This window comes from Gemmatimonadota bacterium (genome assembly GCA_016704275.1).
Classification (GTDB): Bacteria; Gemmatimonadota; Gemmatimonadetes; order Gemmatimonadales; family GWC2-71-9; genus Palsa-1233.
Genome location: JADJAK010000005.1, coordinates 1 through 115,343, shown reverse-complemented (window position 1 = coordinate 115,343; position 115,343 = coordinate 1). Strand labels below are relative to the sequence as shown.

Sequence of the window (115,343 nt, the reverse complement as noted above, 5' to 3'; positions counted from 1 at the left end):
CGGCCCGGGCCGACGGCGCGATCACATTGGGTGCCTCGCCCCCCACGACCCGGCCGATGTTGAGCGTCGACGGGCCGAGCTGCGGATCGACCGGCCACTCGATGGCGCGAATCCGTTGCAGCGCATCGAGCAGCTGGTCGATCGCCGAGCGCCCGAGTTCGGGGTACCCGGAATGCGCGGCCACCCCGCGCGCCTCGACGGTCACGCGCAGTGCGCCCTTCTGCGCGGTGGCGAGACGATTCCCCGTCGGCTCGCCATTGATCAGGATGCGCCCCTTCGGCGTCAACGTGGCTGCGGCGAGTGCCCCGTCCGAACCGTTCTCCTCTCCAACCACGAAGAGCAGCCCCACCCGGTCCTCTCCCTCGGCGGCGAGCCGCTCCGCGGCCACGATCATCGCGGCGGCAAGGCCCTTGGCGTCACAGCTTCCGCGACCAAAGAGGATCCCATCTGCCTCGTGGGGCGGGAGGTATGGCGGCACCGTGTCCAGGTGGGTGGAAAGCACCACGACCGGCTGCCCGCGCGTGGCGTAGAGGTTGGCGCGATCACCGTCGAGCGGCTGCCGCTGCACCGACCAGCCGCGGTCGGCCAACAGGACGGCAACGGCCGTCACGACAGCCCCTTCCGATCCGGTCACCGACGGAATGCTGATCAACCGTGTGGTCAGCTCCACGACATCGAGTTGGGTCACAAAAAAATCCCCGCCGGACAGTGAGTCGGGCGGGGCTCCACGAGTGGGGAACGGGACTGGCGTGCTACGCCGGAACCGACCACGTCGTGTGACCCCGACCCGCGCACTTCTTGGCGCGGGTCGGGACACACTTCTTGGTCACCTGCAGCAGCGTTGGCTTCATGATGCGGTCAATCGTAGGGAGTGGATCGCGCGGGCACAAGGGGTCACGCCTCCGCGCGCTTCCGCCGTCGGGCACCGATCGGCAGCCACCAGAGATAGACCCCGGTGAGCCAGAGCCCGAGGACGATGACACCGGCAGGCAGGAAGAGGAAGAGCTTGGCATTGGGATGAAACCACGAACCATCGTGCAGTGACTCGATGAGGTCCGAGCGTCGATAGGCCACTTGCAGTACTTCACCCGTGGCCTGATCCAACTGCAACTCCCAGCGATTCTTGCCGATGACCTTGATGATCCCCTTGCCGGGCCTGACATCGAGCCGGTCGATGTCGCTCCAGGCAGTGATCCCGGTCTGCGGATGCTTGGCGGCGGCCTCGAGGATCGCGGCGAAGGGAATGCCCGGCACCTCGTTCGCCGTGCGCTGTTCGGGCGGCTGGATCCAGGCGAACTGCTTCTTGGTCTGCAGCAGGATGCCGGTGACGACCACCACGAGAAACGGCAGCGCCACCAGGAGGGCGCCGCGTCGGTGCAGTTGCCGATTGGCCACGCGCGGATTGATGGTCATGCCGGGCGAACCTTCGCCACCACGCCAAGCAGGGCCGCAACCGCCAACGACGCGTACAGTGCGGCGTGGTAGTCGAAGAAGATCATCCCCGACAACCACGCGGAGGAGATCACCAGGGTGATGAGCGTGGTGGGAATGGCAAAGTGACAGAACTCGCGGAAGGAGATCCGCACCTGACGGCGTGCCGCGAGGTCGAGTGTCGTCACGTTCGCCGAAGCGCCGATCGGGGTCGCATTGCCGCCGAGACAGGCACCGAGCGCGAGTGCCCACCAGACGACGTCAGCACCAGGGGGCAACGTCGGGATGAGCTCGTGCAGGATCGGAATGGAGACGGCCACGAAGGGGATGTTGTCGATCAGCGCCGACAGGCCCGCCGCAGCCCACAGAATCAGCAAGGCGGCGAAGAGCAGCGTGCCCTCGGGGCCGAGGGCGAAGCTGCTCCGTCCGGCATCGATCGCCGCCGCAAGGGAACCGGCAAGGGTGGCGATGAGCCCGGTCTCAACCCCGGCGCCCACCACGATGAACAGGAAGGCGAAGAAGACCAGCGTCGGCCATTCGATCTCGTGCTCGATGATCCCCAGGATGCCGTGGACCCGCTCCTCGCCCGAGGCGTGATGCTTCCGCACGTAGAGGCGATCCTGGAGGATGAGCGCGGCGGCGGCACCGATCGTGGCCGGGACCGCCGCTGGCATTCCGGTCACGCCGTGCGTGAGAAAGCCGACGAGGATGAAGGCGCAGATCCACCCCATCCCGCGTAGCAGTGTGGGGTCGACGATCGTGGCGTCCGAGTCCGCCGCCGCCGGATCGCCGATCGATCGTGGGGTGGTCCCGGTGAGTTCCGCGCGGAACCACCGCGTCGCGAGGAGTTGCAGGGCCACCATCATGACCAGCACCGGCGCGCTCAGGTGCATGAGGAAGTCACCGAAGGAGAGACCGGCGCCGGACCCGATCATGATGTTCGGCGGGTCGCCGATGAGCGTCGCGGTCCCGCCGATATTGGCCGCCATGATCATCGGCATGATGAACGCCATCGGGGCCACGCCCAGCTGCGCCGCCAGCCCGAGCGCGATAGGGGTCACGAAGATCACCGTGGTGACGTTGTCCAGAAATGCCGAGGCGATCGCGGTGAACCAGGCGATCAGGATCATGATCCGGGCGGGCGAATTCCCGGCACGGTGGACCAGTCGCGCGACCGCCCACCCGAAGACCCCCGTCGATTTGAGCACGCCAACGACGGCCATCATCGAGGCGAGCAGTAGAAGGACATTCAGGTCGAGCGCGCGCGCCGCACCCTCGAACGAGATCAGGTGGTAAGGCGTGAGGTAGGTGATGCCCCAGAGCAGCGACACCGCCCCGAGCGCCACCAGCACGCGATGCGCCTTCTCCAGCGTCAGCAGGAGGAAGAGCAGTACCAGGGTCACCGCCACGATCCCCTGCGAGAGCGGGTCGGTGGTGCTGGTCAGCAGATGGCTGGATTCAGGCATGGCACCCGAGAGCGAAGGTCCTGGGGGATCGATCAGGCCCGGGCGACGCGCACCACTTCCTCGAGCGTGGTGACCCCGTCGCGCACCAGGCGGAAGCCGTCCTCCTGCAAGGTCCGCATCCCACCCGCGATGGCCATGGCCCGCAGCTCCTCGGAGCCGCGACGCTGCTGCACCTCGACCCGGAGGGCATTGTCCATGACCAGCAACTCGTAGATGCCGACCCGACCAAGGTAGCCGGTCCCTCGGCAGGCGTCACATCCCGCGCCCCGCCAACGGGTATGCAGGGCGTGGCGGTCGAGATCGACCAGTTTGGCCAGGCGAGCATCCTCCGGGGCCGGGGCTCGGCAGGTCGGACAGATGCGTCGGAGCAGACGTTGGGCGAGCACGGCATCGACCGTGGAGGCCACGAGGTAGGCCGCCACCTGCAGATCGAGGAGGCGGGTCAGGGCGGTCGGCGCGTCGTTGGTGTGCAGCGTGGAGAGCACCAGGTGGCCGGTGAGCGCCGCCTGAGTGGCAATCTGCGCGGTTTCTCCATCGCGGATTTCGCCGACGAGGATCACGTCCGGGTCCTGCCGCAGCAGGGCGCGGAGCGCCCCCGCGAAGGTGACACCGACCTTCTCGTTGACCGGCACCTGCGGCACACCGGACAGCTCGTACTCGACCGGATCCTCGACGGTCAGGATCTTCTCCCGTCCGGTGCGGATCAACTCCACGGCGGCGTAGAGCGTCGTCGTCTTGCCCGACCCGGTCGGGCCGGTGGCGAGCACGATGCCGTGCGGCCGGGAGATGACCTCGGTGAACTGCGCCAGCGTGTCGGCCGCCATGCCGAGGTCGGTCAGCGAGATGCGGCCCCGCTCGCGGTCGAGGAGCCGGAGCACCACGCTCTCGCCACGCAGCGTCGGCACGGTCGAGACGCGGACGTCGACCTGGCGATTCTGCAATCGCAACCGAATCCGTCCGTCCTGCGGCAGTCGCCGCTCGGCGATGTCCAGCTCCGCCATGATCTTGATGCGGGAGATGATCGCGGCCGTGAGGTGTGGCGGCGGCGACGGCGCATCCTGCAGGACCCCATCCACCCGGTAGCGCACCCGCAGGCCGTCCTGATAGCCCTCGAGGTGCACGTCCGACGCGCGCGCCTCCAGCCCTTCGATCAGCAACAGGTTCACCAGCCTGATGACCGGCGCCTCGTTGGCGAGGTGCACCAGGTCGTCGAGCGGGATCTCGTCGGCGTTGATGGCACCGCGCTCGCCGACGAGCCCCGCGATCAGCCCCTCGGCGGTCGTGGCGTCCTGCGCGTAGACGCGACGAATCGCCGAGCGGAGATCGTGCTCACCATAGGGGAGCAAGACCACATCGGCGTCAAAGAGGAGCCGCAAGTCATCGAGGGCGGTCGGGTCCGGGGCAGGCAGCCAACTGCCGACCTCGAGACGGCCACCCTCCAGCCGGAGCGGCATCATGCCGTGCTGCTCCAGCCAATCGGCGGTCAGCGCGGGCGCGAGCCGATCGACCTCGAGCAGCTCGGAACCGGGGCGCGCAGCGACCATCGGCGCGGCGGTGGTCACGGGGTGCCGCCACCCACGGGGCGACGCACGGCGGTCGAGTCGGGGCGGCGAATCACCGGCAGGCCGATCGTGTCGGCCTTGGGCACAATGCGCGCGCCGGTCGGCACCTGCTTGAGCAGTTCGCTTCCATCTTCAACCGACCGCCGCAACTGGTCGATGTCCACGTCGGTGAAGATCACGTGCGGGGTGAGGAAGAGGAACAGCTCCGAGGTATTCGACGTCTCGCGCACGTTGCCGAAGAGCCACTTGCCGATGAGCGGAATCTTGCTGAGGATCGGAATGCCCGACTCGGTCTTGCTGCTGCTCTTCCCTGCCAGCCCGCCGATCACCGTCGTCTGCCCGTCCTTGAGGAAGACCTGGGTGGTCAGCTCGCGCTTGCTGATCACCGGGGCGTTGAACGCCACCTCGTTGGTCGCATTGTTGTCGGTCTGCGAGACGGTCAGGTTGACGTAGCCGTCGGGGTTGATCGTCGGCGTGATCGTCAGCACGGTGCCGACGTCGAGATAGGTGATCGTCTGCACGGTGGTCGGGGTGGCACCGGTCTGGATGCTCTGCGACACCTGCACGAACGGCCGCTGTTCGCCCACGTTGAGCACCGCCTCACGGTTGTTCTGGGCGATGATCACCGGCAGCGACAACACCCGCACGTCACCGCGCGTCTGCAGCGCGTTGAGCGCCACGTTGTAGTCGATCGTCCCGTTGCCGCCAGTCAGCTTCAGGATGAAGTCGCGGGCTGTGGCGGCCGATGGCATCGACGCTGAGTCGGCGGAATTCCCCTTCGTCCGAGTCCCCGTACCGGAGACGCCGACGTTGAGGTCAGTGTTGCGGGCCACCTCGGCAATGGTCACCTCGATCAGGACCTGGAGCGGCCGCAAGTCCACGGCGGCCAGCACCTGCTGGATCAAGACCCAGTCGGCGGCGGTGGCGCGGATCAGCAGCGCGTTGCTGCTCTCCTCGCCGACGATGCGCACCTCGTTGGTCACGGCCTGATTGCCCCCGAAGAGCGCTTGGAGCCCTTGCAGCGGGTTGGCCTGCTGCTGCTGCGCCTGGCCCGCCGCGCCACGACCGCCGCCCTGCACCACCGTCACGCCCTGGGTGGCCGCGGCGCCTCGGCCGCCCTGCCCGGCCGCACCGCGCGCCGCCGCGTTCTGGGTGCTGATCGAGCCGCCCGAGAAGAGCGCCGTCAGCACCGGCGCGAGTTGCGTCGCCGACGTGTGCTTGAGTCGGAAGGTGTAGAGCTTCATCTCGGCGGCCGCCGCATCGAGCCGCGCCTGCTGCTGCACCGTCGGACCGATGACCTGCGGCGTCCCGCTGATCTGCATCAGCGAGCCCGCGGTGGCGACCTTGAGGTCATTGGCCTCCGCCACCGCGCGGAGCATCGCGGCGAACTCGGCCCGATCGACCGCCTTCCCCATGCGCAGCGTGACCTTGGTCGCCGGGATGTTGCTCAGCGACACATTCACGCCACCAGCCTCGGCCAGCGCGGCGAGGACGGTGCGCAGGTCCTGGTCCTGGAAGTCGAGCGCCACACTTGGGACAGGCGCCGGGGCCGGCGTGGTCGCGGGTGGCCGTCGCGGCGGATTCTGCCCCGGCAGCGAGGGCACCACGGCGAGAAGCAGGAGGCTGGCAAGGCGAGCGGGTACGGGCACGATCAACTCCCGGGTCGAAGCGCTTGAATCTCGAGACGTTCGCCGGCCGGCGTCTGGAAGACGACGCGCCCGCGCTCGATGGCCTTCACGAGGTATACACCCACCTTGTCACCGACCCGCACCATCAGCAGCCGTGACGATTCGAGCTGACAGGTCGCGAAACTCGACCCGTCGGAGGCGATCGCGGTGCCGAGCACGACCGGTCGGGCCGGTGGCGGCGTGTCGGACGCGACTGCCGCCGGGTCACTGGGCAACCGATAACGCGCGACCGGTGCCATGCGGTCCGGATTGAAGAGATCGAGCGAGACGGCCGCGTCGACGTCGACCGATTCCGGGCGGGCCGGTGCGTTGAGCGCCTCCGTCGAGAGCATCGCTCCCGGCGGTGCGGCCGGCACGTCGGTCACCTGCCACATCCGCCGTGCCGTCCACGCCATGACAAGCAACGCCGCCACCACGCCGAGGGCCGCCCACCGCACCGCGGGGGCACTGCGCACTTCCATCAGGCCGCTCACGGGCGCCTCGCCACGTCAGGTCGGGCCGGCGAGGTCGTCGCCGTCGAGTCTGGCAAGGCATATCCGCTGATCGACGCGACAATGGTGAGTGTCTCGGCGTCCTCATTCCCGGGGCCGCTCAACGCCTGGGACACCTCGAGGCGCTCGACTCGCACCAGCTTGCTCCCCTGCTCGAGCGCCTGAAGGAATTCCAACAACCCTTCAAAGTCCGACTCGGCGCGAATCTCGACCCGCAAGGTGCGCACGCCGGCCGGGGACGTGGTCCCGGGGCGCGTCGTGGCGTCCTGCATCCACACCTTGTGCTGATCGGCAAGGTCGCCGAGATACGCGGCGAGCTCGGCGCTGGCCATCACGTCGTCGCGCCCCGCGAAGAGGCGCGGCGCGGTGGCGCGGGCGGCCGAGTCGGTCAGGCGCTGGACCTCGGGATTGCGCTTCGCCATCTCCACCGCGGCCCGCTCGCGGGCGAGCGCGTCAGACTCCACCTGGATGCGATCGCGGACATCGGCGAGTGCGGCCATGTACGGCCGGACTCCGAGCGAATAGAGCGCCACGGGGGCGAGGACGGCGAGGCTGCGCATGATCGTGCGGCGCTCGGACGGAGAGAGATTCATGGGCTCACCCCACCCAGGCCGCGGCGCACTGCCGAAATGGTGAACCGCTCCATCGGGTCGCTCCCTTCCGGTGCCTGACGCCGCACCGGGGCCGAGGCGCGGAGGTTGGCGAGCGCCGGCGACTCCTCGAGCGACTGGAAGACCAGCGAGGCACTCCCCGCCAGGCCATCCACCACCAACGAATCACCGCGGGCACGGAAGCCGGTGAGGTGGGCATCCTCGGGGACCCGGGCCGCGAAGTCCGCCAGAATACTCGACCATGCCGGCGCCGTCCGTTCCGCAGTCACCACGTCGGCGATCCGGCGATACGCCACCTCCATCGACGAGCGCCCGACCAGCGTCGCCTGCACCGCGGGTGCCACCTCCGCACGAGCCGATTGAATCGCGCTGAGTTGCCGGCGCGCACCGATCAACTCGAACGCGGCGGCGGCGACCAACAGGACCAAGGCCGCGGCACCGAGTTGCCAGGCGAGTCGCCGAATCTGTGCCGCCTGCGACACGCGCTGCGAGGCACTGGCCAGCCGGGGCGTCTCGACCGCCGACGCCATCGCCGCGGCGAGCGCCGCGGGGTCACTCGCGAGCCCGCTCCACTCTTCGGAGATTGGCTGCACCGAGAGACCCATCGACGCGAGCGCCCGAACCACCGTGCCGCGCAGTGACTCGTGACCGACCACCGCGACCGCATCGAGCGGGCGCAGGGCGTCGGCCAACAACACGGCATCCCGATCGCCGGCACGGAAGCGACGCACCGCCTGCAATCGTCCCGCGAGGCTCTCGATCAGCAGGGTGCGATCCGCCTCGGCGACGACTAACCCCACGACCCCGCGGGATCGCGCGGGCCACATCGCTCCTGCAGCCGCGGCCCATGCCGCCTCGGCCGGGACGATCGTCACGCCCGACCACCCTGCGGCGCGGGCGGCACCTTCGATGGCGGTGATGAGCCGTGCCGAGGCCGCCGCGGCGACCCGGGGCAGCTCACCCTCGCCCCGTCCGCGCGGCATCACGCCGATCACCTGGGTGCCGCGCGCGGCGAGGAAATAGCGGCCACCGGATCGGGCCAGCAATTGCTGCACGTCATCGTCGCCAAGGGGCGGGAGCGGAATCGAGCGCACTTCGGCGAGCGGCGGCAACAGGGCGATGGCGAGCGACTCGCGCCCCGGTGCTTCACCCCACTCCCGCAACGCCGACTCGAGCGCCGGCCACGCGGCAGCTTCCGGCGCGGCCTCGGCGAGCGAGAGACGCCCCGCCCGACCATCGACCCCGAGGAGGAGGGCCTCCGTCGCCGACAGCGCCACTCCGCGCGCGCCGGCCATCAGCGCACCCACGTGAGGGTCGCGCTCTGGCCGTTGCGCTGCAGCAGCGCCGTCACCTTGATCGGCAGGGCGCTTGGCCCCGCAGTCGCCACAATCGTCACTTCCACCTCGCGTGTATCGACCACTGCCAGCGCCCCGATCTGTCCGGCGATCACTGATCCTGCGCTCCCGCGCCCGCCGGTGGCCCCCGGGGACGACCGAGGCCACCGAGGCGATTCGCATCCCGCGCGACCGCTGCGCCAGCACGTTCGACAGGATCTGCGGTGTCATCCCCGGGATCGAGCGGAGGACCGCTTCCGGCGCACTATTCAAGTTGATGGTGCCCTGCCCATACACACGGAGATAGGGCGACATCAGGTCGAGAATCTGCGGTGTCATCCCGTCGACCATCGCCAGTTCCGCCACGTCGCGGAAGGGCCGATTGGCCGGCAACACCAGCGCACCTGCCTTCAGATACGCATCACGCTCGGCGCTGTTGAGCCGCGGCAAGTCATCGACGTCGCGCCAATCGAGGATCCGCTGGACCAGCCGTTCGGTCAGTCCGGCGTCGCGCAGCACGGCCTGGAAGAGGAGGCGGAGTTGATCCTCGTTGGCGGTGTTGATGTTCAGCTGCGCGCCAAGGTCGCGTGCCCGAACGGCCACCTCGTGCTCATCGAGCATCACGACGCCCGAGTAGATCGAATCGACGCCCATCCACGGATCGCCCGAGCGCGTCACGGCGAGCGCGGCGTTGCCCGAGGCCTGACTGCGTGCCGCCTGATCGAGCTGTGCCTGCACATTCGCCAGTGCGGCGAGGGCAATCCCGCGACCCTGCCCGCGATCAGCCGCGGCGAGCGCGAGCACGCGACGCTCCTTGCCGCTCAAGGCAAACTGCAGCGCGACAATCGAGATGCCGAGGATCAGCCACATGGCAGCGAGCATCGCCACGCCGCGACGATTGCGGATCATTGGCCACCCCCGCCGCGACCAACGACCGGACCACCGGGAGGCGCACCACCTCCGCCTGGCCCCCCGCCGCCGCCAGGGCCGCGCCCGCCACCGCCACCGCCACCACCACGCCCGCCGTTGCCTCTGCCTCCGCCGCCGCCGTTGCCGCGACCACCACCACCGAAGCCGCCACCACCGATGGCGCCGGCGCCTCCCGCCGCGCCAGCGACGGCCGCCTGCCCCTGCTGCGCCGTCGGTACCACGAGTGGCACCAGGAGCAGCCCCGGGAGGGAGTCGCCCTCCGCCGCGGCCAGCGTGAGCCGCATCGCGCGCGGCGTGATGGCAGCGGCGCCGACTGCGGGATACCAGCGATTGGTGCGACTGTCGAGGTACTCCACCGTGATGCCCGCGATTCCGGCGTCGAGTTGCTGCCGTTGGAGCGGCGACTGCGCGTTGGCCTGATACTCCACCGTGAGGCCGACCTCCGGGGTCTTCTCGTCGTCGTCGATGAAGAGGCGCATCGTGGCCGAGGGCGCACCGGCCGGATTCTCCGCGGTCGTGGTGAAGCGCAGCTCATCGCCGCTGATGACCGCAGGGGTCACGGCCTGGACGCTCGACACCTGCATCGGCTGGATCGTGGCACCGCCGCGTCCGCCCGCTTGGCGCGGCGTTCCGCCACTCTGGGCCTGGATCTGTGCCGGGAGGAGCCAACCGTGCAGCAGCGTGCGCAGTGACGCGGCGCGCTCCGTCGCCATCGTCGCCTCGACCACGGTCCGTCGGCGGTCGATGACGCCGCTGAACGCGGAGAAGCCGATCAGTGCCATCATGCCCGTGAGGGCCAGCGAGATGGTCAGCTCGAGCAGCGTGAGCCCGCGACGATTGCCGGTGCTCATCGCGCGCTCGGGACGGCGGGGCGTCGATAGAGCGCCGAGGTGATCGCGTACTCGCCGGTCGGCCAGCGGACGGTGACGACGACGTCGTACACGCCCGCCTGGGCGTTGGACGCCGCCGAGGTGGTCTCCCACGAGTAGTCGGCGAGCGGCTCCTCGAACTCGCCCTTCGCGACTGTGTCCGGCAGCGAGAGGAGCTCGCGATCGGTGAGCAGGGCGAGCTGGTCGAGTCGCGTCGTGGCCAGCGCCTCCGCCTCCAGCGTGTGGCGCGCCTTCTCGGCGGTGCGCAGTTCGGCGCCCACCGCCGCCATCGCGCTCACGGCGGTGATCGCGACCAGTGTCATCGCCGCGACGGTCTCGAACAGCGTCACGCCGCGGTTATTGCGCATCGGTCCTCGCCACGCCGTTCCAGCGATCGACCGAGAGCACGAGGCTCCCTTCCTGGCCGCGAACGACCACCGTGTCGCCGAGCGCGCCGCCGTCGGGACGAAAGCGCCAGGTGAGGCGTGCGGACTCGGTGACGAGTTCCTCGAGCCCGTCGAACGCCACCTCGCCCTCGCTGACTGGGCCACTCCCCAACAGTCCCGTCGAATCGGCGCGATAGCGGCCGGTCTCCGGATCGAGCACCACCGTCACCGTCACGTTGCTGTCGATGGCGATGTGACGCGCCGTGGTCAGCAACTCGATCAAGGCACCGGCGGTGCGCCGTGCAGGCGTCTGCCCGAAGTCCACCAGCGCGGGGACGACCAACCCCGACGCGATCAACAGCACCGCGAGGGTGATCGACATCTCGAGCAGGGTGAAGCCGCGGCGGCTGGTCACTTGAACGAGTTCGCGTTGATGCCGTAGATCGCCTGCAGGAGCGAGAGCGCCACGAAGGCGACGATCACGCCGAAGATCATGATCATCGCCGGTTCGGCAAGCGTCGCCAGACGCTGGGTGGCGCGCTCGGTGCGCTCCTCGAAGATCTCCGCGGCCTTGAGCAGGAAGGCGCGCAACTCGCCGGCGTCCTCGCCGACGCCGATCAACTGCGCCAGCAGCGGCGGATAGAGCGGCGAGTCGGCCACGGCCGCGCGCAGCGCCACGCCCTCGCGCACGCGCGCCCGGATGCGGGTGGCATCGTCGCGAGCGAGCGGGTCGTCGAGTGACTCGATGGTGTCGTCGAGCGCCGTCAGCAGCGGCGCGCCGCCGCCGAGCAGCACGCCAACCAGGCGGGCAAAGCGCGCCGCGAGCGCATACTGGCGCAGCGTGCTGATCAGCGGGACGGCGAGCAGGAACTGCGACCAGGCACGCTTGCCGGCCGGCGTCGTGCGCACCCACGTCACCAGCATGGCGCCGATCGCCGGAATGGCCAGCAGGACAGGCCAGAAGCGGCGCATGGTGCTCGAGATCCAGAGCAGCGCCGCGGTGGAGCGCGGCAGCTCGGCGCCGCTCCCCTGCAGCAGGCCGACGAACTGCGGCAACACATAGAAGACCAGTACGAGAATCGCCGAGGTGCCCGCCGCGGCGAGCAACATCGGATAGATCGCGGCCGACAGGACGCGACCGCGGAGTTGCTCGTCGCGTTCGAGCTGGATGGCCAGTCGGCCGAAGGCGCTGTCGAGATCGCCGGAGCGTTCGCCGGCCCGCACCAGCCCGACGTAGAGTGGCGAGAAGAGGCGCGGATGGGCCGCCAATGCCGCCGAGAGCGGGTCACCGCGTTCGACGCGCTCGCGCACATCGAGAATGGCCGACTGCACCACGCCGGAGGCGACACCGGAGGCCGCTTGAAGCGCCTGCGCCAGCGGCATGCCGACGGGAAGGAGCGAGCCGAGCGCGCGCGTCACCTCGAGCACGTCGCGCCGGGAGCCGCTGCCGCCGCCCTTCCCGCCCGCAGGAGCCGCCTCGGCCACCTCGAGCACCAGCAGGCCCCGCTCCTCGAGGGAGCGGGTCAGCAGCGCAGCGTTGGCGGCAGGGAGTTCCCCACGGCTCCGTTTCCCGGCGGCGTCCACCGCACGGTAGGCGAAGTTCGGCATGATCGGCTCGGCCTACTTCCAGCTCTGAACGTCGGCGTCCTCGCCCGAGCCACCGGGGCGGCCGTCGGCGCCGAGGCTCTGCAGATCGTAGCCACCGGGATTCACCTCACCCGGGGCGAGGTAGAGATACGCTGCGCCCCAGGGATCGAGCGGGATCGCCTTCCGGAGATAGGGGCCGCGCCAGTTCGGCGGCGGATCGGCCTGCGGCATCTCCCAGAGCGCCTGCAACCCCTGCTGCGTGGTCGGATAGCGGCCGTTGTCGAGGCGGTAGGCATCGAGGGCGGTCCCCATCATCTCGATCTGCGAGGTGGCTGTGGCCGACTTGGCGGCACCGACATGCTGGAAGATGTTCGGCGCGACCATCGTGGCGAGAATCGCGATCACCACGATCACCACGAGGATCTCGATCAGCGTGAAGCCGCGGCGGGCGGAGCGGAGCGTGCGGACGAGGGGAAGTGGCATCACTCGGTCGGGGTCGAGGTGGGAGTGCGCTTCTGGGCAGGCCGGGACGCCTTCTGGGCGGCGCATCGGCCGATCCAAGCAGTACGCACGGTGCGGGGACGACGTTACAGCCCCGGCGTTAAGGCTTCGATGCCTGACGGGGGGCGGGAGACGCAGCCCCGTACCGGAAGCTGCCCCACCCTCGTACTTTCCGGGGCGCTGGCGTGGTGGCAGAGCGGTTGAATGCACCGGTCTTGAAAACCGGCGGGCCCGGAAGGGTCTCGTGAGTTCGAATCTCACCCACGCCGTCCCACAATCTACCCCTCACCAGGAAGGTCCCGTGCGACTCCCGCTCCTCCTCCTGCCGCTCGCCCTCGCGCTGCCGATGGGCGCGCAGGGCTTCGAAGGCACCATGTCGATGCGCGTCGGTGCCCCCGATGGCACCATGATGGACGTCAAGTACATGATCAAGGGCGACAAGATGGGGATGACGGCAACGGCCCCCGCCTCGGCCGGCCCACTGGCGGGCTCCGAAGTTCGCATGATCATCGACCAGTCCGCCAAGACCATGACAATGATGATGCCGCTCCCGGCCGGCATGGGGAACGGCATGCTCCCACCGGACACCAAGGGCCTGAAGATGGTGAACCCCATTGGCAGCGGAACGGCGACGGAGGGCAGCAACACCCCGGTGGAGTACAAGAAGCTCGGCACCTCGCAGACGATCGCCGGCCTCAAGTGTGACGACTATGAGGCCTCGGCCGACGGACAGACCACAAAGATCTGCTTCGCCCCGAACGTCGGCATGTTTGCCTACCCGAACCTGGGCGGCGGGATGAATGGCCGTGGACGCGGCGCCGCGGCACCGGGATGGGCCAAAGGCCTCTCCACCGCCCCGGGGTTTCCGCTGAAGGCCTGGAGCGCCGATGGCAAGGTGTCGATGGAAGTCACCGCGATCGACCGCACGGCCGTCCCGCTCTCCACCTTCGAGGTCCCCGCCGGCTATGTCGACCTCAGCGCCATGATGGGTGGTCGTCGCCCCTGAGGCTCGACGCCACGCTTCCTCTCCTCGCGCTCCTCGCCTGCACCCGCGGCGAGGAGCGCGTTGGCGCAGCGGCCCGTCCCGACTTCGAAGATCCGTCGGGAAAGGCCGTGGTGCTGACCAACCTGCCGGTCCACCGCATTGTCTCCACGATGCAGTCGGCCAATGAGTGGTTGCTCGCCCTCGGCGCGGCGGATCGACTCGTGGCCCGGACCGACTTCGATCGTCAACCCGAGTTCGCCCACCTGCCCAGCATTGGTGGCGGGCTCGACCCGTCGCCCGAAGCGGTGGCAGCGTTGCATCCCGATGTGGTCATCGGGTGGCAGATCCGCGCCTCGGTCGACCTGCAGACGGCGCTCCAGCCCTTCCACATCCCGGTGCTCTCCTTCGAGACCACCGACACCGCCGATGCCTTCCGCCAGCTCGCCCGGATGGGCGCGCTGGTCGGGCGGGAGCCACAAGCCGATTCGATCGCCCGGAGCCTGCGCGGAGAGCTGGCAGCGATTCACGCCGAGGCATGTCGGGAGTTTGCCGCGCCGGAAACCGTCTTTCTGGTACTCTGGACCGAACCGCCGCAGACCGCCGGCGGGGGGACCTGGATGACGACGCTGCTCGAGACGGCCTGCCTGAAGAACGTCTTCGAGGACGAGCGGATCCCCTGGCCGACCATCGGCATGGAGTCGATCACCGCCCGGCAGCCACGCTTCATCCTGACCTCCCGGGGCGATTCGGTCGGCAAGCGGTTGGCGGAGTTCCGGGCCAAGCCGGGGTGGCGCGACCTCGACGCCATCAAGGCCGGCCGGGTCATCGAGATCCCCGGTGACCTGTTCGCCCGCGCCGGTCCGACCCTGCCAGCGGCCGCCCGGGCGATCGTCGCCGAGCGCCGGCGACTGGCCGGGAGGTAGCGGCCCCGGGCCGCCCCGAATATCTTGACCGCGCCGGATGGAGCGGTGGCCGAGTGGCTGAAGGCGACGGTTTGCTAAACCGTTTTAGGGGGTAAACCCCTAACGAGGGTTCGAATCCCTCTCGCTCCGTGTTGGGATCGTCGGGTAGGCAAGCTCAGACTGGTCGTACGTCAGAAGTCGTAAGTCATAGGCCATGCCCTCGCGCCTTACGACCTACGACCTACGACCTACGACCTTTCGCATTCAAGGATCTCCATGTCCGCACCTCGTGTCCGCTTCGCCCCCTCCCCCACCGGCTACCTCCACGTCGGCGGGGCCCGGACGGCGCTCTTCAACTGGCTCTTCGCCAAGCGGACCGGCGGCACCTTCGTGCTGCGGATCGAGGACACCGACAAGCAGCGCAGCACCGACGCGCACACGCAGGTGATTCTCGACGGGATGCGCTGGCTCGGCATCACCTGGGACGAGGGCCCGCTCTTTCAGGGCGAGTACGGTGCCCGGCACCGGGCCGACGCCGAATCGCTGCTGGCGAAGGGGCTCGCCTACAAGGACTACCTCACCGCCGCCGAACTCGACGCCGAGCGCGCTGCGGTCGAGGCGCGCGGTGGGGCGTTCCGCTTCGACCGCAAGTCGATCCATCTCCCCCCCGAAGAGACGGCGCGGCGCGAGGCGGCGGGGATGCCATACGCCATTCGCTTCGCGACGCCCGACGAGGAAATCGCCTGGATGGATGCGGTCCACGGCCGGATCTCCTGGCAGGGTCGCGACCTCGATGACTTCATCATCCTCCGCTCCGACGGTTCGGCGATCTACAACCTCGCCGTCGTCTCGGACGACATCGCGATGGAGATCACCCACGTCATCCGCGGCGACGATCACATCTCCAATACGCCCAAGCAGATCGCGCTGTATCGCGCGCTCGGCAAGGAGCCGCCGATCTTCGCGCACGTACCGATGATCCTGGGCACCGACGGGAAGAAGCTCTCCAAGCGCCATGGGGCCACCGCCGTGGGCGACTATCAGGACATGGGCATCCTGCCGGCCGCGATGCGCAACTTCCTGGCGCTCCTGGGGTGGTCGCCGGGACAGGACCAGGAGATCGTCACCGAAGCGGAGATGATCGAGCGCTTTGCGCTCGAGGACATCCAGAAGAAGGCCGCCGTGTTCGACCCGGCCAAGCTCGAGTGGATGAACGGCCAGTACCTCTCCAACTTCCCTGCCGAGGAGTTGCTGGCACCGGTCGAGCGGCAGCTCGGCATCCTCGGCGTGGCGCACGACGGCCGCGACTTGCTGCCGGTGATCACGGCCGTGAAGACGCGCGCGCGCACGATCACGCATCTGGCCGAGCAGGTGGCCTCGCGGATCGACGACAGCCGCGTGGTGCGCGACGAGAAGGGCAACGCCCTCGAGGCGAAGATGGGCGAGCGCTTCGCGACCTCGCTGCGACTCTGTCAGGAAGCGCTGGTCGCGATCGCCGCCGAGGCGTGGCACGCCGAGTCGCTCGAGGCCGCGCTCAAGGCGGTCGCCGAGACGCATGCGCTGAAACTCGGGGACGTGATGCAGCCGGTGCGCGTGGCGCTGACCGGCGGCACCGTCTCGGAGCCGGTCCCGGAGCTCCTCGCCGTGGTCGGTCGCGATGCCTCGCTGGCGCGGATCGCTCGCACCATCGGCTAGCCCGACGCTGCACCCTGACGCAACAAGACGGGGCCCGCGAGGGCCCCGTCTGCGTTACCGCTCCAGTGGATCAGCGGCGACTAGAAGCGCCGGCCGATGCCCACGCTCAGGAGCCAGGGATCGACCTTGACGGCCGAGACCTTGGCGCCACCAGCCGTCACGTCCGAACCGATCATGACCTTCTTGGCATCGACGTTCAGGAAGAAGCCGGGCGCGAGCTGCACGTCCGCGCCCACCTGGGCGGCGCCGCCGATCGAGCTGCTCTCGAGATCCAGCGCGCCGACGCCTGGCACGTTGAGGTCGACCTTCGAGATCAACGTCAGGTTGCCACCCGCCCCGACGTACGGGCGAATCTTGCCGGTGGGGAGGAAGTGGTACTGGAGCAGCAGCGTCGGCGGGAGATGCTTGAAGGTGCCGATCTTGGTGCCGCTGAGTTCGACGTCATGCTGCTGCGGATAGGTCAGCACCAGTTCCGCCGCGATGTTCGCCGTCAGGAAATAGGCGATGTCGAGTTCGGGAAAGACCTTCGAGCTGACGGTGATGGCGTCAGCCGGAACGTTCAGGGATGGGATCGCGTCGGACTTGTCGGCCGGCGTGAGGGAGAGGGCGCGCACGCGCAGCAGCCACGGGCCTTCCTTGGACTGCGCCGAGGCCGGCACGGCGACGGCAACCAACGCGAGCGTGAACAGCAACGAACGGAGCGAACGCATGCCAAAACTCCTGGTCTGGTTCCACTCGGGGGACTGAAGCATACGCAAAACGAGCGCACCATCCAAGCGCGCTCGCATGCGGAATCCGGACTCTTTTTGTCCCCTACTTGAGCGTGGCCAGCACCTCATCGGCGACCGCGCGCACGCGTGCCTGTCCCGCGGCAACCTGCGCGGCGAGCCCGGTGCCGCCGACGGTGAGTTCCTGCACCGTCGGCAATGCGGCGACGTAATAGTCGCGCCACGCTTCGACGATCTTCCGCTCCGCAGCGGCATCGCCACCCTTCGCGACCACGGCGCGCGACAGCGCCGCCTGCGTCCGCAACTCCTGCGCAGCCACGTCGACGAGCTCCTTGAGCGCCGCACCACCGACCGCGTCCGTGCCTGCGGTGAGGAGGAAGCCGGTGGTCAGCGCGCAGTTGCCGACGTGGCCCAGCGTGGTGGCGCTCACCATCTCGATCCGATCCCGATCGGTGTGGTAGTACTGGTCGGTGAAGTGCCAGAACAGCACCGCCGGAATCTTGTTGCTGAGGAACGGCGTGTGATCGCTGCCGCCCTCGAACGGATTGGCCTTCACGACCCATCCCGTGGTCGCGGCCCGATCGAGGCAGCGTTGCCGGGAGAAGTCGTTCAGGAAGTGCGGCCAGATATCCGCCTGGCGGACCGGCGAGCTGCCCCACTCGGTGTGCTGGTCCTCGCCGCGCACCCAGACCGCCGACGGATCCTTCATCTTCTCGATCAGGAAGCTGCCGCCGGTCAGGGCGGTGTTCTCGCCCACCATGTCGAGCGACATCCCCCATTTGACGCCGGCGCGACGCGTGCTGTCTTCGGAGAGATAGCGCGCCGTGGCACGGATTTCGTCACCCCAGAGGAAGGTCATCGTCCGGGCGGGATTCACCCGACCGCCCTTGACCAGCACGGCAGCGGTCCGCGCCATCTCCGCCAGCAGCCCGACGCCCGAGGCGTTGTCGTTCGCCCCCGGTTCCTGCACATGGGCAGAGTAGACGAAGCGCTCAGTCGGGCGCACCGCGCCACGAATCTCGGCGACGATGGTCCGCTCCGGCGCCACATCGAAGACCGCCCGCACCACGGCCTGCACCTCGACCGCACCCGCAGCGAGCGCCGCCTTGATGGAGTCACGCGCCGCCGCCGAGAGGTAGATCAGGAACCCCTTGTTCACCGTGTCGCGCGCCACACCCGAGAACTGGATCGAGTTGACGTTCTTGGACTGCTGGTTGAAGGCCGGGAGCTTCTGCGGTGCGATCACGCCGAGCGCACCGCGCTGCATCGCCCGGGTGAAGAGGCTGCGCGCGTTGCCCTCGCCGAAAACGATCTTCCCCTTCACGTCGACCTTGGCGAAGTCGGCATCTGCCCCCGCGCCGACATCGACGACCGCGGCTCGCACGCCACCGGCCGGGGTCGCCCAGGAGTTGGCGGCGAGCATGTTGTGGTTGCCCGCCCAGGTCAGCAGTGGCCTGGCTCGGCCGACGATCGTCAGCGATGCATCCAGGGGTGACCAGGCGGGGGCCGTCATTGGCCGGGACTCGATCCGGTACGTCAGCCGATCGGTCGGCTTGGCGGCCCCCTGCTCGACATAGCCTGCCTGTCGCAGCAAGGCGGCGACGGTGTCGATCGAGGCGTTGAAGCCGCGATTCCCCGGCAACCGGTAGAACTGCTCGACGAACGCGACCGTCGCGAGGGCGCGGGGGCCCGACAGTTCTCGCGACACGGCGGTGGTGGTCGGCGCAAATACCGACGGCACCGCCGGCCGCGTCGTGGCCTGGGCCGCGAGGGCGACGGGGAGCGCGAGCAGCGCCACGAACGGAAGAAGCGGATGACGCATCAGCGGCCTCAGGCGAAGGTACCGGCGCGAAAGCGCCAGCAACGGTCCAGGAATTCATCGAGCCATCCGCGCGCGATGAACGCGTCGACGGCAGCAGCGGTCGCGGCGGCATCCATGCCCCACAGCGTGACGCGGGGCACCGACTCACGAAATTCCGCCTGGATCAGGGAACGGTCGTCGGCGGTCCAGACGGTCGGCAACTCCTGCCCGAACCGCGCCGATACCCCGTTCACGCCGGGACCACCGACGGCGATCGTCGGCGCGGTGTGAAAGAGGGGGGTCTCAAACCATGCGTGGTCGCTCATCAGCACGGCACGTCGGTACGGATGCCCCGCGCCGCGGGTCGCGATCTCCCGCTGGAGCCCGAGTGCCACCAACCGGTCCGGCGATTCGGCGTCGAGCGAGGCGGCCACCACGACCGCCACGGTCTCGGCCGCATCCACGAGCTTCATTGTGGCCTCCCGCTGTCGGGGAGGGTCCGTTGCGCCTTGCGCAGGTCGTATTCGTACTGCTTCTGCTTCCGAAGTTCGGCCACGTTCTTCTTGAACTCCTCGAGGGTGGCGGCCCGGCGCGCTGCGAAGAAGAGATCCTCGCGCATGGCGCTGAGCCGCTTGTTCATCTCCGCCTGCGTCGGGTTCCCCTGCATGTTGATCGGCAGGAGCCCCAGCAACGCCGTCGGCAACTTGATCGGACCGATGTAGATCCACTGGCCGTCGATGCCGACCTTCTTGCCGCCGATGTTGGTCGTCCACGACGGCGGCCGATTCGCCGGGTTGGCCCGTTCGGCTGCCAACCCATCCAAATACTGCTGGACCATCACCGCCACCAGCGAGTCGGCCACCTGGTCCATCGACTTGCCCGCGAGCGTCGCGGCAATTTCGCGCGGCGACATCGGCAGCGGCTGGACCCAGAGGCGGCCGCTGCCGTACGCCGGCGTCAGCGGCGACCGTGGTGATGGCGCCGCCGCGACGACCGGCGTTGGCGCCGTCGCGGGTGCGACGCGCCCGGTGTCACCCGGCGCACTTCGCGGGGCAACGGCCACGGCCGCAGGCGGTCGGCCGGCAGGTGCCGCGACGGCGGCGGGAGCGGCCGTCGGCGCGCGACGCACGGCCGCACGCGGAACCACCGGCGCAAGCGCGATCGGACGGTACTCCATCATCACCGGCTCCGGCCGCTCCACCGCCGTCACCATCGGGGCCAACAACGGAGAGGTTGCACGCTCGTCCGCATCCCGCACGCTCCACTGCCATCCGACCAGCACGGCAAGGTGCGCCATCCCCGCCATCAGCCAGAGCCACCACGCCGCCGGCGCGGTGGGGGCGAGTTGGAACGCTCGCTCAGCTCTGCGCGAGGGCAACCGCGTCCCGGCACGCCGCGAGTGTGCGCCCAAGACGTGACACCGCTTCCCGGATCCGCGGCGCAGGCTGCGTCAGGGCGATCCGGAAGAAGCCTTCGCCGCCCGGACCAAAGCCGCTGCCCGCCATCGTCACGACGCCCTCCTCCTCCAACGCCCGAGTCGAGAAGTCCGCCGATGCGATCCCCGGGGGCAACGGGATCCAGAGGTACATCGCCGCGATCGGCACCTCGACGGTGAATCCCTGCGCACGGAGCGCCTCGACGGCGGCATCGCGCCGCACCTGGAGCTCCGCCACGATCGGCTTCACCAGCTCCTCGGCGTGATCGAGCGTCCACGCCCCGGCCGCCTGCAACGCCAGGAAGGGACCGGTATCGACGTAGCTCTTCACCTTCGTGAGCGCCGTGATCAACTCTGCGCGCCCAACCACGAAGCCGAGCCGCCATCCCGTCATCTGGAACGACTTCGACAGCGAGAAGTATTCGACGGCGACCTCGCGCGCACCCTCGATCTCGAAGATGCTCGGCGCCACGTAGCCGTCGAATGTCAGGTCGCAGTAGGGATTGTCGTACGCCAGGACGATGTCATGCCGACGACAGGCCGCGACCAGGCGCTCGAGATACTCGCGCGATGCCACCGCCGCCGTCGGATTGTTCGGGTAGTTCACGAACACCACCTTTGCCCGGCGCAGCGTCTCCTCGGGGAGGGTGTCAAGCTCCACCAGGAAGTTGTGCTCGGGGCGGAGGGGGACGATCACCGGTTCCGCACCGGCGAGCATCGAGCCGCCGATGTACGCCTGATAGCCGGGCTCCGGGATGATGGCGACATCTCCCGGATTGCATACTGCCATCGGCAGATGCGAGAGCCCTTCCTTCGATCCGATCAGCGGCAGCATCTCCGTGTAGGCGTCGAAGCGCTGGCCGAAGCGGCGCTCGACCCACCGCACCGCCGCTTCACGGTAGGCGGGCAGCCCCTGCTGGAAGCCGTACTTGTGATTGGCCGTCACGTCGAGTGCGCTCTTGAGCGCATCGACGACAGCCTTCGGCGGCGGGCCGTCCGCATCGCCCGCGCCGAGGTCGATCACGTCGACGCCGGCCTCCATCAGGCGACGCTTGATGGTCGGGATCTTCGCGAGGGGATACCCCGGCAGTTGTCCGACCCGATCGCTGATCTGAATCATGCGTCCCCTCCCGCCACGGTATTCCTCAGGATCCCCACACCGGGGATCTCGACCTCAACGACGTCACCGGGGTGGAGCCGCCCCACACCCTCGGGCGTTCCCGTCAGGATGAGATCGCCCGGTTCGAGGGTCATGATGCCGCTGATGTACTCGATCAGCACCGGGATCGAGAAGATCATGTCGCTGACCGGGGCACGCTGCCGTTCCTCGCCGTTCACCCGACCGATCACCTCGAGCCTGGTCCAGTCGAGGCCCTCCGCCACCACCGGCCCCACCGGACAGAAGGTGTCGAACCCCTTGGCGCGGCCCCACTGGCCGTCCGGCTTCTGCAGGTCGCGGCAGGTGACGTCGTTGCCGCAGGTGAAGCCGCGCACATGCGCCATGGCGTCTGCCGCCGAGACCTTCGAGGCGCGCGTGCCGATCACCACGCCGATCTCCGCCTCGTACTCGACCTGCTGGGACACCGACGGGATGACGATCGTGCCGCCCGGCTCGAGCAGCGCCGAGGGCGGCTTGAAGAAGAGCATCGGGTTCTTCGGGATCTCGTTGCCGAGTTCCTTGGCATGCGCCGCATAGTTGCGACCGACGCAGACGATCTTGCTCGGTTGGACCACCATCATGGTGCCGCTCCGATCCCGTGACGGGCGAAGAAGTCTTCACACTTGCTGCGCACCTGGCTCCACGGACCGATCACGCGGTCGGCCGGCGGCAGTCCCTCGAGCAACATCATGCCGTAGCGCTTGGTCACCACGCGCCGGTCGAGCAGGATCACGACGCCGACGTCCTGGGCGCTCCGGATCAACCGGCCAAAGCCCTGCTTCAACTTGAGCGCGGCGTGCGGGAGCAGGTAGCCCGAGAAGCCGTCCTCACCCTGCTCCGCGATCCGCTCGAGGCGGGCCGCGGTGATCGGCTCCGCCGGAACCTTGAAAGGTAGCTTGGCCAGCACGAGGCTGCGGAGCGCCCGACCGGGAACGTCCACGCCTTCCCAGAAGGAGTCGGTGCCCAGCAGAATGGCGTTGCCGGTCTCGCGAAAACGGCGCAGAAGGTGGTCGCGTTGCCCCTCCCCCTGGACCAGAATGGGAAACCGTTCGCCGAGGACCGAGCGCAGCGTCACCGCGGCGCGGCGCAGGGCGGCGTGGGAGGTGAAGAGGACGAAGATGCCGCCATCGCCGGCGAAGGCGAGGTCGTGCACCACGTCGACAATCGCCGCGTCGTGGCCGGCCTCGTCCTCACGCGGATCGGGGACATCCTCCGGCACGCCCAGCAGGCATTGCGCCCCGTAGTCGAACGGCGACGGAAACACCTCGGCCAGCGTGATCGGCGAATCACTGCCACCGAGGCCGATCCGCGACGAGAGGAACGAAAAGTCCCCTCCCGTGGCAAGCGTGGCACTCGTCAGCGCCACCGTCTTCACGCGATCGAAGAGCAGTGACCGCAGGGTAGGCGCCAGGTCGAGCGGCACCGCGGCCATCTGCAGCGCCTGCCCCTTCGGCCCGGTCCGTTCGATCCAGCGCACTTCCGGCGGACGGCCCACCGCCGGGCGCAGCGTGATGTTCAACCCGTCCGCCGCCGAGTCGAGTCGGCGGATGACGCCACGACACTCCATCAGCAGCTGCTCGCGACGCTCGGTCCCCTCGGCCTGGGCCAATCGATCGGCGATGGTTTCGGTGACCTCGGCAATCAGCTGAAATGAGCGGACGGTCGCTTCGAGCTCGCTGGTCAGCCCCTCTGCCCAGATGGCCTGCGACCCGAAGGTGTCGTCGAGCCGCACTTGCCCGCTCCCCTGCTGTTCCAGGAAGCCGAAGAGGCGCAGGACCAAGCCCTCGGCGGCACGACGCGCCTCCGCCACGGCCGGGGCGAGTCGATCGCGGATCAGGTCGAGCGACGCTCGCGAGAGGAGGTCGTCTGCAGTGGCGAGGTCGCGCTGCAGCGAGGGGACCAGCCCCTTGCCGCTTCGCTCCAGCCGATTGAGCAGCCGACGAATGCCGCGACTCGACACCTGCACGCCGAGGTGCGACGCCGCGACGTCCTCAAGGTGGTGGGCTTCGTCGAGGATGATCCGCTGGTAGGCCGGCAGCACCGCGGCCTCCATCCAATTGTCCGACGCCTGCCGCACGGCGAGGTCGGCGGCGAGCAGGTGGTGATTGACCACCACCACGTCGGCTTGCGCGGCGCGGCGCCGTGCCCGGAAGACGAAGCACTTGTCGAAGTGCCGGCACTGCAGCCGCGTGCACAGGTCGGCCTCGGCGGCCACTTCGTCCCACACCTCACTGGTCGGGGGCGCGGGCAGGTCAGCGAGCGTGCCGTCCTCCGTGTGCGATGCCCAGGCGGTGAGGTCGAGCAGCTCCTGCAACCGATCCCCCTCGAGCAACGACTGCTGGCTCGCACTGGCGGTCTCGAGGCGGGCGCGGCAGAGGTAGTTGCGCCAGCCCTTGAGAAGCGCGAAGGTCGGCGTGTGCTCCGCCGTGCCGAGCGCCCGCGCGAGGAACGGCAGGTCCTTGCCGACCAGCTGGTCCTGCAGGTTGATCGTATTGGTGGAGATGACCGTGCGCTCGCCATTGGCCTTGGCCCACGCCAGCGCAGGGACCAGGTAGGCGAACGACTTGCCGACGCCGGTCCCGGCTTCCAGCAACAACACGCCGCCATCGTTGTAGGCATCGACGAGGTGCGCGGCCAGGTCGCGCTGGCTGCGCCGATCCTCGTAGCCGCCCAGCTCCTTCGAGATCGGGCCATGCTCGCCCAGCTGCTCGATCACCTCGAACGGGTCGAGCTTGATCTCGAGGCGGGCGGTCGGCACCTCGACCACGACGTAGAGCCGCTGCCCGGTGTTGTCGACAATCCCGAAGCCGATGCCGTCATCGTGGGCGCGCGCCGCGACGGAGAGGTCGGCCATCGACGGCTCGAGATGGCCGCTCGGATGGTTGTGCAGCAACATCTCCCCGGCGCGTGCGACACCGGGGAGAGCAAGGACGCGATCGACGGTGCCGCGCGCGACGACGCGGACGGCCGTGATGATCCGGTCGGCATCGAGCGTGGCCACGAAGGAGACTTCGTTGCCGTCGGCGGCGCTGATTTCCCGGCGCAGTGCATCCCGCACTGCCGGCGACAGGCGATCGTTCAGGTCTTCAGTTCCTTCTTCTTCGCCGCAGGGAAGAGGACGTTGTTGAGAATCAGTCGGTAGCCGGGCGACCCCGGATGCAGGGCCAGGTCAGTCGGTGCGTCGCCGATCGCATGCTGCGGATCTTCCGGGTCATGGCCTCCGAAGAAGGTCCAAGTGCCCTTCCCCCGCGACCCATGGATGTACTTGACCCACGGTGCCCCGAGTTCATCGCCCAGAACGACGACATCCGGCTTGAGGCGGTCCCGACGGAATGAGGTCGTCAGGCCGAAGAAGTCCGGGATCACCTGCCGGTGGTTCTGGACCAGCATGGTGGCCACCGGGTCGATCTTCGCCGAGAAGTTGAAGAGCGTGAACGCCCCGAGCGGCTGGCGGGCCACCCCGTTGACCTGGTGGCCGTCAATATCGCTGAAGACGGCCAGCGAGGGCGACTGCTCGAGCGTGGCCCCCTGGAAGGCCAGCGCGGACTCCCAGTGCATCTGCGACGAGGCGCGCGGATCCATCGGGGTGCCGTCCGCGTAGGCGGCCGCGATGTCGACGCCATCGCTGGCCAGGGCCAGGTCGAGCGTTTCGGTTGCCGTGCACATCGCAAAGAGAAAGCCGCCGCGGTCGACGAAGCCGCCGATCTTCTGCGCCACGGCACGCTTCATTGCGGGGACGTTGGCGAAGCCGAGCTGTTGTGCCGTGCCGCGATTCAAGTCCATCATCGATTGCAGCCACGGCGCGCCGGCATAGTTGAGGACGAACTTCGAGTACTGCCCGGTGAAATCCTCGTGGTGCAGGTGGAGCCAATCGTAGTTGGTCAGCCGTCCCCCGATCACTTCCGGATCCCAGACGCGGTCGTACTTGATCCCGGCATACTCGAGCACCATCGTCACCGCGTCGTCCCACGGTGCGGCGTTCGGTGGGGCGTAGACCGCCATGCGCGGGGCCTTCTCCAGCGGCACAGCGTCCATGTTGCCACCCTGCAACTGCGCCCGCATTTCGGCGACCGTCCCCTCCGTCGCCGACTCGAGCGTCACACCGGAGAGCGCGGCGTCACGCTGCACGGCGTCGCTCGCGGGCATCAGGAACGAGCCGCCGCGATAGTTGAGCAGCCACTCCGACTTCTCGCCTCGCTCCAAGGCGCGGAACGCGACGCCGTACGCCTTGAGGTGATCCCCCTGGGCATCGTCCATCGGCACCAGGAACGACGCACGTCCGGGCCATGCGCTTCCCCAGGCACCGCGGGGCAGCAACACGCTCCCGCCTCCGGCAAGCGCGACGCGCAAGAAATCGCGGCGATCGATCACCCCGCACCGCCGGGGACGGCGGTGCGCCGCAGCGCGTCGCGCAGTCGACGCGCCTCCGGCGCCACCGCACTGGTGGGGAACTCGATCAGCAACCGTTCCAGCCGCTCCGTCGCCTCGGTCACCTTGCCCGATGCCGCGTCGAGTTCGGCCAGGGCAAAGCGTGCCGACGCCGCAGTCGAGGGCGCGGCGACCGTATCGGCAGCGAGCAGCAGCGCGCGGGCCGCGGCTGTGTCACCCCGGGCACCGGCGATCCGCCCCGCGAGCAGTCGGGCCTCGGCGCCACCGGCCACCGGCAGGCTGTCGGCGAGCGCGGTCAGGGCGCGCAGCGCCGCGGCCGAATCGCCGCGTTCGAGGTTGAGCAGCGCGGTGCCCAGGGCCGGTACCGAGTCCTTCCCCACCGCCTGCAGCAGCGCAAGGATGGTGACGCGTGCCACCGCGAGTTCACGATCATCGTCGAACGGACCGGCCTCCTTGAGGAGCGCACTCGCACCGGCGAGGTCGCCACGATAGAGGCGGAGACGCCCGCGCAGATCGAAGCCCGGCACCGACGAATCGGTGACCACCAACGCATCGGCCCGGTCAAACTGCCCACCCTTGGCCCACGCCATCGCAATCCGTCGGCGCGCCTGGTCGCGCTGGTCGAAGTCGAGCGACCCCGCCAGCGTGGCCAGGACCGACTCCGCTTCCGCGGCTTTCCCTTCGGCGATCAGCACGCCGAGCAGCGTTCCCGAGGCGCCCGTCGACGCGCCAGCGGGTGCGTTGGCATCGGCGGCGACGAGGCCGAGCAATCGACGGGCGTCACGTTCGTTGCCGCCGTCGGCAAATGCCTTCGCCGCGTCGAGTCGCGTGCGGGCGGCCGCGGCGCCATCCTGCCGAGAGGCGATGATCTCGAGCGCGGCGCCGCGAACCTGTTGGGCCGGCGGATCGGTTCGGCCACGCAACTCTTCGAGGAGCGCGGTCAGCAAGGCGACGCCTTGCGCCCGGTCCGCCGGGAGCAGGGAGCGCATCTGCCCGAAGCCGGCCTCGAGGTCACCCCAGCGGACTTGCAGCAAGGCGAGCAGTCGGCGCGCCGAGATGTCACCCTCGCGCAGGATCGTCTCGCGCACCACGCCGCGTTGCGCTGGCGGTGCCTGACCGAGCAGCACCAACGCGCCATTGCGATAGCTGGGCGCGACGGCGAGCACCTCCAGCCATTGCTTGGTCGCCGCCGCATAGTCCCCAGCCATCTGCAACACCTGGGCGTAGTCGGGGCCGAGCGAAAGCGCGCCGAGGCGCTTGCGCCCCTCCTCGAGCGCGGCCCGCGCCGAGCGGACATCGCGGCCCTCGATCGCCGCATCCGACCACTCGCGGAACGGCGTGTCTTCGCCGGGCGTCGCGGTGGACCACCGCAGCGCGTAGCGCTTGGCGGAATCGACCAACCCGGCACGAGCAAAGGTCCGGACGGCCATGGAGAGGATCGCGACCGTGGTGGAGTCGTGGGCGACCGCTTGCACGGCGAGCGGCAACAGTTCCCGGCCGCGCCCGATGTTCTGTAGCATCCGTTCGGCGCCAAGCAACGCCTCTCCCGATGCCGGTTGGGCGCTCAGGACCTGGAGGTAGGCCGCAGCCGCCTCGGTGTCGGAACCACGACGTTCGGCCGCCACTGCCCGGGCCAGGACATCGCCGACGGCCGGCACGCGCGACTGTTGCGCGGACGCGCTGCCAGCCCAGCAGGCCGTGGCGATCAGCACCGCACGCAACACCCCGCTCATGGCGTGCCCGAGCTCAGCCGGCGGAAATATTCGAGGACGCGTCGCCGCTCATCCGGACTGAGTCGCTGCAGCGATTCCCATCCGGGAAGCCGAATGTCGTCGGCGCCGCTCTTGAGCCGCGGGTCGAGCGCATCGGGGCGCTTGAGCGCACCATCGGTGGCGGTGGTACTCTGCCGTTCCTTGGCGTCGTCCTTCTCCTCACCCCTGCAGCGTGCGTCCGGCGTCGAGCATCTTGCGGAAGAGTCGATCCTGGCGCTGCACCGTCTCGCGATCGAGCTTGCCCGTCTCCAGCGTCCGGGCAAGCTCCTTGGCTTCCTGGGCGAGGGACCCCGCGCCGGGGAGCATCCCCTGCGACTTCATCCGCTCAAGCTGCTGCGCCACCGCCCGCTGCTGCATCGCCATCTGCAGCATCTGCTGCATGCCGCTCTCGCCCTGCTCCATCATGCCGGCCGCGTCCTGCGCCATCTTGCCCTGCTTCCCCGCCATCTGCTGCATCTGCTCCATCATCTCCTGGACACCGCTCCCGGATTGCGAGCCGCTGACGTTGTCACGTGCCCGCAGCAACGAGAAGGCCGCCACCGCCAGCGCATCGACCCCGTCGCCAGCCAGCTCGGTGGCGGTGCGATAGTTGGGCGTCACGGTCGAGACGGCATCGATGGCGCCGCGCATCGCCTGCCGCGCGGCGGCGAGTGCCCCGGCGATCTGCGGCGAGACCAAGGCGTTGGTCGCACCGGCGGCGATGGCCTGATCGACCAGCTTGCCGGCCCCCTCGGCGAGCACCGCCTCCTCCGCGCGCACCGGCGCGAGCAGCGCGCCGCGGCGCAGCGCGTCCGCCACCGCCACCTGCCGCTCGGCTAGCCGTGCCGTCTCCGCCAGGATGCGGTCGAGGGCGCGCACCGTCTCGGCGCGCATCTGCTGCTGCATCTCGCCGCGTTCCTCGCGAATCTTCTGGTCGAGCTGATCGAGCTTCGCCTGCGCCTGTTCCCCGCCCTGCTGCGCCTCCTGCCGATCGCCCTGCGACGCGGCCTGCGCCGCCTGCTGCATCTGCTGTTGCGCCTGCCGGGCCTGCTGCGCTGCCTGTTGGAGCCCTTCCTTGGTCGCGGCGGTCGGCACCTTCTCCGCCGCCCGATCGAGGGCATTCGCGAGCGAGTCGGCCTGCTTCGCGAGGGCGCGTTCCGCGGCCGCCGAGGCGGTGCTGTCACGACCACCGAGTTGCTTCGCCACTTCCTTCTGCGCCTCGGCGAGCCGCTTCGCCTCCTGCGCCATCGTGGCGAGCGATGTCTCGAGCGCGGCGCGCTTGAAGAGTTCCCGCGCCTGCTCGATCGCGTTCTTGGTCTTCTCCTGCTGCTGGGCCATCGCCTGCAGGGCGTCGCGCGTCCGTGGCGCATCGAGATCGGCCAGCGCCTTCTGCAGCTCCGCGAGCTGTGCTTTCAGTTCCGGCGAGATGGCCTCGTCCAGCAGCTTGCGAATGTCGCCCAGTTGCTTGGCCAGCGTCGAGTCGGCGAGCCCTTCGCGTTCCGCCGCCTGACGCAGCGCATCGACCTGCTGCTGCAACTTCGCGGCGTCGTCCATCACCTTGCTCTGCGCCTGCGCGGCCGCCTCCGCCTTCCGTGCCGTTTCGAGCGCCAGCGGATCGGAGTCACTGCTGCTGGTGCCACCGGCCGGGCGTTGACGCTCCCGCGCAAGGTCCTCGGTCTGCCGCTGCGCCTGCTTGGCAGCGGCTGCCAGCGAGTCGAGGCCCCGCGCCGTCGTGGCCGTCTGTTGTGCCCTGGCCGCGCGCTGCTCGCTCTCGGTGGGGAGCCGCACGAGAAATTCCCGCGAGCGACCACGATGGCGTGCCGGCGCGTTGTCGGTCGCCACGGCGCTGTAGTAGAGCGTGTCACCTGCGCGCAGCCCGAGCGCGACCAGGTCGAGCGCGCTTGAAAGCAGCGCCCGATCGGTGGTGCCCGTGGGCAACGGCACCGGCAGGCGCGTGGTGACACCCTTGGCCCCTCGGCGCCACTCCAGGCCGGCGTCCGTCAGGCCGTGATCGTCGGCCAGTGCAATCACCAATGGCAGTCGCAACGACGGTGGGGCGACCGTGTCCGCACCCGGAACGGGAAGGTCAATCGTCGGCGCGCTGTCGGCCACGAGCCGCAGCGCGAACGTCGGCGGCTCCCCCTCCAGCGCGCCGCCACCGGGGAGGGCGACGCGCAGCGTGTATTGGCCATCACGCGCGGGCTGCACCGAGCCCTCGAACGCCATCCCCTGCACACCGAGCGGGAACGCGATCGTGCCGCTTGCGAGCACCACCCCGGCGATCGGCGTGGTGGCGCGACCGCGCAGTCGCAGCGTCGTGCCCTCGGGCAGCACCAGGGTGTCGCCTGCGATGGCGAGTTCCTCGTCGGGGAGCGCGAGGTAGCGCGGGTAGATCGCGGTCAGCGTCAGCGCCCCGAGGAACGCCGGCAGGCGCACCGTGACGGTCCGTTCTTCGGAGGTTCGTCCCCCCGCTTCGGCGCGAGCGACAAGGTCCGCACCCAGCGGCGGCGTCTCGAGTTGGCCATGCCCATCCGCATCGAGCGCGATGGTATCCTGGCGCCACGCCTCGCCCGCACTGCGGGTCACCACGACGGCGGACCGTTGTCCGACCGCCTCTACCAGTAGCGTTGCTTTGCTGCCACGCGCCACGATGCTGTCGGCGACCGTGAGCCGCACCGGGGCCGTAAGGCTGCGCCACGCCTCGACCGGCCGCCAGAGTCGGGCTGGGGCGCCGCGCAGCGGCTGTGCCACCGCGAGGGCGACGACGCCGACGACGAGGATCGCCGACGCGATGCGCGCGCGGTGACGCTCGGTCGCGAGGGCGGGACCCAGTGCATGAAGCGCACGGGTGCGCACTTCCTCCGCCCGCGCCACACCCGCCGCCCGGTGGAGGACGTCGGACGTTCCTGCGACACTGCCGTCGAGCACCGTCGTCAGCGCGCCCTGCCGCCACGCGCCATCGGCTTCCAATTGTGCGGCGACGTGCCAGGGGCCGAGCGCCGCAATCGCGCGACGCGCCGTGATCACGCCGGCGGCGAGCAGACTCAGGGCCACGAGCCAGCCGACCAGAATCGTGATCGGGGCCACCACCACACCGGCGCGGGTCAACCACGCGACCAACGCCGCGCCGCTGGCGACCGCCGCGATCGCGGGCAGCACGCGGGCCAGCCCGCTCAAGCCGCGCAGTGGGCGCGCCGCCTCGTCGAGCGCCTGCTCGAGCGGGGCGTCGCTCATCCACCCCATCCCACGGCGTACGCGAAGAGATTCACCCCCATCCGCAGTGCCGACTCGCGCGCCGGGACGGGATCGTTGTGCACGGCGGGATCTTCCCAGCCATCGCCCAGATCGGATTGATAGCTGTAGTACAGCACCAGCCGACCCTCGACGAAGATGCCGAAGCCCTGCGCCGGCTTGCCGTCGTGCTCGTGGATCTTGGGAATGCCGGCCGGAAAGTCATAGACCAGATGGTAGATCGGATGGTCGAGCGGCACTTCGACGAAGGGGCGATCGGGAAAGAGCTTCGCCACCTCCCGGCGCCACGAGAGGTCGAGACCGTAGTTGTCGTCGACATGGAGAAAGCCGCCCTGCAGCAACCAGCGCCGCAGCGTCGCGCGTTCCTGATCGCTGAAGCTGATGTTGCCGTGCCCGGTGGCGTAGAGATACGGCACATCCCACAGATCGGGGTCGGCAAGCCGCACCACGCGCTCCGCCCCGGCCGTGGGCAGCGCCGTCCGTTCCTCGATCGCGGCGAGCAGATTGGGAAGCGACGTGGGATTGGCATACCAGTCCCCGCCTCCCTCGTAGTGCAGTCGACCGATCGTGAGCGCACTGGCGGCGGGGCGCGCCACCTGCCCCGACGCCGGCGGCGCGAGCGCCACGGCGAGGAGGAGCATGGTGGTGACGCGAGGCATCATGATTCGTCCATGACCAGGCGGTAGGCATCGTTGCGGGAGAGGCCGAAGCGGGTGCTCACCATACGGACCAGATCCTTGCGAGATTCGCCGGCAGCGAGGCCGTCGCGCACGGCGGCCATGATCTCGGCCGGGTCGGCGGCGGGCTCATCATCGCCGTGGTGATCGCCCCGACCGGCAAGGACCAGCGTCACCTCACCGCGCGCGGCCGTCTCCCCATAGTGTTCCGAGAGGGCGCTCAAGGTTCCTGCGCGAAACTCCTCGTGCAGCTTGGTGAGCTCGCGGCAGACCACCGCCTGGCGTTCCGCGCCACATGCCGCCGCCAAATCGTCGAGCAACTCGGGGAGCCGATTCGCCGCTTCGAAGAAGACGACGCTCCACGCCTCCCCGGCCGCACGCTCAATCAGTCGCTTCCGCTCCACTCCCTTGCGCGGCAGGAAGCCGAGAAAGAGGTAGCGATCCCCGGGGAGACCGGCGGCCGAGAGTGCCGTCGCAACCGCCGACGGCCCCGGAATCGGGACCACCGTGAGCCCGGCCGCGCGAGCCGCCGCCACCAGTTCGTGGCCGGGGTCACTGATGGCCGGGGTCCCCGCGTCGGTGACCAGCGCCACATCCCGCCCGGCGGTCAGCACCGCCAGGAGGGCGTCGGCGCGGTTCGCCCCGCTGTGGGCGTGGTAGGAGAGGAGTCGCGGATGGGCGTCGATGGACGCCAGCAAACCCAACGTGCGCCGGGTATCCTCGGCTGCGACGGTGTCCACGGTGCCGAGCGTCTCGACCGCGCGCGTCGAGAGGTCCCCGAGGTGGCCGAGGGGGGTCGCGACGACGTAGAGGGTGCCGGGGGAGGTCATGCGGGGAAAGAAAGCCGACAGCGGCCCCGGCGTCATCTCGCCGGGGCCGCCGTCGGGGGGCCTGGATCAGGCCAGGTGCTGCTTGATCTTCGCTTCGAACGCCGGGCGGGGCATCGCGCCCACCACGGTATCGACGTGCTGACCGTCCTTGAAGAAGGCGATCATCGGAATCGAGCGGACGTTGAACTTCATCGCGGTCTGCTGATTGTGGTCGACGTCGAGCTTGGCCACCTTCACCTTGCCCTCGTATTCCTCGGCCAGCGCTTCGAGGGTGGGGGCGATCGCCCGGCACGGCCCGCACCACTCCGCCCAGAAATCGACCATCACGAGACCCTTGGTCCCGGTCACTTCATCTGCAAAGGTCGCATCGGTCACGACCACGGTCTTGCCGCTCATTTCATCACTCCTGACGCACCCGTCATGTTAGGTTCCCACCATGAAGCCTACTATCGCGCACATTGGCATCGCCGTGCCGGACGTGGATGCCGCCCTTCGCTTCTATCGTGATGTCCTGCAGGTGCCGACCCGGGGCCCCGAGGAAGCCGATGGGGCCAAGATCGTGCACCTGGAGTTCGGCGATTCCGAGGTCGAACTCCTCGAGCCGATCCACCAGGACTCGCCCATTGGCCGCTTCCTGACCAAGCGTGGCCCGGGCATCCATCACATCTGTTACCGCGTTCCGGACCTCGACGCCGCCCTCGCCGCGTCGCTGGCGCAGGGCTACACCCTGATCGATGCGACACCACGGACGGGCGCTGGCGGTTGCCGGATCGCGTTCCTGCATCCCAAGAGCACCGACGGCGTCCTGATCGAACTCACCGAGTAGGGTGCTCGCGGAGGAAACGCCCCGGGGAGCGAATCAGTTCCCGGGCCGGCCACCACTCGAGCAGGCCTGGTTGACCTTGCTGGCCGCGTCGAGGTCGAGGTTCCGGACCAGCCACCCCTCCTTGCCGCTTTCGACCGCCGTCACCGGCAGGACGACCTTGCAGCTGCCCCGGGCAATCTCGGTCGTGACCACCCGCTCATTGTCCTTGGCGCCACGCACCTCGGAGAGCGCCCGAACCTTGACGCCGTGGAGGTAGGCCTGGATGATCATCATCCGCTTGTCGGTGCCTTCCACACGACGACCGATGAGGCTTCCCTTGTCGGTGCCGAAGAGCTGGCCCATGCGGACCAGATTGCTGTCGGACGCGGCGCGGATATACTCCTCTACCGCCTGCGACGCAGTGCCCGCCTTCTGGGACTGGGCGGCGGCGGAGGACCCGACGGTCAACGCAAGCAGGACGACGGCTGGAGCGATGATGGCGCGCATCGATACCTCGTGGGGGAAAGACTGGTGAAACGTATACCCCGGCAGCCGTGAATGCGACCGCTTCGGCTCTATATCAACGTGGATCATGTGGCGACCCTCCGGGAGGCGCGGCGGACCGACGAACCGGACCCACGGCGGGCGGCGGCGGAGGCCGAAGCGCACGGCGCGGACGGGATCACGGTCCACCTCCGGGAAGATCGGCGCCACATCCAGGATCATGACGTCGAGGGGATCGCGGCGTCGGTGACCACGGTCTGCAACCTCGAGCTGGCGACCCGAGAAGACATCGTCGACTTCGCCTGCCGACTGCGTCCCTATCAGGTGACCATCGTCCCCGAACGTCGCGAGGAAGTGACCACCGAGGGTGGCCTCGACCTGACGCGGCGTGACCCGTACCTTCGCACCGCGCTCCGTCGCCTCGACGCGGCCGGGATCCACGTGGCACTCTTCATCGATCCGGATATCGCCGTCATCGATGAGGCCAAGGATCTTGGTGTCCCTGCGATCGAGCTGCACACCGGCCGATACGCTCATGGGTGGCACCACGACGGTGGCAGTTCGCTCGCCGAGGTGCAGCGGGCCGCGGAGTACGCGGCGGGGATCGGCTTGGCCGTCCACGCCGGACACGGACTCACCTACGCGAACGTCCTGCCGATCGCCCGCATTCCCGAGATCGAGGAACTCAACATCGGACACAGTGTCGTGAGCCGGGCCATCTTCGAAGGTATCGGTCCCGCGGTCCGCACCATGAAGCGGCTCTGCGAGGACGCCCGCGCGTGAGCACCGCCGCCCGCCGCGCCGAATTCTTCGCCCTCGAGGCGCGCGAGTACCTCGCCGACCTCGATCCGGCCGTCGCGGGCGATGCCCCCGAGCTGGAGCGACTGGTGCGGGGGGCCCGCGCCCTCCGCGGCGCGGCGCTCATGGCGGGCCTCGGCACCTATGCCCGCGCCGCCGCCGGCCTCGAGGCGCTGGCCCGCCAGGTCCGCGACCACGCCACGCCGTGGGCGCCAGGACCGCGGGCCGCCTGGCTCGACGGCCTCCAGACCCTCCGCGACCTGACCGAGCGCGCCACCGCCTGGGAGGCGGTTGACGACCGCGCCGCCCTCGCCCTGGCCGATCGGATCGAACGCGCCACCTCGGGTGGCAGCGTGAAAATGACGGTGCCGGCAACGCCGGCGCTGACCCCGGGTGTGCGCGCCTTCATCGCCCGCGAATCGGCGATGATCGCCGGCTCGCTGGAGGAAGCGGCCCGCGCGCTGGCCCCGGTGCCACCACAGGCCGCGCTGGCCGCGGTGCTCGAACGGATGCGGGCGTTGCGGGGGCTGGGCGGCTCCGCCGAACTATCGCCGCTGCCGGAACTGCTCGACGCGATGGAGATGGCGACGCGCACCTTGCTCAGCGACGTCCCGCCGCCGCCCGACGTCGCCACCCTCTTTGCGGATGGTGCCCACGTGCTTGCGGCGATGGCGAAGTCGATGAACGACGAGGGCCGCGTGGAGCAGCCGCGCGAACTCGCCGCACTCGCCGATGCGCTGCTCACCTCATACGCCGGCGAACGCGACGTCGTCCCGATCGGTATGCTCGCGCCCGAGGGCGGTGAGTCGCTCCTCCGTCGTGGGACGCCCCCGCTGCTCGCGGGTGACGCCACGCCGGTCGCGCTCGAACTGGTTGGCGTCGGCGATCACCTGCTCGAGATCGCCGAGCAGTTGCAGCGCAGCCCGTCGAGTGCGGCGGCCGACCTCCGCCTCTTCGTGCTGCACCGCACGTTGGCGACGATGCCGCCGAAGTCGCCGACCGGCCGCTTCCTCGCACCACTGGCGCAGGCGTTGACCGGCGCCATCGGTGCGGGGCTTGCCCGCGGTGATCGTGATCGATTCCTCGGCCTCCTTCGCGACGCAGGACGGTTCCTCGCGGAGGCCGGCAACGCGCCGGCGGATGCGCAACGGCTCGGTGCGAGGGACCGCCTCGCGGCGACGATCCTCGGCGCGGCGTTCCATGCCACGCCCGATGGCTCGCCAGCGGTGACGCCGGCGTTGCTCGCCAACCCGTGGCAGCCACCCGCGCTCGACGTGCCGGCGCCGGCGACGATTCCCGTGGTCACCTTCCGACCTGACGAGCCGCCGGTCGTGGCGATCGAACTGCCCGTGCCGGAGGAGGCGCCGATCGTGTCGATCGCCTCGCTTGCGCCGGATGAGCCGCCCATCGTTGCCATCGAATCGCTCGCGCCGGATGAGGCGCCGATCGTTGCCATCGAGTCGCTCGCACCGGATGAGGCGCCGATTGTTGCCATCGAGTCGCTCGCGCCGGATGAAGCGCCGATCGTTGCCATCGAGTCATTGGCACCCGATGCGCCGGCCGTGATGATTCCCGCCGCGGCGGCCGGGATGCCGGGCCGCCTCGAGCGGGCATACCGCTCACTCGCCCTCGTGACCGCGCAACGTGGCGATGAGGCACCGTCGCTTGACGCCCTGCTCGGCAACGACGTGCTCCCGATCGAGCAGCTGCTCTATCGCGGGCAGTCCGCCCTGCACCGCGCGGCGCAGGTGCGCGAGGAAATCAACGGCCTGCTCTCCGAGCCCACTGTGTCGCTCGACCGCCTCCGACCCTACATCCAGGAGCTGCTCGACCTCGTGCCGCTGGCCCGTGACGCCGCCTGAGGCCGCGCCGCGCGGCAAGCGCGCGCTGCAGTTGGCCCTCGGGATCGCGATCTCCGCGGCCGTCGTCTGGTACACCTTCCGGAAGACCGACTGGGCCGCGTCGTGGCAGTACATGGTCGCGGCCGATCGGCTCTGGATGTTCCTCGCCGTCGTGCTCGCCACGCTCCCCTTCCCGCTGCGGGTGCCGCGGTGGCGGTGGTTGCTGCATCACGAGGATGGACGGCCCGTCGGCTGGCTCCCCCGCGTGGCACGCCATCGCGATGGGGTTCGCGGCGAACAATGTGCTGCCGCTCCGCGCCGGCGAGGTGGTGCGCATGGGCGCGGTGTCGCGGTTGGGCCGCGTGCCGTTCGCGGCGGCCCTCTCGAGCATTGCCGTCGAGCGGGTGATGGATGCGCTGGTCGCGATGGGGCTGCTTTCGCTCGCACTCACGCGCGGCGGGATCGACCCGTCGCTGACCTTGCCAGGAAAGTCGAAGCCGCTCGCTGAAATCGCCACGACGATCGGCGCGCTCGGCCTCGCGGCGCTGATTGTGGCCGCGCTGGCGGCTTGGCGGCGCGAGACCACCCTCGGCGTCGCACGCAAGCTCCTCCCCCGCAACCGAATCGGCGACGCGCTTTACCACTTCGGCGAACGCATCCTCCTCGGCATCTCCGCGCTGAGTGATCCCCGCACGGCGCTACCGGTCGTGGGGTGGTCCCTGGTAGTCTGGCTCTGCAACGGCGCCGCGTTCTATGCCGCCTTTGCCGGCCTTCGGCTTCGACATTCCGTTCAGCGGGGCGCTGATCCTGCAGGGCGCCGTGATGATCGGAATCGCGGCGCCACAGGTCCCGGGATACTTCGGCGTGTTCGAGGCTCACGATCGGCGGCACCCTCGCCGCGCTCTACCAGATCCCGCTCGATGCCGGCATCGCCTACGGCCTGATGTATCACGTCACCACCTTCGTCCCCATCACCCTGATGGGCGCCTGGTCGGCCGTGACCACGGGCTTTCGCCGCGAGGCGATCCCGGAGGCGGCGGCATGAGCGACACGCTCACGCTCACCTGCCCCGCCAAGGTCAACCTCTTCCTCCGGGTCCTGGCCCGCGAAGCCTCAGGCTACCACGGCATCGAGACACTGTTCTGCCGGGTCGCGCTGCATGACACCCTCGAGGTCACCCGTACCGCCGCCGGGATCACGCTCGACGTCGAAGGTGCGGATGTCGGCCCCATGGAACAGAACCTCGCCTGGCGGGCGGCCGAAGCGGTCCTGGCCGCGACCGGGCGGCGCTTCGGCGTGGCGATGCGGCTCGTCAAGCGGATTCCGGCCGGCGGCGGGCTCGGCGGCGGCTCGAGCGACGCGGCGACCGCCCTCCGGGCGGTGAATCAGCTCGCCAACGGCGCCGTCCCCGGCGCGGAACTGCTCCAGATGGCCAATCGGCTCGGGGCAGACGTCCCCTTCTTCCTCGCCGATGCCCCGCTCGCGCTGGCCTGGGGCCACGGCCAGCGGCTGCTGCGGCTGCCGGCGCTCCCGCCCAAGCCGATGCTGCTCCTCTTCCCCGGTGCGGCCGTCCCGACCGGTGACGCCTACCGCTGGGTCGACGAGGTCCGCGACGCCGACGGCCCCCGAGGGACCGTGGTCCTCGATCAGCCGGTGCTGCAGTCCTGGAGCGACATCGCCCGCCTCGGCGGCAACGACTTCGAGGGCGCCGTCTTCGGCCGCTTTCCGGCGATCCGCGCCGGTTTCGAGGCCCTCGCCGGCACCCACCCCTTCCTCTGTCGGATGAGCGGCTCGGGGAGCACCCTCTTCGCCGTCTACCGGACCGAGCCGGACCGGGACGACGCCGCGAGCCGGCTGGGAGGGAAGTTCGGGGTGGTGGTGAGGACTCAGGCTGGGTGAGGGGTGAGGGGTGACCAGTAACCAGTCACCCGTGACCAGGGGGCCCCGGCTTCAAATCACAGGTCACTGGTCACTGGTCACCTTCCATCGAGAAACCCGACTCCGCTAGATTCTGGCTGCTCTGCCCCGTCGTCTAATGGCAAGACGCCGGTCTTTGGATCCGGCTATCGTGGTTCGAATCCACGCGGGGCAATACCGTGGTTTTCCTCCCCTTCCCCAGCATCCCCCCCACCGCTATCTTTCCGGGCTGTCGTTATGGCGGATACACCTTTGACTTCGAAGCCGATGCTCCTCCTGAGCGGGTCGGCGAATCGTCCTCTCGCAGAGGAGATTGCCCAGCAGTTGGGCGGTCAACTTTGCAAGGTGACGCTCAAGCGCTTCGCCGATGGGGAGATCTTCGTCCGGATCGATGAGAACGTCCGCGGGCGGGACGTCTACGTCATCAATTCGACGAATCCGCCGGCCGAGAACATGCTCGAGCTGCTGCTTCTGATGGACGCGGCGCGGCGGGCGAGTGCGGCGCGGATCACGGCGGTGATGCCCTACTTCGGGTATGCCCGCCAGGACCGCAAGGATCAGCCGCGGGTGGCGATCTCCGCGAAGCTGATGGCGAACATGGTGTCGGTGGCGGGCGCGGATCGCGTCCTGGCGATCGACTTCCACCAGCACCAGTTGCAGGGGTTCTTCGACCTTCCGGTCGACCACCTCTACGCGGCGCCGGTCTTCGTCCAGCACTACCGGCAGATGAACTTGCAGGACGTGGTCGTGGTGGCGCCCGATGTCGGCTCGGCCAAGATGGCCCGAGGCTTTGCCAAGCGGCTCAACGGGACGCTGGCGATCATCGACAAGCGCCGCACCGGCCCGAATGTGGCCGAAGTGGTGAACGTGGTGGGCGATGTCGCCGGCAAGAATTGCATTCTCGCCGACGACATGATCGATACCGGGGGCACGATGGCGGAAGCCGTCCATGCCCTCAAGCGCCTCGGCGCGAATGATGTCTACATCTGCGCGACCCATGCCCTGCTCTCGGGGCCCGCGGTCGAACGGCTGTCGGCGGCACCGGTGACCGAAGTGGCGGTCACCAACACGATCGCGATACCACCCGACCGCCATTTCCCGGCGCTCAAGGTGCTCTCGATTGCGGGATTGTTGGCCAAGGCGATCGGATATACGCACAGCGACCAGTCGGTCAGCGCGTTGTTCGACTGAACGACTGAACTGAAGGACGGAGACGGCAATGCATCATGTAGAGCTTAACGCACAGTCGCGTTCGAAGTCGGGCAAGGGCGCGGCGCGGTCCCTGCGCCGCGAAGGGAAGGTTCCGGCGGTCCTGTACGGGCATGGCATCGAGTCCCGCGCACTCGCGGTCGAGTCGCGCGCCCTCGGGCGCCTCCTCGAGGTGATCGGTGGCGAGGCCACCCTGGTCGATGTCGCCATCGATGGTGGCACCCCGATCAAGGCCCTGGTCCGCGAGGTCCAGCGGAACCCGGTGAAGCGCGCCGAGGTCATCCACATCGACCTCTACGCCGTCGTCGCCGGTGAGCCGATCGTCGTCGAAGTCCCGGTCCATGTCATCGGCACCGCCGACGGCGTCCGGAATCAGGGCGGGGTCCTCGACCACCACCTGCACCGGATCAGCATCAAGGTGCTGCCGGCCGACATCCCCGAGCACATCGACGTCGATGTCACCCACCTCGCGCTGGGTCATGCCGTGCACGTCCGCGACCTGACGCTCGCCAAGGGTGAGTTCATGCACGATGGCGGCCTCTCGGTGGTCTCGGTGATCCCGAGCCGCGCCGAAGTCTCGGCCACGACCGAAGCGGTCGGCGCCGAGCCGGAAGTCATCAAGAAGGGCAAGGCCGACGAGGCCGAGACCGTCGGCGCCTAAGTGGCGAAGGCGATCGTCGGGCTCGGCAACCCCGGTCCCGAATACGAGCGCACTCGGCACAACGCCGGCTGGATGCTGTTGGATCACCTCGTCGCGCGGTGGGGCATGGCCCCGTACCGTCGTGCCGAGCAAGCGGTGGCAACGTCGGGGACGCTGGAAGGCGTCCCCGTTCGTTTACTGAAGCCGAACACCTACATGAATCGCAGTGGCGACGCGTTGCGGATGTTGCGGAGCCCCTCGTGGGACCCGGCGTCGGACCTGTTGGTGCTGGTCGACGACGTCGCGCTGCCGCCCGGCCGCTTCCGCCTGCGCGGGGCGGGCTCGGCGGGTGGTCACAACGGCCTCAAGAGCATCGAGGGCGCGCTTCGGCGCCAGGACTACGCCCGCCTCCGGATTGGCGTGGGCGCCAAGCCGCTGGAGTACGACGACCTCGCCGACTGGGTGCTCGGCCGCTTTGCGGACGACGAACGCGCGGCACTCGATGCAACACTCGACCAGATGGCGGAGGCCGTGGCCTGCTGGGCGCACGACGGCATCGAGATCGCCATGACCCGATTCAACCGTACCTGACCACCACTCCCTCGAACCCACTGAGACCATGACCGAGAACTTGCCCCTCTACGCCCTGGCGATCGGACTCGTCGGCCTCGTCGCCACGATGGTGAGCTTCTTCGCCGTCAAGAAGCGCCCGGCCGGCTCCGGCATCATGCAGGATCTTGCCGAACAGATCTCGCTCGGCGCGATGGCCTTCCTGAAGCGCGAGTACGTCGTGCTGCTCCCCTTCCTCCTCGCGGTGGCCGTGCTGCTGTCGTTCGCGGTCGGCGCCAAGACGGGTATCGCCTACGTCCTCGGCGGCATCGCCTCCGTCGCCGCGGGGTGGGTCGGGATGAAGGGCGCGACGATGGCCAACGTGCGCACCGCGGAAGCGGCGCGCGGTGAGGGTCAGGCGGCCGCGCTCCGGGTGGCGTTCGGCGGCGGCTCGATCATGGGGCTGGCCGTGGCGTCGCTCGGTCTCGCTGGGATCGCGATCGTCTTCATGGCGCTGGGCAAGGTCGAGCTCGCCACCAACACCAAGCTCTTCGGCGAGATCATCTCCGGCTTCGCGATGGGTGCGTCGAGCATCGCGCTCTTCGCCCGTGTCGGCGGCGGCATCTACACCAAGGCGGCCGACGTCGGCGCCGACCTGGTGGGCAAGGTCGAAGCTGGCATCCCCGAAGACGACCCGCGCAACCCGGCCACCATCGCCGACAACGTCGGTGACAACGTCGGCGACGTCGCCGGCCTCGGCGCCGACATCTTCGAGTCGTACGTCGGTTCGGTGATCGCGACGATCGCCCTCGCGGCCACGTCCGTGCTGATCCCGGATGCCAATCGCATCACGGCGATGCTCCTGCCCGTCGGGTACATCACCGCCGGCCTGGTGGCCTCGCTGATCGGCGTGTTGACCATGCGTGTGCTGGCCAAGGGCAATCCGGCCAACGCGCTCCGGCTGGTGACCTTCATCGCGGCCGGCCTGTTCCTCGTCTTCGCGTGGATGCTGACCTCCGCGCTGCCGCTCAACATGGTGGATGAGGCTGGCACGGCGCTCTCGCCGATGGGGCCGTTCTGGGCCGTCCTCGCCGGGACCGTGTCCGGCATCCTGATCGGCCTCGTGACCGAGTACTACACCGCGATGGGCCCGGTGAAGCGGATCGCCCAGGCCTCCGAGACGGGCCCGGCCACGAACATCATCGCCGGCCTGGCGATCGGGATGGAAAGCTGCATCATCCCGGTGTTCCTGATCTGCGGCGCGACCTGGATCGCCTTCTCCGTGGCCGGGCTCTACGGCATCTCGATCGCCGCCGTCGGCATGCTCGCCACGGTGGGCGTGACGATGTCGGTCGACGCGTACGGCCCGATCGCCGACAACGCCGGCGGCATCGCCGAGATGAGTCACCTCGGCAAGGAAGTCCGCGCCATCACCGACGGACTCGATGCCCTCGGCAACACCACCGCCGCGATCGGCAAGGGCTTCGCGATCGGCTCGGCGGCGTTGACGGCGCTGGCGCTCTTCTCCGCCTACGCCTCGGCGGTCGGCCTCGACAAGGTCGGCCTCAACCTGATCGACCCGATGGTCGTCATCGGCCTCTTCCTCGGCGGCGTGATGCCGTTCTTCGTCGGCGCCCAGACGATGACGGCCGTCGGTCGCGCGGCGCAGGGGATGGTCGAGGAAGTCCGTCGTCAGTTCCGCGAGATCCCGGGTCTGCTCGAAGGAAAGGAAGGCGTCAAGCCGGATTCGGCGCGTTGCGTCGACATCTCGACCAAGGCCGCCCTGCGTGAGATGATCGTCCCGGGCGTCGCCTCGATCCTCGTTCCCGTCCTCACCGGTTCGCTCCTCGGCGTGAAGACCCTCGGCGGCCTGCTGGCCGGCGCGACGGTCACCGGCGTGATGATGGCGCTCTTCATGGCCAACGCCGGCGGCGCCTGGGACAACGCCAAGAAGTACATCGAAGGCGGCGCGCATGGCGGCAAGGGCTCCGATCCGCACAAGGCGGCCGTCGTCGGCGACACCGTCGGCGATCCGTTCAAGGACACCTCGGGCCCCGCGATGAACATCCTGATCAAGCTGATGAGCGTCGTGTCGCTGGTGCTCGCGCCGTGGTTCGTCTCGCTCGGCAGGTAGTCGTAGGTCGTAAGTCGTAAGTCGTAAGTCGTAGGTCGTAGGTCGTAGGTCGTAGGTCATTTCGGGGCGGAGTTCCTGCTGAACGGCGGGCGCTCCGCCCCGAGTGCGTCTGGCAGCGGGTCCCGCACCCCCCCGCTCCCCGCCCCCCCCCCCGCCAGCCCGGTTTCGGAGTCTCCGCGGGGGCGGGCACCCCAGCGGGACGTTGGCTAGATTTCCGCGGCTGGCGTGGCGCGTGGCTCCGTGACAGACCTACGACCTACGACCTATGACTTACGACCCACCACCCCACGGACCCTCATGCTCGCCCTCGGTATCGTCGGCCTTCCCAACGTCGGGAAATCCACGCTCTTCAATGCGCTGACCTCGGCGGGGGCGCTCGTCGCCAACTATCCCTTCGCCACCATCGAGCCGAACACCGGCGTGGTCGAGGTCCCGGATGATCGCATCGGCGAGATCGCCAAGCTGATCAACCCCGAGCGCACCGTTCCCGCGACGGTGCAGTTCGTCGACATCGCCGGCCTGGTCAAGGGCGCGTCCCAGGGCGAAGGCCTCGGCAACCAGTTCCTCGCCAACATCCGCGAGGTCGACGCGATCGTGCACGTGATTCGCTGCTTCGAGGACGACGACGTGCAGCACGTGATGGGCGGTCCCGACCCGGTGCGCGACCGCATCGTGATCAACACCGAGCTCGCGCTCTCCGACATGGTCTCGCTCGAGAAGCGCCTCGACCGCGCGACCCGTGCCGCAAAGACCGGGGACGCCGCGGCGAAGGCGGAGAAGGCGCTGATGGAACGGGTGATGGCGGTGCTGGAGAACGGCGGCCTCGCGCGGGCCGTCGAGCACACGGCGGAGGAAGAGCCGCTCTTCAAGTCGCTCAACCTCCTCACGTCGAAGCCGGTCCTCTATGCCGCCAATGTGCGGGAAGACGAACTTGCCGCGGGCAACGCGCATGTCGAGGCGCTCCGCGCCGCGATCGTCGCCGACGGCGAGCAGGCCGACGTGGTGATCTTCTCGGCGAAGGTTGAGGCCGAACTGGCGGAGTTGCCGGCCGAGGATCGGACCGACTTCATGGCGTCGCTCGGCGTGCAGGAATCGGGGCTCGATCGCCTCGCGCGGGCCGCGTACCATCTGCTGAACCTGCAGAGCTACTTCACCGCCGGCGAGAAGGAGGTCCGCGCCTGGACCATTCGCGTCGGGGCGAAGGCGCCGGAAGCTGCCGGGGTGATTCACTCCGATTTCGAGAAGGGATTCATCCGCGCGGAAACCGTCGCGTATGCCGACTTCGTCCGGGTCGGCGGCTGGAAGCCCTCGCGCGAACAGGGACTCGCACGCGCCGAGGGGAAGGAATATGTGGTGCAGGATGGTGACTTGATGCTCTTCCGATTCAACAACTGAGGTGATGTCGTGATCGCTGTCCGCTGGCGCCACGCGGCGCAACTCGCCCTCGCGCTCTCGCTTGCTGGATGTGCCACGTCCGACGCCCCCGAGGCACCGGCGCCCGGTGGCAACTGGACCCTCGATGCCGCCGCGGTGGATTCCCTCCCGCTGCTGACGCCGCAGGATGGCCGACTCGTCTGCGTCGCGGACGGCCGGGCGGCGTGTCCTCTCGTGCAGCCGATCGCCAACCGCCTCGGTGGCGATCGCATCGCCCTCTGGGAACCGGGACGCTCGGTCCAGATCTGGAGCGCCGACACGACGCCGGTCACCATCGGCCGCGTCGGGCAGGGACTCGGCGAGTACCTGGCGGTCCTCGGCGTCGGGCCTGGGTCGGACAACGCCGTCGAGCTCATCGACATGATGGCGGATGGCGCGCGGGTGATGACCTACGATGCCAAGGGGAGCTTCGTCGAGTCGAAGCCGATTCCGGCGATCGAGGACGGTGAGGCGCGCGGCTTCGTCGGCGCGTTGCCGGTCCTCCAGGGGATGGTGGCCCACAGCGAATCCGGCGAGGGCGCCTTCCGCATCTACCTGCTGAAGAAGGCAACCGACACCACGGGGCAGCTGCTGTTACAGGCGCCAATGCCGTGGGTCCGCCTGCAAGGGAAGCAGTTGGTGTCGACGCCGCCGCTCTTCGCGACCTCGCCGGTCTATGCCGTCTTCCCGGATGGCGAGATTGTTTGGGGCCAAGGCGACCGGATCGATCTGATCCGCAAGATGGCCGACGGGAATCCGCGCTGGCAGTTGCACATCAATCGTCCGCGGTTGCCCATCACCCCCGAGGAGTTCGCCGCGAAGCGGGCCTCCGTCCAGGCGCGACTCGATGGGCAACTCTCCGAGGTCGACCTCGACAGCATGAGGCAGAAGAGCGACACCTTGCATCCCGCGCTCGGCGGCATCGTGGCCACCCACGAGGGGCAACTCTATCTGGCGGGTCCGATCACCGCAGCCGACCAGATCGAGTTCATCCAGCTCCGCGCCGACGGCAAGCCGATCGGCCGCTTCCTGCTGCCCGCGACGACCAAGGTGCTCCTCGCCGCCGGCGATTCGCTGCTGGTCCACCGCCCGCAGGAAGGCGAACTGCGCGAAGTGCGCTGGCTGCGGCTCGGCACCGCCAAGTAGTCTCGCGCTGATGCAGCGGCCCCTGCTGCTCGCCCTGCTCCTGCTGGTGCCTCTTCGGGCGCCGGTGGGGGGGCAGCAGCCGGGGCCGACTGCCTTGCGCTGGCCCACCGTCGGGGCCGTCAGCGGCATCGTGGTGGCCTCTATCCTGGTCGATGCCTCCCTCGCCCGACGATTCGCCGACACCCCCTCGGCCGGGCGGCTGCAGACGGCACGCCGCCTCAAGACCTTTGGGGAGGCACCAGCGATCGCCGGGATCAGCGGCGGCCTCGCCGTGGTCGGCTGGGTGGGCCGTCGCCCCGCCCTCGTTCGGCTGGCTGGCCAGACCGCCGCCGCGATCCTCCTCGAGACCGTCGTCACCCAGGCCACCAAGGAGTTCGTCGGTCGCGCCCGGCCCTTTCAGGACCCGGATCGGGACGGCCTCGACTTCGCGCCCCTCTCCGGTCAGACCGCGTTCCCGTCGGGTCACAGCGCGGCGGCCTTCGCCTTGGCGACTACCCTGGGCGACGCCTCCCATTCCACGTGGGCCCGGGCCGGCCTCTACACGCTGGCCACGGGGACGGCGTGGGCCCGGTTGGCCGAGGAGAAGCACTGGCTCAGCGACGTGGTGGCGGGGGCGGCGATCGGGGTCCTCTCGGCCCGGGTGGCCAACGGGCGGACCAAGGTCCTGGGCCTCCAGGCGCCGCGCCTGCTTCGTGGGGGGGTGGGCTGGCAGGTGCCCTTCTAGTATCTTGGAGGGCTGTCCACAATCAATCCTCCTCGGGTGCCGCACCAGCCCCGGGGCAACCATGTCCGAAGGAAGGTGCTGATGACCCGTTCGTATGAGGCGGTGTACATCTTCGACTCCGTGCTCGAAGAGGCTGCCGTCACCGAGAAGCTCGATCGCTTCCACGCGTTGATCCCGCAGGTCGAAGGGGCGGAATTCGCCCTCGATCATTGGGGCAAGCGTACCCTCGCGTATCCCATCGCGGGCAAGGAAACCGGCTACTACGTCATCGCGAAGTTCGATGCTGCCCCGGCCCAGCTGCCGGAGTTCGAGCGCGCGCTGAAGTTGGACGAGGGGCTCATTCGCCACCTCATCGTGATGAACGAGGGCGCCCAGATGGCGCCGACGCCGTCTGCCAAGGACGGGGAGGACGACGAGTAATGGCCCGCCCATCGAAGACCTGTGCCATCTGTGAGTCCGGCGTGCGCATCGTCGACTTCAAGGATGAGCGGCTGTTGACCCGTTTCCTAACCGAGCGCGGCAAGATCCTGCCGAGCCGCCTGTCGGGCACCTGTGCCCGTCACCAGCGCCAGCTCAGCACCGCCATCAAGCGGGCCCGTCAGGTCGCCCTCCTCCCGTACATCAAGGGATTCGGCGGCTGACCACGACCCCGCCGGGGCCCGGGCTTCCCGGGTCCCGTTCGCGGTGGCCAACCCTGCTGCTTGCGGCAGGGTTTCTCGTGCTGGCCCCTACCGTTTCTCCGTTCTTCTTTCTCGCCCCGACCGTCGTCCTCCTCCTCCTCTCCCGGCCGGCGACGGCGCGGGAGTGGATCTGGATCGTTCTCGGGGTGACCTCGATCGCGGTGTTGCTGCGCATTCCGACGACGCTCCCCGAGCAGACGCTCCGCGCGGCGGGCGCCTTCTTCACCGGCGCCTACGTCGTGGCCGCACTCGGTGGGACGCTGCGGTCGTTGCTGACCCGCACCCTCGTCGCCATCGGCGTGGCCGCCGCCGCGACCATCGGCTGGTTCCTCAAGCTCGGCCTCCGTTTCGGCGACCTCGAAGGCGAGATCGTGAGCACCACCTGGAAGGGGTGGCGGGCGCTCTTCCCGAGCTTCGGCTTGCCGGAGAATCCCGTCGTCCACTCCGAGGTGATCATCTCGGGGAGCAGTTCGCCGACGGCGACCGAACTGGTCCAGGAGCTCAGCCGAGCGACCACGGCGATGGGCGAGCTCTACCCCGGGATGGTCGCGATCTACGCCCTGCTCGGCGGGTGGTTGGCCTGGGAGTGGTACCATCGGTTGTCGCGGCACCCGCTGGGCACGCCCCCCGCCCCGTTCCGCACCTTTCGCTTCAGCGACCACCTGATCTGGGCGCTGGTGGTGCTCACCGCGCTGGTCTTGATCGACCTGCCGCGCGGCGCGGAAGTGCTTGTCCGCAACCTGCTCCTGGTGGTCGCCACGCTCTACGCGGCGCGTGGGTTGGCGGTCGTCCGCAGTGCCATGATCCCCGCACCACGCCCCTTCGTGGTGCTCCTGTGCCTCGCCGCGGTGCCTGTGTTAGCATTGGTACCGCTGGGCTGCGCCGTTCTGGGCGTGGCCGACACCTGGCTCGACCTTCGACGGCGCGTGCCGCCGCCCCAAGGAGTTGCCCCATGATGGATCTGATTCTTCGCGAGGCCGTCCCCTCGCTCGGCAAGGCCGGTGACCTGGTCCGCGTCAAGCCGGGCTACGCCCGCAACTTCCTCCTCCCCAACGGCCTCGCCTTCGAAGCGACCGAGGGGAACAAGAAGCGGATCGCCGCCGAGGCGAAGGCCCGCGACGCGAAGCATGCCGCCGAGCGCGCCGAGGCGCAGGCCTTCGCGGCGAAGCTGAATGCCGTGACGGTCGAACTCACCCGCAAGGCGGGCGACGAAGGGAAGCTCTTCGGCTCGATCACCTCGGCCGACATCGCCGACGCGCTCGGCGCGATGGGCCTCGTGGTCGACAAGCGCAAGATCGACCTGGAGCATCACATCAAGCTCCTCGGCTTTCACTCGGTGGCCGTCAAGCTGCACCACGACGTCCATGCCGAGGTGAAGGTCAACATCTCCCCCGAAGGCTGAGGGGCGGTGACGATCGGGATCGGCTACCTCGATGGCCCCCGACTCGCGCGCGGCTTCTATGCCGCGGCTGATTGGGTCGCGGCCAGCAGAGAGGAGCTGAACCGGATCAATGTCTTTCCGGTGCCGGATGGTGACACGGGCACCAACTTCACGCTGACGCTGCGCGCCGTCGCCGACGCCCTCCGGGCGCTCGGCGACGCCTCGCTTCCGGACACCGCCACCACGGCGGCGCGGGCGGCCCTCCTCGGCGCGCGCGGCAATTCCGGGATGATGCTCGCGCACTTCCTGATCGGTTTTTCCGAAGGGCTGAACGACCGCGTCACCGCCGATACGGAAGTCGTCGCCGCGGCGGTGCGCCGTGGGGCCGACGCCCTCGAGCGCGCCCTCGACGAGCCGCGTGAGGGGACCATCCTTACCGTCGCCCGCGACGCCGCCCGGGCCGCCGAGTTGGCGGCAGCGGGGACACCGGACATCGGCGACTTCATGCGCCGGTTGCACCACGAGGCCGAAGTGGTGCTCGCCAAGACGCCGGAGATGATGGCCGTCCTCAAGGAGGCCGGCGTCGTCGATGCGGGCGGTAAGGGATTTGTCAGGATGATCGAAGGGTTCGTGCGCGCGATCAACGGCGACCCCATCTTGCCGGCAATGATGCCGCTCGAAGGCGAGGCGGTGATTCCGGCGGCGATGGCCGGCTTCGACGCCGAGCGGGACTTCCAGTTCTGCACCGAAGTGCTGGTCCGGGGGGTGCCCCTCCCGCCTGCCAATGACGTCCGGGAGGCGATGCACGGCTTCGGTGGCTCGGTGGTGGTGGGGATCGCGGGCGACATCCTGAAGATCCATGTGCACACCGATACCCCCGACGCCGTCTTTACCTACGCGGAACAGTGGGGCACCGTCACCGCACGCAAGGCGGAAGACATGCGGGCCCAGCACCGACGCCTGTCGCATGTCGAGACGCGGCGCGTCGCGATCGTGGTCGACTCGTCGAACGACCTCCCCGACGCCGTACTCGATCAGCACCGGATCATCATGGTGCCGCTGCAGGTGATGTTCGGCCACGAGACCTTTCGCGACCGGATCGAGCTGAAGCCCGAGGACTTCTATCGGCGCCTGCGAACGGCCAAGGAGTTGCCGACGACCTCCCAGCCCACCCCCGCCCAGTTCGTCCGGGCGTTCCGGGCGGCGCGGGAGGAGGCGGAAGAGGTGGTCGGGGTCTTTCTCGGCGGGGTGCTCTCCGGCACGCTCGGCTCGGCACAGGCGGCGGTTAACGCGGCAGGGATCAACGGCGTCCATCTGGTGGATTCGCGTAGCGCCTCGGTCGGACTGGGGCTGCTGGCCTTGCGAGGGGCCGAATTGGCCGAAGCCGGGTGGCCAGCCGCCGCCATCGCCAAGGAGCTGGTGCGGGTCCGTGATCAATCGGGGTTGATGCTCACCGTGGACGTCTACGACAACTTGATTCGCTCCGGTCGCGTATCGAAGGGCAAGGCCTGGCTGGGTGGCCTGCTCGATATCAAACCGATTCTGGAAGTCGACGCGGCCGGACGGCTGCAGCCGGTGGACCGAGTGCGTGGCCGAGACCAGGTGGTTCCGCGGATGCTGGCCCGAATCACGGCGGCGCTGACGCCGCGCCCCAAGTCGATCCGCTTCGGCATCGTCCACGCCGAGGCGCCGGAGGTGGCAGAACGGGTGCGGATGGCGTTGCAGGCGGCGTTCACGCCGCGGGAGATCATTGTCGGCCCGGCCACGGGTGTCCTGGGGACGCATGTTGGATCCGGCGCGTGGGCCGTGGCGTACCAAGTTGAGGATGGCACCCCCGAGCTCCCCGTTGGTTGATCGTCGCCTCCCACCCGCGGTCCGGGCCGTGGTCGGCGCGATCGAGGATCGCAAGGGGCACCGGGTGCAGGTGCTCGACCTCCGCGGGCTGACCGATGCGACCGATTACTTCGTGATCGCCTCCGGCACCTCCGATGCCCACGTGCGCGGGCTCGCCGATGGTGTGCTGGACGCGATGCAGGACGCCGGCCTCGACACCCACCACGTCGAGGGCCTGACCCACGGCCGCTGGGTGTTGCTCGATTTTGTGGACGTGGTGGTCCACCTGTTCCACCCCGAGACCCGGGCGTTCTACCAGTTGGAGCGACTCTGGCAGGATGCCCCCGTGCTCCTCGCCGATCCCTGAGTGACCCTGCAGGCCGGAAGGTTCCGATGACTCGCCGTATCGCCTGGCTCCTCCTCGTCGCCGCCGCCGCCATCGCCCCGATGCCGGCCGCCGCACAGTACTTCGGCCAGAACAAGGTCCAGTACAGCCGCTTCGACTTCAAGGTGCTCGAGACCGAGCATTTCGACCTCTACTACTACCCGGTCGAACATGCCGCGGCGCTCGACGTGGCCCGGATGGCGGAGCGCTCGTACGCTCGGCTGTCGCGCGTCCTGAAGCACCAGTTCAAGGAGCGCAAGCCGATCATCCTCTACGCCTCGCACTCCGACTTCGTCCAGACGAACACGGCGGGCGGCGAAGTGGGCGAGGGGACCGGCGGCTTCACCGACTTCCTCAAGCACCGCAACGTGCTGCCGCTGACCGGCTCGTACGACGACATCATGCACGTGCTCCAGCACGAGATGGTGCACCAGTTCCAGTACGACGTCTGGTCCGGTGGTCGTGCCGGCGGTGGCCTGCAGACCATCATGGCGGTGAATCCGCCGCTCTGGTTCGTCGAAGGGATGGCGGAGTACTTCTCGATCGGCGAGCTCGACCCGAACACGGCGATGTGGATCCGCGACGCGACCGCCGAAGGAAAGCTGCCGACGATTCAGCAGTTGGAGACCGATCCGCGGATCTTCCCCTATCGTTTCGGCCAGTCGATCGTCACCTACATCGGCGAGCGCTGGGGTGACGAGGCAGTTGGCGCCATCCTCCTCGGCTCGCGCGCCGGATCACTCGAAGGCTCCTTCCGCCGGGTGATCGGCCTCGACTTCAAGCAGCTCGGCGACCAGTGGCGCGAGGCGATGCAGCGCCGCTATCTCCCCGAGCTGGCAACGCGGAACAAGGCGAAGGATGTCTCGCAGGCGCTGCTCACCGAGAAGATCAGCGAGGGCACGCTCCACCTCGCCCCTGCCCTCTCGCCGGACGGCAGCCGCGTCGCGTACTTCTCCGAGAAGAATTTCTATTTCGTCGACCTCTGGCTCGCCGACGGCACGAACGGCAAGCCGATTCGCCGCCTGCTCAAGTCGACGTGGAGCTCGAACTACGAGACGTTCCGCTTCATCAACTCCGCGGCGAGCTGGTCACCGGACGGGACCCTGCTCGCCTTTGCGGCGAAGCGCGGCCCGAAGGACGACATCGTGCTGGTCGACGTGGCGCGCAACAAGGAGGTGCGCCGGATCACGGTGGACCTGAGCGGCGTCACCACGCCGTCGTGGAGCCCCGATGGCAAGCGTCTCGTCTTCACCGGCTATGACGGCGGCCTCTCCGACCTCTTCACGGTCAACGTCGACGGCACCAACCTGACCCGGCTGACCAACGACAAGTATGCCGATCTCCACCCGACGTGGTCACCGGATGGCCGGACGATCGCCTTCACGACCGATCGCGGGCCCGGCACGAACTTCACCACGCTGACGGTGGGCAACTACCGGCTGGCGACGCTCGACCTCGGCACCTCCCGCGTCGACGTGCTGCCGGGGATGGATGTGGGCAAGAACGTGAACCCGCAGTGGGCCCCCGATGGCGCGTCGCTCGCGTTCGTCTCCGACCGGAACGGTGTGAGCAACATCTTCCTGTACGACATCGCGGACCGCGCCTCGTATCAGTTGACGGACTTCTACACCGGCGCGCAGGGCATCACGCCGCTCTCGCCGATTCTCTCGTGGGCGCCGAAGGCCGACCAGCTGGCCTACGTCTACTACGAGGACGGCAAGTACGATGTCTACAAGCTGCCGAACCCGCGCTCGCTGAAGCGCGAGGCGTGGCACCCCGGCATGCCGACGATCACCGCCGCGGCCGTGGCCCGGGATACGGCCCGCTTCACCGACACCACGCGGGCCCCGGTGGCCGCCGGTGGCAGCGCGCTCTACCGCGGCGCACGCGGGCTGCGTCCGGCCGACTCGCTGGTCCGCTCGCTCGACTCGCTGGCGCCTCGTCAGGAGCTCTCGATCATCGCGCTGATGGATTCCGCGTCGCTGGGGCTCCCCGACACCGCCTCGTTCACCGAGCGGAAGTACAAGGTCGGCTTCTCGCCCGACTACGTCGCGCGGCCGAGCATCGGCTATGCCCGCGACAACTTCGGCCGGGGCTTCTTCGGGGGCACGACGGTCTCCCTCTCCGACATGCTCGGCGATCGGCAACTCGTCTTCAGCGGCTACGTCAACGGCCGCATCGACGAGGCGCAGGTCCTCGCGGCCTACGCCAACCTCTCGCGGCGCGCGAGCTGGGCGGTCGGCCTGCAACAGGATCCGTACTTCTTCTATCAGGGGTCGTTCATCACCGACGGCCCGACCAATTTCGAGCAGACGTACGTCACCCGCTATCGCCGCCTGGTGCTCCGCTCGGCGTTCGCGCAGGGATCGTATCCGTTCTCCCGCTTCTCCCGGGTCGAGACCGGCATGCGCGCCACCAATGTCGACGACGCGATCCTCGACATCAACGAAGTCTACGACCCATTCACCGGGGCACTGACGCGCGACATCTACCAGGAACGGACCGGGCTCGGCTCGACCTCGTTCCTGCAGCCCTCGCTCGCCCTCGTGCATGACAACTCGCTCGGCGGGTACGTCGGCCCGATGCTCGGCCGCTCCTCGCGCTTCGAGATTGCGCCGACCCTCGGCGGATGGAAGTACATCCAGACGACGGCCGACTACCGCCGGTACGACAAGTTCGTCGGGCCGTTCACGCTGGCGACCCGCCTGATGTATTACGGGCGCAGCGGTCGCGACGCCGATCGGTTCTCGCTCTACCTCGGCTATCCGGATCTGCTCCGCGGCTACACCTCGGGCTCATTTCTCCGGAATGAGTGCAACAACACCATTCAGGATCCGAACAGCAGCACCGGCTGCGTCGCGCTCGACCAGCTCGTCGGCACCCAGTTCGCGATCGGCAATGCCGAGCTGCGCTTCCCGGTGATGTCGCCGAACTGGAGCTGGGTGCCGCGGGCCATTCCGCCGATCGAGGGCGCCATCTTCTACGACATCGGTGTGGCGTGGAGCGGCAGCAGCCGCGTGGCGTGGACGCGGGAGGCCGGTGAGTCGCCCGCAGCGGTCCGCGTGCCGCTCCGTTCGGTCGGCGTCTCGTTGCGCACCAACCTCTTCGGCCTGGTCATTCTGCGCTTCGATTACTCGAAGCCGCTGCAGCGCCCGGGCACCAATCCCTTCTGGACCATTTCGTTCGGACCGGTATTCTGAACCACTCTCGACGCGGGTCACTGGTCGTCCTCTGCTCCCTCCTCGTCCTCGCCGCCTGCGGCGGGGATGAGGCCACGCCCTCGGAACGCACGTTGCCCGCCGGCCTTCCGTCGGGCGGCGTGTTGTTGCGCTTGCCGGCCGAAGGCGGGACGGCCACGCTCCTCTGGCCCGACTCCCTCACGCCTGTCGGCTGGCGCAGCAACGGCCTGCCGCCGATCGAGCGGGCGCTGGCGACCGACCTCGAAGAGCGCATGGTGTATGCGGTCGACGACAAGGGGCGTCTGATCGGCATCGACCTGATCACCGAACGCTTCCGCCCGTTCCTCGTCAACGCGCGCGAATTGGTCGCCACCCCGGACGGGGTGATTCTGGGGCTCGACTCGACGCGACGTCCGCTGCGCTTTGCCAATCGGGCCCTGACCACCTTCCGCGCCGCGGTCGAGGGCGGTCCGGTGCAACTGCTGCGCGCCCCCGGCTCATCGCTGGTCGCCTATTCGCGGCGCAGCCAGCTCGCCCAGGTGATCGGCGAAGAGGGCGAGCTTCGCCGCTTTGAAGTCCCCGGCGGCGAAATGGCGAGCACCTGGTACGGCGACTACTTCGTGGTCGCCACCGACTCGGGCCTGATCTACGTCGAGCCCTCGGGCAAGCCTGGTCCGAAGTTCGTCGAGATGAAGGGGAGCCCGACCGTCGCCGCCTTCTCCCCGTCGGGCCATCGGCTCTATGTCGCCCGAAGCCGTGACGACCTCGTCATGCTCGACCGCTTCAGCGGCGACGAGATGAAGACCCTCAAGCTTCCGGGGACGAGCCGTGCGCTTCGCGTCGACCGGACCGGGCGCTGGCTCCTGGCCCGCCCGCTCGAGGGCGATTCGATCTGGGTCATCGATCTGGTCCACTGGGAAGTGGCCGCGACCGTGCAGTCGACCTGGGCGGCCGACCTCCCGCTCGTGGCCGGCAGCAAATCGCTGATCGTTCGCGACGGCGACGACCTGGTCGCCTGGGACCTGCTCCGGGCGGTGCCGGGCCCGGTAGCCCGGCTCCGGGGCGCGGCGGCCGACGTCTACCTGACGGTGCCGTGGCTCCCGAAGGGGGCCGCCCAGGAGGTCACCGTGGCCGCCGTGGAACCGGCGACCGCCGACAGCACCCCCCGCGACAGCGGGGTGGTGGAGCCGACCACGGCCCCCCCGGTCACCGCCGAACCCACGCCGCCCGTCACCCCACCCGTGTCCACCTCGGGGGAGACCGGCCAGCGGCTCTACCTCCAGGTCTCTGCTTCCCAGAACCAGGACTTCGCCAAGGCCCTGGTGGACCAGCTCAAGGGCGCCGGGTGGGCGGCCCAGCTCCTCCCGCCGAAGGGCCCCGAGGACCCCTATCGGGTCGTCATCGGGCCGTACCGCACCAGGGAGGAGGCCGACGCCGACGGCAAGCGCCTCGGGCGGACGTACTTCATCTTCGCGGCCGATCCCGGGACCTGACCCCGGGGGCTTCCCGCACCCGCTATCTTTGGGGATTCCGGTGACCCCCCTGCCTGCCGGGCGGGGGGCGCCGTCGACGCCGACCCCAATACCGACTCCGCAATGAAGCTCACCAAGCTGGAACTGTCCGGCTTCAAGTCCTTTGCCGACACCGTGACCATGACCTTCGATCAGGGGGTCACGTCGATCGTCGGGCCGAACGGCTGCGGCAAGTCCAACGTCTCCGACGCCGTCCGCTGGGTGCTCGGCGAGCAATCCGCGCGTCTCCTGCGCGGCGGGAAGATGGAGGACGTCATCTTCCAGGGTGCGGCCACCCGTCGCCCCGTCAACGTGGCCGAAGTCTCGCTCTACCTCGACAACAGCGAGGGCGAATTGCCCACGCCGTACACCGAGGTGGTCATCACGCGTCGGCTCTCGCGCTCGGGGCAGAGCGATTACCTCCTCAACAACGCGCCGGCCCGGCTGCGCGACGTGCAGGATCTGCTGCGCGGCACCGGCCTCGGCAGCGACGCCGGCGTCGTGATCGAAGCCAAGATGATCGACCTCCTCCTCTCCGACCGGGCCGACGAACGTCGTTCGCTCTTCGAAGAGGCGGCCGGCGTCGGCCTCTATCGCGATCGCCGCCACAGCACCTCGCGTCGCCTCGAGGAAACCGCCAACGACTTGCAGCGCCTCGAAGACTTGATCGCGGAAGTGCAGTCGCAGGTGCGCTCGCTCGCTCGGCAGAAGGGGAAGGCCGAACGGCACGTCTCGCTGACGGAGGAGCGCTTCGCCGTCACCCTGACCCTGGCCCGTCGCCGGCTGGATCAGCTGGCCGAGGACGCCGAGTCGTTCGAACGGCGCCACGCCGAGCTCACCCACCTGCTGCCCCAGGCCCGTGAACGGCTCGCGGTCGTCGAGGCGGCCCGCGAAGAGGCCGTCACCTCGCGCGCCACCGCCGAACGGCACCGCACCGCGGTCGTCGATGACCTGGGCCACGCCCGCGTCGCGCTCGGCAAGCTCGATGGTGATCTCGCCGTCGCCTCCGAACGGCTCGCCAACGCGGCCCAGCGCCGTGAGCGCGCCACGCTGGAGCGCGGCGATTCCGAGGTCCGCCTGCAGCAGGCCCGCCTCGAGCTCGGCACCGCCACCGAGGAGCGCCAGAGCGCCGAGGTGGAGCATCAGCGGGTGCAGGGCGAACTGTCGGGGCGTGCCGAGGCCGAGCAGGCCGTGCGGCAGCGCCTGGCCGGGCAGCGTGACGTTGTGCGGCGCATGGAGCAGGAACTGCAGCAGGCCGCGCAGCAGTTGCGGTCGCTGGAAGGCGAGCGCACCGCGCTCGATGGCGAGCTCGCCTCGCTGCGCGAGCGCGTGGCGCAGGAAGAGGCCCACGTCGCGCAACTGACGCAGGAGCGCCAGTCCACCGGCGAGAAGTTGACCGACGCGAGCAACGTGGCCGATCGGCACAGCGCCGACTTCCGGCAGGGCGCCGCGGCCGCCGAGCAGTCGCGCCTCCTGCTGCGCGAGACGCGCGATCGCGAAGCCCGTGAGCTGGCCGAGCGCCGCACGATCGAAGAGGACGTGGCGCGCATCACGGCGCGTCGTTCCGCCCTCGAAGCGCTGGAACGCGATCGCGTCGGACTCGCCCCGGCCGCGGCCGCGCTCCTGGCCGGCCGGGTCGCTTTGGTGACCAGGTGCTCGGGCCGCTCGCCGATTACATCTCGACCGAGGGCGACCAGGCCGAGCTCGCCGAGCAGTTGCTGGGCGACTACGTCCACGCCGTCCTCATCCGCGATGCGTCGGCAATTCCCGCGATCCAGGCATGGCATGCCCAGGAACAGCCGGGCACCCTGATTCTCCTCCCGGTTGCGCCGGGTCCGGTGCGCAGCGGGGCGCTCGCCGAGACGGCACTGCGCGTCGATCCGCTCGCCGCCGACTGGGTGAAGGCGCTCGTCGGCGGCTCCGAAGTGCTGCATGGCGGCGGACGCGGTCTGCGTCGCGCCAACGGCGTCGTCTTCCTGACCGGCCCCGCGGCCGCGTCGGGCCCGATCCGTCGGCGTGCCGAGTTGCAGACCCTCGGCCGCGACCTCGACACGCGCAGCGCGGCGCTCGCCGATGCCGATGCGCGTCGCGATCGCACCGCCGCCGAGTTGCTGGCACTCGATGCCGCAGCGACCGAGGCGCAACAGGCCGCCGAACGACTCCGCGAGGCGGAGCGTCAGGCGATCGCCGCGCGCGAAGACCTGGCGCGCCGCGTGACCAACTTCGATCGCGAGATCACCGAGGCCGAGACACAGCTCGGTCGCCTCCGCGAGCGCCTCACCCGGGCCGAGCAGCGTGCCACCCAGGTCGAGGCCGCGCTCGCCGAGGGGAGTGCGGCACGTGCCCGCCTCGACGAGGCCCTCGTCACCACCCGGGCGCAGCTCACGGAACTCGAAGGCGAGCAGGAAGTGGCCCGCGAAGCGCGCTCGCAGTGGCAGGTGCAGGAGGCGCACATCGCCGCCCGCCTCCGTGCCGCGAATGACGCGATTCAGCGCACCGAACGCGTCATCGCCGAGGCCGAGACCTCCGGCCGGATCCGCACCGAGGAGATTGCCCGACTCGACGCCGACACGCTCGAACTCGAGGCCCAGCGCAGCGAGTGGCAGGGTGGCCGGGACGAACGGGCCCAGCAGCTGATGGCGCTGGAGACCGCGGCCGGCGAAGCGGAAGGCGCCTTGCAGGCGGCGGAGACGAAGCTCGCCGAGATCGAGGCCGACCTCGCCGATGTGCGTCGCTCGGTCGAATCGAAGAGCGAGGAGCACCATCGCCTCGAGCTCGGCGTCGCCGATGCCACGGCCCAACGCGCCCGGATCGTCGAGCGCGTCGAGACCGAGTGGAAGCGGCCGTTCGACGAACTCGCCGAGGCGGCGCCGGTGCTCGATCTCGATCTCGAGACGCTGGAGACCGAGGCGGAACGGATCGCCGCGGCACTCGAGCAGATTGGTCCGGTCAATGCCCTCGCGGTCGAGGAGCACGCCGAGGAGAGCAAGCGCGCCACCTTCCTGCAGGCGCAGCGCGACGACCTGGTCGCCGCACGGCAGGCGCTGTTGCAGGCGATCAAGGAGATCGATGGCACCGCCAAGGCGCTCTTCGCCGAGACGTTCGTCGCCATCCGGGAGAACTTCCTCTCGGTCTTCCAGACGCTCTTCGGCGGCGGCGAGTGCGACCTGCGGCTCTCCGATCCGGATGATCCGCTCGAGGCGGAGATCGAGATCCACGCCTCGCCGCGCGGCAAGAAGACTCAGCGCATCCACCTCCTCTCGTCCGGCGAACGGACGCTGGTGGCGACGTCGCTGCTCTTCGCGATCTACCTGACGAAGCCGAACCCCTTCTGCCTCATGGACGAAGTGGACGCGCCGCTTGACGACGCCAACGTCGGGCGCTTCATCCGGTTGCTCGACCAGTTCAAGGGCCAGACGCAGTTCCTGGTCATCACCCACAACCCGCGCACCATGCAGTCCGCCGATGCCGTCTACGGCGTGACGATGCAGGAGCCGGGGGTTTCCACCATCGTCGGGGTGCGTCTCGGCGAGCAGACCACCACTGCGGCCTGACCACTACCATACTCGGACCTGACCGATGCTGATCGTGATGAAGCAGGACGCCACCCCGGACGAGATCGCCGGCGTGGTCGAGGTGATCCAGACGATGGGGTACGAAGCGCGCCCGATGCCGGGCCGCCAGCGCACCACCGTCGGACTGGTGGGCAACGATGGCCGCGTCGACGCCTCGCGCGTCGAGGCGCTCGCCGGCGTGGCCGAGGTGATCCACGTCTCCAAGCCGTACAAGCAGGTCTCGCGCGAGTGGAAGCCGGAGCCGACGCGGGTCCCGCTGCCGGATGGTTCGACGATCGGCGGCCGGGAAGTCATCATCATGGCGGGCCCTTGCTCCGTCGAAGGCGAGGAGCAGATCCTCCTCTCCGCCCGGCAGGTGAAGGCGGCCGGTGCCACGGTGCTCCGGGCCGGTGCCTTCAAGCCCCGTTCGTCGCCCTACGCCTTCCAGGGCCTGGGCCAGCTCGGCCTCGAGCTCCTGGCGGTCGCGCGTGCGGAAACGGGGCTGATGATCGTCACCGAGGCCATGGATGCCAAGGGGCTGGAGATGGTGGTCGAGACCGCCGACATCGTGCAGATCGGCGCGCGCAACATGCAGAACTACTCGCTCCTCAAGGAAGCGGGGCGTCAGCGCAAGCCGGTGCTGCTGAAGCGCGGCCTGTCGGCCACGATCTCCGAGCTGCTGCTCTCGGCCGAGTACATCCTCTCCGAGGGCAATCCGAACGTCATCCTCTGCGAGCGCGGCATCCGCTCCTTCGACACCGCCACCCGCAACCTCTTCGACCTCTCGGCGATCGCGGTGGTGCACGGCCTCTCGCACCTGCCGATCATCGCCGACCCGAGCCATGGCACCGGCCACCGCGACATGGTGCCGGCGATGGCACGGGCGGCGATTGCGGCCGGCGCCGACGGGCTGATCGTCGAGGTGCATCCGAACCCGGAGCGCGCGCTGTCGGATGGGGCGCAGTCGCTCTTCCCCGAACAGTTCGAGCGGATGATGCGCGAGGTCGGCGCGATCGCCGAGGTGATCGGCCGCTCGGTGGTATCGCCGGTGGGGAGCGCGGCGTGAAGCACGCGCTCGCGCTGCTCGGGGCCCTGCTCCTCCCCGCCCTGGGGAGCGCGCAGGCGCCGACGAGCAGTGACCCCGCCCCGGAGATCGTCACCAAGGCGGCACGGGTGTATCGGGGTTGAGCGGCCTGCAGGCGGATTTCCGGCAGAAGTTGGAAGACCGCCGGCTCGGCGACGAGAGCAGCAAGGGGACGCTCTACCAAGCGGGCAACAAGTTCGCGATGCGCTTCTCCGACCCGGCCACCGAAGCCGTGGTGCTCGATGGCAGCAAGCTCTGGGTCTACACGCCGAGCGACAACCCCGGTGTCGTGCTGCGCTATCCGCCGCCGACCTCACCGGTCTTCGGCTACAACATTCTGGATTGGTTCCTGAAGAGTCCGCTCGATCGCTACCGCGTCACCTTCGTGAAGACGGAGACGCTGGATGGTCGGGTGACGGACGCGGTGCTGCTGCAGCCGCTGGTGCCGGGGGAATTCCAGTTCCGTCGGGCGACGCTCTGGTTTGATCGTGGCGACGGGCTGCCGCGGCGCATCCAGACGGACGAGGGCCCGCAGACGCGCACCGTCGACCTCTCGAATGTCCGCACCAATGGCACCTTCCCCGCCGGCATCTTTGCGTTCAAGGTGCCGAATGGCGTGAAGGTCGTCGATCAGTAGTCGTCAGGCCCCGCCCAGCTCTTCCTGCGCCATCCGTCGGACCGTCTCCGCGCCGCATCTCCCGGCGCGGTGCCGGCGTGCAACCGCGCAAAGCGCGAGAGCTCGTTCTTCATCCCGGTCCGATTCCCTGTCCCGCGATAGAGATCGATCAGCGAGTTGGTGATCCGCGACTCCTGCTTCGGCGTCGGGCTCGCGCGGCGCGCGGCCAGATAGGCCTCCTCCGCACCGACCGGATCCTTGAGCTGGTGCAGCATCAGGTCGCCGAGGCGGAGCCGTACGTCGGCATCCGGCGTCTCCTCGGCGATGGCGCGGTACATCACCAGTGCCTCATGGAAGCGCCCCTGGATGACCAGGGCTTCGACCTCGGAGTATTCGATCGTCCGCGCTTCGCCACCGGCCGAAAGGAGCCCGTTGATGAGCTTGGTGCTGCCGTGGTGGATGAGGGGCCAGACGAGGCGCGCGAGTAGCGTCAGCAGGGAGACGTTGAGGACGAGCTTGAGCAGGAAGTAACCCGGACCCCAGAGCATGCCTTCCAGAAAGAAGAGCATGAAGGTGCCGGGGAGCACCACCATCACCGTGAATCGGAGCAACTCGGCCTGATCGCCGGTGTCGACGTCCTTCAACGGCTTCTTGCTCATCGCAGCGTGCTCCGCATCGCGCTGACCTGCTCCGCCTCCAGCCCCGCCTCCGCGGCGAGCTCCAGTGCCTCGCGTGCCAGGACGAGATACGCCTCGCGATCCAGCCCGACGAGTGCCCCGAGATGTGCCATGACGGTGCCGACGTCGCCGCGCCGCACAGGGCCCGTCAACGCGTCAGCGGCGGTGCGACCGTCGAGGTTCGCGAGCACTTGGCGCATGATCGGGAGGAAGAGGCCGCGCGCGTCCTCCCCGGCACCGGCATCCCGGGCCAGGCGCTCCGCGATGCCGTTCAGCACCACCAGGTAGTTCGCCGCGAAGACGGCCGCAGCGTGGTAGCGCGGCTTGGCCGAGGCCGGCAACTCCAGGATCGGCGCCATCTCCAGCCGGACCGCGAGGGCGCGGGCCACCAGCACGGCGGCCTCGTCGCCCTCGAGGACGGCCGGCACCCCGAGGAAGCGGTCCGCACGATCACCATCGGGGATGCTCTGCAGGGGGTGCCAAGAGCCCGTCGCGGCGCCCTGTGCCTCGAGCGGCGCAAGGACCGAGGCGTCGTGCATCCCCGAGGTGTGGAGGACCACCGTTGCCTCGCGAATCGCCGACACCGCCACCAGTCTCTCCACCACGGCCGCGATGGCATCGTCCGGGGCCGCGATGATCACGAGCCCCGCGACGGCAAGCGCCTCGCCCCATTCGGCCTCGACAGCCGGCACCCCGGGCCCCGCGGGACGCGCCGCGCGGCCGAGCAGCCGCACCGGCTCTTCCAAACGAGTCAGGGCGCGTGCGAGCGAAAGCCCGACGCGCCCTGCCCCGACAATCACGACCGGCGGTTGGATCATTCCCCCGCGGGCTTCGCCATCAGTGCGGCACGCGTCGGCGCACGCTTGAGCAACTCAATGGCGGCCCGCACCTGCGGGTCGTCGCTCGACCGGCGGCGGATCTCCGCCTGACGCCCGAAGACGTAACGCGAGATCTCGTAGGCCAGCTGGTCATCCAGCAGTGCCCGGCCGCCGGCAATCTGTTCCGGCGACATCACGACACCCTTGGCGGCGAGCTTGCTCAGCACCAGCTGGCGCATCTGGTCGGTGACCGGGAAGCCCTCGCTGGTGACCAGCTTCTTCTCCTTCGCCTCGAGGGCGGTGGAGACGAGCGCATCGCGATACGCGGCAACGTTGCTGCCGAGGGCCTTCGCGAAGGTCTTCTCCGCATCGGTCAAGGTGTCGCCGCGGACGATCCGGTCCGGCACGATCCCGCCGCCGCCCTTCACCGTGCGCCCACCGACCGTCTTGAAGGTCGGCAGCACGCGCTTCACGCTGTCGCGGCCGAGCGCCTCGGCGGTGGCCTGTTCGACCTGCGCTTCCTGGTTCTTCGCGTCCCGCTGGATGGTGCGGCCGCTCGGCGTGAACCAGCGCGCCGTCGTCAGCTTCAGGGCGCGGTCATTGCCGATCGGGAAGAGTGTCTGCACCAGCCCCTTGCCGAAGGTCGCCGTGCCGATCACGATGGCGCGGTCGTTGTCCTGCAACGCACCTGCGATGATCTCGGCCGCCGACGCCGACCACTCGTTCACCAGCACCACCACCGGCATCTCCGGCCAAGGCTGGGTGCTCTGCGCCGCATAGCTCTTGTTCATCTCGGGGACGCGGCCGCGCGTCGACACGACGCCTTGGCCACGATCGAGGAAGAGCTCGGAGACGGTGATCCCTTCGGTGAGCAAGCCGCCCGGATTGCCGCGGAGATCGAAGATCAGCGACTTCATCCCCTTGGCGCGCAACGCATTCACTTCCGCACGCAGTTCGTCGGACGAGGTCTCGATCACCGGCGTCAGCGCGATCAGACCAATGCCGCCGTCGAAGAGGATCCCCGGCTGGACGGAGCGGTAGTGGATCGTCTCGCGAGTCAGGGCGAACGGCATCGGCTGCGGAATGCCGGGGCGGCGGATCTTGATGTCGACGCGCGTGCCCGGCGCGCCGCGCAAGGTCTTGACGGCGTCGTCCTGGTTGAGGTCGCGGGTGACCTTGCCGTTCACTTCGACGATCTGGTCGCCCGCCTCGATCCCGGCGCGCTCTGCCGGCGTCTCGGGCAGTGGCGCCACCACGGTGATCCACCCTTCGCGGACGTCGATCTGCATGCCGAGGCCGCCGTAGTTGCCGGTGGTCATCTCGGTGATCTGCTTGAAGTCTTCCCGCTCCATCAGCGTGGAGTACGGGTCGCCGAGCTGCTCCACCAGACCGTGGCTCGCCTTGGCATAGATCGAATCGGCGGAGAGGGAATCGACATAGTACTTGGTGACGTGATCGAGGACCTCGCCAAGCAGCCGCGGACCGTCCGGTGTGGCGCGGGCGGTGGCACCCTGCATCAGCCAGCCACCGCTGAAGAAGGACACCGCTGCCACGACCGCCGTCAGACCCAAGCGCTTCCGCATCATCCTGCCTCCGTTGAACAGCCTCTGCAGCCTACGCCGTGTCGCCCGAGAAGGTGTCGGGGCGCGCTGCCGAGAGCAGTCGCCATGCCGATGCCAACACTGCCTCGGGGGACGCCCCGGCATTCAAATGATGCACCCCTTCGCCGGTGGCCGCCACATACGCCGCCGCCACACGGTCGTGGAACTCCGCCGATTCGCGCTCGAGCCGATCGGCACCCTTCCCGGCCGCCGCCTGCCGCGCGCGTCCCACCGCAGGATCGAGGTCGAGCACCAGCGTCAGGTCGGGCTGGAGTCCGCCCGTGGCGGCGCCATTGACCCAGCGCACCTGCGCCATCGGCAAGCCACGGCCGGCGCCCTGATAGGCCATGGTCGACAGGTCGTACCGGTCGGAGAGGACGACCTTCCCTGCCGCGAGCGCGGGCCGGATCACGTGCGTGACGAGGTCGGCCCGCGCTGTCACCATGTACAGCAATTCGGCCTCTGGGGTCCACTCGCGATCCCGATCGAGCAGTTCCCCACGGAGCGCCTCGGCGACCGGCGTCCCTCCAGGCTCCCGGATGCTCACGACCTCGAGACCGTCGCGACGCATCCGCGCGACGAGCGCGGCGGCGAGGGTGGTCTTCCCGGCCCCCTCCGGCCCTTCGAGGACGATGAAGCAGCCGGTGGGCATCAGAGCGTGATGATGCTGCTCGTGGCGCCGCGCTCGATCCCCTGGCCAATGGCCTGGTTCACGCGCTGCATCAGCTTGTCGACGTTCGCCCGCGCCACGAGGTAGGCCTGCCCCACCGGCGACAGCTCGAACTCGCGCAGCGTCCCTTCGTATTCCTGCGCCTGCGCCTCGCTCGGCGACTGCCCCTCGGCCATCAACTGGTCGAAGTCACGCGTCAGCCGCGAGATGGTCTCCAGCCGCGCCTGCGCCTCGGTGTCCTCGCGCAGCGAGCCTTCGGCCCGCCGCAGCGCCTGGTACTCCGGGGTCTGGCCGATCAGGCGGCCGAGTTCGTTGGCCTTTTCGTCGATCATCACGCACTCCCTCGCCGCGCCAGCAGATAGCGCGCGCGGCCAAACAGGTCGTCCTGCACCAGGACCTCACGCCAGCCGAACCCCTCGGCAAGCGCCGCCGTCGCCGCGGCGCGGCGACAGTCCACCTCGAGGGCGATCCAGCCCCCTGCACGCACCACGGCCCGGCCCTCATCGAGCAGACGCCGCGTTGCCGTCAGGCCGTCCGCCCCCGAAGGGAGCGCCAGCTGCGGCTCGTAATCTCGCACCGAATGGTCCAGCGCGGCATACTCCGCCTCGGTCAGATACGGCGGGTTCGAGACCAGCAGGTCGACCTCGCCCTCGATCGGCGCGAGGAGGTCGCCCAGGGCCCAGCGGACATCGATGCCAAGCAGGTCACCGTTCGTCCTGGCAAGCGCGAGCGCCGGGGCGGAGAGATCAACACCCCAGACCGTCTCGAACGCCCCCTCACTCTTCAATGACAGGGCGATGGCGCCTGTCCCCGTGCCGATGTCGATGGCGGTGCCAGAGCTGGTCCGGGCCAACGCCAATTCGACCAGCGTCTCGGTTTCCGGGCGCGGGATGAGGGCGCGCGGGTCGCACTGGAGCCGCAGGTGTCGGAAGCCGGTCCAGCCGGTCACGTAGGCGAGCGGTTCACCCGCGGCCAGCCGCTCCACCCACCCCGCGAACCGGGCAGCGACGGCGGGGGCCACGTCGACGTCATCGGTGAGCAATGTCATCAAGGTGGCGTCGTCCTGCAGATCGGCCCAGAGTCGGCGAGCGGCGAGTCGCGGCGAGTCCAGCCCCGCGTCGGCCAACCGCGTTGCGGCCTGCTCGAGCAGCGCCCGACCGGAGAGCGCCACCTCAACCATCCTGCTGCTCGGACCGCGCCGCCATGCGAAGGGCCGCGACGATTTCGTCGAGCTTGCCATCCATGACGTCGGTCAGGTTGTGCACCGACAGGTTGATCCGGTGATCGGTGATCCGGCTCTGCGGGAAGTTGTAGGTGCGGATCTTCCCCGAGCGATCGCCGGTGCCGACCATCGCGCGACGCTCCGCCGAGCGCGCTGCTTCCGCTTCCGCGATCATCCGGTCGAGGAGCCGCGCGCGCAGCACTTCCATGCCCTTCATCTTGTTCTGCAGCTGCGACTTCTGGTCCTGCTGGCTGACGACGAGGCCGGTCGGCAAGTGGGTGATGCGCACGGCCGAGTCGGTGGTGTTGACGCTCTGCCCGCCGGGCCCCGAGGAGCGGAAGACGTCGATCCGCAGATCCTGGGGATCGATGCGCACATCGACCTCTTCTGCCTCAGGCAAGATCGCCACCGTCGCCGCCGAGGTGTGGATGCGGCCCTGCGTTTCGGTGGCGGGCACGCGCTGCACCCGGTGCACGCCGGATTCGTGGCGCAGCAGGCCGTAGGCGCCGAGCCCGCGCACGGCGACGACCGCACTCCGCAACCCGCCGACGTTGCCGTGGTCCAGTTCCATCGGCTCGATGCGCATCTTGTTGCGCTCGGCAAAGCGCGTGTACATCCGCAGCAGTTCGGCGGCGAAGAGGGCCGCCTCGTCGCCACCGGTGCCGGCGCGAATTTCGAGGATGACATCGCGATCGTCGTGCGGATCGCGCGGGAGCAGGAGTTCGGTGAGTTCCGCCTGCATCGTCGCGATCTCCACGGGGAGATTGGCGAGGTCGTCGCCCGCCAGCGCGACCAGTTCGGGGTCACCGCTGTCGCGCAACTCGATCGCCTCGGCATACGACTGTTCGGCGCGCGCCAAACGCTCGGCCACGCGCACGATCGGCGTGAGCCGAGCGTGTTCGCGACCGAGCGATTTCAGGCGAGCTGGATCAGCGGCGATAGCGGGATCGGACAACTCCCGCGAGACCTGCTCCGCCCGCGCGAGCGCCTGGCGGAGTCGGGCCTCCATCGCTCAGGACTGCGGCGCGGGTTCCGCGGCGTACTTGCGCCGGAACCGGTCGATCCGACCGGCCGTGTCCACCAGGCGCTGCTTGCCGGTGAAGTACGGGTGGCACTGGCCACAGACTTCGACGCTGATCGCCGCGACCGTGCTGCGGGTCTCGAAGGTGTTGCCGCACTGGCACTTCACCGTGATCGTCTGGTAGAGCGGATGCAGATTCGGCTTCATGGGTCTCGTCCTTCCTGTCAAGAGCCGTAGTCCCCTTGCGGAACCACGATAGCCGGGAAATATACCCACATCGCCGGACCGCGTACAACCCGGGGGGTCCCGCTCGTCTCCTCGGGTGAGGCAGTCTCTTCTCGTTCTGGAGCCATCGCATGAAGGTTCGTCAACTCGTTGCCATGCTTGCAGTTGCGGTCAGTCCCCTGAGCGCACAACAGCCCCGGGTCGCGGTCGCCCCCTTCGAGACCGAGGGTTCGGTCGGAATGCCGCGGGAGGACTTCGACGCCCTCGGCCGGGCGCTCGGAGCGATTTTGACCACCGAAATGGCCGAGCGGCGAGGCGGAGCGGCGAGCGCGATTGCTGCCGCGGCGGCGGGCCGGGGCGGTCGGATTGACCTGGCGGTGGCCCGAGACCGCGCGACCAAGGCGGGCGGGACGCTGCTGGTGATCGGCACGCTGCTCGACCAGTACGGCGACATCAATGTCGAAGCGCGAGTGATCGACGCCGCGACGGGCGCCACCGTGGTCGTCGTGCGCGGGGACCCTGCCCTCGCGACCCGCGAGCAGCTCGGTGAGGCGGTCGCGGAATTGGCGTTGCGGTTGTCGAAGGAGAAGGCGGTCGGTGGCGTCCCCGAGGCACGGTGGCGCCGGACCTTCACCTCGGCTGCCCTGGTGCAATTCGGTCGGGGACTGCGCTTCGAGGAGGCGGGCGACAAGAGCCAGGCGGCGACGGCCTACAAGGCGGCTGTGGCGGCCGCGCCGACCCTGACCGAGGCGAAGGCCGCCCTTACGCGCGTCGGAGGCTGAGGAGCGCGGAGGCGACGGCGGGCGGCGCGACGAGCGCCGCCACCTGCAGGTTCCACTGCCCGCCATAGTTCGGGAAGAACGCCAGCACCGTCCCGATCCCCACCAGCACAATCGTCAACACGGCCGCCCGCGTACCCCACCCCCCGGCCTCGCGCTTCCGCTCCGACCAGACGGTGCCGTACATCAGGAAGGCGAGCGGCGTCAGGAAGAAGAGATTGTGGTTCCAGGCCGCCGCGACGTGGTTGGTGGCGAACCAGAGGAAGAGCAGCACCATCCCGCCGATCCCCGCCAGCGACAACCACACGCTGGCCGCGACGCGTCCCGCGACCCCGGCTGGCCCTTCGGCACGGCCAGTCAGGATCAGGAGCGCCGCTGCCGAGCCGATCAAGAGCAGCCAGCCGCCCCAGGTGGGAGGCGCCGCCTCGACGCGATAGACCCCCATCTCCAGCAACCGCACTTCGCGGGCAACCACCGGCAGCTCACGACCGTCTTCGCCCGGGACGCGGAGCTCGCGCATCCGCTCCTGCAGCTTCGCCGGCAGGAACATCTCGCCCCACTGGTCGAGCGGCGCGTCGGCGGCCGGCCCGAGCGCGAGCAGGATGCCGAGATACATCGGCGGGTCGTTCGTCAATGATCGATGGGTGTGGAAGCGGAAGCTGCCTTCGGCCGGGACGCCGGTGGTCGCCTCTTGCAGTGCGCCATCCAGCACCCGATTGAGCATGTCGCGGACGCGCGTGGAGCAGTTGTCGAGGAAGTAGTCGTAGGTGTAGACGCGGTTCTCGGGCAGCGCATTCGTCGCGAGCAGTTGGGCCAGCTCGATCCGCTTGGCCGCGGGGAGCGCCAACTGCTGCAGCTCCACGTCACGCTTGAAGTAGGTGTAGATCTCGACGGCCCGTGCCATCGTCATCGTCCCAAGCCAGTACTGCGGGCGGCCCATCGCGAAACGGCCGACGAAGCGGGCGACTTCGGCGGTGGAATGGCCGAAGTCGAAGGTGCCGTAGTTGTAGACGATGTCGGTGCCGTCGACCGTGTCTCGGACCCAGATGGCGTTGTGGCCATAGCGCTCGTAGACCGTCTCGCCCGGGCCCATCGTGACGAGGTACACCTCGGGGGCGTGGCTCGGCGACACGGTCTGTGCCGAGACGTGTGGCGCCACCAGCGGCGCCAGGAGCAGCACCGCCGCGCGCCAGCTCACGGCTTCACGTCCCGTCCCGACTCGGCCGAGTCGTAGATCGCGTCCATGACCTTCGCCAGCGTCACCTGCTCGGTGAGCGCGGGCGCCGGCACCTCGCCGCGGACGGCCGAGAGGAAGTGCGCCCACTGCGCGCGAATCGAGAGCGCGAACGGCGTCTCCCGCGAATGGGCCCCCGAGGGCGCCACGTCCTTCGCGACGCCGTGGAAGTCCTTCCAGATCGCCAGCGGATTGATGCGGGCCGAGCCATTGGCCGCGCGCACCGCCATGCCGAAGCGCTCGCCCGGGCCAACGAAGCGCCACGAGGTGTCGATGTGGATCGCGGCGCCGTGCTCGAGTGCCAGCATCGCCGTGCCGCTCGGCTCGACGCCCTTCTCGCGCCGTTCGGGGAGGACCGCCGAGACGCGCGTGACCGTCGGGAAGCCGGCGAGCCAGAGGGAGAGGTCGAGCATCGAGAGGCCGAGGTCGAGCATCGCGCCGCCGCCGGCGAGGTCGCGCTTCTGCCGCCAGCCGAGCGACCCGCGGCCCGCCCGCGCCATGAACCACCAGGCGCGGATCGATTCGAGTTCACCGAGCTCGCCGTTCTGCACGAACGAGCGGATCTGCTGCACGTCGGGGCGGTAGCGATGGTTGGCACCAACCATGACCAGGCGGGAGTGCTTCTGCTGCGCCTTCACCAACTTCTGCGCGCCGGCCGCGGTCAGCGCCAGCGGCCGTTCCACGAAGACGTGCAGCCCGGCGGCCAGCGCCGCACCGATGTGCGATTCGTGGAGGTGATTCGGCGTGCAGATGAGCAGCGCATCGAGGGCGTCGTAGTCGACCAGCTCCTCGATGTCGCCGTATGCGTCGGGCACCTCGAAGCGATCGGCGAGCGCACGCGCCTTGGTGCGGTCGTTGTCGCAGATGCCGACGACCTCGACGCCCTTCATCCGCTTCAGCACCGGGAGGTGGCCGACCTGCGTGATCGCTCCCGCCCCCACGATACCCAGCCGCAGCTTGTCGCTCATCCGTCCGTCCCCGTCTCGGTCAGTAGATCCGGCTCAACAGTGTCCCCGGAAAGTAGCTCGTCAGGATGGTCTGGTAGTCCTGCCCCGCCCTGGCCCGGCCAATGGCCCCGTACTGGCACATCCCCACCCCGTGCCCATACCCCCGTCCCTCGATGGTCACCCGTTCGATCTTGCCGCCGCGCCGACCCAGCTTCACCGTGAAGTCGGTGCTCCGGAGCATCCCGCCCGCCGTTGGCGCGAGGACACGCCGGATGGCCTGCCCGCTGACCGCCGTGCGGCCATTGCGGCCCGTGAGCTCCAGCGTGGCAATCCGCCCCGTGCCGGTCCGATCCAGCACTCGCATCTCGGTCAGGTCATTGGCACGGGCCATCGACAGGCCGTTGGCCCCGAGCGTCCGCCGAAGCACCTCTTTGAGCTGGGCGGCGCTCCAGGACTCGGTCCAACGAAAGCGCGGGGAGATCGCGCACCAGGCGACGCCATTCTGGTCGACGTCGGGCACCGCGCGCAGGTAGGGGCGCGTCGCCCCGGCAAAGGCCGCCGGACCATCCTCGGTCTCCCCGCCGCAGGTCGAGGAGAAGAAGGCGTCGATCGGGGCGCCGTCGTAGGTGAGGATCTCGCCCCGTGTCGCCTCGACGGCCTGTGCTGCGAGCGGTTGCTCGAGCGCGAGTCCCGCGTAGACCTGGTTGTTGACGTCGGCGACGACGTCGAAACCGCGGGCGGCGTTGTTGCGCTGTTGCCGGAGCGCGTAGGTCCGCGACGCGACGGCCTGCGCCTTGAGCGCCTCCATCTCCTCCAGCGTCCTGCTCCCCATCTCGGCGCCGACCACCCCGATCAGGTACTGCTCGAGCCCGACCCGATTGAGAACCCGAACACCCGTGACGCCGGCCTCCAACTCGAGCACGCCGCGATACTCCTTGCCGCCGACGCGCACGGTGGTGGCGCCCTCCGCCGGCTCGATCACCAGCCGGCGGCGCGCCACCTCAGGCGTGGTGCCGCGCAGCACGATGCCCGCGCCACGCCGCGTCAGGGTGGCCTGCTGGTTGGCAGGGACGTCACTGACCAGCCCTTCGTCCGGGTCCACCACGCGCAACGCCGCGCCGCCGCCGATCGTGGCGGTGGCGACATCGACGACGAGGCCGATCCGGATGTCAGGGTCGAGTTGCAACGGCTCCGGTGCCGCCGCCGGTTGATCCGGCGGCATGCAGGAGCCGAGGAAGATCGCGACGGCGACAAGGCGGGCGAGGCGTGTCCGCCGCACCCGCGTCACCCGCGGAAGTTGCCGAACTGGAGTTCCACCGCGAAGTCGGCGCCACGCAGGAAGGCGATCACCGCCTGGAGCTCGTCCTTCGAGGGCGAGGTGACCCGAAGCTCGTCGCCCTGGATGCTCGCCTGCACCTTCTTGAAGCCGGCGTCCTTGATGGCGCGCTGGATCTTCTTCGCTTCCTCGGTCGGGATCCCCTGCGCCAGCGTGAGCACCCGCCGCACCGAACTCCCCGTCGCCGGAATCAGCTCACCGAGATCGAGGTTCTTGACCGGGACGCCACGCTTGATGAGGCGCGAGCGGACGGTGTCCACCAGCGCCTCCATCTTGAATTCGTCGTCGGCCGCCAGGGCGATCGTCGCCTTCTCGCGGTCGAGCTCGATGGTGCAGTGGGTGCCCTTGAAGTCGTATCGCTGGGCGATCTCCTTCACGGCCTGATTCACGGCGTTGTCGACTTCCTGGATCTCGACGCCGGTCGAGATGTCGAATGAGGGGTTGGCAGCCATGGGGGGAGGCTAGAGGATCGGCGGGGAGTTCGCAAGGCGATCGATCATCGATGATCGATCATCGATGATCGATGGTGCTCAACTGAGGAAAGAATCGAGCGCCTGCTGCTCCCCCGCGTGCCGCAACCGGAGCAGCGCCTTCTCCTTGATCTGGCGGACCCGCTCCCGGGTGATCCCCATCATCGCCCCGATTTCCTCGAGCGTCATCGGATCGGGGCCATCGAGGCCGAAGTAGAGCCGGAGGATCTTGGCCTCGCGGTCGCGAAGGCTCTTGAAGACCGTCTCGATCCCCTCGGTGAGCGCGTGCTCCATGGTGGCGGCGTCGGCACTCCGCTCGGCGGCGTCGGGGAGGTAGTCGATCAGCTTGTTGTCCTCGCCCGGGGTCATCGGCGCGTCGAGCGAGATGTGCGCCTGCGAGATCTGCAGCGTCCGCTCCACCTCGGCGATGTCGAGGTCCATCCCCTCCGCGATCTCGCCCGCCGTGGGGTCGCGGCCCAACTCCTGTTGCAGCGCCGACGTCCGGCGGCCGATCCGATGCAGCTCGCCGGCCCGGTTGAGTGGTACCCGCACGATCCGGGACTGCTCGGCCAGCGCCTGGAGGATCGCCTGCCGGATCCACCAGACGGCGTAGGAGATGAACTTGATCCCCTTGCTCTCGTCGAACTTGTGGGCCGCGCGGATGAGGCCGAGGTTCCCCTCGTTGATCAAGTCCGCGAGGGAGACCCCCTGGTTCTGATACTTCTTGGCGACGGAGACGACGAAGCGGAGATTGCTGCGGACGAGGGTGTCGAGCGCTTCCTGATCGCCGCGGCGGATGCGCTGGGCAAGCGCGACCTCGTCCGCCTGAGTGATCAGGGGATACCGACTGATGTCGCGCAGGTACAGGTCCAACGAGCCCTCATCGGACCCGCCGCCCCTGGGCCCGTTGCCAATTCGCAATGGCCGCATGACACGCACCTCGGGCACCGCAGACGTGCAGGGAACTTCGGAGTGGAAATGGGAGTTGGGGGAAGCCTACCCGGACCCCGAACCGGGCGCAAGCGGCAAGGGAATCGATGATCGATCATCGATGATCGATCATCGATTCCCCCGCCCTGCTCATTCGTAGGTATCCATCTGCGCCCGCTGCAACGTCCCCGAAAAGTCGACGTAGCAGACCTTCGTTTCGGAGTAGAACTCGAACACTTCCCAGCCCCCTTCGCGGTGGCCGTTGCCGGTCTGCTTCACGCCGCCGAACGGGAGGTGCGCCTCGGCGCCGATCGTCGGCGCGTTGACGTACGTGATCCCGTTCTGCAGATCCTCGAGGGCGCGGAAGGCGCGGTTGACGTCGCGGGTGTAGATCGACGACGAGAGGCCGTACTTCACCTCGTTGTTCACCTTCACCGCTTCCTCGTACGAGCCGACCTTGATCACGCTCAACACCGGACCGAAGATTTCTTCCATCGCCAGGCGGGACCCTGCCTTGACGTTGGTGAAGACCGTCGGCTTGTAGAAGTAGCCGTTGGCGAGCCGCGGCGAGCGGGGACGGGCGCCACCACAGGCCAGTTCGGCCCCCTGCGCCTTGCCGATCTCGACGTAGCGCTCGACCTTCTCGCGCGCCGCCTCGTGGATGAGCGGCCCGACCTGGCTCTTCGCATGGCGGCCGTCGCCCAGGACCAGCTTCTCCGCGGCCTCGACCAGACGCGCCACGAAGCGGTCATGGACCTTGCGGTGGATGATCAGCCGCGACGTCGCGGTGCAACGCTGCCCCGTGGTGCCGAAGGCGCCCCAGAGGACTCCCTCAAGCGCCAGATCGAGGTCGGCGTCATCCATCACGATCTGGGCATTCTTGCCGCCCATTTCGAGCGAGAGCCGCTTGTGCATCCGGCCGCAGATCTCGCCGATCTTCGAGCCGGTGTCGGTCGACCCCGTGAACGAGATCACCGGGACGTCCGGGTGCTCGACCAGCGCCGCACCGGCCGCGCCACCGCCATGCACCAGCTGGATCACCTGCGGCGGGAGCCCCGCCTCGAGCAGCGCCTCGACCAGCAGGTGCGACGAGTGCGGCACATCCTCGGACGCCTTGAGGATCACGCTGTTTCCGCAGAGGAGCGCGGGGAACATCTTCCAGGTCGGGATCGCCATCGGGAAATTGAATGGCGTGATCAGCCCGGCCACGCCGATCGGGCGGCGGACGCTCATCGCCCACTTCTGGCGCAGCTCCGACGGGACCGTGTGCCCGAAGAGGCGCCGCCCTTCGGTGGCGGCGTAGTACGCGGTGTCGATCCCTTCCTGCACGTCGCCGCCGGTCTCGGCGAGGACCTTGCCCATCTCGCGGGTCATGGCGTCAGCCAGTTCATCCTTGCGGTCCGTCAGGATGTCGCCGAGGCGGCGGAGGACATCGCCACGGAGCGGCGCCGGCGTGCGCGACCACTGCTCGAAGCCGACCTTTGCCGAGGCCACCGCGGCAGCGATGTCGGCCGGACCGGAATCGGGAAAGCGACCGATGACATCGGTGGTGTCAGCCGGGTTGCGATTGGTGATGTAGCGCCCGGTGGTCGGTGCAACCCACTTGCCGGCGATGAAGTTCTTGAAAGTCTTGGCCATAACTCGTCTGGTCAGGAGGGACAGGTCCAGGTGCGCGACTCCGCGGCGTAGCCGGTGCGCGGAAGAATCTCGGCGGCCGCGAAGGCGAGGCCGGCGAGGAACGTCAGGAGGCCGACGGCGTGCGCCAACCCCCGGCGATGGGTCCACGAACTCCGCATCGTCATCAGGCCGCACCCCGCCACGGCGGCCACCCCGATCAGGTAGCCGTAGAGCCAGGTGCCGCACGTCTTGTTGTACGGCCAGTAGTAGAGCGCCACCGCTCCGAGCACACCAAGAATGGCGATCAACCAGACAAAGACCGTGTCGCGCCCACGGGAGGCAGTCGGTGCCGCCGCGCGCGGAGCAGCCGTCGCCGGTGCCGCACTCGCCTGGCGCGCCGGCGGAGAGGCGCCCGGAGCGGCCGGTGGGGCCGGGCGATCCGACGCCATCAACTTGTCGATCTCCGCCATCTCCTTGTCCCAGTCACGCGGTCCGGTCATACGCGCTCCCGCTGCAGGCCGTATTTCTCGATCTTGGTGTAGAGATTGGAGCGCGGCATGCCGAGCGCGCGCGCCGTCTCGGCGACGTTCCAGTAGTGCTCCTGCAATCGAGCTTCGAGGAAGGCACGCTCGGCGGCGTCGCGGAATTCGCCGAAGCTCTTGTCGGCCGCCTCCGCCGCCAGGCGCGTCGGGTCGATCGCCGACTCGACCGGCAGGACCAGGTCGATGTCGTCCTCGGTGACCTCCGCCCCCGTGGCGAGAATCAGCAATCGCTCGACCGCGTTGCGCAGCTCCCGGACATTGCCCGGCCACCGCCGACGCTGCAGCCGACGCAGCGCCCCACCGGTGAACGGCTTTGGTGCCATCCCGGGCCCGCCGCCGAGCACCGCCACGAAGTGGGACACCAGCGCGGGGATGTCCTCGGTCCGTTGGCGCAGCGGCGGAACCTGGATCGGCATCACGTTGAGACGGTGATAGAGGTCCTCGCGAAAGCGACCTTCGCGAATCTCGCCGTCGAGGTCGCGATTGGTCGCCGCGATCACGCGGACATCCACCGGAATCGCCTTCGAATCGCCGACGCGAACGATCACCCCTTCCTGCAATGCGCGGAGAATCTTCGCTTGTGCCGAGAGGGCGAGGTCGCCGATCTCGTCGAGGAAGAGCGTGCCACCATTGGCCGCCTCGAACTTGCCGCGCTGCTCGCCGACCGCGCCGGTGAACGCCCCCTTGGTGTGGCCGAACAACTCACTCTCGACCAACTCGCTGGGGATGGCCGCGCAGTTCACCTCGACGAACGGCCCCTTGGCCCGCGCCGACCCATCATGGATGGCGCGAGCCACCAGCTCCTTGCCGCTGCCATTCTCGCCGGTGATCAGCACGCGGGCATTGGTCGGCGCCACGCGCGCGGCCAGCTCGCGGATCCGCCCCAGCCCTTCGCTGGCGCCGACCATCGCGAACCGGGCATCGGTCGCCCGCGCGAGCCCCTCGCGCAGCCGGGCATTCTCGCCCACGAGCTGCCGATGTTCCATCGCGCGCTGCACCGTCACCAACAGCCGGTCCGCATCAAGCGGCTTCTCGAGAAAGTCGAACGCACCCTGCTTGACGGCCTGCACCGCGGTGGCGATCGTGGCGTGGCCCGAGATCATCACCACGCGTGCCTCGGGATCCTGCTGGCGCAACTGCGCGAGGGTGTCGAGCCCGTCGATCCCCTGCATCTTCACATCGAGAATCACGAGATCGGCGGGCCGGGTGCGATAGCTGCTGAGCGCCTCGCCGCCCGACGACGCGGTGGCGACGTCGTAGCCCTCGTAGCCGAGCACCTGCGCGAGAATGTCGCGGATGGAGCGTTCGTCATCGACCACCAGAATCCGACCGTTCATCGTCCCGCCCCATCCCGATAGATCGCCACGCCCGACGGCCGCACCCGGAAGCCGGTCACGCCGCGCGGCATCAGGATCTCGAGTCGACCATCGCTCGGCCGCCCGGTTGCCTTGGCAATGAGCCGCGCCGTCAGGTCACTCGGCACCGGGAGCCCACGCACCAGCACCTGGTCCATCTTCCACTCCGCCACGCCGGCACGGGCCGGGGTCATCGTCCCCGTGGCGATCACTTCCTCGAACGGCTCGGGGGCCACCGGCAGCATCGAGAGGACGCGCGGCGGCAGTTTGGCGGAATTGACGAGCGTGCGCACGCGGATGGTCCGGTCGCCGAGCTCCACGGAGATCGAGTCGAGCAGTTCGCGCGGCAGGAAGGAGGCGCCGACGGCGATCAGCGAGGCCATTTCATCGGCCGAGAGGATGATCGAATCGCTCTGGCTCTTTAGCAGCGAGTCCACCTTGCCGAGCGCCCGCGCTTCGGCCGTCGGCGACGGGTGCCCGGTGCGCCGCGCCTTGTCGAGTGGGTTGACGACGTCGTTGCCCCAGCGCCGGATCTCGTCGCGATAGAGCCATCCCGCCCCGACGAGGAGCAGGACCAGCACGAGGAGAATGATCCGACCGAGGCAGCGCATGGCGGAAACGTAATTCCGGCCCCCCTCTGCCGCCCTCTGGCCGGGGCGATTAGCCTCCGGGATGGCCGACGGCGATCCCCTCCTGATCTCCCCCGCCCTCGCGATCCCCCGCGAGGAGCTGCTCTTCCGCGCCTCGCGGAGTGGCGGGCCTGGCGGGCAGCACGTCAACACCTCCTCGACCCGCATCGAGGTGGTGTGGAACGTCCTGGAATCGCCGACCCTGACCGACCATCAGCGTGCGGCGCTGCTCCGGCGCCTCGCCACCCGCCTCGACTCCACCGGACAGATCCGCGTCGTCTCCCAGGCGGGCCGCTCGCAGCTCCAGAACCGGGAGACCGCCCTCGAGCGCCTCGCCGAGCTGGTCGCTGCCGCCCTCATCGAGCCGAAGAAGCGCAAGGCCACCAAACCCACCAAGGCCTCCAAGGCGCGGCGCGTCGACGACAAGAAGAAGCGCGGAGATCTCAAGCGCGAGCGGCGGCGGAAGGGGGATGATGGATGATGGATGATGGCCCGAGATTGTCATCCTGAGCGTAGCAGCCTGCAGGGCTGCGCAGTCGAAGGACCTCTCTCCGCGCGATGGGAAAGAGGTCCTTCGACTGCGCTGCGCGGGCTCCGCTCAGGATGACACGGACGGTGGAGCATCCATCATCCATCATCCTTTATCCATCATCCTTTCTGACTTACCGCCCCACCCCCAGATCGTTCCAGTGCAACAGGGCGTTGAAGCCGAGCGAGTAGGTGCCCTGCGTCTGCCAGCGCCAGAACGGGCGGATGGCGAACATCACCAAGTGGCCCTTCCCGATCGAGGCGTCGACCAGCTGGGCGCGATTGGCGAGCAGCTCGCCGTTCTGCAGCGTGCCGGAGAGCAGCATCTGATCGGCCTTCGCCGGGAACGCCAGGACGACGCGCGCAGAGGCCGATGAATCGACCGCGATACCGCTCAAGGCCGCAGCACCACCTGCACCGCCGCGTCCCCCCGGGCCACCAGCCCCACCGCCTGCGCCACGCCCACCTGCCCCGCGGCCCTGTGCCGGGGCATCGGCCGCCGCCTCAGCCTTCGGCGGCAGCGCGCCATAGGAGAGCCCGGTCTTCTCGGGGTCCCAGCCCGAGAGCACCAGCGGGAACGCCATCGGTGTGATCGACCCGCCGCGCCCAGGCGATCCGGCCGGCCCATCGACCAACGCGACGGGCGGCAGGTTGCCGACGTTGAGGATCGGGCTCGAGTTGAAATACACCGGCACCTCGCCGTGCTCATAGCCATAGGTCAGCGGCGACTTCCGGTCCGCGAGCACGCCACGCAGGATGGTGCCACGGGCAAAGAGCGCCGTCCCCTGCTCCACCTTCACGCCCGGCAGGAGGCCGGTGGTCACGAAGAGTGGTGCCGTGCTCCCTTCGGTGATCAGCGTGCCGCCCTCACGGACAAATTCGTAGAGCGCCTTCATCCCGTCGGCACCGAGTCCGCCGCGGATGTCGCTGCTCGAATCGGGATAGCCGAGCGACGGGAACTCCTTCGTCGCACGGTACGGCACCGGCTTGCCGTCGGCGGCCACCGCCTGTCCCACGCCGCTGCCGCCGTGCGGATAGACGATCACGTCGTACTTGGCGCGCAGGTTGCCGGCACGGGCCATCGGCTCACCGAAGTAGTCGTACGGCACACCGTAGTGATCAAACGCCGCGCGAACCCACCCTTCGTCCTGCGTGCGCGTCCACGAGTGGATGTAGCCGATGCGCGGGAGGTCCAGGTCGTGCATCGCGACCTTCGGCATCGCCGGCAGCGCCACCGCGGCGAGGCCGAGCGGCTTGAGCACGGCATCGAGCTGGGCGCGGTTGGCGTTCGGGATCAGGAAGGTGCCAGCCTCGAAGTGCTTCCCACCGGCATCGAAGGCGGCATCGGCCGCGCGCATCGGCACCTTCGCCAGCTTGAAGCGGAAGGAGACCAGCGCGTTGTCACGGCTCGCCGCGATCGCCACCACGTTCCCCTTGCCGGTGATGCCACCCGCCGCGCGGACCTCGGCCGTCACTGGTGCCATCGGTCCCGCGAGCAACGCCACGTCGCCGACCGGGAGGATCGTCATGTTGCGCATCAGCGGGAAGGTCCAGCCGGTGTCGTCGTACGGCGACGGATTCGACACCGCGAAGTTCTGGAGCGAGAAGTACATGTCGGCGATTGTGCGGTACGGCTGGTCACCGCGGACGATCCAGTCACCCGCCTGCACCTGCACGTGCCCGGCCTTGAAGGGCGCGGTCGCCACGTTGAACTCCAGCCCCTGCGTGCGGAGGTCATTGACCGCCTCGGCGGCATTCGCCGCGGCGTGCTGCCCCGCCGGGATCACCCAGCCACTGATCGGCCCCGTCTTGCCGCGCTCCACCGCGCGCTTGTTCTTGAGCCAGTAGTTCTCGAGGAAGAGCCGGCGGTCCTTCGCCATCCGCGACAGCGAGAAGAGCACGCCCGACTGCTGGATGTTCACGTTGGCGCGCGGCCCCCAGTTGATGGTCGGCAGCGGCGGATTGGGCCGGAACCACTCGCGCGACGTCGTGGTGTTGCCGGTGCGCTGGACATAATTGTCCGGGCCGTAGCTCTGCACCTCGTAGAAGCGGCCAATCGCGTTGTGCGTGTGCGCGATGAAGAACATGTAGTTCGGGGTCCAGCCGTCGTAGAAGCCGTAGGTCCACACCCCCGGCACCCCGCGCTTGGTCATCTCCATGACGTCGTTCTTGGCGAGCACCCACCACTCGTCGACGGTGATCGGGTCAACGGCCTCGTTGTACGGCCCGCTCCCGGTCGAGGAGTACAGATAGGTCTGCGCCTCATGCAGATCGTGGAGGACGGTCGGCGTCCACTCGAGGAAGGTCCGAGTGGTGTGCTTCGTCAGCTCGAGGTACTGCCCCATCCCGTCGCGGTTGTTGTCGTGCTGGACGTACTTGCCCCAGTACATGAGTGGCAGGTTGCCGTCGGCGCCGTACTTCTTGTTGTAGTAGTAGGTGTCGACCATCTTCTCGCGCCCGTCGACCTCGATCACCGGCGTGATGAAGGTGATGACGTTGTTGCGGATCTCGCGGATGAACGGCGTGTCCTCGACGACCATCCGGTAGGCCAGCTCCATCAGCATCTCCGGGCCGCCGCGCTCCGGCGAGTGCATCCCCGACGTGATCCAGTAGATCGGCTTGGCAGTGCCGAGGAGTTCCTGCGCGCGCGCCTCGGTGGTGCGGCGCGGGTCGGTCAACTCCTTGAGCATTCCCTTGTAGCGATCGATCTGCGCAAGCGTCGCGCTGTCGGCGATCGCGAGCACCACCATGTCGCGCCCTTCCTCCGTCTTGCCGATGGTCCAGTACTTGGCGCGCGGCGAGGAGGCCGCGATGGCGGCCAGGTAGCGATGGATGTCCTTGGCGTAGGTCAGTTCCCCCGGCGTCCCCACGATCCGACCCAGGAACTTCAGCGGGGTCGGCACCGTGCTCGAGGCGGGGAGGTGGTCGACCAGTTCGGTCGAGATCCGCGCGTCGGTCAGGTACTCCTTGATCTTGGCGGTGTACTCCACGTCGATCGGCTGGGTCGGACCCTGCGCCGAGAGCGGGGCGGCCAGCATCGCGGCCGCCGCAAAGGGGAGCGTGGCCACGCGGCCAGCCGCAAGGAAGAAGCGCGACATCCTGCCTCCGTCATCTGTTTTCGGGGAATGCCGGGGGGTCCGGCAGCCCGAATGAATACGCTCTGACCCGTCGGGACACCAGATGCAGTGGTGGCGGTGAGGACTGAGGAATGAGGAGAGAAGGGTTTTCACGAGCTGTCATCCTGAGCGAAGCGACGGCGCAGCCGACGCGAAGTCGAAGGACCTCCGCGTGCGGGCTCGACCTGGGGTGACCGTTCTCGCGGTCTCCAAGCGGCTCGCCGCGTCGCCCCCTGTACTGCACGCCGGGGGCGCCGCAATCGGCACGCCGACCAGACATAAGGGCTCGCCGCCGCGGATCCCGCTGCGACGGCACCCCAGCGCCGAGCCCGCATCGGGTTCCCCACTAGCCGCCGCGGCCCCAGATTCAAGGCACCTCCTCCCTACCTCCGGACCCCCAATGCGTGCCCTGCTCTCCCTCGTCGTCGCGCTCCTGCTCGCTCCCGCCGCCCTCGCGGCCCAGTCGGCTCGCCCCGACACCGCCGCGCTGCAGCGGCTGCTGGTCGCCGAGGACCACCGCGGCAAGGGAGCGGATGGCATCGCCCCGCTGCTCGCTGCCATCGAGGGTCGGGACACCCTGCTGCGCCGGGTCGCCGCCCGCGGGCTCGGTCGTTTCCAGCGCCCCGAGTTCGGCAAGCGACTCGCCGCGCTGCTCGGCGACCCGGTCCCGGCCATCCGTCGCGAGGCGGCGACCGGGCTGACCCAGAGCCTCAAGCGGGTGCCCCGCCGGCCGCTGGCCGCCGACACCACCGACATCTCGGTGCGCGGCGCGCGGCTCGCGCTGGACGCCGCACTGGCCAAGGAGCAAGACCCCAGCGTCGTCGATGCACTGGCCGCCGCCATCGGCCGCCTCCCGTACGGCGACTCGAGTGAGGCGCGCGCCGCCGAGGCGGCGATCGTGGCACGCATCAACCGCACGGCGACGCGGCAGATGATGCAGGGGCTCTTCAAGCTGGCGCAGGGGCGGCGCGTGGTGGGGCCGATGGCGATGCCGACGATCTTCGCGATCCGTCGCGCCGCCGTGGCTTCGCCCGACCCGACGGCGCGCCGTCTGGCCTTCAGCACGCTGATCCTGGCGCAGGGGCTCGACTCGGTGATCGTCGCCACGGGTCTCATGGATGCGGACGAGCAGGTCCGGCGTCTCGCGCTCTCCGGGATCACGACGTTGCCGGTGGGGCGCCGCGCCGAAGCCATCAGTGCCGGCGTGAAGGACCGCTCGCCGATCGTTCGCGTTGGGGCCATCGTCGCGGCGCGGCTCGCGGCGCGGCCGACCGACTGCACCCCGATCCTCGGCCTCGTCGACGATCGCAACCTCCTGGTGGCGCTCACCGCCATCGACTCGCTCACGTCGCCGTGCGCCGACCGCGCCGCCGTGGTCCCGGTGCTGCTCCACGCCCTGACCACCCCGATCGCGACCACCACCCCCGACCACCGCTGGCACAAGGCGGCCCACGCGCTGATGACGCTCGCCCGTGTCGACAGCGCCGTGGCGCGCCCCCACCTCGACCGCTTCGTCACCAGCGCCATCTGGGGGGAGCGGCTCGCGGCGACGGTGGCCGCCGCTACGATGCGGGACGGCGTGCTGCTCCGCCGCCTCGCCGGCGACCGCGACCACAACGTGCAGGAGGCGGCGCTCACCGGGCTGTCGCGCCTGATGGGCCATGCCGCCGACTCGATCTATATCGCCGCGCTCGCCTCACCGGGATACCAGGTGGTGCTCGCCGCAGCCACCGCACTCAACGGCTCGAAGGACGCGCGCGTGGTGCCCGCAGCCATCGCCGCGCTCGACCGGATCTCGGCCGAGCAGCGCGAGACCTCGCGCGACCCGCGCATCGCGCTGCTCGCCCGTATCGGCGAGCTCGGCAGCGATGCAAACTCAACCGTCGTGCTCCGCTACGTGGCCGATTTCGACAGCACGGTCGCCGTCGCAGCGGCCAGCATTCTTGCCCGCTGGCCCGGGCGAACCTTTGCTGCAGCGACACAGCCGCTCCCGATCCGCACCGAGCCGCTGGCGAAGTTGCTGCTGCAGGGCGAGGCACGCCTGATCGTGACGATGGCGCCGTCGAGCGGCGGCGGCTCGTTCACGATCCGTCTCTTTGCGGGCGAGGCGCCGGCCACCACGGCACGGCTCCTCCGCCTGGCACGCGAAGGCTTCTACAACGGCCACGTCTTCCAGCGGGTCGAGGCCAACTTCGTGACCCAGGGAGGCGGTGGCGATGCGTCGGAATACGTTGGCGACGGCCCCTTCATGCGCGACGAGGTCGCGCTCCGTTCCCAGTTCCGCGGCACGATCGGCATCTCGGCGCGCGGCCGCGATACCGGCGACGCCCAGCTCTACCTCAACCTCGCCGACAACCCCAACCTCGACCACGAGTACACCACCGCCGGTGAGATCATCAGCGGGCTCGATGTCGCCGAGGGGATCCTCGCGGGCGATGTGATCGCGCGGGTGGAGGTCGATGAGGTTGGTGCCCCGATGCGCGGCCTCGCGCCGCCGGATGACGACGAGGACGAGGACGACCGCGTCCGTGACGCGACGATGGCGATGCCGCAGGGCGCCGACGGTGTCGAGCAGACAGCGTATGGCACTGGCCCGGCAGCGCGGATGATCGCCTCGTTCGATGGGCTCGGCGTCGGCTTCAACGGCCCTTCGGGGACCGCCACGCTGCGCAATCCGTCCGACAATTCGCTCGGCGTCGGCCCTGATCACATCGTGCAGATCGTGAACTCGCGGATGGCGGTCTTCACGAAGGCCGGCGCGAAGCATCCGGAGACCGGGCGCGTCCTCTACGGGCCGGTCGAGACGCGCACCGTGTGGCGCGGCTTCGGCGGACTCTGTGAGCAGCGCAACAGCGGCGACGCGGTGGTCCGCTACGACCAGCTCGCTGACCGGTGGCTGGTGATCTCCCCGATCTTCTCGCGCGGCCCGCGGCGGCCCGATGACGAGGCCCCACCGGCTCCGGGCGTCGCGAAGCGCAGCGTGATCGGCCGTTCGGGGCAGCCCGGGAAGGCGGAGGCACTCTACTCGCCGCCCCCGCCGACACCCGCGCCGGTGGCGACCCCAGGTGCCGCACGCCCGGTGGCACCGCGTGACAGCGGCGCCTACGCGATGTGCTATGCGGTCAGCACCAGCAACGATCCGATGGGCACCTACTATCGCTACGAGTTCGTGCGGCCGCTCTTCCCCGACTATCCGCGCCCGGCAGTCTGGCCCGACGGCTACTACCTGCCAACCTCAACGGGTGACGACGTGATCGAGAAGCACACCTGCGTTGCTGATCGGACGCGGATGCTGCGCGGCGAGCCGGCGACGGAGCAGTGCGTGGTCGTCCCCGGGGTGAACTTCCTCAACAACGTCGACCTCGACGGCACACAACTGCCACCGGCAGGAGCACCAAACCTCGTGCTCGCGGCGGGCGGCACGCAGCTCAAGGGCGTCCTGCAGGATGACGGCATCTACGCCTGGCAGTTCCACGTCGACTGGGACGACCCGAGCAAGACGCGGCTCGACGGCCCGACGAAGATCGCTGTTGCGCCCTATGCCTATCTCTGCGGCGGCCAGCTCACCAACTGCGTGCCGCAGCCGGGCGTCGACCGTCGGCTCGACGCGCAGGGCGACAAGCTGATGGCGCGTGTCGTCTACCGGCGGATCGGCAACGTGGAGTCGGTCGTCGCCACGCACTCTGTCAACACGGCGGCCGGCGCGGGCGGCGTGCGCTGGTATGAATTCCGGCTGGGCAAGGACCGCGCGCCAACGCTCTATCAGCAGGGGACCTACGCGCCCGACGCGACCTACCGCTGGCTGCCGTCGCCCGCGATCGACAAGTTCGGCAACATCGGCATCGGCTACTCGGCCGGCAGCGCCACGCAGTTCCCCGAGCAGCGCTTTGCGGGTCGCCGCCGCTCCGACCCGCTCGGCGTCCTCACCCTCCGCGAGGCCACCATGGTCCGCGGCGAGGGGTCACAGACCAACACCCTCCGTTGGGAGGACTATTCCCAGACCGCCGTCGACCCAGTCGACGACTGCACCATCTGGTATGTCGGCGACTACTACCGGCCAGGTGCGGCGAGCTACTCGAGCAGGATCGGTGCATTCCGAATGCCTGGATGCCGGTAGACAGCGAACAGCGAACGGCGACCAGCGAACGGGGTGACACTCTAGCTTTGTCATCCTGAGCGGAGCGCCGGCGTAGCCGGCGCGGAGTCGAAGGACCTGCGTGACCGCGACTGCGCCGGCCCTCCAACTCTCGCCTCATCGCGGCAACACCGTCCGCCGCACGGTAGGCCCCGCGGAGTCCGGATAATTGCTCACCGTGTACAGCACGTTGTTTGCCCGATCGAGATCCAACCCGCCGATCGAGTGGTCCAGGTGGTGCACGCGCAGCAGCTTCCCCGACCAATCGAAGACATGGATGAAGGTGTTGGCGGGCGGCGGCGCCTTGCGGACCTTCCCGCGTACGTGCCCGCGAAAGCTCGCGTAGATCACGGCGTCGGTCGCTACACAGTCAGGGTACGCATAGCGCGTCCCTGCGGTGCCGCTCTTGAACATCATCAGGATCTTGCCCAACAAGGGCAGATGGGGGCGGAAGCGATAGGGCACGGATGCCTCGACGACCGCTTTGCTGGCGCGTGACCGGATCTCCAACCGCCCCGTGTACGAGAACGGGAGTGCCACGTGCTGCCCATCGGGGCTGCCGCACAAGTTGAACATGTACGCCCCCCACCGCTCGCTCTTCCGAATTCGATCGTCCGCGATGCTGACGGTGCCGATTGTGCCGTGCCGAGTGCCGAGCGAATCGAACAGCAGCAGGGGGGCGTCGCCCTCCGGCGTGTAGCTGCGCACCAGCCATTCATTGGCGGAAAGCCGGATCCCGTTGGGCCGGAATCCAGTGTCCTCGATCCGGAAGGTGCGCCGGAGCCAGTCCGCGCGCTTCTCCACGATGGCCGGGATGTTCACGACCACGGCGTGGCGCTGAAGCTGTGGCGCGAGCCAGAGATCGGTCATCGTGGTCGAGGCTCCCGGCACAAATTGAGGAGCGAGGGTGAACTCGCCCGGGCCGCTCCCCTGCCGCCCCGCCGAGGTGAGCAGTGCCCCGGACGCCCGGTCGAGGATGTGCAGGAACGGGGCGTCGTAGGACTCGCCCGCCACGAGGTAGTCGCCGACCACCGCGATCGACGTCAGCACACCGAACGAGTCCGACGCGCTCAGGACGGTGCTCGGCAGGGTGTCGACCGGCACGCCGAGGCCGCGGTGATCAAGAACGATCTCCGGCGCCTTGCGGTCGTTGACCTTTTCCGGCGATCCGACGGTGGGGTCGATGCTGCAGGCGCAGAGCATGATGCAGCAGGCGAGGGACGTGCGGAGGGGCATGCGCGGCTCCGAAAGGGAGAGGGCAACGTCTCAAGCTACGCGATCGTCATCGCCCTGCAATGATCCCGCCGCCACCCCGTCATCTGGGGGGCGGCGCTTTGTCATCCGCGCCCCACACCAGCGACAACTCCAGGCGCGATGTTCATCTCCGAGGCACTGGGTCCCACCCCTGCACGGAGGTTTCCGATGTTCGGCACCCTGATCGAATCAAAACCGGCCACCGAGCGTTCGCTCGGCCAGACCCTCTTCTCGCTCACCGTCCACGGCGCGCTGCTCGTCGGCGCGGTCCATGCCACGCAGGGTGCGGCCGCCGAGGTGCGCGTGCGGTTGGTCGACAGCACGGCGGTGTACATCCGGCCGGTGGATCCCCCCGAGGTGGTGCATGCGGCGCCCGCAGCGACATCGCCGAGCCCGCTCCCGGCGGAACCGACGTTCGAGACGGTCACGGCACCCATCGACATCCCGATCGGCATTCCGCCAATCGATCTGGGCCAATCGTTCGATCCCTCGCGATTCACGGGGGTTGGCAGGGAGGGTCCGGTGCAGCCGCCCGTGGGCATTGGTGCCGCTGGCGACCCGGGGTCGATCGGCTCGGGCCAATTCTCCTCGCTCGAGGTGGATGTCCCGGTGCGCTACATCGGCGGGGGCGAGCCGGTCTACCCGCCCGCGCTGCGGAAGTCGGGCGTCGCCGGCGAGGTGACGCTGCAGTTCGTGGTGAACGCCGATGGGAAGGTCGAGCCGGCGTCGGTGCGGGTCATCAGCAGCACGCTCTATGGCTTCGAGGCCGCCGCGCGCGAGGCGATCCTGCGCGCGCGCTTCGAGCCCGCGACGATCCGCGGGAAGGCGGTGCGGCAGCTGGTGCAGCAGCGGGTCAGGTTTGAGGTGCGGTAGTCCACACCGGAGGGCGTGCTGCTCCTAGCTCTGCCGCACCCGCCGCACCGAGACGAGCGCGCCCTTGGCGAAGGTGGCGTCGTATTCGACGAAGCCCATCCGCTCACCAAAGGGCCACTTGATGGCGATGGTCAGAACGGCAGAGTCCGCAGACCTCTTAGCCCGCACCGCCATGACGACGGCCGTCCCGTAGGGCAGCGTACACCGCGGCTTGACCGTCCCGACGCAGACCTTCACGTCGTTGAACGCCTTCTCTTCTGCCCCGGCACGGGCCCGCTTCACGAAGTCGGCCGACGTCGAGTCGGTCGCCCCGATGCTCCGGGCCACGCTCTCGAAGGAGGCTCGATCGATCACGACGCGCGTCGCCTGTCCCACCGTCTGCTTGGCCCACACTGCCCCGGCGTCGAGCACGGCGACCGTCGCCGCGCGGAAGTCGACGGTCGTGGTGTCGTGGGGAGCGGGGGAGCGAGCGGGGGCTACCAGTAGAGCGAGGGCGATGAGATGCATCATGGAAACTCCAGGGTGGCATGATCCCAAATCACATGAATCCGTGAGATTGTTTTCTTCCCGGCATCATCGTCGGGCTGTCCCCCCGCGAGTACCCAGGGACGAGACCCGAATCACACGGAGCAGTCGTGCATCTTCTTGAGCGCACACGGGCAGGGGCTCCTTCAACCAGTCATAGTCGCCACTCGGTGCGACACCGAGGACGCGGCAGAGGACCTCCTCGGGATACTGCCGCCGGTGAGCCTTGCGGATTGGCGGGATCGGGCCAACCTCCGGCATGTCGCCGGTCATCTATTGCTTGCTGGCAGGGCGAGTCGGGCCACTCGGGGTAAACTTCACCCTGACGACGGTTTGAGTGTCGTACTCATCTCGCGCCACGCCGATTCCTACTGCACCACGAACCGCGAATTGGTACAGAGTGACGTTCGCTGGCCACGTGTAAGTCCCCAGCAAGCGCCCGCCTGAAGCGTAAACATCCGCCATGTTTGGTTGTCCTTGGGGGACCGCCAATTGGACCCACGCGCGTCCTTCAAGGTCAAATCCGAGAAGCCCCACTGGCGGTTTGTATCGAGGGACCTTCATCCTCAAAGCGGATCGTGAGACGCGAAGCTCGATTGCACGGCTGGCGAGCTTGTTCTCTGCCTCCTTCCGCTCTTCCTCGGAGGCGGGGACACCCGTGACATTCCGGCGAAGTGTGCGCACCTTCGTGCCGGCCGAAGAATACCAAGTTACATCGTATGCGTCTGTGTGCCCGACCAGAAAGTCACCGTTTCGGGAGAAGGCATTGAGTCCATATCCGCTAAACGGCTCAAGAATTTCGATCTCGGCCGTACCCCAGGGGACTCTGTCACCTGGCAGAGATCTCGGACAAGCGACTCCCTGTCCTCCCCACGGAGGAACTGCGCTGAGTCGCCGTCCCTGCTGGGCCCTGCAACGTGTCGCCCTGGCGTCCCGGCTGAGGCGACAGTGGAACCCCTGGGGGATGGCATCCGGATTACCGCACTGTGTCGGGGCGGCGGGCAACCGATGCAGTCCGGGTGCGCCAGTCGGATCCAGCCGTGGTCGACCGTCATGCAGCAGGGCCGAGTCCCCGGCCCCCTGCCCTTGTTCGGAGGAACCCCTTGGTCCGGTATGTTCGGATCGATCCGGTAGAGGCTCGCCGCCCCCTGAGCCGATCAGGACAGTCCGGTCCGGTACCAAACAGGTAGTCCTCCCCCGGTTACCCAGCCCAGGCTGCCCGACCAGCAGGCTCGCCTGCGCTCATTGTGCGACTCCAGCCGGTTTTGACGGCGTTCCGGTTTTCGTCGGGCGCCCGATTGGCGTGTCGGCCGTGCAGCTCCGTGGGCCTCAGGCGACGCTGCCGAGGCCTTCCGACCCCCCTGGCGCCCGGCCCGGGGCCCTGATGGTGTCTCGATGTGGACGCACGGCTCCTCGCTTCGCCGCACCTGGCGCAGCGTTGGCATGTTCCCAGATCGATGCGTCGTTCAGATTGCCAGGTGCCCGGCATCATCGTCGGGCTGTCCCCCCGGTGGTACCCAGCGACGAGACTCGAACCACAAATCCCCCAGGCTCCTCTGCGACACTGTAGAGCGTGTTGTTGTCCTGCGTCACTGCCAATCCGCTGGCCGCATGATCGAGCACGACAACCCGATGGAGGTTTCCGGCAAAGTCGAACACGTGCACTTCAGACCTCGGGGAGGCGTTCTTTGGCTCACCCCGAAGCCGACCGCTGTACAGCGCATAGAAGCGGTCCGCGGTGACGGAGCAGTCGCTGTACGCTCGGCGAGCCATGGGGCGGCTCGCTCCAAACGTGATCAGCTTCGGGTTGATCGTGTCCGGAGAGACGAACGGGAGCCAGCGGAATGGCACGGCCAGACCCTCGACGTGGTCCGACTCCGTGGAGATCCAATCAATTCGCCCAGCGTAGCGATAGACCAAGTAGAGTCCCTTGGCCTCTCCCCGCATGCAGGCGCGATGCGAGTAGGCGCCTGGCACAAATTCCGGCGACAGCCGCAGGTCGCCAACATCGATCGGGACGGACTTGACCACCGCCCCAGTCTGCCCCGAAAGGTGCATCAACCGCATCCCGTCACGCGGGTCATCGGAGGTCGCGAAGAACCGGCCCTCAGCGTCTGGGCCGTCGATACTCTGCACCATCAGTGCTGGCAGATTCACGATCCGCGTCCCGGCGGAGGGATCGGCGCGAACGAGCGAGCCCACCGGATAACCGGTGAGCCGGCGACGAGGGCCGTCGAGGAGCCACATCGTGTCGCGCAGCAGGCCCGCGCGAAGCAGGGACGGCCCATTGGAGAATTCACCTGGGCCCTCTCCCGCCGCACCGAACGATTTGAGATGTTGACCGGTACCGCGATCGAGCAGGTGGATGTGTGGTGGATCAAGATCCGTCACGACGACAAGATCTCCAACCAGGCCGATCATCCACGGCCGGTCGATGACCTCAGCCGAGCCGAGGGCGCGGCTGACGAGACTGTCAGCGGCGGGGACACTCGTGCGTGCATCGAGCACCGTGGCTGAGACTTCGATCCCGGCAGCTCGTTCCGCCGGAGCAGGAGCGCAGCTCCACAGGCTGAGCGCACCCGCTACCCCCAGGACGTACTTCATGGACTCGGGTGCGCTGCTCAATCTCGGCCTACCTGTTGGAGGGTCGGGGAGGCGTGGCTCCGCAAGCTACATCGCCGAGGCGAGTGTCGGGTCGCCAACCCGCCACCGCGAGCTGCGCCGACCCGCCTAGCCCACCGCCATCCCAAACAGTCTCCCATCCCACCGCACCGAGAACGCCACCCCGGTCCGGATGCGCGTGAACGCGGCATGCAGCGGATTGATGAGGAGGTTCCACTCGACCGGCTGCCCAGGGAGCGACGGCACGCGCAACAGCGGCGTGGCCCCGCCCTGCAACCACGCATCCCCAACCGCGACCGCAACGGCCGAGTCCGGTGCATCCCAGCCTGGATGCTCGGCCGGAACGAACGTCGCGACGAGGAGCTCGTCGGGGATCTCGATCACGGCGCCGTGATGCCCCGGCGGGACGAGTAGTCGCCCGACGTGCACCAGTTGCTCGAGGATGGTGGTGGCGTAGTGCTCGGAGGTGTAAATGACGGGCCGCCCGGGGGAGTTCCAGCGGGCGCCACTCATGGCGGCGCCGGTGCCGTCGAGGACGGGATAGCGCGCAGAGCAGATGCGGTACGCCAGTGGCACGCGCGACTCAGGCCGGCAGGCCGTGCTCGATCGACCAGAGCAGTCGCTCCACCTGACGCGCCCCGATCTCCGACTCCGCGGCCTCCAACGGCGTCCGCGATTCCAGCTGGGGGTGCGGCGCCCCGAGGAACTGCTGGGCGAGCGCGGCCGACCCCCAGACAAACTCCGCCAATCCCGACAACCCCGCCAGCCGCGCCAGCCGCTCGCTCTCCGCGCGCGAGAGCCGCCCCGCCACCTCACGCCGCTCAAGCGTGCTGCGGGAGCCGATGAAGCGGCGCACCTGAGGTTGCAGCGGTAGGCCGAAGTGCTTCTCCACCCGCCGCATGCTGGCATACGGCAGCCCGGCACGCACCACGCGGTCGAGCTCCGCCACGGTGTGGGGTCGGGGCCGGAGGCCGAGCAGGGCACCCACCTGCTCGACGGTCGGGGCAACGGCAGCGGTCACGGGGTCCTCGGGGGGCTGTTCATTTGAGCAATATACCTGCTCAATTGGTCAGGTCGCCACCCCGCCGCGGGCGGAGGACTGATCCTGCCCCTCAGAACCCAATCCGGTTCTGGCGCCCTCCGTCCCCCGGCGACATCAACTGCCGGATGGCATCGAACACGGCGCGAAACTGGCCGTCATACTTCTGCTCCAGGTCGACCAACTTGCGCGCGAGATCGGCATGCGTCGACAACAGCGCCCTGAGGCGCACGAAGGCCCGCATGATCTCGATGTTGACGCTGACCGATTGGGGACTCCTCAGGACCGAGGAGAGCATGGCCACTCCTTGTTCGGTGAACGCATACGGCAGGTACTTTCTATGGCCGCCACGCCCCGCTGCGATTAAGGTCACATTTTGTGACCTTAGAGCGACACTCTCCTCGAGAGAGAGGCGGAACATGAAATCAGGGGGGAACCGCCCAGCATTGCGCTGTACCGCCTGGTTGAGCGCTTTCACCGCGACACCATAGAGTTCCGCAAGGTCAGAATCCATCATCACCCGCTGGCCTCGAATCAGGTGGATCCGGTCCTCGAGGGAGATGACAGGGTGCGGCGGCGGCAGCTTGTCGTCGCTTCCCATTGCCTACTCCCGCCCCCGATCCAGCACCCGGTACTGGATCGCCTCCGCCACCTGCGCCGCCGTGACCTGGTCGCTCCCCGCCAGGTCGGCCAGCGTTCGCGCGAGCTTGAGGACCCGGTGATAGGCGCGCGCCGAGAGGCCCAGGCGCTCGATCGCGCTCTTCATGACCGCCTCGGTGGCGGCGTCGAGCGGGACATGCCGCGCCAGTTCACGTGGCCCCATGTGCGCGTTCGCAAACACACCTCGGCTCCGCTTGAATCGCTCCCGCTGCCGCGCCCTGGCCTCTTCCACCCGCGCACGGATGGTGGCGCTCGATTCGGCACCACCGCGCGACGTCAGATCGCCATACGCCACCGGCGGCACACTGAGGTGAATGTCCATCCGATCGAGCAGCGGCCCCGATATCCGTGAGAGATACTTCTGCACCGTGAGTGGCGGGCAGAGACACTGCCGCACGGGGTCGCCGGCATAGCCACATGGGCAGGGATTCATCGCCGCGACAAAGAGGAAGCGCGCCGGATAGCCGAGCGTCATCGCCGCGCGCGAGATGGTGACGTGCCCATCCTCCAGCGGCTGCCGCAGCACCTCGAGCACATTGCTCGGCAGCTCGGCGACCTCATCCAGAAACAACACGCCGTGATGCGCCAGCGACACCTCGCCCGGACGCGGGATCGAGCCACCACCAATGAGCCCCGCATACGACACGGTGTGATGCGGTGCCCGGAACGGCCGCTGCGTCAGCAACGCCTCGCCCAGCGGCAGCAGCCCCGCCACCGAATGGATCCGCGTGACGTCGAGCGCCTCTGCCAACGTGAGCGACGGCAGGATGCTCGGCAGCCGGCGAGCGAGCATCGTCTTCCCCGCCCCAGGCGGTCCGATCATCAGAATGTTGTGCGCCCCCGCCGCCGCCACCTCCAGTGCCCGCTTCGCCGCGCCTTGGGCCTTCACATCGGCGAAATCCACATCGGGAAACGCCGCACCTGCCATCAACGCGGTCGCGTCGGTGCGGACCGGCTCCAGAGTGATCTCGCCACCGAGGTGCCGGCACACTTCCGTGAGGGTTGCCGCGCCGCGCACCGTCACCCCCTCCACCACCGCGGCCTCGGCGACATTCGCCGCGGGGAGGATCAGCTCGGTGCACCCCATCGCGTTGGCGGCGAGCGCGATTGGCAGCGCGCCACGAATCGGGCGCAGGTCGCCCTCTAGACCGAGCTCACCGAGGAAGAGCGTCCCGGCGAGGCGGTCCTCCACGATCTGACCGCTCGCCGCGAGGATCCCCACCGCGATCGGCAGGTCGAGCGCGCTGCCGCGCTTCTGCACGTCGGCGGGGGCGAGGTTGACGGTGATGCGGCGGAGCGGCAGCTGATAGCCGGCGTTGCCGAGCGCGGCGGCGACCCGTTCGCGTCCTTCCTTGACGGCGCCGAGCGGGAGGCCCACGGTGGTGAACGACGGCAGGCCGTTGGTGATGTCGACTTCGACGTCGATGGCGAGGGCGTCGACGCCGAGGACGGTGGCGGATCGGATGCGAGCGAGCAGGAGTGCCTCGGGGCAGGAGATGCCGGAGTGTCGCCTGCACCGCCGACATGCCCCCACCGCCTCGCCGCATGGTGGTGCGGCATTCCGCGGCAACGGTTAGCGAACGGTCAGGCGGCCCTGCCGCCCTGACACCAGACGCTGACCAGCCCCGTACCGAAGTCCACGGGTCCCCCTGACCCACCCTCTCGCCATCGGACACGCCCCGCATGCATCCCCCGCGAGCCCTCCTCGCCGCCGTCCTGCTCTCCGCCACCGCCAGCGCTGCCTCGGCCCAGACCACCGCGATGTTTCGCGGCGACGCGGCGCACTCGGGCAACTGACCCCGCCCCGGGTACCGCTTTCGGCGGACTCCGCTGGCGCTTCCAGACCGATGGCCCCGTCCGATCGTCGCCCGCCGTGACCGCAACCACCGTCTTCATCGGCAGCAACGACGGCCACCTCTACGCCATCGACCGGCAGAGCGGCACGCTGCGGTGGAAGACCGCGGCACTCGGCCAGCTCTCGGCCTCGCCGGCCGTGGCGGGCGGCGGCGTCGTCATCAGCACGCCAACCGACACGCGGGCATTCGATGTGCGCAGCGGCGCGCAGCGCTGGCGCGTCCCGCACGGACCAACCCTTCCCTTCCCCTGGGGCCACGAAAGCGGCGATCGCTACGTCGGCTCACCGGTCATCAGCAACGACGTGGTGGTGGTGGGCGGCGGCGATGGCGTGGTCCGCGCCCTGACCCTCGCCACCGGTGCCGTGCGCTGGAGCACGCCGCTCAACACCCGCCTCCGCTCCACCCCCGCGATCGCCGATGGTCGCATCGTGGTGGGTGGCGTCGACGGCTCGCTCTACGCGCTCGCCCTCACGACCGGCACCACGCTTTGGCGCTTCCGCACCGTCGGCGACACGCTGCACTCCGAAAACTTCGGCTTCGATCGCCGCACCGTGCAGTCGTCGCCCGCGATTCAGGACGGACTCGTCGTCGTCGGGGCGCGCGACGGCTTCGGCTACGCCGTCTCGCTGCGCGATGGTGTCGAGCGGTGGCGCGTCGATCATCAGGTCTCGTGGATCAACGCCTCCGCGGCGCTCGCCGACGGAATGGCGATCTGGGGTTCCTCCGATGGCCACTTTGTGCAGGCCGTCGAGCTCGCGACGGGCAAGAAGCGCTGGCGCGCACCGAGCGAGAACATCGTCTGGGGGTCGGCGGCGGTGGCGGGCGGGATGGTCTTCGTCGGCGAGGGCTCGGGGCTGCTCCACGCGCTCGACCTGAAGAGCGGAGCCGAACGCTGGCGCTGGCGTGCGGGGGGCGGGCTCTTCTCGTCGCCCGTGGTGGCCGACAGCACGCTCTACCTCGGCGGCGACGATGGCGGCGTCTACGCGGTGGCGCTCACGGCGGGCCCAACGCTACAGCGCGCGGTCTTCTGGGATTCCTCGCTGGTGGCGTCGACCTTCTTCCGTGGTCACGAAGCGGTACGCAACTGGCTGCGCGATCACGGCTACACGACGCTCGATGCCGATGGCCTCACCAAGTGGCTGGACGCGCAGGCGAGCGGTGCGCCGAGCGTGGTGGTCTTCGCGATGGATGCGCTGCCTGCTGGTGCCGCACCTGCCCTGAGGCGCTACCTCGACCAGGGTGGCAAGGTCGTTTGGTTGGGCGTGCCACCCGCACTCTGGCCACGCATGGCCGATGGCGGACTCGACCTCAAGGACGTCGACCGCGGCGCGGCGACTCGCCTCCTCGGGGTGAGCTTCGCGCAGGGCAACTTCGACCCGCATGGCGCGACGACCACCGCAGCGGGCGCACGTTGGGGGCTGACGCGCTGGCACGTCAGCAACTGGGGCGCCGATCCGGCGAGCGTGACGGAAGTGCTGGCGACGGACGACGAAGGACTGGCCGCGTCGTGGGTGCGCCGATTCGGCGGGCGGCCGGGGAGTGGCTTCGTGCGGTTGTTCGGAGTGGATTGGGGCGGGGTGAGCGGCGTGGCGCCGAGCGCGCTCGCGGTGCAGGTCGCGGCGGAGTACTTCCCTCGGTGAGGTCTCCTACGACAGCGTGATCCCGAACGCCGCCAATCGCTTCTCGATCTCGGCGAGGATCTCGAGTTCACGCGCCATCCGTTCCTCGGGCGTGATCGTCGTGATCGGCTCGAGCCCTTCGTCGGTCCAGAGGAGGATGCGGTCGGCCTCGAAGAAGAACGCGGCGGTCGGCTGCTGTACCGCGCGCACCTCGCCGTTGACGAACCAGTACTCCGACTCCAGTGTCATCGCGCCGGCTTCGTTCGGCTCCGTGACAAGAAGCTTGCGGGGCGTGCCATCACGCAACCAGATGCTGACCGTGCGCGCTTCCTGCCCCGGCTCGGCGGGCAGCACCGAATCGCGCCGCTCCATCGAATCGAGCGCGGCGTCGATCTCCACCATCGTCAGTTTGAGCAACGAGAGCACCGCCGCCGTGTCGCCTTCGGCAATCATCGCCGAGGAGGCCGGCGGCGGGCCCTGAAATGCAGACTCCCCGTCTGGCGGGGTGGCGTCCTTGACGCCACCACACCCGACGAGGAGCAATCCTGCGAGGAGCAGGGGGCGGATTAGAAGCCGCCCGGTCCGCGCCCGCCGCCACCCATCCGGGCCGCCTGCGCAGCCTGCACGGAGTCGAACTTCTTGACCTGGTCGCCGGCAAGCAACGCCTTGAAGTCGGCGTTGAACTTGGTGCGGGCATCGGTCGACTTCTTCATCGAGTCCGCGTTGACCTCGGCCTGCGCCTGACGCTGCGCCATCATGTACGCCTGGAGCGGGGCGACCTGCGCCTGATACGCCTTGAGGAGCGCGTCGGCCTTGGTGACCTGCTCGGGAGTCAACGTGTAGAGGGCGGTCATCGCCTCGATGTTCATCCCACGGCCGCCACCCATCCCGCGGCCGCCACCCGGGGCCCCACCACCACCACCCTGCGCGGCCAACGGGGCCGCTGCCATGACCAACATTGCCACCAGCGCGAGACGGGACTTCATAGTGTGTCACTCCGGATGATCGGTACGCCCCTGGGACGGCCCGGGAATCGGGGTCCATGGGTTCAACGGGGTTATACGCCCCCCACCCCCCCAACGGTTGAGGCGACCTGAGCACCCCCGGCCCGCAAGAAGCGGATCGTGAAGCGGGCCCCGCTCCCCGCCCCCCCGTCGACGGCCACCGTCCCGCCCCACCCCTCGACCAGCCGGCGGACGATCGCCAGGCCCAGCCCGGTCCCGCTGGTCGTGGTCGAGAAGGTCGGGTCGAAGATCCGCCCGACCTGGTCGGCGGGAATCCCGGGGCCGTTGTCGGCCGCGGTCAGCACCCCGGCACCCACCAGGAGCCGGATCTGGGTGGCCCCCGCCCCGCGGGCGTTGTCGACCAGATTGAGGAGCACCTGCGACAATTCCTCCCGCCGCGCGGCGACCAGCCCTCCCGCGCCAGGCTCGATCTCCACCTCGACCGTGGTGCCATCTCCGCCCAGCGAAAAGAGCGACGCCATCTCGCGGGCCGCGTCGACCAGGTCAATGGCCTCGAGCGGTGTGGCCACTTCGGGCGGTGCCCCATACCGGGCAAACGAGCGGGCGATCCGATCGAGGCGGTCGATCTCGCCGAGCAGCCGCTCGGCGGTCTGGTCAACGAGCTCCGGCAACCCCGCGCCGCCGTCGGCCCGTACCCGCCGCAGATGCTGCAACCCCAACCGCATCGGCGTCAGCGGATTCTTGATCTCGTGCGCTACCTGCCGCGCCATCTCACCCCATGCCACGATGCGCGCCGCGCGCGACGCCGCCGTGATGTCAGTGAGCGCCAGCACCAGGCCGCCATCGGCGAGCGGTGCCAACGTGACGGCAAACTGCTGCTCGCCGATCTCCAGCTCACGACTCTCCGCGTCCCGCGTCGTGGGGCCGAGCAGCCGCCGCACACCGGCGACCACCGGCGCCCAGTTGGCGGGCAGTTGCTCAAGCAATGGTGCACCCGTCACCACGGCACGCCCCAGCAATTCGGTGGCGCGCGGGTTGGCGTGAATCACCAGGCCATCGGCATCGACACCGATCACACCGGTCGCGACGGTGCTGAGGATGGCTGCCGTGCGCGCGCGCCCCGCTTCGAGTTCCGTCTCACTCTCCTGGAGGTCATCCTGCATCTGCGCAATCGCGCCGAACACGGGACCGAACTCGGCCGGAATGTCGCGCGCCGGCGGCAGCGCTTCGCGACGGCCGATGGCGAGCGCGGTGCGTCGCAAGAGCTCGATCGGCTGCCCGAGCGCGCGCGCCACCAGGCCGGCGACGAGCACGGCCGCGAGTCCGCCGCCGAGTGACACCAACAGGAGGAGCAGCAGCAGGTCGACCTGTTCCTGGGCCAGGTCGGCTTCGCTGCCAGGCAGCGCACCGGCGATCAGCGTTTCGGGGTTCGACGCCTGCTCGACGCCGAGTCGCAGCCCCACGCCGGGGAGAGCGACCGGCACGGCGCGCACGTCAGTCCCCGGCGCGGGCCGCACTGCGGGGTCGAGTGCGGGCGCCATCAGCCCGAGATCGGTCAGCAGCGGCAGGGATGCGGCGACGAGCCGCCCGCGGCGATAGATGCCGAGCTCGGTGTCTTCGCGATCAGCCAGTCGTCGCAACGCCTCGAGGTCGGGTGCGGGGGCATCCGCAATGGCAAGGCCCCCGGCGACGGCGACGTCGCGGAGCGTGCGCGTCACTTCATCGGCGCGTTGGCGCGTCGCATCGCCTCGGAGGCGGAGGACCGACCAGAGCGTGAAGAGCAACGCCGGCACAATGAAGAAGGCGGCGAGCGCCGTCGCCACGGTACGGCGATACGATCGCTGGAAGACGGGCTGCGGGCGCCAGACCGAGGCAGTCAGCAGCCACTGCACCAATTGCCAGATGCCGAGGACGAGGAAGAGATCGAGCAACACGACTAGGGCCGCGCGCACCGCGAAGGGGCGCTGCCGCGACATCTCGAGTTCCACGCGCACCGCTTGCGTCCGATCCCCGATGACGACCGCGCGGACCGCCGCGACCTTGCGTCCGATCCGGGTAAAGGAAGAGTCCCGACCCGGTGACCCGACGCCACTCACCAAGCTCATCCGATACGGTGGATCGAGCGGCGCACGCCAGCCGATCAACCGCCCGAATCGTGTGGGCACCACGAGGCGAGAGCGCGGTCCGATGGTGACCGTGGCAATGGTGTCGGCGGCCAGTGGCAGGACGAGCACCTCGTGACGGCCGGCACCGCGCAGCATCGTCACGTGTCGAGGCGTCGTGCCGCCGACGCGGACCAACGAGTCGAGGTCTGCCCACACCACATCGAGCGCATCGAGGGCGACCTGGTCGCGTGGCGGGAGGCCGTCGCTATCCCACAGGGCAAGGTGCGTCGGCACACCCAGTCGTTGCAGTGGCGAGTCGAACCAGTCGACCAGCAACCGATCGAGTGTCGTGGGGCGATCGCGGCCCAGCGTGATGGCGAACGCATCGAGCGCGGCGCGCGCCTCCAGATCGGGCGTGTCGCCCAATCGGGCGACGTCGGCGTTGGCCAGTGCCATCCGCTGCTCGAGCGAGGCACCCCACGTCGACAGCGCCGCAAGAATCCCTGCCGTCGTGGCGATCGCCACCAGACGCGCCCGTGGCGCGGTGACCGGGAGGAACGCCGCGAAGGGAATCAACCAGAGCGGCGCATACCAGAGCGCCCAGGCGGCGGGTTGCCACGCCACGATTCCGATCACGCCGATGACGACGGCGGCTATCGCCGCGGCGAAGCCCCAGCGCGACGACGCCTGGTGGTCGTCCGGCGTGCGCAGGGGGGCGGACGCCACGGCGAGGAAGGCGGCGGTCGCCAACGCCAGCACCGCTTGCCACCAGAACCACGCCACGATCGAGGTCGAGTCCGTCACCGGCACCACGCGGCGACCGACCAGCGCGACCAACGGCGGCGCCGTCGCGAGCAGCAGGATCGACGCCACCATCCCGATCGGGGAGCGGCGGAGTGGACGGCGCCAGAGCAGCACCGCAAGCAGCAACATCGCGACCGCCGCGAGCATGGCGACGACTGCCGTCGGTCCCAACAGCGCGGGCGTCACCTCGGCGCGCATGACGGCCCAGAGCGGGACGAGGATCGCGCCAGCGCGCACCACCGTCGGCGCGCCACCGATGAGGGTCAGCAACGCGACGAGGGACATCGCGGCAGCGAGGAGGAGCTTGGCAAGCCCACGCTCGCGCTCCTGCAACGCACCCGCCTCGGGTGGCACGGCCGTCATTGCGACGCGCACGCCGGCCAGCGCCTCGGCGACCGTGGTGTAGCGCACCTCGCGCGCCGGGACGTTCCAGTGCCAGCCGACGCGCTGCCAGCCGCCCGCCCCGCGCGCCAACGAGGCGCCCGCCGTCGGGACGCCGGGCGCGGCGTCGAGGAGGAGCGTCACCTGCGCCTCGCGCGCGCCGCGCGTCCGCGAGACAACAGCAAGCTGCACGAACGGCGTGGTAATCAGGGTGACCTCGCCGCGGCCGGCGACAGGGGCCACGCGATGCGGACCGACCAGGGCGAGGATAGAATCCCCGGCAAGGACGGCGATCGAACGCTCCAGCGTCCCGTCGGCGGCGAGGTCGTCGAGCGGTGCCCGGTCGGCACTGCTGGCGAGTCGTTGCAGGGCGTTGTCAGCGGCGCGGGTCGCCGAGGCGAGGGCGGCGCCGAGGAGCCGATCACGGGCACCGGTCGCCTCGGTGACCGATTCGGCCACGACCTGGTGGACGAGCCGTTCAACCCGGAAGAGCCGGAAGGCCACCGTGCCGGCGACCGCGCCCAGCAGGGCCAACGCCAGCCCGGCCGCCCGGAGTGCCCGCCCGCCGAGGCGAAACGTCCCCACGGCTGCCCCCAACGCCGCCAACGCGGTCAATCCGGCGAGGAGCCAGCCCCCGTCCCGCGCCGCCTCGCCCGCCAAGGCGACCACGCCCGCCCCGACCAGCCAGAACCGGATGGCTGGGGGCGGCGATGTATCACCTTGAAACTTTGGGCTGTGCGGGGCGTATATGGCCATGTCGGTCTTAATCTCTTTACCTCAGGATGGCCCATGTCGAGTCGTGTGGTCGGCGGCATTCTTGCCCTACTGGTGGTCGCAGGCGCCCATGGCGCAGCCGCCCAGGCAGGACCTTCGCTCCCCCGTCAGCTTTCCCTTGGTGAGGCGCTCTCGCTCGCCCGGCAGAACAGCCCAACCTATCGCCAGACACTGAATGATGAGGGTCCGGCCGCCGCAGCGGTACGGGCGGCCTATGGCGCACTCTTCCCGACGTTGAACAGCAGCACCGGGATCAGCTACAGCCGAGCGGGCCGGCAGACCTTCGCCAATCAGGTCTTCTCGCAGGGCTCGAACACGGTCGCCTCGAACTACAACCTCTCCGCCTCGTGGAGCCTCTCGGCCCGCGAACTGATGGCACCGGGTCAGCAGAAGGCGCAGCAGCGCGTGGTGGAGGAGAATATCACCGGCGCGGGCAATACTCTCACCGCGGACGTGACGACCCAGTACCTCGCGGTGCTCCGGGCCACGGCGTCGGTCGAGGTGGCGCGCCAGCAGCTGGCCCGCAACGAGGACTTCCTGACCCTGGCGCGGGCGCGCCAGCAGGTTGGCCAGACCAACATCATCGATGTGCGCACGGCCGAGGTGAATCGCGGTCGCTCGCAGGTCGCGCTGCTCCGCGCCCAGCAGGCCGAGACCGACGCGAAGATCGAATTGATCCGCCGGCTCGGCATGCCCACGCAGCTCGATGTCGACTCGATCCGCCTGACCGAGACGTTCCAGCTGGTCGAGCCGACCTATCAGCTCGGCACGCTGCTGGCCGCGGCTGGTGCCGACAATCCGAGCATCCGCGCCGCCGAGGCGCAGCATGAGTCGGCGCGGATCGGCGTGCGGTCGGCCAAGGCGGCGTACCTGCCGTCGTTCTCGATCAGCACGGGGCTCAGCGGCTTCACCCAGCAGTACACCGACATCAATCCGCAGTTGGCGGGCGCCCTCGCGAGCGCGCAGGGCACCAAGTCGAACTGTGAGTTCCAGAACGGGATCCTCTCGCGGCTGACGTCGGCCCATCCGTCGCCGAACGGCGGAATCATCGCCGACTGCAACAGCTACGCGGGGCTCGACGCCACCGGCGGCGCGCTGCAGGCCGACATCGCCCAGAGCATCCGCGACCGCAACAGCGGCTGGCCGTTCTCCTTCACCCGTCAGCCCTGGTCGATCTCGGCCGGACTCTCGCTCCCGTTGTGGGACGGCTTCTCCCGGGCGCAGGCGACGTCGCAGGCGAAGGCGCAGGAAGATGACGCGCGCGAGTCGGCCCGCGCACGACGCCTCGAAGTGGCCGGCACGGTGCAGTCACGGCTCGGCGCCGTGCGCACCGCCTATCAGGCCGCCATCACGCTGGAATCCAACCGGACGCTCGCTCGCGAGCAGCTGCAGTTGGCGCAGGACCGCTACCGCATCGGCCAGGGCACGGCCCTCGAAGTTGCCGACGCGCAGAACGCAGTGACCCAGGCCGAGGCGGACTATGTCTCGGCCGTGTATGACTACCATCAGGCCGTCGTGGCGCTCGAAGCCGCGGTCGGTCGCCCCCTTCGCTGACGCAGAGGACACAGCCCATGTCTCGTGGAGTCAAGATCAGTCTCGGCCTCGTCGTGGTCGCCATCATCGGCGTCGTTGCCATGAAGATGAAGGGTGGCAGCGACAAGCCGGTGGAAGTGCGCCTCGAGGAGGTTGCGACCCGCGACCTCGTGTCCGCAGTGACCGCCAGCGGCAAGATCGAGGCGAAGAGCCAGGTGGACGTCTCCTCCGAGGTGACGGCGCGCATCCTGCGCATCACCGTGAAGGAAGGCGACCTCGTCACCAAGGGCCAGCTGCTGGTCGAGCTGGACCAGGTGCAGTTCAAGGGCGCGGTCGACCGCGCCACGGCGTCGCTGACGTCGGTGCAGGCGCAGCTGCTGCAGGCGAAGACCAATCGCGACCAGGCGAAGCGCGCGCTGGACCGGAACCGCGAGTTGAAGCGGACCAACCCGACGCTGATCGCCGACGAAGTGATGGAACAGTCGCAGCAGGCGTTCGACGTCTCCGAGGCGTTGCTCAAGTCGAGCCAGGCGCAGGTGCAGCAGACGCAGGCCTCGCTCAAGGAGGCGCAGGACAACCTCGCCCGCACCCGCCTCTTCGCGCCGATCTCCGGCCGCGTCGTCCGGCTTGCGGTGGAAGAGGGCGAAGTCGCCCAGACCGGCGCCTTCTCGCGTGACGTCGGCCTGTTGATGCGCATCGCCGATCTCTCGGTCATCCAGGCCGTGGTCAAGGTGGACGAAACCGACGTGATCCGCCTCGAACTCGGCGACTCGGTGTCGGTCGCCATCGACGCCTTCCCCGACACCGCGTTCGTCGGCAAGGTGACCAAGATCGCGAACAGCGCGGCGACGACCGCCGCCGGTGCGGCCTCGGCCGACCGCGCGGTCGACTTCGAAGTCGAAGTGACGCTGACCAACCCGCCGGCCGACGTGCGCCCCGACCTGAGCATGACGGCGCGGATCGTAACCGACGTCCGGAAGGGTGCGCTCTCGATCCCGATCATCGCGCTCACCACGCGGCCGGACAGCGCCATGGGTGGCGATCAGGCCGCCGCGGCCGGTGCCCCGCTCACGACCACGAGCGACACGGCCGGCGGCAAGAAGCCGAAGGACAAGGAAGGCGTCTTCATCGTCGAGAACGGCGTGGCGCGCTTCCGCACCGTCAAGGTCGGCATCGCCGGCGACGAGCACTTCGAGGTCCTCACCGGCCTCAAGAAGGGCGAGACGATCGTGGCAGGCAGCTACCAGGCGATCCGCGATCTCAAGGATTCGTCCAAGGTGAAGGCGGCGCCGGCCGGTGGCCCGGCGGTGGTGAAGCCGTGAGCGACGCCATCATTCGCCTCGCGGGCATCACCCGGGAGTACGTGATGGGGAGCGAGAAGGTGCTCGCCCTCCGCGGCGTCGATCTCGAGATCCAGCGCAACGAGTACGTCGCGATCATGGGGCCTTCGGGTTCCGGCAAGTCGACGATGATGAACATGCTGGGCTGCCTCGACACACCTTCCGGCGGCCAGTACTGGCTCAACGGACAGGAAGTCTCGACCATGGTCGACGACGACCTGGCCCGGGTGCGCAATCGCGAGATCGGCTTCGTTTTCCAGACGTTCAACCTGCTGCCCCGCGCGACCGCGCTGGCCAATGTCGAACTGCCGTTGGTGTATGCCGGTGTGTCGACCCGCGAGCGGAAGCGCCGGGCCGAGGCAGCGCTGGAGCGTGTCGGCCTGGGCAACCGGATGGACCACCGCCCCAACGAACTCTCCGGCGGCCAGCGGCAGCGCGTGGCGATCGCGCGGGCGCTCGTCAACGAGCCGTCGATCCTCCTCGCCGACGAACCGACCGGCAACCTCGACTCGGCCACGAGCGTGGAGATCATGCGGGTCTTCGGCTCCCTGCACGCGCAGGGGCAGACCGTGATCCTGGTGACCCACGAACCCGACATTGCCGCGCACGCCCACCGGGTGGTGGTGCTGCGCGACGGCAAGGTGGACAGCGATCGTCGCAACGAATCGCCCGTCCGCGAGGCCGCGGCCTGAGATGCCCTTCTTCGAGGCGGTCCGGCTGGCGTGGGACTCGATCGTGGCGCAGAAGCTGAAGAGCTTCTTCTCGCTCGTCGGGGTGCTGATCGGCGTGACCTTCCTGATCGCGGTCGTCTCGATCGTGCAAGGCATGAACGTCTACATGACCGAGAAGTTTGCCGGGGCGCTGATCGGCGTGAACACCTTCCAGGTGCGCCACCAGCCGAACATCCAGACCGGGGACCCCAGCGAGGAGGAGTGGCGGCAGTGGCAGCGCAATCCGCGCGTCACGATCGAGGATGCCGAGTACATCAAGGAACGACTGACCGTCCCCGCAACGATCGCCGCGGCCGGTTATGACCAGGTGACGCTCTCCTGGCAGGGGAAGGTCGCCAAGCAGATCCAGGTCAACACGGTCGAGGCGGACTTCTTCAAGATCAAGCACTACGACATCGCCGAAGGACGGGCGTTCTCACCGCAGGAAGTGAACATCGGCGCGGCGGTGGTGGTGCTGGGGTCCGAGCTGGGCGAACGCCTCTTCGACGGGCGTGACCCGATCGGCCAGACGATCGCGATCGGCGGGCTGCCGCACCGCGTCATCGGCGTCGTCGCCAAGCAGGGGACGCTGTTCGGGATCTCGCTCGACAAGTTCGCGATCACCCCGATCACCTCGCCGGCGCGCCGGTTGGTGAACCGGCCGCACATCATCGACGACATCCAGATCCAGACGGCCAACCCGGACCAGATGCGCGCGGCGATGGAAGAAGTCACCGTCCTGATGCGCGGCCGCCGCGGCCTCCGCCCCGGGCAGCCCGACAACTTCCATCTCGAGTCGGCCGAAGGGGCGCTCGCGGGGTGGGAGAAGATCTCCAAGGTGCTCTTCCTCGCCCTGCCGGGGCTGGTGGCGATCTCCCTGGTGGTCGGCGGCATCGTGATCATGAACATCATGCTGATGGCCGTCAGCGAGCGGACTCGCGAGATCGGCGTCCGCAAGGCGCTCGGCGCCAAGCGGCGCGACATCATGGCGCAGTTCATCGTCGAGTCGGCGACCCTCTCGGTCACCGGCGCGGTGATGGGGATCGGCACCGGCCTGCTGCTGGCCTTCGCGGTGCGTGCCTTCACGCCGTTGCCGGCCGCTGTGGCGCCCTGGTCGATCTTCGTGGGCGTCGCGCTTGGCATCCTGGTCGGCATGGTCGCGGGCGTCTATCCGGCGCGCCAGGCCTCGCGACTCGACCCCATCGCAGCACTGAGGCAGGAATGAGCGACTACGGACGCGGCAACCTGTTGGCTCGCGCACTCGAAGGCGTCACGCTCGCGCTCGACTCGGTGCGCGCCTCCAAGGTGCGTGCGGCGCTGACCATCCTCGGCGTGGCGATCGGCGTCATGGTGGTCATCGCCATGGCGGCGACGATCACCGGCATCCAGAACTCGGTGAGCGAGATCGTCCAGCGCGCTGGCCCGAAGTCGTTCTACGTAATGCGCTACTTCCGCTCGGGCATCCAGATCTCGGATGGTTCGGACGAAATGTCGCCCTGGCGGAAGCGGCCGATGATGAGCCGCGAGGAGGCCGAGATGATCAGCCGCCTCCCGGCCATCGGCGCGGTCAACATCCGCGAGTCCGGCGGGTCGCGTGTCTCCTACGGCCGCAAGGCACTCCCCTCCGCGCAGGTGGACGGGCAGAGCACCAATTGGCTGCAGGTGGAAGGCGGCGAGCTGCTGCAGGGGCGCAACTTCACCCCGACCGAGGATGCCGGTGGGTCGTACGTCGTCGTGATCAATCAGCCTGTCGCCGACGAACTCTTCCCCGGCGTCGATCCCTTGGGACGGCAGATCAAGATCTTCGGCCTCCCCTTCACCGTCGTGGGGCTGTATCAGGACCCGTCCGGCCTCTTCGCCGATGAGGGCCCGAAGATCGTCGTCCCGCACACGACCTTCGTGAAGTCGGCCACCTTCGCGTGGGGCTGGCTCAACATCGCCGTCTTCCCCAAGGAGACCGCGACCCAGGCCGAGGCGATGGATCAGGTCACGGCGGCACTGCGCATCAAGCGCGGGCTCAAGCCGGGGGCGGAGAACAACTTCGACCTGATCTCCGGCGACAAGTTCATGGAGAGCTTCAACGACATGACGGCCGGCTTCTTCCTGGTCATGCTAGTACTGTCGTCGGTCGGCCTGATGGTGGGCGGCGTCGGCGTCGTGGCGATCATGATGATCTCGGTGACTGAACGGACCCGTGAGATCGGCGTCCGGAAGGCGCTCGGCGCCACCCGCGGCGAGATCCTCTTCCAGTTCCTGGTCGAGGCAGCCACGCTGACGGTGCTCGGTGGGCTCTGCGGCATGGCCATGGGGGCCGTCATCTCGTGGGGGATCCGCACCTTCTCGCCGATCCCCGCCTCGATTCCGCTCTGGTCGATCTTCGCGGCGATCATCGCCTCGGCAATCACCGGGATCTTCTTCGGGCTTTACCCGGCCAACCGGGCGGCGAAGTTGGATCCGGTGGAGGCGTTGCGGTACGAATAGCTGGTGGGGAATCGCTGGAGTGTTGTCATCCTGAGCGAAGCGTCCTGCAAGGACGCGCAGTCGAAGGACCTCTTCCCGATGCGCTCGGAGAGAGGTCCTTCGACTACGCACCCCTGCGGGGTGCTTCGCTCAGGATGACAGCGCCTGAGGCGGTCTCCCCTCACCTCCCCACCCCGCCCCCCCTTACCTTTTACCAATGCCCTATTCCGAAGCCCTCCGCCTGGCCCTCCAGACAATCTGGAGCTCCAAGCTTCGGGCCATCTTCACCCTCCTCGGCATCATCGTCTCCGTCGCCTTCCTGGTCACCGTCGTCGCGGTGATCCAGGGGATGAATTCGTATGTCAAGGAGAACCTCACCGGCGCGATCATCGGCAACAACGCCTTCCAGGTGCGCCGCACGCCCATTTCGGTCGGGCTCCTCGACAACGACCAGATCAAGCTGCTCGCCAAGCGGCCGCTGATCTCGAAGGAGGACGCCGAAGTGGTGCGGCGCGCCCTGCCCGATGCGCAGGGGGTGGCAATCCAGTCCGGCTGGCCGACGCCGAACGCGGCGGTCATCTCAGGCAACCAATCGGTTGGCGGCGTCCTGATCTTCGGGATCACCCCCGACTATCAGCTGGTGCAGGACTACGTGATTGCCGCCGGCGAGCCGCTCAACGACATCGACATCCGCGGGCGCCGACTGGTGACCGCCATCGGCTGGGACGTCGCCACCAAGCTCTTTCAGTCGGCCGACGCCGCCATCGGCAAGACCGTGCGGATCGCGGGGCGGCAGTACACGGTGAAGGGCGTCTTCGCGGCGAAGGGGCAGACCCTCGGCGCCTCCTTCGATGGCTTCGCGTTGTTGCCGCTGCCGGTGTTCGAGTCGGTCTGGGGCCGCCGCCGCACGACGGTCATCTCCGTGAAGATGCGCGAGGCCGACCAGATCCCCGGCGCGATGAATCGGGCCGAGGAGGCGATGCGCCTGGCGCACCGACTGCGGCCGGGCGTGGCGAACGACTTCACCGTCGACAAGGCCGACGCCTTGCTCGCCTTCTGGACCGCGCTCACGGCGCTGCTCTTCACCGTGGTGCCCGCCGTGGTCTGCATCGGCATCGTGGTCGGCGGCATCGTGATCATGAACATCATGCTGATGACGGTGAGCGAGCGGACCCGCGAGATCGGGCTGCGCAAGGCGCTCGGCGCCAACCGGCAGGACATCCGCCGGCAGTTCCTCGTCGAGACCGTCATCCTCTCGCTGCTTGGCGGCATGATTGGCGTGCTGGCGGGCTGGACCTTCGCGGTCCTGGTGTCGACGTACTCGCCCTTGCCGGCCAAGGTCACCGGCTGGTCGGTCGGACTCGCGCTGCTGCTCGGCGCCGGCACCGGCATGATCTTCGGCGTCTACCCGGCCACGCGCGCGGCGAAGCTCGACCCCATCACCGCCTTGCGGACGGAATAGCAGATGGCCTTCCGCGTCGGGAATGTCTTCGAAGGGGTCCTGCAGGCGCTCGACGCGATGCGTGGCGCCAAGCTGCGCAGCGGGCTGACCATCCTTGGCGTCGTGATCGGCGTGACGACCGTGATGGTGATGGCCTCGCTCGTGAACGGGATCCAGACGCAGATCTTCGCCTCGGTCGAGAACGCCTCGCCGCAGACCTTCTACGTGGTGCGCTTCTTCTCGTCGGTACCGCTCAATCCGGATCGGCTGCCGCCAGAGGTCAAGGCGCGCAAGGTGCTCGACGAGGATGATGCCGTTGCGCTGCGCCGCAGCGAGCAGATCCGCTACGCCGGGCTGATGGTGCAGGTGCAGCAGAAGATCGAGTTCGACGGCATCCGCTCGCAGGGGCTGATGATCTACGGCGCCGACAACAGCTACCTCGAGATCCAAGGTGGCTCGCTGCTGTCGGGGCGCTTCTTCTCGCAGTCCGAACTCAAGGGCGGCCAACCGGTGGTGGTGCTCGAAGAGGAGGTCACCGACCGGCTCTTCGGGCGAATGAACCCCCTGGGCCACGTGATCCGCATCGGCGGGACCGCCTTCACCGTGATCGGCGTCTACGCCAAGCCCGACAACATCTTCCAGCCGCCTGGCGCCGCCGACGGCGGCATCGTCCCGTTCCGCGCGGCGAAGCAGAGCTTCCAGTACGACGAGACCAATTCGCTCTTCATCGCGATCCTCGCCCAGCGGGGTGTCTCGGTCCCCGTCGCCAAAGACGCCGCGATCGCCACCTTGCGTCGATCACGCGGTCACCGTCCGGCGACGCCGAATTCCTTCGACGTGATCACCCAGGACCAGATCCTCGACACCATCACCTCGCTGACCTCGGCGTTCTTCCTGGTGATGATCGCGCTGTCGTCGGTGGCGCTGCTGGTCGGCGGGATCGGCGTGATGGCGATCATGATGGTCTCGGTCACCGACCGCACCCACGAGATCGGCCTCCGGAAGGCGCTCGGCGCCACCAAGAACGAGGTGCTCTGGCAGTTCCTCGTCGAGGCCGCCACCCTCACCGGGGTCGGCGGCATCCTCGGCATCATCGTCGGCCTCACCGTCGGCGAACTGCTCAAGCTGGTGCTCAAGCTGGACAGCGGGGCACCGCTCTGGAGCGCCGTGGTGGCGGTCTGTGCCTCCGTGGCCATCGGCCTCGTCTTCGGGATGATCCCCGCGACCCGCGCGGCGCGGATGGATCCGGTGGAGGCGTTGCGGCACGAATGACGTGATGATGGACGATGGATGATGGATGATGGTGTACCCCGGAGTATGTCATCCTGAGCGGAGCCCGCGCGCGCGATGTCATCCTGAGCGGAGCCCGCGAAGCGGGCGCAGTCGAAGGACCTCTTTCCGTAGTGTCATCCTGAGCGAAGCGACGGCGTAGCCGGCGCAGTCGAAGGACCTCTCCCCCATTGTCATCCTGAGCGGAGCCCGCGAAGCGGGCGCAGTCGAAGGACCTGCCTGATAGCGCGCCCTGCAATTGTTTGACCCGCCCCGCCAGAGATCGACCCCGCCGCTGGGACCTCCCGAGCCATCATCCACACTCCCCTTTCGGAGCGTGCCCCATGACCTACTGGGTCTACATCCTGGCCAGCCGCAGTCGCGTGCTGTACATCGGCGTGACCTCCAACATGCCCCGGCGCCTCGCCCAGCACCGCGCAGGAGGCGTGAACGCCTTCACGGCGAAGTACCACGTAGACCGCCTCGTGTACTGCGAAGAGACCGGCGACGTGCATTCGGCGTTGAAGCGGGAGAAGCAGCTCAAGGGGTGGCGGCGGATGAAGAAGCTGGACTTGATCGAGTCTGTGAATCCGGATTGGAATGATCTCTCGGCCCCTGAGCCTCCCATGATCGAGTCGCGTACCGTCCGAGGTCCTTCGACTGCGCACCCCGTCCGGGGTGCTCCGCTCAGGATGACACACGGTGAAAGGTCCCTTCGACCCCCTCCCGCTGCTTCGCCAGGATGACATGCCTGGCACGTTCGCTCCAGGATGACAAGCGCGCGAATCACCTCTACCTTTAACCATGCCCCTCGACCTGCTGGCCGCCGTCGCCCACCCGGATGATGCCGAACTCCTCGCCGGGGGCACCCTTGCGAAGGCCGTTGATGCGGGCCGCCGCGTCGGGATTCTTGATCTGACCCACGGCGAGATGGGGTCGCGCGGCAACGCCGAGATCCGCGCCCGTGAGGCTGCCGCTGCGTCGCTGGTGCTCGGCATCACCGCACGCACCAACGCCGGCCTCCCGGATGGCCACCTCGAGAACAACGACGCGATGCGACGCGTTGTGGTCGAGCAGCTCCGCCGCCTCAAGCCGCGCACGCTCATCCTCCCCTACCCCGTCGGTCGCCACCCGGACCATCGTGTCGCCTCGGAGCTCGTCCGCGACGCCTGCTTCCTCTCGGGGCTCAAGAACTACCCCGCCGACGGCGAACCGTGGAAGCCGCTGAAGGTGGTCTACGCGTTTGCCTACCGCGAAGACACCGTCAAGCCGACATTCGTCGTCGACACCTCGGCGCAGTTCGAACGGAAGCTGAAGGCGGTGGCCTGCTACGCCTCGCAGTTCACGCCGGACACCATCCAGGCCGGCGAGCTCTACCCGACCGGCCAGCCGATCCTCGACCTGATCCGCACCCAGGACGCCCACGCCGGCTCGCTGATCCGGGCCGCCTACGGAGAGCCGTTCTGGACCGCCGAGACGATGGCGGTGGACGACATCACCCGGCTGGGCGTCGCCTCGCTGTAACGTCACCACCCGGTATCAATCGGGTAACTGCCTGCCCCACAACCCTTTACGCCGCTTCGGGCAGCCCGCATCATTGCGGGATGCCCGCCCTGCTGACGGTTCCGCAACCCCGTGCCCTGACTAGATTTGGGCCCATGGAACCTGTCTACTTCGACCACGCCGCGACCACGCCCGTGCGCCCTGAGGTGCTTGAGGCGATGCTCCCCTTCTTCAACGCGTCGTGGGGTAATCCCTCGTCGTCACACCGCTTCGGGCGGGCCGCCAAGGCCGGACTCGAAATGGGGAAGCGCGAAGTCGGAGAGGCGCTCGGCGTCGAACCGAACCAAGTGATCTTTACCTCGGGCGGGACCGAGGCCGACAACCTCGCCGTGATCGGTGCCGCGCATGCCGCTCGTCGCGCCGGCAGGTCGATGCACGTCGTGACTTCCGCGATCGAGCACAAGGCAGTCCTCGCCGCCGCGCACGTCGTGGTATCGATGGGTGGGCGAGAGACGATCCTCCCGGTCGATCACAATGGTCAGGTTCGACTCGACGCGCTCGATGCCGCGCTCGCCGAAGGCCCCGCGCTGGTCTCGGTGATGTGGGTCAACAACGAAGTCGGCACGGTGCAGCCGATGGTCGAGATCGGCGCGCGATGTCGTGCGGCCGGCGTCCCGCTCCACAGCGACGCCGTGCAATCGTTCGGCAAGCTGCCGATCGCCCTCGACGAAGTCGGCTGCTCCCTCCTCTCCATCTCCGGCCACAAGCTCGGCGCGCCCAAGGGCATCGGCGCCCTCATCGTGCGCGACCGCCACATCGTCGATTCGCTCATCCACGGCGGCGGCCAGCAGTACGGCATTCGCCCCGGGACCGAGAACGTCGCCGGTGCGGTGGCACTCGGGCGTGCGGCGCTGCTGGCGCGCCAGGAGCTCGACGCGCATGTGATCCATGTCCGCACGTTGCGCGACAACCTCGCCGAGCGGTTGCAGGTCGCGATCCCCGACCTGGTGGTCCATGCCGCCGGCGTCGAGCGCGCCCCGCACGTCCTCTCGATCGCCATTCCGGGCGCCGAGGCCGAGGCGATGCTGATGCACCTCGACCTGGCGGGCGTCGCCTGCTCGGGCGGCTCGGCCTGTTCGACCGGTGCGGTCGAGCCGTCGCACGTGCTGACCGCGATGGGCGTCGAGCGCGGCCTCGCGCTGGGCACCATCCGCTTCTCGCTGGGCCACGAATCCACCGCGGCCGATGTGGATCGCGCCGTCGAGGTCCTCCCGGGCGTCGTGGAACGAGTCCGACGATTGGGAGCTGCCCTCGGCCGTGGCTAGCGTGCGGAAGGTCCTCGTCGCCATGAGCGGCGGGGTGGATTCCTCGCTGGCCGCAGCACTGCTCGTCGAGCAGGGCTACGAGGTGATTGGCGCGACGATGAAGCTCTTCTGCTACGGCGACGATGTCCCCGACCGCCCCTGCTGTTCCCTCGATTCGATCAACGATGCGCGCGCCGTGGCCCACCGCCTCGGCATCCCGCATTACGTCCTCAATCTCGAGGACCGCTTCTCGGAGCGGGTGATCGACAACTTCGTCGACGAATACGCGCGCGGCCGCACGCCGATTCCCTGCGTCCGCTGCAACTCGTTCACCAAGTTCCGCGACCTGCTGGCCCACGCCGACTCGCTCGGCTGCGACGCGATCGCCACCGGCCACTACGCCAACGCCCGTGATGGCGCGCTGTATCGCGGCACCGACCGGAACAAGGACCAGAGCTACTTCCTCTGGGGGATCGACAAGGCGGTGGTGGCACGGATGCTCACGCCGGTGGGCGAGCTCACCAAGGCGGAGACGCGTGCGCGTGCCCGCGCCCTCGAGCTCGAGACCGCCGACAACCCCGAGAGCGTCGAGATCTGCTTCGTCCCCGACGACAACTACGTCGGCGTGCTGGAGCAGCGGCTTCCGGCCGATGCGCCGGCACTGCAGGCGGGGCCGCTCGTCACCTCGTCCGGTGAAGTCGTGGGCGAGCACGACGGCTTCGCGCGCTACACGATCGGCCAGCGGCGCGGCCTCCCGGGTGGGCGGTCGTTGCCGCTGTATGTGGTGGGGATCCGCCCCGACAGCCGCGAGGTGGTGGTCGGCGAGGCGGATGAACTGATGGGCCATGCCGTCACGCTGGAGGAGCTCAACTGGCTCGCCGAGCCGTTGGCGGTGGGCGACCGGTGCTGGGCGCAGCTGCGCTACCGGGCCGAGGCGGTGCCGGCGGTGGTGCGGAGCGCGGATGGTGGCATGCTGGTGCTCGATCTCGACGTCCCGGTCCGGGCGATCGCCCCGGGGCAGTCGGGCGTTCTCTACGACGCCACGCAGCGCGTCCTGGGCGGCGGCGTGATCGCCTCCGCTGGATGACCTCCTCGCCATGACCGCCACACCGCAGGCCCCGGCCCCGAACGACGCCGTGCTCCGGCAGGCCCCGAACCTCAAGGACCCCGCGCTCTACCTGAACCGCGAGCTCTCGTGGCTCGAGTTCAACCGGCGCGTGCTGCACGAGGCGCTCGACCCGCGGACACCGCTGCTCGAGCGGGTCAAGTTCCTCTCGATCTTCGCGAGCAACCTCGACGAGTTCTTCCAGGTCCGCGTCGCCGGCCTGCGCGAGCAGGTGCTCGCCAAGATCGCTGAGAACGCCGCCGACCGGATGGCGCCGATGGCCCAGCTCGACGCCATCCGCCAGACTGTGCAGGGGATGCTGGAACAGCAGTCACGCTGCCTCGTGCACGAGTTGGTGCCCGCGCTGGCCGCGCACGGCATCCGACTGCACGAGCGCTTCGACGACCTCCCCGAGGAGGAGCGCGCGCACCTCTCGGCGTACTTCGAGTCGCACGTCTTCCCGGTGCTGACGCCGCTCGCGGTCGATCCGGCGCACCCCTTCCCGCACATCTCGAACCTCTCGCTCTCGTTGGCGGTCTCGCTGATGGACTCGGCGGGCGAGGAGCGCTTTGCGCGCGTGAAGGTGCCGCGGCTGTTGCCCCGCTGGGTGCCGCTCAAGCGCGCGAACGAGTTCCTCCCGTTGGAGTACCTGATCGGCGCGCACCTCGAGACGCTCTTCCCCGGCGTGCCGATCGTGGGCTGGCACCTCTTCCGCGTCACGCGCAACACCGACCTCAAGCTCGAGCTCGGCGACGACAGCGATGAAGCCGAGGACTTGCTTTCGTTGATTCAGGAAGAAGTGCGCAACCGGAAGTTCGGCGAGGTGGTGCGCCTTGAAGTGCACAAGTCGATGCCGCAGCCGATCCGGACGCTGCTGCTCGAGGAGCTCAACGAGGCCGACGCCGGCGAAGGGTTGCCACTCACCGAGGCCGACCTCTTCGAGGTCACCGGTCCGCTCGACCTGAGCGACCTCATGGTGATCTCGGCGATCGATGCGCCGGCGCTCAAGGACCTGCCCTTCACGCCAGTGACTCCTCGGCGCCTGGCCGAGAGTCGCGACCTCTTTGCGGTGCTGCGCGAGGGGGATGTGTTGCTGCACCACCCGTACGATTCGTTCCAGGGGTCGGTGGAGCAGTTCATCGCGCGGGCCACCGAAGATCCCGACGTCCTCGCGATCAAGATCACGCTCTACCGCACGGGCGGCGAGATCGCGCGATTGCTGGCGCAGGCCGCCGAGCGCGGGAAGCAGGTCGCGGTGCTGATCGAGCTGCAGGCGCGCTTCGACGAGGAGCAGAACATCTCCTGGGCCAAGCGCTTCGAGGACATCGGCGTGCACGTCTCCTACGGCGTCTCGGGGCTCAAGACGCACGCCAAGGTGCTGCTGGTGGTGCGGCGCGAGGGCGATGCGATCCGCCGCTATGTGCACATCGGGACCGGCAACTACAATCCCCGGACGGCGCGCTACTACACCGACTTCGGGCTGCTGAGTGCCGACCAGGAGCTTGGTGCCGACCTGAGCGAGCTCTTCAATGTCCTCACCGGCTTCGGCGCGCCGACGGGCTATCGCAAGCTGCTGGTGGCGCCGCGCTGGATGAAGGCGTCGTTCCTCGAGAAGATCGAGCGCGAGGCGGAGCATGCGCGTCGCGGGCGGCAGGGGCGGATCCTCGCGAAGATGAACGCGCTGGTGGACCCCGAGGTGATCGAGGCGCTCTACCGTGCGTCGCAGGCGGGGGTGGAGATCGACCTGATCATCCGCGGCATCTGCTGCCTGCGGCCCGGCGTGCCGGGTGTGAGCGAGCGGATCCGGGTGATCTCGATCCTCGGGCGCTTCCTGGAGCACTCACGCGCCTTCCTCTTCCGGAATGCCGGCAAGGAGGAGTGCTACATCTCGTCGGCCGACTGGATGCCGCGGAACCTCGACCGGCGCATCGAGGCGGCGGTGCCGATCGAGGAGCCGAAGCATCGCGCCGAGATCCGGCGGCTGCTGGAGGGGATGCTGGAGGACAACCGGCAGGCGTGGGAGCTTGGTGCGGATGGGCGCTATACGCAGCGCACCCCGGCGCCGGGCGAGCCGGACCGGGGGACGCATCGGGTGTTGGTGGAAAGGGGGAGGTAGGGGCTCAGCGAAGCTCGAGCATTGTCTTCCCCCACCTACTCGACGGTGAACTGACTCTCTCGCTTCGCGAGGAGGCCTCCCCCGGCCACGCGCACTGTCACCTGCAATCGGTACTCACCTTTGCCGAGTCGCGCGAAGTCGATGTCCCGTTCGAGTTCCGTGAAGCGCTCCAGAATACGGTGGGGAAATGCGAGCTGAAGTCGGGGCATCGTATCCTGCTGTCGAGTGCCAAAGACCGCGAGCTCAACCCGGGCGTCCCCTGGTGGCACATCGGACCACATCTGGAGGTACAGCCTTACCGGTTCCTGCCGGGTGAAGCGGCTCGATGGAGGAAGCAGTAGTTCCCTGCCCTCAAGTGTCCAGCGCACTGCACTGGCCTGGGAGCCCAGCACAATGTCCGACATCCGCACCGACCCGCCTGATAGGTCGGGGGACTCCCGATCACGCTCCCCGACTTGCCGCGGAGCTGGTCCCGTACGGAGAGCTGCCACGCGAGGGTGCCTCCCGAATCCGGAATGCTCAACACGCCGCCAACCATCGCCCGCTCACGTCCAAGGGGCACCGCGAGCTCAAGCTGCGCGTTGCGCCAGCGATTCGGGCCGGCCTCCCAGAGCGCCAGCTCGGCCAGCAGACTGTTCGCGCTGTCGGCATTCGTCACGTCACCACCCGGTAGGACGAGTGGCACCGCGATCACGCGGGCACCTGTGCGCGGGGAGAACAGTCGGTACGCAGCCGCGGCCGGGGCAAGTTGGCCGCGTGTGAGGTTGAAGGCCCTTAACGATCCGCACGCTTTGCCACCCTCCTCTGGCTTACCGACATAATTGGCACAGTCCCGGAAACCGGATGCGTGGTGAATTACTGCGTGGAAGT

General features: G+C 68.9%; 100 protein-coding genes and 3 tRNA genes (1 of these 103 running past the window's edge). 47 read left to right on the top strand and 56 right to left on the bottom strand.

The window, feature by feature from the left end; all coding sequences use genetic code 11:
* The 13 genes from IPG05_11255 to gspG all read right to left on the bottom strand — a co-directional run.
* Window positions 1–688, bottom strand: the 5' portion of a protein-coding gene (locus tag IPG05_11255) for a M20/M25/M40 family metallo-hydrolase (protein MBK6495655.1). The gene continues 323 nt to the left of window position 1, outside the view; 688 of the gene's 1,011 nt are visible here — the first part of the coding sequence; the start codon lies at window positions 686–688; its stop codon lies beyond the left edge, outside the window.
* A 206-nt stretch (window positions 689–894) separates the two neighbouring features.
* Window positions 895–1,413: a PepSY domain-containing protein gene (locus IPG05_11250; protein MBK6495654.1), complete on the bottom strand. Its 519-nt coding sequence runs from the start codon at window positions 1,411–1,413 to the stop codon at window positions 895–897.
* Complete coding sequence (locus IPG05_11245) at window positions 1,410–2,897, bottom strand: TRAP transporter large permease subunit (protein MBK6495653.1); 1,488 nt, start codon at window positions 2,895–2,897, stop codon at window positions 1,410–1,412. The genes IPG05_11250 and IPG05_11245 overlap by 4 nt, the downstream gene beginning before the upstream one ends.
* Before the next feature lie 32 nt (window positions 2,898–2,929).
* Window positions 2,930–4,459, bottom strand: a complete 1,530-nt coding sequence (gene tadA, locus IPG05_11240; GenBank protein ID MBK6495652.1) for a Flp pilus assembly complex ATPase component TadA — start codon at window positions 4,457–4,459, stop codon at window positions 2,930–2,932.
* Window positions 4,456–6,108 (bottom strand): type II secretion system protein GspD, encoded by a 1,653-nt coding sequence (locus IPG05_11235; GenBank protein MBK6495651.1) that lies wholly within the window; start codon window positions 6,106–6,108, stop codon window positions 4,456–4,458. Before IPG05_11235 ends, tadA begins: the two co-directional genes overlap by 4 nt.
* Window positions 6,109–6,110: 2 nt before the next feature.
* Window positions 6,111–6,620: a hypothetical protein gene (locus tag IPG05_11230; GenBank protein MBK6495650.1), complete on the bottom strand. Its 510-nt coding sequence runs from the start codon at window positions 6,618–6,620 to the stop codon at window positions 6,111–6,113.
* Window positions 6,617–7,231 (bottom strand): hypothetical protein, encoded by a 615-nt coding sequence (locus tag IPG05_11225; protein ID MBK6495649.1) that lies wholly within the window; start codon window positions 7,229–7,231, stop codon window positions 6,617–6,619. Before IPG05_11225 ends, IPG05_11230 begins: the two co-directional genes overlap by 4 nt.
* The gene (locus tag IPG05_11220; GenBank protein MBK6495648.1) at window positions 7,228–9,492 is read right to left on the bottom strand and encodes a general secretion pathway protein GspK; all 2,265 of its coding nucleotides are present in this window, start codon (window positions 9,490–9,492) and stop codon (window positions 7,228–7,230) included. The genes IPG05_11225 and IPG05_11220 overlap by 4 nt, the downstream gene beginning before the upstream one ends.
* Complete coding sequence (locus IPG05_11215) at window positions 9,489–10,364, bottom strand: prepilin-type N-terminal cleavage/methylation domain-containing protein (protein ID MBK6495647.1); 876 nt, start codon at window positions 10,362–10,364, stop codon at window positions 9,489–9,491. Before IPG05_11215 ends, IPG05_11220 begins: the two co-directional genes overlap by 4 nt.
* The gene (locus IPG05_11210; GenBank protein ID MBK6495646.1) at window positions 10,361–10,750 is read right to left on the bottom strand and encodes a type II secretion system protein; all 390 of its coding nucleotides are present in this window, start codon (window positions 10,748–10,750) and stop codon (window positions 10,361–10,363) included. The genes IPG05_11215 and IPG05_11210 overlap by 4 nt, the downstream gene beginning before the upstream one ends.
* Window positions 10,740–11,183, bottom strand: coding sequence for a GspH/FimT family pseudopilin (locus IPG05_11205; GenBank protein MBK6495645.1), 444 nt, complete (start codon window positions 11,181–11,183; stop codon window positions 10,740–10,742). The genes IPG05_11210 and IPG05_11205 overlap by 11 nt, the downstream gene beginning before the upstream one ends.
* A complete protein-coding gene (locus IPG05_11200; protein MBK6495644.1) occupies window positions 11,180–12,376 on the bottom strand; it encodes a type II secretion system F family protein in 1,197 nt (398 codons plus the stop codon). Before IPG05_11200 ends, IPG05_11205 begins: the two co-directional genes overlap by 4 nt.
* A 12-nt stretch (window positions 12,377–12,388) precedes the next feature.
* On the bottom strand, window positions 12,389–12,838 hold the full coding sequence (gene gspG / locus IPG05_11195) for a type II secretion system major pseudopilin GspG (GenBank protein ID MBK6495643.1): 450 nt from the start codon (window positions 12,836–12,838) through the stop codon (window positions 12,389–12,391).
* 200 nt (window positions 12,839–13,038) lie between these two features.
* Between gspG and IPG05_11190 the strand changes: the two genes are divergently transcribed.
* The 5 genes from IPG05_11190 to IPG05_11170 all read left to right on the top strand — a co-directional run bounded on the left by IPG05_11190 (window position 13,039) and on the right by IPG05_11170 (window position 16,438).
* A tRNA-Ser gene (locus IPG05_11190) sits at window positions 13,039–13,125 on the top strand.
* A gap of 32 nt (window positions 13,126–13,157) precedes the next feature.
* Window positions 13,158–13,862: a DUF4412 domain-containing protein gene (locus tag IPG05_11185; GenBank protein ID MBK6495642.1), complete on the top strand. Its 705-nt coding sequence runs from the start codon at window positions 13,158–13,160 to the stop codon at window positions 13,860–13,862.
* 107 nt (window positions 13,863–13,969) lie between these two features.
* Window positions 13,970–14,764 (top strand): ABC transporter substrate-binding protein, encoded by a 795-nt coding sequence (locus IPG05_11180; GenBank protein MBK6495641.1) that lies wholly within the window; start codon window positions 13,970–13,972, stop codon window positions 14,762–14,764.
* A 39-nt stretch (window positions 14,765–14,803) separates the two neighbouring features.
* A tRNA-Ser gene (locus IPG05_11175) sits at window positions 14,804–14,893 on the top strand.
* Window positions 14,894–15,019: 126 nt separating this feature from the next.
* Window positions 15,020–16,438, top strand: a complete 1,419-nt coding sequence (locus tag IPG05_11170; protein ID MBK6495640.1) for a glutamate--tRNA ligase — start codon at window positions 15,020–15,022, stop codon at window positions 16,436–16,438.
* Between the two features lie 80 nt (window positions 16,439–16,518).
* Here the strand turns inward: IPG05_11170 and IPG05_11165 are convergent, their stop codons facing one another.
* The 13 genes from IPG05_11165 to trxA form a co-directional block, all read right to left on the bottom strand.
* Window positions 16,519–17,148, bottom strand: a complete 630-nt coding sequence (locus tag IPG05_11165) for an OmpW family protein (GenBank protein ID MBK6495639.1) — start codon at window positions 17,146–17,148, stop codon at window positions 16,519–16,521.
* Window positions 17,149–17,251: 103 nt separating this feature from the next.
* Window positions 17,252–18,988 (bottom strand): M28 family peptidase, encoded by a 1,737-nt coding sequence (locus IPG05_11160; GenBank protein ID MBK6495638.1) that lies wholly within the window; start codon window positions 18,986–18,988, stop codon window positions 17,252–17,254.
* Window positions 18,989–18,996: 8 nt separating this feature from the next.
* A complete protein-coding gene (locus tag IPG05_11155; protein ID MBK6495637.1) occupies window positions 18,997–19,440 on the bottom strand; it encodes a hypothetical protein in 444 nt (147 codons plus the stop codon).
* The gene (locus IPG05_11150) at window positions 19,437–20,345 is read right to left on the bottom strand and encodes a hypothetical protein (GenBank protein ID MBK6495636.1); all 909 of its coding nucleotides are present in this window, start codon (window positions 20,343–20,345) and stop codon (window positions 19,437–19,439) included. The genes IPG05_11155 and IPG05_11150 overlap by 4 nt, the downstream gene beginning before the upstream one ends.
* Window positions 20,326–21,522, bottom strand: coding sequence for an aminotransferase class I/II-fold pyridoxal phosphate-dependent enzyme (locus tag IPG05_11145; GenBank protein ID MBK6495635.1), 1,197 nt, complete (start codon window positions 21,520–21,522; stop codon window positions 20,326–20,328). The genes IPG05_11150 and IPG05_11145 overlap by 20 nt, the downstream gene beginning before the upstream one ends.
* Window positions 21,519–22,142, bottom strand: coding sequence for a fumarylacetoacetate hydrolase family protein (locus IPG05_11140; GenBank protein MBK6495634.1), 624 nt, complete (start codon window positions 22,140–22,142; stop codon window positions 21,519–21,521). The genes IPG05_11145 and IPG05_11140 overlap by 4 nt, the downstream gene beginning before the upstream one ends.
* A complete protein-coding gene (locus IPG05_11135; GenBank protein MBK6495633.1) occupies window positions 22,139–24,619 on the bottom strand; it encodes a helicase in 2,481 nt (826 codons plus the stop codon). Before IPG05_11135 ends, IPG05_11140 begins: the two co-directional genes overlap by 4 nt.
* A 20-nt stretch (window positions 24,620–24,639) precedes the next feature.
* Window positions 24,640–25,818: an asparagine synthetase B gene (locus tag IPG05_11130; protein ID MBK6495632.1), complete on the bottom strand. Its 1,179-nt coding sequence runs from the start codon at window positions 25,816–25,818 to the stop codon at window positions 24,640–24,642.
* Between the two features lie 110 nt (window positions 25,819–25,928).
* The gene (locus IPG05_11125) at window positions 25,929–27,683 is read right to left on the bottom strand and encodes a hypothetical protein (GenBank protein ID MBK6495631.1); all 1,755 of its coding nucleotides are present in this window, start codon (window positions 27,681–27,683) and stop codon (window positions 25,929–25,931) included.
* Between the two features lie 198 nt (window positions 27,684–27,881).
* Window positions 27,882–30,935 (bottom strand): hypothetical protein, encoded by a 3,054-nt coding sequence (locus IPG05_11120; protein ID MBK6495630.1) that lies wholly within the window; start codon window positions 30,933–30,935, stop codon window positions 27,882–27,884.
* Window positions 30,932–31,615, bottom strand: a complete 684-nt coding sequence (locus tag IPG05_11115) for a DUF4159 domain-containing protein (GenBank protein MBK6495629.1) — start codon at window positions 31,613–31,615, stop codon at window positions 30,932–30,934. The genes IPG05_11120 and IPG05_11115 overlap by 4 nt, the downstream gene beginning before the upstream one ends.
* The gene (gene rsmI, locus IPG05_11110) at window positions 31,612–32,460 is read right to left on the bottom strand and encodes a 16S rRNA (cytidine(1402)-2'-O)-methyltransferase (protein ID MBK6495628.1); all 849 of its coding nucleotides are present in this window, start codon (window positions 32,458–32,460) and stop codon (window positions 31,612–31,614) included. Before rsmI ends, IPG05_11115 begins: the two co-directional genes overlap by 4 nt.
* Window positions 32,461–32,526: 66 nt before the next feature.
* A complete protein-coding gene (gene trxA, locus IPG05_11105) occupies window positions 32,527–32,856 on the bottom strand; it encodes a thioredoxin (protein MBK6495627.1) in 330 nt (109 codons plus the stop codon).
* A gap of 40 nt (window positions 32,857–32,896) precedes the next feature.
* Here trxA and mce point away from each other — a divergent pair, with 40 nt between their 5' ends.
* A complete protein-coding gene (mce, locus tag IPG05_11100; protein MBK6495626.1) occupies window positions 32,897–33,286 on the top strand; it encodes a methylmalonyl-CoA epimerase in 390 nt (129 codons plus the stop codon).
* A 33-nt stretch (window positions 33,287–33,319) separates the two neighbouring features.
* Here the strand turns inward: mce and IPG05_11095 are convergent, their stop codons facing one another.
* On the bottom strand, window positions 33,320–33,772 hold the full coding sequence (locus tag IPG05_11095) for a hypothetical protein (protein MBK6495625.1): 453 nt from the start codon (window positions 33,770–33,772) through the stop codon (window positions 33,320–33,322).
* Window positions 33,773–33,823: 51 nt separating this feature from the next.
* On the opposite strand from IPG05_11095, the gene IPG05_11090 reads away from it, so the two are divergent.
* The 23 genes from IPG05_11090 to IPG05_10980 all read left to right on the top strand — a co-directional run bounded on the left by IPG05_11090 (window position 33,824) and on the right by IPG05_10980 (window position 60,384).
* Window positions 33,824–34,552 carry a pyridoxine 5'-phosphate synthase gene (locus tag IPG05_11090; protein MBK6495624.1) on the top strand — a complete coding sequence of 243 codons (729 nt, stop codon included), beginning with the start codon at window positions 33,824–33,826 and terminating at the stop codon, window positions 34,550–34,552.
* Entirely contained in the window at window positions 34,549–36,429 is a 1,881-nt protein-coding gene (locus IPG05_11085; protein ID MBK6495623.1) for a hypothetical protein, read from the top strand. The genes IPG05_11090 and IPG05_11085 overlap by 4 nt, the downstream gene beginning before the upstream one ends.
* Window positions 36,430–36,644: 215 nt before the next feature.
* Window positions 36,645–37,352, top strand: coding sequence for a flippase-like domain-containing protein (locus tag IPG05_11080; protein MBK6495622.1), 708 nt, complete (start codon window positions 36,645–36,647; stop codon window positions 37,350–37,352).
* Window positions 37,353–37,449: 97 nt separating this feature from the next.
* Complete coding sequence (ispE, locus tag IPG05_11075; protein MBK6495621.1) at window positions 37,450–38,307, top strand: 4-(cytidine 5'-diphospho)-2-C-methyl-D-erythritol kinase; 858 nt, start codon at window positions 37,450–37,452, stop codon at window positions 38,305–38,307.
* Window positions 38,308–38,429: 122 nt separating this feature from the next.
* A tRNA-Gln gene (locus IPG05_11070) sits at window positions 38,430–38,500 on the top strand.
* 62 nt (window positions 38,501–38,562) lie between these two features.
* On the top strand, window positions 38,563–39,516 hold the full coding sequence (locus IPG05_11065) for a ribose-phosphate pyrophosphokinase (protein ID MBK6495620.1): 954 nt from the start codon (window positions 38,563–38,565) through the stop codon (window positions 39,514–39,516).
* A 28-nt stretch (window positions 39,517–39,544) separates the two neighbouring features.
* The gene (locus IPG05_11060; protein ID MBK6495619.1) at window positions 39,545–40,195 is read left to right on the top strand and encodes a 50S ribosomal protein L25; all 651 of its coding nucleotides are present in this window, start codon (window positions 39,545–39,547) and stop codon (window positions 40,193–40,195) included.
* Window positions 40,196–40,765: an aminoacyl-tRNA hydrolase gene (locus tag IPG05_11055; protein ID MBK6495618.1), complete on the top strand. Its 570-nt coding sequence runs from the start codon at window positions 40,196–40,198 to the stop codon at window positions 40,763–40,765. It abuts the gene before it with no gap.
* Between the two features lie 28 nt (window positions 40,766–40,793).
* Window positions 40,794–42,857 carry a sodium-translocating pyrophosphatase gene (locus IPG05_11050; protein MBK6495617.1) on the top strand — a complete coding sequence of 688 codons (2,064 nt, stop codon included), beginning with the start codon at window positions 40,794–40,796 and terminating at the stop codon, window positions 42,855–42,857.
* Between the two features lie 297 nt (window positions 42,858–43,154).
* Complete coding sequence (gene ychF, locus IPG05_11045; GenBank protein MBK6495616.1) at window positions 43,155–44,252, top strand: redox-regulated ATPase YchF; 1,098 nt, start codon at window positions 43,155–43,157, stop codon at window positions 44,250–44,252.
* 9 nt (window positions 44,253–44,261) lie between these two features.
* On the top strand, window positions 44,262–45,416 hold the full coding sequence (locus tag IPG05_11040; GenBank protein MBK6495615.1) for a hypothetical protein: 1,155 nt from the start codon (window positions 44,262–44,264) through the stop codon (window positions 45,414–45,416).
* Window positions 45,417–45,426: 10 nt separating this feature from the next.
* Window positions 45,427–46,140 (top strand): phosphatase PAP2 family protein, encoded by a 714-nt coding sequence (locus IPG05_11035; protein ID MBK6495614.1) that lies wholly within the window; start codon window positions 45,427–45,429, stop codon window positions 46,138–46,140.
* Window positions 46,141–46,221: 81 nt separating this feature from the next.
* Complete coding sequence (gene rpsF, locus IPG05_11030) at window positions 46,222–46,560, top strand: 30S ribosomal protein S6 (protein MBK6495613.1); 339 nt, start codon at window positions 46,222–46,224, stop codon at window positions 46,558–46,560.
* Window positions 46,560–46,781 (top strand): 30S ribosomal protein S18, encoded by a 222-nt coding sequence (locus IPG05_11025; protein MBK6495612.1) that lies wholly within the window; start codon window positions 46,560–46,562, stop codon window positions 46,779–46,781. Before rpsF ends, IPG05_11025 begins: the two co-directional genes overlap by 1 nt.
* Window positions 46,782–46,858: 77 nt before the next feature.
* Window positions 46,859–47,776, top strand: a complete 918-nt coding sequence (locus IPG05_11020) for a DUF2232 domain-containing protein (GenBank protein ID MBK6495611.1) — start codon at window positions 46,859–46,861, stop codon at window positions 47,774–47,776.
* On the top strand, window positions 47,776–48,222 hold the full coding sequence (locus IPG05_11015) for a 50S ribosomal protein L9 (GenBank protein MBK6495610.1): 447 nt from the start codon (window positions 47,776–47,778) through the stop codon (window positions 48,220–48,222). The genes IPG05_11020 and IPG05_11015 overlap by 1 nt, the downstream gene beginning before the upstream one ends.
* Window positions 48,223–48,228: 6 nt before the next feature.
* Entirely contained in the window at window positions 48,229–50,055 is a 1,827-nt protein-coding gene (locus IPG05_11010; GenBank protein MBK6495609.1) for a DegV family EDD domain-containing protein, read from the top strand.
* Complete coding sequence (rsfS, locus tag IPG05_11005) at window positions 50,027–50,401, top strand: ribosome silencing factor (GenBank protein ID MBK6495608.1); 375 nt, start codon at window positions 50,027–50,029, stop codon at window positions 50,399–50,401. Before IPG05_11010 ends, rsfS begins: the two co-directional genes overlap by 29 nt.
* A gap of 26 nt (window positions 50,402–50,427) precedes the next feature.
* Complete coding sequence (locus IPG05_11000) at window positions 50,428–53,619, top strand: PD40 domain-containing protein (GenBank protein MBK6495607.1); 3,192 nt, start codon at window positions 50,428–50,430, stop codon at window positions 53,617–53,619.
* A gap of 92 nt (window positions 53,620–53,711) precedes the next feature.
* A complete protein-coding gene (locus IPG05_10995) occupies window positions 53,712–55,091 on the top strand; it encodes an SPOR domain-containing protein (GenBank protein MBK6495606.1) in 1,380 nt (459 codons plus the stop codon).
* 1,670 nt (window positions 55,092–56,761) lie between these two features.
* Window positions 56,762–58,663, top strand: coding sequence for an AAA family ATPase (locus IPG05_10990; protein MBK6495605.1), 1,902 nt, complete (start codon window positions 56,762–56,764; stop codon window positions 58,661–58,663).
* A 25-nt stretch (window positions 58,664–58,688) separates the two neighbouring features.
* Window positions 58,689–59,729: a 3-deoxy-7-phosphoheptulonate synthase gene (gene aroF / locus IPG05_10985; GenBank protein ID MBK6495604.1), complete on the top strand. Its 1,041-nt coding sequence runs from the start codon at window positions 58,689–58,691 to the stop codon at window positions 59,727–59,729.
* Between the two features lie 118 nt (window positions 59,730–59,847).
* On the top strand, window positions 59,848–60,384 hold the full coding sequence (locus IPG05_10980) for an outer membrane lipoprotein carrier protein LolA (protein ID MBK6495603.1): 537 nt from the start codon (window positions 59,848–59,850) through the stop codon (window positions 60,382–60,384).
* Here the strand turns inward: IPG05_10980 and IPG05_10975 are convergent.
* Genes IPG05_10975 through rpmE form a run of 8 tightly spaced genes read right to left on the bottom strand, consistent with a single transcriptional unit; the run spans window position 60,378 to window position 66,579 of the window.
* A complete protein-coding gene (locus tag IPG05_10975; GenBank protein MBK6495602.1) occupies window positions 60,378–61,022 on the bottom strand; it encodes a tetratricopeptide repeat protein in 645 nt (214 codons plus the stop codon). The two genes, IPG05_10980 and IPG05_10975, sit on opposite strands and share 7 nt — an antisense overlap.
* A complete protein-coding gene (locus IPG05_10970; GenBank protein ID MBK6495601.1) occupies window positions 61,019–61,858 on the bottom strand; it encodes a DUF2520 domain-containing protein in 840 nt (279 codons plus the stop codon). The genes IPG05_10975 and IPG05_10970 overlap by 4 nt, the downstream gene beginning before the upstream one ends.
* Window positions 61,855–63,441: a S41 family peptidase gene (locus IPG05_10965; GenBank protein MBK6495600.1), complete on the bottom strand. Its 1,587-nt coding sequence runs from the start codon at window positions 63,439–63,441 to the stop codon at window positions 61,855–61,857. Before IPG05_10965 ends, IPG05_10970 begins: the two co-directional genes overlap by 4 nt.
* 31 nt (window positions 63,442–63,472) lie before the next feature.
* Window positions 63,473–64,111 carry a dTMP kinase gene (gene tmk / locus IPG05_10960; protein ID MBK6495599.1) on the bottom strand — a complete coding sequence of 213 codons (639 nt, stop codon included), beginning with the start codon at window positions 64,109–64,111 and terminating at the stop codon, window positions 63,473–63,475.
* The gene (locus IPG05_10955) at window positions 64,111–64,461 is read right to left on the bottom strand and encodes a YlbF family regulator (GenBank protein MBK6495598.1); all 351 of its coding nucleotides are present in this window, start codon (window positions 64,459–64,461) and stop codon (window positions 64,111–64,113) included. The genes tmk and IPG05_10955 overlap by 1 nt, the downstream gene beginning before the upstream one ends.
* Complete coding sequence (prmC, locus tag IPG05_10950; GenBank protein MBK6495597.1) at window positions 64,461–65,309, bottom strand: peptide chain release factor N(5)-glutamine methyltransferase; 849 nt, start codon at window positions 65,307–65,309, stop codon at window positions 64,461–64,463. Before prmC ends, IPG05_10955 begins: the two co-directional genes overlap by 1 nt.
* On the bottom strand, window positions 65,302–66,360 hold the full coding sequence (prfA, locus tag IPG05_10945; GenBank protein MBK6495596.1) for a peptide chain release factor 1: 1,059 nt from the start codon (window positions 66,358–66,360) through the stop codon (window positions 65,302–65,304). The genes prmC and prfA overlap by 8 nt, the downstream gene beginning before the upstream one ends.
* A 3-nt stretch (window positions 66,361–66,363) precedes the next feature.
* Window positions 66,364–66,579: a 50S ribosomal protein L31 gene (gene rpmE / locus IPG05_10940; GenBank protein MBK6495595.1), complete on the bottom strand. Its 216-nt coding sequence runs from the start codon at window positions 66,577–66,579 to the stop codon at window positions 66,364–66,366.
* 149 nt (window positions 66,580–66,728) lie between these two features.
* Here rpmE and IPG05_10935 point away from each other — a divergent pair, with 149 nt between their 5' ends.
* Window positions 66,729–67,379 (top strand): hypothetical protein, encoded by a 651-nt coding sequence (locus tag IPG05_10935; protein MBK6495594.1) that lies wholly within the window; start codon window positions 66,729–66,731, stop codon window positions 67,377–67,379.
* Here IPG05_10935 and IPG05_10930 read toward each other — a convergent pair.
* The 9 genes from IPG05_10930 to IPG05_10890 all read right to left on the bottom strand — a co-directional run bounded on the left by IPG05_10930 (window position 67,360) and on the right by IPG05_10890 (window position 76,418).
* Entirely contained in the window at window positions 67,360–68,574 is a 1,215-nt protein-coding gene (locus tag IPG05_10930) for a DUF4105 domain-containing protein (protein ID MBK6495593.1), read from the bottom strand. The two genes, IPG05_10935 and IPG05_10930, sit on opposite strands and share 20 nt — an antisense overlap.
* Window positions 68,571–69,578 carry a Gfo/Idh/MocA family oxidoreductase gene (locus IPG05_10925; GenBank protein ID MBK6495592.1) on the bottom strand — a complete coding sequence of 336 codons (1,008 nt, stop codon included), beginning with the start codon at window positions 69,576–69,578 and terminating at the stop codon, window positions 68,571–68,573. Before IPG05_10925 ends, IPG05_10930 begins: the two co-directional genes overlap by 4 nt.
* A 19-nt stretch (window positions 69,579–69,597) precedes the next feature.
* Entirely contained in the window at window positions 69,598–70,836 is a 1,239-nt protein-coding gene (locus IPG05_10920; protein MBK6495591.1) for a SpoIID/LytB domain-containing protein, read from the bottom strand.
* A gap of 5 nt (window positions 70,837–70,841) precedes the next feature.
* Window positions 70,842–71,345, bottom strand: coding sequence for a YajQ family cyclic di-GMP-binding protein (locus IPG05_10915; GenBank protein ID MBK6495590.1), 504 nt, complete (start codon window positions 71,343–71,345; stop codon window positions 70,842–70,844).
* 78 nt (window positions 71,346–71,423) lie between these two features.
* Complete coding sequence (locus IPG05_10910) at window positions 71,424–72,293, bottom strand: sigma-70 family RNA polymerase sigma factor (GenBank protein MBK6495589.1); 870 nt, start codon at window positions 72,291–72,293, stop codon at window positions 71,424–71,426.
* Between the two features lie 150 nt (window positions 72,294–72,443).
* The gene (locus IPG05_10905; protein MBK6495588.1) at window positions 72,444–73,931 is read right to left on the bottom strand and encodes an aldehyde dehydrogenase family protein; all 1,488 of its coding nucleotides are present in this window, start codon (window positions 73,929–73,931) and stop codon (window positions 72,444–72,446) included.
* A gap of 11 nt (window positions 73,932–73,942) precedes the next feature.
* Window positions 73,943–74,410: a hypothetical protein gene (locus IPG05_10900; GenBank protein ID MBK6495587.1), complete on the bottom strand. Its 468-nt coding sequence runs from the start codon at window positions 74,408–74,410 to the stop codon at window positions 73,943–73,945.
* A complete protein-coding gene (locus tag IPG05_10895; protein MBK6495586.1) occupies window positions 74,407–75,789 on the bottom strand; it encodes a sigma-54-dependent Fis family transcriptional regulator in 1,383 nt (460 codons plus the stop codon). Before IPG05_10895 ends, IPG05_10900 begins: the two co-directional genes overlap by 4 nt.
* Window positions 75,786–76,418 carry a hypothetical protein gene (locus IPG05_10890; GenBank protein MBK6495585.1) on the bottom strand — a complete coding sequence of 211 codons (633 nt, stop codon included), beginning with the start codon at window positions 76,416–76,418 and terminating at the stop codon, window positions 75,786–75,788. The genes IPG05_10895 and IPG05_10890 overlap by 4 nt, the downstream gene beginning before the upstream one ends.
* 61 nt (window positions 76,419–76,479) lie before the next feature.
* Here IPG05_10890 and arfB point away from each other — a divergent pair, with 61 nt between their 5' ends.
* Window positions 76,480–76,917 carry an aminoacyl-tRNA hydrolase gene (gene arfB, locus IPG05_10885; GenBank protein ID MBK6495584.1) on the top strand — a complete coding sequence of 146 codons (438 nt, stop codon included), beginning with the start codon at window positions 76,480–76,482 and terminating at the stop codon, window positions 76,915–76,917.
* A gap of 181 nt (window positions 76,918–77,098) precedes the next feature.
* On the opposite strand, the gene IPG05_10880 is transcribed toward arfB, so the two are convergent.
* Window positions 77,099–80,062: a hypothetical protein gene (locus IPG05_10880; GenBank protein MBK6495583.1), complete on the bottom strand. Its 2,964-nt coding sequence runs from the start codon at window positions 80,060–80,062 to the stop codon at window positions 77,099–77,101.
* A gap of 418 nt (window positions 80,063–80,480) precedes the next feature.
* On the opposite strand from IPG05_10880, the gene IPG05_10875 reads away from it, so the two are divergent.
* Window positions 80,481–84,197, top strand: coding sequence for a peptidylprolyl isomerase (locus IPG05_10875; protein MBK6495582.1), 3,717 nt, complete (start codon window positions 80,481–80,483; stop codon window positions 84,195–84,197).
* A 135-nt stretch (window positions 84,198–84,332) separates the two neighbouring features.
* Here IPG05_10875 and IPG05_10870 read toward each other — a convergent pair whose 3' ends face one another.
* Entirely contained in the window at window positions 84,333–85,451 is a 1,119-nt protein-coding gene (locus tag IPG05_10870; GenBank protein ID MBK6495581.1) for a hypothetical protein, read from the bottom strand.
* 186 nt (window positions 85,452–85,637) lie between these two features.
* On the opposite strand from IPG05_10870, the gene IPG05_10865 reads away from it, so the two are divergent.
* Window positions 85,638–86,342 carry an energy transducer TonB gene (locus IPG05_10865; protein ID MBK6495580.1) on the top strand — a complete coding sequence of 235 codons (705 nt, stop codon included), beginning with the start codon at window positions 85,638–85,640 and terminating at the stop codon, window positions 86,340–86,342.
* 24 nt (window positions 86,343–86,366) lie between these two features.
* Here the strand turns inward: IPG05_10865 and IPG05_10860 are convergent, their stop codons facing one another.
* Both IPG05_10860 and IPG05_10855 read right to left on the bottom strand, forming a co-directional pair.
* Window positions 86,367–86,852, bottom strand: a complete 486-nt coding sequence (locus tag IPG05_10860; protein MBK6495579.1) for a hypothetical protein — start codon at window positions 86,850–86,852, stop codon at window positions 86,367–86,369.
* A 1,503-nt stretch (window positions 86,853–88,355) separates the two neighbouring features.
* Window positions 88,356–88,898, bottom strand: coding sequence for a hypothetical protein (locus IPG05_10855; GenBank protein ID MBK6495578.1), 543 nt, complete (start codon window positions 88,896–88,898; stop codon window positions 88,356–88,358).
* A 21-nt stretch (window positions 88,899–88,919) separates the two neighbouring features.
* Here IPG05_10855 and IPG05_10850 point away from each other — a divergent pair, with 21 nt between their 5' ends.
* Window positions 88,920–89,384, top strand: a complete 465-nt coding sequence (locus IPG05_10850) for a hypothetical protein (GenBank protein ID MBK6495577.1) — start codon at window positions 88,920–88,922, stop codon at window positions 89,382–89,384.
* A gap of 213 nt (window positions 89,385–89,597) precedes the next feature.
* Here the strand turns inward: IPG05_10850 and IPG05_10845 are convergent, their stop codons facing one another.
* The 4 genes from IPG05_10845 to IPG05_10830 form a co-directional block, all read right to left on the bottom strand.
* Entirely contained in the window at window positions 89,598–90,065 is a 468-nt protein-coding gene (locus IPG05_10845) for an RES domain-containing protein (protein ID MBK6495576.1), read from the bottom strand.
* Window positions 90,066–90,072: 7 nt separating this feature from the next.
* Entirely contained in the window at window positions 90,073–90,510 is a 438-nt protein-coding gene (locus IPG05_10840) for a DUF2384 domain-containing protein (protein ID MBK6495575.1), read from the bottom strand.
* Window positions 90,511–90,601: 91 nt separating this feature from the next.
* Window positions 90,602–91,129 carry an ORF6N domain-containing protein gene (locus IPG05_10835; protein ID MBK6495574.1) on the bottom strand — a complete coding sequence of 176 codons (528 nt, stop codon included), beginning with the start codon at window positions 91,127–91,129 and terminating at the stop codon, window positions 90,602–90,604.
* A gap of 3 nt (window positions 91,130–91,132) precedes the next feature.
* The gene (locus tag IPG05_10830; protein ID MBK6495573.1) at window positions 91,133–92,665 is read right to left on the bottom strand and encodes a YifB family Mg chelatase-like AAA ATPase; all 1,533 of its coding nucleotides are present in this window, start codon (window positions 92,663–92,665) and stop codon (window positions 91,133–91,135) included.
* A gap of 396 nt (window positions 92,666–93,061) precedes the next feature.
* Here IPG05_10830 and IPG05_10825 point away from each other — a divergent pair, with 396 nt between their 5' ends.
* Window positions 93,062–94,684 (top strand): PQQ-binding-like beta-propeller repeat protein, encoded by a 1,623-nt coding sequence (locus IPG05_10825; GenBank protein MBK6495572.1) that lies wholly within the window; start codon window positions 93,062–93,064, stop codon window positions 94,682–94,684.
* Window positions 94,685–94,690: 6 nt separating this feature from the next.
* Here IPG05_10825 and IPG05_10820 read toward each other — a convergent pair whose 3' ends face one another.
* From IPG05_10820 to IPG05_10810, 3 genes are all read right to left on the bottom strand, one after another.
* The gene (locus IPG05_10820) at window positions 94,691–95,116 is read right to left on the bottom strand and encodes a hypothetical protein (GenBank protein ID MBK6495571.1); all 426 of its coding nucleotides are present in this window, start codon (window positions 95,114–95,116) and stop codon (window positions 94,691–94,693) included.
* A 113-nt stretch (window positions 95,117–95,229) separates the two neighbouring features.
* The gene (locus IPG05_10815; GenBank protein ID MBK6495570.1) at window positions 95,230–95,649 is read right to left on the bottom strand and encodes a hypothetical protein; all 420 of its coding nucleotides are present in this window, start codon (window positions 95,647–95,649) and stop codon (window positions 95,230–95,232) included.
* Between the two features lie 71 nt (window positions 95,650–95,720).
* Complete coding sequence (locus IPG05_10810; protein ID MBK6495569.1) at window positions 95,721–99,587, bottom strand: PAS domain-containing protein; 3,867 nt, start codon at window positions 99,585–99,587, stop codon at window positions 95,721–95,723.
* 120 nt (window positions 99,588–99,707) lie between these two features.
* Here IPG05_10810 and IPG05_10805 point away from each other — a divergent pair, with 120 nt between their 5' ends.
* The 12 genes from IPG05_10805 to ppk1 all read left to right on the top strand — a co-directional run bounded on the left by IPG05_10805 (window position 99,708) and on the right by ppk1 (window position 114,473).
* Window positions 99,708–101,246 carry a TolC family protein gene (locus tag IPG05_10805; protein MBK6495568.1) on the top strand — a complete coding sequence of 513 codons (1,539 nt, stop codon included), beginning with the start codon at window positions 99,708–99,710 and terminating at the stop codon, window positions 101,244–101,246.
* 17 nt (window positions 101,247–101,263) lie between these two features.
* Entirely contained in the window at window positions 101,264–102,547 is a 1,284-nt protein-coding gene (locus IPG05_10800; protein MBK6495567.1) for an efflux RND transporter periplasmic adaptor subunit, read from the top strand.
* Between the two features lie 8 nt (window positions 102,548–102,555).
* Window positions 102,556–103,257 carry an ABC transporter ATP-binding protein gene (locus IPG05_10795; protein MBK6495566.1) on the top strand — a complete coding sequence of 234 codons (702 nt, stop codon included), beginning with the start codon at window positions 102,556–102,558 and terminating at the stop codon, window positions 103,255–103,257.
* A gap of 1 nt (window position 103,258) precedes the next feature.
* Complete coding sequence (locus IPG05_10790) at window positions 103,259–104,500, top strand: ABC transporter permease (GenBank protein ID MBK6495565.1); 1,242 nt, start codon at window positions 103,259–103,261, stop codon at window positions 104,498–104,500.
* Window positions 104,497–105,756 (top strand): ABC transporter permease, encoded by a 1,260-nt coding sequence (locus tag IPG05_10785; protein MBK6495564.1) that lies wholly within the window; start codon window positions 104,497–104,499, stop codon window positions 105,754–105,756. Before IPG05_10790 ends, IPG05_10785 begins: the two co-directional genes overlap by 4 nt.
* A gap of 196 nt (window positions 105,757–105,952) precedes the next feature.
* On the top strand, window positions 105,953–107,197 hold the full coding sequence (locus IPG05_10780; protein ID MBK6495563.1) for an ABC transporter permease: 1,245 nt from the start codon (window positions 105,953–105,955) through the stop codon (window positions 107,195–107,197).
* Between the two features lie 3 nt (window positions 107,198–107,200).
* A complete protein-coding gene (locus IPG05_10775; protein MBK6495562.1) occupies window positions 107,201–108,448 on the top strand; it encodes an ABC transporter permease in 1,248 nt (415 codons plus the stop codon).
* A 341-nt stretch (window positions 108,449–108,789) separates the two neighbouring features.
* Window positions 108,790–109,191: a GIY-YIG nuclease family protein gene (locus IPG05_10770; GenBank protein MBK6495561.1), complete on the top strand. Its 402-nt coding sequence runs from the start codon at window positions 108,790–108,792 to the stop codon at window positions 109,189–109,191.
* A 58-nt stretch (window positions 109,192–109,249) separates the two neighbouring features.
* A complete protein-coding gene (gene bshB1, locus IPG05_10765; protein ID MBK6495560.1) occupies window positions 109,250–109,969 on the top strand; it encodes a bacillithiol biosynthesis deacetylase BshB1 in 720 nt (239 codons plus the stop codon).
* Window positions 109,970–110,103: 134 nt separating this feature from the next.
* Window positions 110,104–111,273: a cysteine desulfurase gene (locus IPG05_10760; GenBank protein MBK6495559.1), complete on the top strand. Its 1,170-nt coding sequence runs from the start codon at window positions 110,104–110,106 to the stop codon at window positions 111,271–111,273.
* 1 nt (window position 111,274) lies between these two features.
* Window positions 111,275–112,339 carry a tRNA 2-thiouridine(34) synthase MnmA gene (mnmA, locus tag IPG05_10755; GenBank protein MBK6495558.1) on the top strand — a complete coding sequence of 355 codons (1,065 nt, stop codon included), beginning with the start codon at window positions 111,275–111,277 and terminating at the stop codon, window positions 112,337–112,339.
* Window positions 112,340–112,349: 10 nt separating this feature from the next.
* A complete protein-coding gene (gene ppk1 / locus IPG05_10750; protein MBK6495557.1) occupies window positions 112,350–114,473 on the top strand; it encodes a polyphosphate kinase 1 in 2,124 nt (707 codons plus the stop codon).
* 35 nt (window positions 114,474–114,508) lie between these two features.
* Here ppk1 and IPG05_10745 read toward each other — a convergent pair whose 3' ends face one another.
* Window positions 114,509–114,682: a hypothetical protein gene (locus tag IPG05_10745; GenBank protein MBK6495556.1), complete on the bottom strand. Its 174-nt coding sequence runs from the start codon at window positions 114,680–114,682 to the stop codon at window positions 114,509–114,511.
* Window positions 114,683–115,343 lie beyond the last annotated feature (661 nt).

Coding starts and splice junctions, on each gene's coding strand:
- IPG05_10970 (MBK6495601.1), bottom strand. CDS start 61,858: ATGATCCAACCGCCGGTCGTGATTGTCGGGGCAGGGCGCGTCGGGCTT.
- ppk1 (MBK6495557.1), top strand. CDS start 112,350: ATGACCGCCACACCGCAGGCCCCGGCCCCGAACGACGCCGTGCTCCGG.
- IPG05_11170 (MBK6495640.1), top strand. CDS start 15,020: ATGTCCGCACCTCGTGTCCGCTTCGCCCCCTCCCCCACCGGCTACCTC.
- IPG05_11155 (MBK6495637.1), bottom strand. CDS start 19,440: ATGAAGCTCGTGGATGCGGCCGAGACCGTGGCGGTCGTGGTGGCCGCC.
- IPG05_10875 (MBK6495582.1), top strand. CDS start 80,481: ATGCGTGCCCTGCTCTCCCTCGTCGTCGCGCTCCTGCTCGCTCCCGCC.
- IPG05_10745 (MBK6495556.1), bottom strand. CDS start 114,682: ATGCCCCGACTTCAGCTCGCATTTCCCCACCGTATTCTGGAGCGCTTC.
- IPG05_11160 (MBK6495638.1), bottom strand. CDS start 18,988: ATGCGTCATCCGCTTCTTCCGTTCGTGGCGCTGCTCGCGCTCCCCGTC.
- prmC (MBK6495597.1), bottom strand. CDS start 65,309: ATGGTTGAGGTGGCGCTCTCCGGTCGGGCGCTGCTCGAGCAGGCCGCA.
- IPG05_11095 (MBK6495625.1), bottom strand. CDS start 33,772: ATGCGCGCCATCATCGCTCCAGCCGTCGTCCTGCTTGCGTTGACCGTC.
- IPG05_10865 (MBK6495580.1), top strand. CDS start 85,638: ATGTTCGGCACCCTGATCGAATCAAAACCGGCCACCGAGCGTTCGCTC.
- IPG05_10955 (MBK6495598.1), bottom strand. CDS start 64,461: ATGATCGACGAAAAGGCCAACGAACTCGGCCGCCTGATCGGCCAGACC.
- IPG05_11115 (MBK6495629.1), bottom strand. CDS start 31,615: ATGATGCCTCGCGTCACCACCATGCTCCTCCTCGCCGTGGCGCTCGCG.
- mce (MBK6495626.1), top strand. CDS start 32,897: ATGAAGCCTACTATCGCGCACATTGGCATCGCCGTGCCGGACGTGGAT.
- IPG05_11145 (MBK6495635.1), bottom strand. CDS start 21,522: ATGATTCAGATCAGCGATCGGGTCGGACAACTGCCGGGGTATCCCCTC.
- IPG05_11215 (MBK6495647.1), bottom strand. CDS start 10,364: ATGAGCACCGGCAATCGTCGCGGGCTCACGCTGCTCGAGCTGACCATC.
- IPG05_11225 (MBK6495649.1), bottom strand. CDS start 7,231: ATGAATCTCTCTCCGTCCGAGCGCCGCACGATCATGCGCAGCCTCGCC.
- IPG05_10805 (MBK6495568.1), top strand. CDS start 99,708: ATGTCGAGTCGTGTGGTCGGCGGCATTCTTGCCCTACTGGTGGTCGCA.
- IPG05_10815 (MBK6495570.1), bottom strand. CDS start 95,649: ATGAAGTCCCGTCTCGCGCTGGTGGCAATGTTGGTCATGGCAGCGGCC.
- IPG05_11200 (MBK6495644.1), bottom strand. CDS start 12,376: ATGCCGAACTTCGCCTACCGTGCGGTGGACGCCGCCGGGAAACGGAGC.
- IPG05_11050 (MBK6495617.1), top strand. CDS start 40,794: ATGACCGAGAACTTGCCCCTCTACGCCCTGGCGATCGGACTCGTCGGC.
- IPG05_10905 (MBK6495588.1), bottom strand. CDS start 73,931: ATGGCCAAGACTTTCAAGAACTTCATCGCCGGCAAGTGGGTTGCACCG.
- IPG05_11120 (MBK6495630.1), bottom strand. CDS start 30,935: ATGAGCGACGCCCCGCTCGAGCAGGCGCTCGACGAGGCGGCGCGCCCA.
- IPG05_11210 (MBK6495646.1), bottom strand. CDS start 10,750: ATGCGCAATAACCGCGGCGTGACGCTGTTCGAGACCGTCGCGGCGATG.
- IPG05_10975 (MBK6495602.1), bottom strand. CDS start 61,022: ATGAGCAAGAAGCCGTTGAAGGACGTCGACACCGGCGATCAGGCCGAG.
- IPG05_11035 (MBK6495614.1), top strand. CDS start 45,427: ATGCAGCGGCCCCTGCTGCTCGCCCTGCTCCTGCTGGTGCCTCTTCGG.
- IPG05_11000 (MBK6495607.1), top strand. CDS start 50,428: ATGACTCGCCGTATCGCCTGGCTCCTCCTCGTCGCCGCCGCCGCCATC.
- IPG05_10900 (MBK6495587.1), bottom strand. CDS start 74,410: ATGACCGGACCGCGTGACTGGGACAAGGAGATGGCGGAGATCGACAAG.
- IPG05_10910 (MBK6495589.1), bottom strand. CDS start 72,293: ATGCGGCCATTGCGAATTGGCAACGGGCCCAGGGGCGGCGGGTCCGAT.
- ychF (MBK6495616.1), top strand. CDS start 43,155: ATGCTCGCCCTCGGTATCGTCGGCCTTCCCAACGTCGGGAAATCCACG.
- IPG05_10860 (MBK6495579.1), bottom strand. CDS start 86,852: ATGATGCATCTCATCGCCCTCGCTCTACTGGTAGCCCCCGCTCGCTCC.
- IPG05_10890 (MBK6495585.1), bottom strand. CDS start 76,418: ATGCGCTGCCTCGGTCGGATCATTCTCCTCGTGCTGGTCCTGCTCCTC.
- rsmI (MBK6495628.1), bottom strand. CDS start 32,460: ATGACCTCCCCCGGCACCCTCTACGTCGTCGCGACCCCCCTCGGCCAC.
- IPG05_11250 (MBK6495654.1), bottom strand. CDS start 1,413: ATGACCATCAATCCGCGCGTGGCCAATCGGCAACTGCACCGACGCGGC.
- IPG05_11015 (MBK6495610.1), top strand. CDS start 47,776: ATGGATCTGATTCTTCGCGAGGCCGTCCCCTCGCTCGGCAAGGCCGGT.
- rpmE (MBK6495595.1), bottom strand. CDS start 66,579: ATGAAGCCGAATCTGCATCCGCTCTACCAGACGATCACGGTGAAGTGC.
- IPG05_10870 (MBK6495581.1), bottom strand. CDS start 85,451: ATGCCCCTCCGCACGTCCCTCGCCTGCTGCATCATGCTCTGCGCCTGC.
- IPG05_10760 (MBK6495559.1), top strand. CDS start 110,104: ATGGAACCTGTCTACTTCGACCACGCCGCGACCACGCCCGTGCGCCCT.
- IPG05_11220 (MBK6495648.1), bottom strand. CDS start 9,492: ATGATCCGCAATCGTCGCGGCGTGGCGATGCTCGCTGCCATGTGGCTG.
- rpsF (MBK6495613.1), top strand. CDS start 46,222: ATGACCCGTTCGTATGAGGCGGTGTACATCTTCGACTCCGTGCTCGAA.
- IPG05_10915 (MBK6495590.1), bottom strand. CDS start 71,345: ATGGCTGCCAACCCCTCATTCGACATCTCGACCGGCGTCGAGATCCAG.
- IPG05_10790 (MBK6495565.1), top strand. CDS start 103,259: ATGCCCTTCTTCGAGGCGGTCCGGCTGGCGTGGGACTCGATCGTGGCG.
- IPG05_10935 (MBK6495594.1), top strand. CDS start 66,729: ATGAAGGTTCGTCAACTCGTTGCCATGCTTGCAGTTGCGGTCAGTCCC.
- ispE (MBK6495621.1), top strand. CDS start 37,450: ATGAGCGACACGCTCACGCTCACCTGCCCCGCCAAGGTCAACCTCTTC.
- rsfS (MBK6495608.1), top strand. CDS start 50,027: ATGGCACCCCCGAGCTCCCCGTTGGTTGATCGTCGCCTCCCACCCGCG.
- IPG05_11090 (MBK6495624.1), top strand. CDS start 33,824: ATGCGACCGCTTCGGCTCTATATCAACGTGGATCATGTGGCGACCCTC.
- IPG05_10880 (MBK6495583.1), bottom strand. CDS start 80,062: ATGTCGCGCTTCTTCCTTGCGGCTGGCCGCGTGGCCACGCTCCCCTTT.
- aroF (MBK6495604.1), top strand. CDS start 58,689: ATGCTGATCGTGATGAAGCAGGACGCCACCCCGGACGAGATCGCCGGC.
- IPG05_11130 (MBK6495632.1), bottom strand. CDS start 25,818: ATGGACGATGCCCAGGGGGATCACCTCAAGGCGTACGGCGTCGCGTTC.
- IPG05_10835 (MBK6495574.1), bottom strand. CDS start 91,129: ATGGGAAGCGACGACAAGCTGCCGCCGCCGCACCCTGTCATCTCCCTC.
- IPG05_10895 (MBK6495586.1), bottom strand. CDS start 75,789: ATGAACGGTCGGATTCTGGTGGTCGATGACGAACGCTCCATCCGCGAC.
- bshB1 (MBK6495560.1), top strand. CDS start 109,250: ATGCCCCTCGACCTGCTGGCCGCCGTCGCCCACCCGGATGATGCCGAA.
- tmk (MBK6495599.1), bottom strand. CDS start 64,111: ATGCCCACCGGCTGCTTCATCGTCCTCGAAGGGCCGGAGGGGGCCGGG.
- IPG05_10780 (MBK6495563.1), top strand. CDS start 105,953: ATGCCCTATTCCGAAGCCCTCCGCCTGGCCCTCCAGACAATCTGGAGC.
- IPG05_10925 (MBK6495592.1), bottom strand. CDS start 69,578: ATGAGCGACAAGCTGCGGCTGGGTATCGTGGGGGCGGGAGCGATCACG.
- IPG05_11025 (MBK6495612.1), top strand. CDS start 46,560: ATGGCCCGCCCATCGAAGACCTGTGCCATCTGTGAGTCCGGCGTGCGC.
- arfB (MBK6495584.1), top strand. CDS start 76,480: ATGGCCGACGGCGATCCCCTCCTGATCTCCCCCGCCCTCGCGATCCCC.
- IPG05_10820 (MBK6495571.1), bottom strand. CDS start 95,116: ATGATTGCCGAAGGCGACACGGCGGCGGTGCTCTCGTTGCTCAAACTG.
- IPG05_10785 (MBK6495564.1), top strand. CDS start 104,497: ATGAGCGACTACGGACGCGGCAACCTGTTGGCTCGCGCACTCGAAGGC.
- prfA (MBK6495596.1), bottom strand. CDS start 66,360: ATGGAGGCCCGACTCCGCCAGGCGCTCGCGCGGGCGGAGCAGGTCTCG.
- IPG05_11125 (MBK6495631.1), bottom strand. CDS start 27,683: ATGAGCGGGGTGTTGCGTGCGGTGCTGATCGCCACGGCCTGCTGGGCT.
- IPG05_11165 (MBK6495639.1), bottom strand. CDS start 17,148: ATGCGTTCGCTCCGTTCGTTGCTGTTCACGCTCGCGTTGGTTGCCGTC.
- IPG05_11080 (MBK6495622.1), top strand. CDS start 36,645: ATGGACGGCCCGTCGGCTGGCTCCCCCGCGTGGCACGCCATCGCGATG.
- IPG05_10800 (MBK6495567.1), top strand. CDS start 101,264: ATGTCTCGTGGAGTCAAGATCAGTCTCGGCCTCGTCGTGGTCGCCATC.
- IPG05_11060 (MBK6495619.1), top strand. CDS start 39,545: ATGCATCATGTAGAGCTTAACGCACAGTCGCGTTCGAAGTCGGGCAAG.
- IPG05_10965 (MBK6495600.1), bottom strand. CDS start 63,441: ATGCGGAAGCGCTTGGGTCTGACGGCGGTCGTGGCAGCGGTGTCCTTC.
- IPG05_10775 (MBK6495562.1), top strand. CDS start 107,201: ATGGCCTTCCGCGTCGGGAATGTCTTCGAAGGGGTCCTGCAGGCGCTC.
- IPG05_10770 (MBK6495561.1), top strand. CDS start 108,790: ATGACCTACTGGGTCTACATCCTGGCCAGCCGCAGTCGCGTGCTGTAC.
- IPG05_11065 (MBK6495620.1), top strand. CDS start 38,563: ATGGCGGATACACCTTTGACTTCGAAGCCGATGCTCCTCCTGAGCGGG.
- IPG05_11245 (MBK6495653.1), bottom strand. CDS start 2,897: ATGCCTGAATCCAGCCATCTGCTGACCAGCACCACCGACCCGCTCTCG.
- trxA (MBK6495627.1), bottom strand. CDS start 32,856: ATGAGCGGCAAGACCGTGGTCGTGACCGATGCGACCTTTGCAGATGAA.
- IPG05_11140 (MBK6495634.1), bottom strand. CDS start 22,142: ATGATGGTGGTCCAACCGAGCAAGATCGTCTGCGTCGGTCGCAACTAT.
- gspG (MBK6495643.1), bottom strand. CDS start 12,838: ATGCCACTTCCCCTCGTCCGCACGCTCCGCTCCGCCCGCCGCGGCTTC.